Origin of the sequence: Nonomuraea fastidiosa (assembly GCF_042751225.1) — a bacterium.
Taxonomy (GTDB): domain Bacteria; phylum Actinomycetota; class Actinomycetes; order Streptosporangiales; family Streptosporangiaceae; genus Nonomuraea; species Nonomuraea fastidiosa.
In genome coordinates this window covers 3,366,323-3,477,209 of record NZ_CP170570.1, presented here as the reverse complement: position 1 = coordinate 3,477,209, position 110,887 = coordinate 3,366,323, and the positions used below count along the sequence as shown (strand labels likewise).

At 70.0% G+C, this 110,887-nt stretch carries 117 protein-coding genes and 3 pseudogenes (2 of these 120 cut by a window edge); 41 read left to right on the top strand and 79 right to left on the bottom strand.

The window, feature by feature from the left end; genetic code table 11:
• The 10 genes from ACFMQL_RS15940 to ACFMQL_RS15895 all read right to left on the bottom strand — a co-directional run.
• Positions 1 to 912: the 5' portion of a glucose-1-phosphate thymidylyltransferase gene (locus tag ACFMQL_RS15940; protein WP_364062440.1), read on the bottom strand. 156 nt of this gene lie to the left of the window's left edge; 912 of the gene's 1,068 nt are visible here — the first part of the coding sequence; it begins with the start codon at positions 910 to 912; its stop codon lies beyond the left edge, outside the window.
• 1 nt (position 913) lies between these two features.
• Positions 914 to 2,368, bottom strand: a complete 1,455-nt coding sequence (locus ACFMQL_RS15935) for a sugar transferase (protein ID WP_364062437.1) — start codon at positions 2,366 to 2,368, stop codon at positions 914 to 916.
• A gap of 399 nt (positions 2,369 to 2,767) precedes the next feature.
• Positions 2,768 to 2,977, bottom strand: a complete 210-nt coding sequence (locus ACFMQL_RS15930) for a hypothetical protein (RefSeq protein WP_378785983.1) — start codon at positions 2,975 to 2,977, stop codon at positions 2,768 to 2,770.
• Positions 2,978 to 3,164: 187 nt separating this feature from the next.
• Positions 3,165 to 3,812 carry a GntR family transcriptional regulator gene (locus ACFMQL_RS15925; protein WP_364062431.1) on the bottom strand — a complete coding sequence of 216 codons (648 nt, stop codon included), beginning with the start codon at positions 3,810 to 3,812 and terminating at the stop codon, positions 3,165 to 3,167.
• A complete protein-coding gene (locus tag ACFMQL_RS15920) occupies positions 3,809 to 4,687 on the bottom strand; it encodes an EamA family transporter (protein WP_364062428.1) in 879 nt (292 codons plus the stop codon). Before ACFMQL_RS15920 ends, ACFMQL_RS15925 begins: the two co-directional genes overlap by 4 nt.
• Before the next feature lie 24 nt (positions 4,688 to 4,711).
• Positions 4,712 to 5,089: a hypothetical protein gene (locus ACFMQL_RS15915; RefSeq protein WP_378785982.1), complete on the bottom strand. Its 378-nt coding sequence runs from the start codon at positions 5,087 to 5,089 to the stop codon at positions 4,712 to 4,714.
• 532 nt (positions 5,090 to 5,621) lie between these two features.
• Positions 5,622 to 6,344, bottom strand: a complete 723-nt coding sequence (locus ACFMQL_RS15910; protein WP_378785981.1) for a hypothetical protein — start codon at positions 6,342 to 6,344, stop codon at positions 5,622 to 5,624.
• Positions 6,269 to 7,510 (bottom strand): PIG-L family deacetylase, encoded by a 1,242-nt coding sequence (locus tag ACFMQL_RS15905; protein WP_378785980.1) that lies wholly within the window; start codon positions 7,508 to 7,510, stop codon positions 6,269 to 6,271. Before ACFMQL_RS15905 ends, ACFMQL_RS15910 begins: the two co-directional genes overlap by 76 nt.
• A gap of 549 nt (positions 7,511 to 8,059) precedes the next feature.
• Positions 8,060 to 8,584: a GNAT family N-acetyltransferase gene (locus ACFMQL_RS15900; protein ID WP_378785979.1), complete on the bottom strand. Its 525-nt coding sequence runs from the start codon at positions 8,582 to 8,584 to the stop codon at positions 8,060 to 8,062.
• On the bottom strand, positions 8,584 to 8,955 hold the full coding sequence (locus ACFMQL_RS15895; protein WP_364062416.1) for an MmcQ/YjbR family DNA-binding protein: 372 nt from the start codon (positions 8,953 to 8,955) through the stop codon (positions 8,584 to 8,586). The genes ACFMQL_RS15900 and ACFMQL_RS15895 overlap by 1 nt, the downstream gene beginning before the upstream one ends.
• 147 nt (positions 8,956 to 9,102) lie before the next feature.
• On the opposite strand from ACFMQL_RS15895, the gene ACFMQL_RS15890 reads away from it, so the two are divergent.
• Genes ACFMQL_RS15890 through ACFMQL_RS15880 form a run of 3 tightly spaced genes read left to right on the top strand, consistent with a single transcriptional unit; the run spans position 9,103 to position 11,140 of the window.
• Positions 9,103 to 9,909: a hypothetical protein gene (locus ACFMQL_RS15890; protein WP_364062413.1), complete on the top strand. Its 807-nt coding sequence runs from the start codon at positions 9,103 to 9,105 to the stop codon at positions 9,907 to 9,909.
• Positions 9,792 to 10,457: a DUF4166 domain-containing protein gene (locus ACFMQL_RS15885; RefSeq protein ID WP_364062410.1), complete on the top strand. Its 666-nt coding sequence runs from the start codon at positions 9,792 to 9,794 to the stop codon at positions 10,455 to 10,457. The genes ACFMQL_RS15890 and ACFMQL_RS15885 overlap by 118 nt, the downstream gene beginning before the upstream one ends.
• 20 nt (positions 10,458 to 10,477) lie before the next feature.
• Entirely contained in the window at positions 10,478 to 11,140 is a 663-nt protein-coding gene (locus ACFMQL_RS15880) for a TetR family transcriptional regulator (RefSeq protein WP_364062407.1), read from the top strand.
• Here the strand turns inward: ACFMQL_RS15880 and ACFMQL_RS15875 are convergent.
• From ACFMQL_RS15875 to ACFMQL_RS15865, 3 genes are all read right to left on the bottom strand, one after another.
• Entirely contained in the window at positions 11,085 to 11,504 is a 420-nt protein-coding gene (locus tag ACFMQL_RS15875) for a VOC family protein (protein ID WP_364062404.1), read from the bottom strand. The two genes, ACFMQL_RS15880 and ACFMQL_RS15875, sit on opposite strands and share 56 nt — an antisense overlap.
• 151 nt (positions 11,505 to 11,655) lie before the next feature.
• Positions 11,656 to 12,786: a hypothetical protein gene (locus ACFMQL_RS15870; protein WP_378785978.1), complete on the bottom strand. Its 1,131-nt coding sequence runs from the start codon at positions 12,784 to 12,786 to the stop codon at positions 11,656 to 11,658.
• Positions 12,787 to 12,885: 99 nt separating this feature from the next.
• On the bottom strand, positions 12,886 to 13,431 hold the full coding sequence (locus ACFMQL_RS15865; protein ID WP_378790165.1) for a TetR/AcrR family transcriptional regulator: 546 nt from the start codon (positions 13,429 to 13,431) through the stop codon (positions 12,886 to 12,888).
• A 210-nt stretch (positions 13,432 to 13,641) separates the two neighbouring features.
• On the opposite strand from ACFMQL_RS15865, the gene ACFMQL_RS15860 reads away from it, so the two are divergent.
• Positions 13,642 to 14,478 carry an oxidoreductase gene (locus tag ACFMQL_RS15860; protein ID WP_378785977.1) on the top strand — a complete coding sequence of 279 codons (837 nt, stop codon included), beginning with the start codon at positions 13,642 to 13,644 and terminating at the stop codon, positions 14,476 to 14,478.
• A gap of 73 nt (positions 14,479 to 14,551) precedes the next feature.
• Positions 14,552 to 15,391: a helix-turn-helix transcriptional regulator gene (locus tag ACFMQL_RS15855; protein WP_364062395.1), complete on the top strand. Its 840-nt coding sequence runs from the start codon at positions 14,552 to 14,554 to the stop codon at positions 15,389 to 15,391.
• A gap of 219 nt (positions 15,392 to 15,610) precedes the next feature.
• Here ACFMQL_RS15855 and ACFMQL_RS15850 read toward each other — a convergent pair whose 3' ends face one another.
• Positions 15,611 to 16,189, bottom strand: a complete 579-nt coding sequence (locus tag ACFMQL_RS15850) for an XRE family transcriptional regulator (protein ID WP_364062392.1) — start codon at positions 16,187 to 16,189, stop codon at positions 15,611 to 15,613.
• A gap of 91 nt (positions 16,190 to 16,280) precedes the next feature.
• On the opposite strand from ACFMQL_RS15850, the gene ACFMQL_RS15845 reads away from it, so the two are divergent.
• A complete protein-coding gene (locus ACFMQL_RS15845; RefSeq protein ID WP_378785976.1) occupies positions 16,281 to 17,234 on the top strand; it encodes an NAD(P)/FAD-dependent oxidoreductase in 954 nt (317 codons plus the stop codon).
• The gene (locus ACFMQL_RS15840; RefSeq protein ID WP_378785975.1) at positions 17,231 to 18,439 is read left to right on the top strand and encodes an MFS transporter; all 1,209 of its coding nucleotides are present in this window, start codon (positions 17,231 to 17,233) and stop codon (positions 18,437 to 18,439) included. Before ACFMQL_RS15845 ends, ACFMQL_RS15840 begins: the two co-directional genes overlap by 4 nt.
• Before the next feature lie 50 nt (positions 18,440 to 18,489).
• Here ACFMQL_RS15840 and ACFMQL_RS15835 read toward each other — a convergent pair.
• Positions 18,490 to 18,975: pseudogene (locus ACFMQL_RS15835) on the bottom strand (TetR/AcrR family transcriptional regulator); the annotation flags it as partial.
• 148 nt (positions 18,976 to 19,123) lie between these two features.
• On the opposite strand from ACFMQL_RS15835, the gene ACFMQL_RS15830 reads away from it, so the two are divergent.
• Positions 19,124 to 20,077 carry an NADP-dependent oxidoreductase gene (locus tag ACFMQL_RS15830; RefSeq protein WP_364062380.1) on the top strand — a complete coding sequence of 318 codons (954 nt, stop codon included), beginning with the start codon at positions 19,124 to 19,126 and terminating at the stop codon, positions 20,075 to 20,077.
• 112 nt (positions 20,078 to 20,189) lie between these two features.
• Here ACFMQL_RS15830 and ACFMQL_RS15825 read toward each other — a convergent pair whose 3' ends face one another.
• The 6 genes from ACFMQL_RS15825 to msrA all read right to left on the bottom strand — a co-directional run bounded on the left by ACFMQL_RS15825 (position 20,190) and on the right by msrA (position 24,324).
• A complete protein-coding gene (locus tag ACFMQL_RS15825; RefSeq protein ID WP_364062377.1) occupies positions 20,190 to 20,708 on the bottom strand; it encodes a type II toxin-antitoxin system mRNA interferase toxin, RelE/StbE family in 519 nt (172 codons plus the stop codon).
• 3 nt (positions 20,709 to 20,711) lie between these two features.
• Positions 20,712 to 21,020: a type II toxin-antitoxin system prevent-host-death family antitoxin gene (locus ACFMQL_RS15820; RefSeq protein ID WP_364062374.1), complete on the bottom strand. Its 309-nt coding sequence runs from the start codon at positions 21,018 to 21,020 to the stop codon at positions 20,712 to 20,714.
• Between the two features lie 206 nt (positions 21,021 to 21,226).
• A complete protein-coding gene (locus ACFMQL_RS15815) occupies positions 21,227 to 22,369 on the bottom strand; it encodes a hypothetical protein (RefSeq protein WP_378785974.1) in 1,143 nt (380 codons plus the stop codon).
• Between the two features lie 50 nt (positions 22,370 to 22,419).
• Positions 22,420 to 22,896, bottom strand: a complete 477-nt coding sequence (locus tag ACFMQL_RS15810; RefSeq protein WP_364062368.1) for a SigE family RNA polymerase sigma factor — start codon at positions 22,894 to 22,896, stop codon at positions 22,420 to 22,422.
• Between the two features lie 127 nt (positions 22,897 to 23,023).
• On the bottom strand, positions 23,024 to 23,533 hold the full coding sequence (locus ACFMQL_RS15805) for a tetratricopeptide repeat protein (protein WP_364062365.1): 510 nt from the start codon (positions 23,531 to 23,533) through the stop codon (positions 23,024 to 23,026).
• 131 nt (positions 23,534 to 23,664) lie between these two features.
• A complete protein-coding gene (msrA, locus tag ACFMQL_RS15800) occupies positions 23,665 to 24,324 on the bottom strand; it encodes a peptide-methionine (S)-S-oxide reductase MsrA (protein ID WP_364062362.1) in 660 nt (219 codons plus the stop codon).
• Positions 24,325 to 24,445: 121 nt separating this feature from the next.
• On the opposite strand from msrA, the gene rarD reads away from it, so the two are divergent.
• Positions 24,446 to 25,372: an EamA family transporter RarD gene (gene rarD, locus ACFMQL_RS15795; RefSeq protein ID WP_378785973.1), complete on the top strand. Its 927-nt coding sequence runs from the start codon at positions 24,446 to 24,448 to the stop codon at positions 25,370 to 25,372.
• Here the strand turns inward: rarD and ACFMQL_RS15790 are convergent.
• The 17 genes from ACFMQL_RS15790 to ACFMQL_RS15710 all read right to left on the bottom strand — a co-directional run bounded on the left by ACFMQL_RS15790 (position 25,348) and on the right by ACFMQL_RS15710 (position 44,218).
• A complete protein-coding gene (locus ACFMQL_RS15790; RefSeq protein ID WP_364062356.1) occupies positions 25,348 to 26,337 on the bottom strand; it encodes a polyprenyl synthetase family protein in 990 nt (329 codons plus the stop codon). The two genes, rarD and ACFMQL_RS15790, sit on opposite strands and share 25 nt — an antisense overlap.
• Positions 26,338 to 26,348: 11 nt before the next feature.
• Positions 26,349 to 27,941: an NADH-quinone oxidoreductase subunit NuoN gene (nuoN, locus tag ACFMQL_RS15785; protein WP_364062353.1), complete on the bottom strand. Its 1,593-nt coding sequence runs from the start codon at positions 27,939 to 27,941 to the stop codon at positions 26,349 to 26,351.
• Positions 27,938 to 29,497 carry an NADH-quinone oxidoreductase subunit M gene (locus ACFMQL_RS15780; protein WP_364062350.1) on the bottom strand — a complete coding sequence of 520 codons (1,560 nt, stop codon included), beginning with the start codon at positions 29,495 to 29,497 and terminating at the stop codon, positions 27,938 to 27,940. The genes nuoN and ACFMQL_RS15780 overlap by 4 nt, the downstream gene beginning before the upstream one ends.
• A complete protein-coding gene (nuoL, locus tag ACFMQL_RS15775; RefSeq protein ID WP_364063245.1) occupies positions 29,497 to 31,347 on the bottom strand; it encodes an NADH-quinone oxidoreductase subunit L in 1,851 nt (616 codons plus the stop codon). Before nuoL ends, ACFMQL_RS15780 begins: the two co-directional genes overlap by 1 nt.
• 73 nt (positions 31,348 to 31,420) lie before the next feature.
• On the bottom strand, positions 31,421 to 31,717 hold the full coding sequence (gene nuoK, locus ACFMQL_RS15770; protein WP_364062347.1) for an NADH-quinone oxidoreductase subunit NuoK: 297 nt from the start codon (positions 31,715 to 31,717) through the stop codon (positions 31,421 to 31,423).
• Entirely contained in the window at positions 31,714 to 32,517 is an 804-nt protein-coding gene (locus tag ACFMQL_RS15765) for an NADH-quinone oxidoreductase subunit J (RefSeq protein ID WP_364062344.1), read from the bottom strand. The genes nuoK and ACFMQL_RS15765 overlap by 4 nt, the downstream gene beginning before the upstream one ends.
• Complete coding sequence (nuoI, locus tag ACFMQL_RS15760; protein WP_080043639.1) at positions 32,510 to 33,025, bottom strand: NADH-quinone oxidoreductase subunit NuoI; 516 nt, start codon at positions 33,023 to 33,025, stop codon at positions 32,510 to 32,512. The genes ACFMQL_RS15765 and nuoI overlap by 8 nt, the downstream gene beginning before the upstream one ends.
• Positions 33,012 to 34,316 carry an NADH-quinone oxidoreductase subunit NuoH gene (gene nuoH, locus ACFMQL_RS15755; RefSeq protein ID WP_364062341.1) on the bottom strand — a complete coding sequence of 435 codons (1,305 nt, stop codon included), beginning with the start codon at positions 34,314 to 34,316 and terminating at the stop codon, positions 33,012 to 33,014. Before nuoH ends, nuoI begins: the two co-directional genes overlap by 14 nt.
• Positions 34,313 to 36,700, bottom strand: coding sequence for an NADH-quinone oxidoreductase subunit G (locus ACFMQL_RS15750; protein WP_364062338.1), 2,388 nt, complete (start codon positions 36,698 to 36,700; stop codon positions 34,313 to 34,315). The genes nuoH and ACFMQL_RS15750 overlap by 4 nt, the downstream gene beginning before the upstream one ends.
• Positions 36,697 to 37,986 carry an NADH-quinone oxidoreductase subunit NuoF gene (gene nuoF, locus ACFMQL_RS15745; protein ID WP_364062335.1) on the bottom strand — a complete coding sequence of 430 codons (1,290 nt, stop codon included), beginning with the start codon at positions 37,984 to 37,986 and terminating at the stop codon, positions 36,697 to 36,699. Before nuoF ends, ACFMQL_RS15750 begins: the two co-directional genes overlap by 4 nt.
• The gene (nuoE, locus tag ACFMQL_RS15740) at positions 37,983 to 38,639 is read right to left on the bottom strand and encodes an NADH-quinone oxidoreductase subunit NuoE (protein ID WP_364062332.1); all 657 of its coding nucleotides are present in this window, start codon (positions 38,637 to 38,639) and stop codon (positions 37,983 to 37,985) included. The genes nuoF and nuoE overlap by 4 nt, the downstream gene beginning before the upstream one ends.
• The gene (locus ACFMQL_RS15735; RefSeq protein ID WP_364062329.1) at positions 38,636 to 39,961 is read right to left on the bottom strand and encodes an NADH-quinone oxidoreductase subunit D; all 1,326 of its coding nucleotides are present in this window, start codon (positions 39,959 to 39,961) and stop codon (positions 38,636 to 38,638) included. The genes nuoE and ACFMQL_RS15735 overlap by 4 nt, the downstream gene beginning before the upstream one ends.
• A complete protein-coding gene (locus tag ACFMQL_RS15730) occupies positions 39,958 to 40,653 on the bottom strand; it encodes an NADH-quinone oxidoreductase subunit C (RefSeq protein WP_378785972.1) in 696 nt (231 codons plus the stop codon). Before ACFMQL_RS15730 ends, ACFMQL_RS15735 begins: the two co-directional genes overlap by 4 nt.
• Positions 40,650 to 41,201 carry an NADH-quinone oxidoreductase subunit B family protein gene (locus ACFMQL_RS15725; RefSeq protein ID WP_364062326.1) on the bottom strand — a complete coding sequence of 184 codons (552 nt, stop codon included), beginning with the start codon at positions 41,199 to 41,201 and terminating at the stop codon, positions 40,650 to 40,652. The genes ACFMQL_RS15730 and ACFMQL_RS15725 overlap by 4 nt, the downstream gene beginning before the upstream one ends.
• Positions 41,202 to 41,203: 2 nt before the next feature.
• Positions 41,204 to 41,599 (bottom strand): NADH-quinone oxidoreductase subunit A, encoded by a 396-nt coding sequence (locus tag ACFMQL_RS15720; protein ID WP_364062323.1) that lies wholly within the window; start codon positions 41,597 to 41,599, stop codon positions 41,204 to 41,206.
• Positions 41,600 to 41,663: 64 nt separating this feature from the next.
• Positions 41,664 to 42,896: a geranylgeranyl reductase family protein gene (locus ACFMQL_RS15715; protein WP_378785971.1), complete on the bottom strand. Its 1,233-nt coding sequence runs from the start codon at positions 42,894 to 42,896 to the stop codon at positions 41,664 to 41,666.
• A gap of 605 nt (positions 42,897 to 43,501) precedes the next feature.
• Positions 43,502 to 44,218 carry a demethylmenaquinone methyltransferase gene (locus tag ACFMQL_RS15710; protein ID WP_364062317.1) on the bottom strand — a complete coding sequence of 239 codons (717 nt, stop codon included), beginning with the start codon at positions 44,216 to 44,218 and terminating at the stop codon, positions 43,502 to 43,504.
• Positions 44,219 to 44,295: 77 nt separating this feature from the next.
• Between ACFMQL_RS15710 and ACFMQL_RS15705 the strand changes: the two genes are divergently transcribed.
• Positions 44,296 to 45,534, top strand: coding sequence for a hypothetical protein (locus ACFMQL_RS15705; protein ID WP_364062314.1), 1,239 nt, complete (start codon positions 44,296 to 44,298; stop codon positions 45,532 to 45,534).
• Here the strand turns inward: ACFMQL_RS15705 and ACFMQL_RS15700 are convergent.
• Positions 45,531 to 45,749: a DUF4229 domain-containing protein gene (locus tag ACFMQL_RS15700; protein WP_364062311.1), complete on the bottom strand. Its 219-nt coding sequence runs from the start codon at positions 45,747 to 45,749 to the stop codon at positions 45,531 to 45,533. The two genes, ACFMQL_RS15705 and ACFMQL_RS15700, sit on opposite strands and share 4 nt — an antisense overlap.
• 257 nt (positions 45,750 to 46,006) lie before the next feature.
• Here ACFMQL_RS15700 and ACFMQL_RS15695 point away from each other — a divergent pair, with 257 nt between their 5' ends.
• Positions 46,007 to 46,228 (top strand): BldC family transcriptional regulator, encoded by a 222-nt coding sequence (locus ACFMQL_RS15695; protein WP_026214226.1) that lies wholly within the window; start codon positions 46,007 to 46,009, stop codon positions 46,226 to 46,228.
• A gap of 212 nt (positions 46,229 to 46,440) precedes the next feature.
• Here the strand turns inward: ACFMQL_RS15695 and ACFMQL_RS15690 are convergent, their stop codons facing one another.
• On the bottom strand, positions 46,441 to 46,683 hold the full coding sequence (locus tag ACFMQL_RS15690) for a hypothetical protein (RefSeq protein ID WP_364062308.1): 243 nt from the start codon (positions 46,681 to 46,683) through the stop codon (positions 46,441 to 46,443).
• A gap of 10 nt (positions 46,684 to 46,693) precedes the next feature.
• Complete coding sequence (locus tag ACFMQL_RS15685; protein ID WP_364062305.1) at positions 46,694 to 47,647, bottom strand: hypothetical protein; 954 nt, start codon at positions 47,645 to 47,647, stop codon at positions 46,694 to 46,696.
• Positions 47,648 to 47,867: 220 nt separating this feature from the next.
• On the opposite strand from ACFMQL_RS15685, the gene ACFMQL_RS15680 reads away from it, so the two are divergent.
• Positions 47,868 to 48,161 (top strand): PLD nuclease N-terminal domain-containing protein, encoded by a 294-nt coding sequence (locus ACFMQL_RS15680; protein WP_364062302.1) that lies wholly within the window; start codon positions 47,868 to 47,870, stop codon positions 48,159 to 48,161.
• 30 nt (positions 48,162 to 48,191) lie between these two features.
• Here the strand turns inward: ACFMQL_RS15680 and ccsB are convergent, their stop codons facing one another.
• The 6 genes from ccsB to ACFMQL_RS15650 form a co-directional block, all read right to left on the bottom strand.
• A complete protein-coding gene (gene ccsB / locus ACFMQL_RS15675) occupies positions 48,192 to 49,259 on the bottom strand; it encodes a c-type cytochrome biogenesis protein CcsB (RefSeq protein WP_364062299.1) in 1,068 nt (355 codons plus the stop codon).
• Positions 49,249 to 50,808, bottom strand: coding sequence for a cytochrome c biogenesis protein ResB (locus ACFMQL_RS15670; protein ID WP_378785970.1), 1,560 nt, complete (start codon positions 50,806 to 50,808; stop codon positions 49,249 to 49,251). Before ACFMQL_RS15670 ends, ccsB begins: the two co-directional genes overlap by 11 nt.
• Positions 50,808 to 51,530 (bottom strand): cytochrome c biogenesis protein CcdA, encoded by a 723-nt coding sequence (locus ACFMQL_RS15665; protein WP_364062293.1) that lies wholly within the window; start codon positions 51,528 to 51,530, stop codon positions 50,808 to 50,810. Before ACFMQL_RS15665 ends, ACFMQL_RS15670 begins: the two co-directional genes overlap by 1 nt.
• On the bottom strand, positions 51,523 to 52,089 hold the full coding sequence (locus ACFMQL_RS15660) for a TlpA disulfide reductase family protein (RefSeq protein WP_364062290.1): 567 nt from the start codon (positions 52,087 to 52,089) through the stop codon (positions 51,523 to 51,525). The genes ACFMQL_RS15665 and ACFMQL_RS15660 overlap by 8 nt, the downstream gene beginning before the upstream one ends.
• A gap of 71 nt (positions 52,090 to 52,160) precedes the next feature.
• Complete coding sequence (locus ACFMQL_RS15655) at positions 52,161 to 52,799, bottom strand: histidine phosphatase family protein (RefSeq protein ID WP_364062288.1); 639 nt, start codon at positions 52,797 to 52,799, stop codon at positions 52,161 to 52,163.
• Positions 52,800 to 52,964: 165 nt separating this feature from the next.
• Complete coding sequence (locus tag ACFMQL_RS15650; RefSeq protein ID WP_378785969.1) at positions 52,965 to 53,885, bottom strand: LysR family transcriptional regulator; 921 nt, start codon at positions 53,883 to 53,885, stop codon at positions 52,965 to 52,967.
• A 195-nt stretch (positions 53,886 to 54,080) separates the two neighbouring features.
• Between ACFMQL_RS15650 and ACFMQL_RS15645 the strand changes: the two genes are divergently transcribed.
• Entirely contained in the window at positions 54,081 to 54,965 is an 885-nt protein-coding gene (locus ACFMQL_RS15645; protein WP_364062283.1) for an EamA family transporter, read from the top strand.
• A 30-nt stretch (positions 54,966 to 54,995) separates the two neighbouring features.
• Here ACFMQL_RS15645 and hemL read toward each other — a convergent pair whose 3' ends face one another.
• The 7 genes from hemL to ACFMQL_RS15610 form a co-directional block, all read right to left on the bottom strand.
• Positions 54,996 to 56,285: a glutamate-1-semialdehyde 2,1-aminomutase gene (gene hemL / locus ACFMQL_RS15640; protein ID WP_378785968.1), complete on the bottom strand. Its 1,290-nt coding sequence runs from the start codon at positions 56,283 to 56,285 to the stop codon at positions 54,996 to 54,998.
• A gap of 145 nt (positions 56,286 to 56,430) precedes the next feature.
• Entirely contained in the window at positions 56,431 to 57,060 is a 630-nt protein-coding gene (locus ACFMQL_RS15635; RefSeq protein ID WP_378785967.1) for a bifunctional DNA primase/polymerase, read from the bottom strand.
• Positions 57,061 to 57,244: 184 nt separating this feature from the next.
• Positions 57,245 to 58,228, bottom strand: coding sequence for a porphobilinogen synthase (gene hemB, locus ACFMQL_RS15630; protein WP_364062274.1), 984 nt, complete (start codon positions 58,226 to 58,228; stop codon positions 57,245 to 57,247).
• Positions 58,225 to 59,769 (bottom strand): bifunctional uroporphyrinogen-III C-methyltransferase/uroporphyrinogen-III synthase, encoded by a 1,545-nt coding sequence (locus ACFMQL_RS15625; protein ID WP_364062271.1) that lies wholly within the window; start codon positions 59,767 to 59,769, stop codon positions 58,225 to 58,227. Before ACFMQL_RS15625 ends, hemB begins: the two co-directional genes overlap by 4 nt.
• Complete coding sequence (hemC, locus tag ACFMQL_RS15620; RefSeq protein WP_364062268.1) at positions 59,766 to 60,680, bottom strand: hydroxymethylbilane synthase; 915 nt, start codon at positions 60,678 to 60,680, stop codon at positions 59,766 to 59,768. The genes ACFMQL_RS15625 and hemC overlap by 4 nt, the downstream gene beginning before the upstream one ends.
• Positions 60,677 to 61,933 carry a glutamyl-tRNA reductase gene (locus tag ACFMQL_RS15615; protein ID WP_364062265.1) on the bottom strand — a complete coding sequence of 419 codons (1,257 nt, stop codon included), beginning with the start codon at positions 61,931 to 61,933 and terminating at the stop codon, positions 60,677 to 60,679. Before ACFMQL_RS15615 ends, hemC begins: the two co-directional genes overlap by 4 nt.
• Positions 61,930 to 62,610, bottom strand: a complete 681-nt coding sequence (locus tag ACFMQL_RS15610) for a redox-sensing transcriptional repressor Rex (protein WP_364062262.1) — start codon at positions 62,608 to 62,610, stop codon at positions 61,930 to 61,932. Before ACFMQL_RS15610 ends, ACFMQL_RS15615 begins: the two co-directional genes overlap by 4 nt.
• Positions 62,611 to 62,726: 116 nt before the next feature.
• Here ACFMQL_RS15610 and ACFMQL_RS15605 point away from each other — a divergent pair, with 116 nt between their 5' ends.
• On the top strand, positions 62,727 to 62,963 hold the full coding sequence (locus ACFMQL_RS15605; protein ID WP_364062259.1) for a glutaredoxin family protein: 237 nt from the start codon (positions 62,727 to 62,729) through the stop codon (positions 62,961 to 62,963).
• Between the two features lie 26 nt (positions 62,964 to 62,989).
• Here ACFMQL_RS15605 and ACFMQL_RS15600 read toward each other — a convergent pair whose 3' ends face one another.
• Positions 62,990 to 64,426 (bottom strand): antibiotic biosynthesis monooxygenase, encoded by a 1,437-nt coding sequence (locus tag ACFMQL_RS15600; protein ID WP_364062256.1) that lies wholly within the window; start codon positions 64,424 to 64,426, stop codon positions 62,990 to 62,992.
• 179 nt (positions 64,427 to 64,605) lie between these two features.
• Here ACFMQL_RS15600 and ACFMQL_RS15595 point away from each other — a divergent pair, with 179 nt between their 5' ends.
• The 3 genes from ACFMQL_RS15595 to ACFMQL_RS15585 all read left to right on the top strand — a co-directional run bounded on the left by ACFMQL_RS15595 (position 64,606) and on the right by ACFMQL_RS15585 (position 66,896).
• Positions 64,606 to 65,244 carry a sigma-70 family RNA polymerase sigma factor gene (locus ACFMQL_RS15595; RefSeq protein ID WP_364062253.1) on the top strand — a complete coding sequence of 213 codons (639 nt, stop codon included), beginning with the start codon at positions 64,606 to 64,608 and terminating at the stop codon, positions 65,242 to 65,244.
• Positions 65,245 to 65,306: 62 nt separating this feature from the next.
• Complete coding sequence (locus ACFMQL_RS15590; protein WP_364062250.1) at positions 65,307 to 66,002, top strand: DUF5667 domain-containing protein; 696 nt, start codon at positions 65,307 to 65,309, stop codon at positions 66,000 to 66,002.
• A gap of 18 nt (positions 66,003 to 66,020) precedes the next feature.
• Positions 66,021 to 66,896 (top strand): HAD-IB family hydrolase, encoded by an 876-nt coding sequence (locus ACFMQL_RS15585; protein WP_364062247.1) that lies wholly within the window; start codon positions 66,021 to 66,023, stop codon positions 66,894 to 66,896.
• A gap of 14 nt (positions 66,897 to 66,910) precedes the next feature.
• Here ACFMQL_RS15585 and ACFMQL_RS15580 read toward each other — a convergent pair whose 3' ends face one another.
• The 8 genes from ACFMQL_RS15580 to ACFMQL_RS15545 form a co-directional block, all read right to left on the bottom strand.
• Positions 66,911 to 67,900, bottom strand: a complete 990-nt coding sequence (locus ACFMQL_RS15580) for an LCP family protein (protein WP_378785966.1) — start codon at positions 67,898 to 67,900, stop codon at positions 66,911 to 66,913.
• Between the two features lie 2 nt (positions 67,901 to 67,902).
• On the bottom strand, positions 67,903 to 68,481 hold the full coding sequence (locus ACFMQL_RS15575; RefSeq protein WP_364062241.1) for an RNA polymerase sigma factor: 579 nt from the start codon (positions 68,479 to 68,481) through the stop codon (positions 67,903 to 67,905).
• Between the two features lie 82 nt (positions 68,482 to 68,563).
• Complete coding sequence (locus tag ACFMQL_RS15570; RefSeq protein ID WP_378785965.1) at positions 68,564 to 69,451, bottom strand: lysophospholipid acyltransferase family protein; 888 nt, start codon at positions 69,449 to 69,451, stop codon at positions 68,564 to 68,566.
• 35 nt (positions 69,452 to 69,486) lie between these two features.
• Positions 69,487 to 70,482, bottom strand: a complete 996-nt coding sequence (locus ACFMQL_RS15565) for an NAD-dependent epimerase/dehydratase family protein (RefSeq protein ID WP_378785964.1) — start codon at positions 70,480 to 70,482, stop codon at positions 69,487 to 69,489.
• Positions 70,483 to 70,504: 22 nt separating this feature from the next.
• Positions 70,505 to 70,603, bottom strand: a complete 99-nt coding sequence (locus tag ACFMQL_RS15560) for a 30S ribosomal protein bS22 (protein WP_018654693.1) — start codon at positions 70,601 to 70,603, stop codon at positions 70,505 to 70,507.
• Positions 70,604 to 70,777: 174 nt separating this feature from the next.
• On the bottom strand, positions 70,778 to 70,981 hold the full coding sequence (locus ACFMQL_RS15555) for a helix-turn-helix domain-containing protein (RefSeq protein ID WP_026214222.1): 204 nt from the start codon (positions 70,979 to 70,981) through the stop codon (positions 70,778 to 70,780).
• 312 nt (positions 70,982 to 71,293) lie between these two features.
• The gene (locus ACFMQL_RS15550; protein WP_364062232.1) at positions 71,294 to 72,076 is read right to left on the bottom strand and encodes a phosphatase; all 783 of its coding nucleotides are present in this window, start codon (positions 72,074 to 72,076) and stop codon (positions 71,294 to 71,296) included.
• A gap of 14 nt (positions 72,077 to 72,090) precedes the next feature.
• Positions 72,091 to 73,254, bottom strand: coding sequence for an acetoin utilization protein AcuC (locus ACFMQL_RS15545; protein WP_364062229.1), 1,164 nt, complete (start codon positions 73,252 to 73,254; stop codon positions 72,091 to 72,093).
• A 133-nt stretch (positions 73,255 to 73,387) separates the two neighbouring features.
• Here ACFMQL_RS15545 and ACFMQL_RS15540 point away from each other — a divergent pair, with 133 nt between their 5' ends.
• The 4 genes from ACFMQL_RS15540 to ACFMQL_RS15525 all read left to right on the top strand — a co-directional run bounded on the left by ACFMQL_RS15540 (position 73,388) and on the right by ACFMQL_RS15525 (position 76,984).
• Positions 73,388 to 74,518, top strand: a complete 1,131-nt coding sequence (locus tag ACFMQL_RS15540; protein WP_364062226.1) for a histidine kinase — start codon at positions 73,388 to 73,390, stop codon at positions 74,516 to 74,518.
• Entirely contained in the window at positions 74,515 to 75,276 is a 762-nt protein-coding gene (locus ACFMQL_RS15535; protein ID WP_378785963.1) for a response regulator, read from the top strand. The genes ACFMQL_RS15540 and ACFMQL_RS15535 overlap by 4 nt, the downstream gene beginning before the upstream one ends.
• A gap of 80 nt (positions 75,277 to 75,356) precedes the next feature.
• Positions 75,357 to 76,247 carry an ABC transporter ATP-binding protein gene (locus tag ACFMQL_RS15530; protein WP_378785962.1) on the top strand — a complete coding sequence of 297 codons (891 nt, stop codon included), beginning with the start codon at positions 75,357 to 75,359 and terminating at the stop codon, positions 76,245 to 76,247.
• Positions 76,244 to 76,984 (top strand): ABC transporter permease subunit, encoded by a 741-nt coding sequence (locus tag ACFMQL_RS15525; RefSeq protein WP_364062218.1) that lies wholly within the window; start codon positions 76,244 to 76,246, stop codon positions 76,982 to 76,984. Before ACFMQL_RS15530 ends, ACFMQL_RS15525 begins: the two co-directional genes overlap by 4 nt.
• Before the next feature lie 200 nt (positions 76,985 to 77,184).
• Here the strand turns inward: ACFMQL_RS15525 and proC are convergent, their stop codons facing one another.
• Both proC and ACFMQL_RS15515 read right to left on the bottom strand, forming a co-directional pair.
• A complete protein-coding gene (gene proC, locus ACFMQL_RS15520) occupies positions 77,185 to 77,979 on the bottom strand; it encodes a pyrroline-5-carboxylate reductase (RefSeq protein ID WP_364062215.1) in 795 nt (264 codons plus the stop codon).
• Positions 77,980 to 78,027: 48 nt separating this feature from the next.
• A complete protein-coding gene (locus ACFMQL_RS15515; RefSeq protein WP_378785961.1) occupies positions 78,028 to 78,792 on the bottom strand; it encodes a proline dehydrogenase family protein in 765 nt (254 codons plus the stop codon).
• 210 nt (positions 78,793 to 79,002) lie between these two features.
• Here ACFMQL_RS15515 and ACFMQL_RS15510 point away from each other — a divergent pair, with 210 nt between their 5' ends.
• The 7 genes and pseudogenes from ACFMQL_RS15510 to ACFMQL_RS15480 all read left to right on the top strand — a co-directional run bounded on the left by ACFMQL_RS15510 (position 79,003) and on the right by ACFMQL_RS15480 (position 87,579).
• A complete protein-coding gene (locus tag ACFMQL_RS15510; protein WP_364062209.1) occupies positions 79,003 to 79,452 on the top strand; it encodes a hypothetical protein in 450 nt (149 codons plus the stop codon).
• 466 nt (positions 79,453 to 79,918) lie between these two features.
• Positions 79,919 to 81,787 carry a molecular chaperone DnaK gene (dnaK, locus tag ACFMQL_RS15505; protein ID WP_364062206.1) on the top strand — a complete coding sequence of 623 codons (1,869 nt, stop codon included), beginning with the start codon at positions 79,919 to 79,921 and terminating at the stop codon, positions 81,785 to 81,787.
• On the top strand, positions 81,787 to 82,428 hold the full coding sequence (gene grpE / locus ACFMQL_RS15500; RefSeq protein ID WP_378785960.1) for a nucleotide exchange factor GrpE: 642 nt from the start codon (positions 81,787 to 81,789) through the stop codon (positions 82,426 to 82,428). The genes dnaK and grpE overlap by 1 nt, the downstream gene beginning before the upstream one ends.
• Before the next feature lie 22 nt (positions 82,429 to 82,450).
• A complete protein-coding gene (dnaJ, locus tag ACFMQL_RS15495) occupies positions 82,451 to 83,620 on the top strand; it encodes a molecular chaperone DnaJ (RefSeq protein WP_364062200.1) in 1,170 nt (389 codons plus the stop codon).
• Between the two features lie 6 nt (positions 83,621 to 83,626).
• Positions 83,627 to 83,950: pseudogene (locus ACFMQL_RS15490) on the top strand (heat shock protein transcriptional repressor HspR); the annotation flags it as partial.
• Positions 83,951 to 83,981: 31 nt separating this feature from the next.
• A complete protein-coding gene (gene clpB / locus ACFMQL_RS15485; protein ID WP_364062197.1) occupies positions 83,982 to 86,555 on the top strand; it encodes an ATP-dependent chaperone ClpB in 2,574 nt (857 codons plus the stop codon).
• A gap of 313 nt (positions 86,556 to 86,868) precedes the next feature.
• The gene (locus tag ACFMQL_RS15480; protein ID WP_378785959.1) at positions 86,869 to 87,579 is read left to right on the top strand and encodes a hypothetical protein; all 711 of its coding nucleotides are present in this window, start codon (positions 86,869 to 86,871) and stop codon (positions 87,577 to 87,579) included.
• A gap of 845 nt (positions 87,580 to 88,424) precedes the next feature.
• Here ACFMQL_RS15480 and ACFMQL_RS15475 read toward each other — a convergent pair.
• Positions 88,425 to 88,955 carry a tetratricopeptide repeat protein gene (locus ACFMQL_RS15475; protein WP_364062191.1) on the bottom strand — a complete coding sequence of 177 codons (531 nt, stop codon included), beginning with the start codon at positions 88,953 to 88,955 and terminating at the stop codon, positions 88,425 to 88,427.
• A 204-nt stretch (positions 88,956 to 89,159) separates the two neighbouring features.
• Here ACFMQL_RS15475 and ACFMQL_RS15470 point away from each other — a divergent pair, with 204 nt between their 5' ends.
• Complete coding sequence (locus ACFMQL_RS15470) at positions 89,160 to 89,441, top strand: hypothetical protein (RefSeq protein ID WP_378785958.1); 282 nt, start codon at positions 89,160 to 89,162, stop codon at positions 89,439 to 89,441.
• 10 nt (positions 89,442 to 89,451) lie between these two features.
• On the opposite strand, the gene ACFMQL_RS15465 is transcribed toward ACFMQL_RS15470, so the two are convergent.
• From ACFMQL_RS15465 to ACFMQL_RS15445, 5 genes and pseudogenes are all read right to left on the bottom strand, one after another.
• Positions 89,452 to 90,084 carry a TetR/AcrR family transcriptional regulator gene (locus ACFMQL_RS15465; RefSeq protein WP_378785957.1) on the bottom strand — a complete coding sequence of 211 codons (633 nt, stop codon included), beginning with the start codon at positions 90,082 to 90,084 and terminating at the stop codon, positions 89,452 to 89,454.
• Between the two features lie 232 nt (positions 90,085 to 90,316).
• A complete protein-coding gene (locus tag ACFMQL_RS15460) occupies positions 90,317 to 90,619 on the bottom strand; it encodes an SDR family NAD(P)-dependent oxidoreductase (protein WP_378785956.1) in 303 nt (100 codons plus the stop codon).
• Between the two features lie 76 nt (positions 90,620 to 90,695).
• A pseudogene (locus ACFMQL_RS15455) lies at positions 90,696 to 90,941 on the bottom strand (SDR family oxidoreductase); the annotation flags it as partial.
• A 212-nt stretch (positions 90,942 to 91,153) separates the two neighbouring features.
• Entirely contained in the window at positions 91,154 to 92,260 is a 1,107-nt protein-coding gene (locus ACFMQL_RS15450) for a CapA family protein (RefSeq protein ID WP_378785955.1), read from the bottom strand.
• A 60-nt stretch (positions 92,261 to 92,320) separates the two neighbouring features.
• Positions 92,321 to 93,142, bottom strand: a complete 822-nt coding sequence (locus tag ACFMQL_RS15445; protein ID WP_378785954.1) for a helix-turn-helix transcriptional regulator — start codon at positions 93,140 to 93,142, stop codon at positions 92,321 to 92,323.
• A 109-nt stretch (positions 93,143 to 93,251) separates the two neighbouring features.
• Between ACFMQL_RS15445 and ACFMQL_RS15440 the strand changes: the two genes are divergently transcribed.
• Entirely contained in the window at positions 93,252 to 94,667 is a 1,416-nt protein-coding gene (locus tag ACFMQL_RS15440) for an MFS transporter (protein ID WP_378785953.1), read from the top strand.
• A gap of 421 nt (positions 94,668 to 95,088) precedes the next feature.
• On the opposite strand, the gene ACFMQL_RS15435 is transcribed toward ACFMQL_RS15440, so the two are convergent.
• A complete protein-coding gene (locus ACFMQL_RS15435; protein WP_364062170.1) occupies positions 95,089 to 95,313 on the bottom strand; it encodes a DUF397 domain-containing protein in 225 nt (74 codons plus the stop codon).
• A gap of 52 nt (positions 95,314 to 95,365) precedes the next feature.
• On the bottom strand, positions 95,366 to 96,229 hold the full coding sequence (locus ACFMQL_RS15430; RefSeq protein ID WP_364062167.1) for a helix-turn-helix transcriptional regulator: 864 nt from the start codon (positions 96,227 to 96,229) through the stop codon (positions 95,366 to 95,368).
• 652 nt (positions 96,230 to 96,881) lie between these two features.
• Here ACFMQL_RS15430 and ACFMQL_RS15425 point away from each other — a divergent pair.
• The 6 genes from ACFMQL_RS15425 (at position 96,882) to ACFMQL_RS15400 (ending at position 102,515) form a co-directional block, all read left to right on the top strand.
• Complete coding sequence (locus ACFMQL_RS15425; protein ID WP_364062164.1) at positions 96,882 to 97,097, top strand: hypothetical protein; 216 nt, start codon at positions 96,882 to 96,884, stop codon at positions 97,095 to 97,097.
• Positions 97,097 to 97,744, top strand: a complete 648-nt coding sequence (locus ACFMQL_RS15420) for a hypothetical protein (RefSeq protein ID WP_364062161.1) — start codon at positions 97,097 to 97,099, stop codon at positions 97,742 to 97,744. The genes ACFMQL_RS15425 and ACFMQL_RS15420 overlap by 1 nt, the downstream gene beginning before the upstream one ends.
• Positions 97,745 to 97,932: 188 nt before the next feature.
• Positions 97,933 to 100,113, top strand: a complete 2,181-nt coding sequence (locus ACFMQL_RS15415; RefSeq protein ID WP_378785952.1) for a molybdopterin-dependent oxidoreductase — start codon at positions 97,933 to 97,935, stop codon at positions 100,111 to 100,113.
• 1 nt (position 100,114) lies between these two features.
• Positions 100,115 to 100,726, top strand: coding sequence for an HD domain-containing protein (locus ACFMQL_RS15410; protein ID WP_364062155.1), 612 nt, complete (start codon positions 100,115 to 100,117; stop codon positions 100,724 to 100,726).
• 84 nt (positions 100,727 to 100,810) lie between these two features.
• A complete protein-coding gene (locus ACFMQL_RS15405; RefSeq protein ID WP_378785951.1) occupies positions 100,811 to 101,668 on the top strand; it encodes a Rieske 2Fe-2S domain-containing protein in 858 nt (285 codons plus the stop codon).
• A 28-nt stretch (positions 101,669 to 101,696) separates the two neighbouring features.
• Complete coding sequence (locus ACFMQL_RS15400) at positions 101,697 to 102,515, top strand: NAD(P)H-binding protein (RefSeq protein WP_378785950.1); 819 nt, start codon at positions 101,697 to 101,699, stop codon at positions 102,513 to 102,515.
• On the opposite strand, the gene ACFMQL_RS15395 is transcribed toward ACFMQL_RS15400, so the two are convergent.
• From ACFMQL_RS15395 to ACFMQL_RS15380, 4 genes are all read right to left on the bottom strand, one after another.
• Entirely contained in the window at positions 102,512 to 102,733 is a 222-nt protein-coding gene (locus ACFMQL_RS15395) for a hypothetical protein (protein WP_364062146.1), read from the bottom strand. The genes ACFMQL_RS15400 and ACFMQL_RS15395 overlap by 4 nt on opposite strands.
• A 23-nt stretch (positions 102,734 to 102,756) precedes the next feature.
• Complete coding sequence (locus ACFMQL_RS15390; RefSeq protein WP_378785949.1) at positions 102,757 to 103,512, bottom strand: sulfite exporter TauE/SafE family protein; 756 nt, start codon at positions 103,510 to 103,512, stop codon at positions 102,757 to 102,759.
• Between the two features lie 64 nt (positions 103,513 to 103,576).
• Positions 103,577 to 104,500: an SPFH domain-containing protein gene (locus tag ACFMQL_RS15385; protein WP_364062140.1), complete on the bottom strand. Its 924-nt coding sequence runs from the start codon at positions 104,498 to 104,500 to the stop codon at positions 103,577 to 103,579.
• 85 nt (positions 104,501 to 104,585) lie between these two features.
• Positions 104,586 to 105,374 (bottom strand): ABC transporter ATP-binding protein, encoded by a 789-nt coding sequence (locus ACFMQL_RS15380; RefSeq protein WP_364062137.1) that lies wholly within the window; start codon positions 105,372 to 105,374, stop codon positions 104,586 to 104,588.
• Between the two features lie 68 nt (positions 105,375 to 105,442).
• On the opposite strand from ACFMQL_RS15380, the gene ACFMQL_RS15375 reads away from it, so the two are divergent.
• Positions 105,443 to 106,159: a hypothetical protein gene (locus tag ACFMQL_RS15375; RefSeq protein WP_378785948.1), complete on the top strand. Its 717-nt coding sequence runs from the start codon at positions 105,443 to 105,445 to the stop codon at positions 106,157 to 106,159.
• A 1-nt stretch (position 106,160) separates the two neighbouring features.
• Here the strand turns inward: ACFMQL_RS15375 and ACFMQL_RS15370 are convergent, their stop codons facing one another.
• Positions 106,161 to 106,781, bottom strand: coding sequence for a response regulator transcription factor (locus ACFMQL_RS15370; RefSeq protein WP_364062131.1), 621 nt, complete (start codon positions 106,779 to 106,781; stop codon positions 106,161 to 106,163).
• Entirely contained in the window at positions 106,778 to 107,896 is a 1,119-nt protein-coding gene (locus ACFMQL_RS15365) for a GAF domain-containing sensor histidine kinase (protein ID WP_364062128.1), read from the bottom strand. The genes ACFMQL_RS15370 and ACFMQL_RS15365 overlap by 4 nt, the downstream gene beginning before the upstream one ends.
• Before the next feature lie 94 nt (positions 107,897 to 107,990).
• On the opposite strand from ACFMQL_RS15365, the gene ACFMQL_RS15360 reads away from it, so the two are divergent.
• The 4 genes from ACFMQL_RS15360 to serB all read left to right on the top strand — a co-directional run.
• Entirely contained in the window at positions 107,991 to 108,647 is a 657-nt protein-coding gene (locus ACFMQL_RS15360) for an SDR family oxidoreductase (protein WP_364062125.1), read from the top strand.
• Positions 108,644 to 109,654, top strand: coding sequence for an S-adenosylmethionine:tRNA ribosyltransferase-isomerase (locus ACFMQL_RS15355; protein WP_378785947.1), 1,011 nt, complete (start codon positions 108,644 to 108,646; stop codon positions 109,652 to 109,654). The genes ACFMQL_RS15360 and ACFMQL_RS15355 overlap by 4 nt, the downstream gene beginning before the upstream one ends.
• Before the next feature lie 98 nt (positions 109,655 to 109,752).
• Positions 109,753 to 110,310 carry a hypothetical protein gene (locus tag ACFMQL_RS15350; protein ID WP_364062119.1) on the top strand — a complete coding sequence of 186 codons (558 nt, stop codon included), beginning with the start codon at positions 109,753 to 109,755 and terminating at the stop codon, positions 110,308 to 110,310.
• Between the two features lie 79 nt (positions 110,311 to 110,389).
• Positions 110,390 to 110,887, top strand: the 5' end (the start) of a protein-coding gene (serB, locus tag ACFMQL_RS15345) for a phosphoserine phosphatase SerB (protein ID WP_364062116.1). 723 nt of this gene lie beyond the right edge of the window; 498 of the gene's 1,221 nt are visible here — the first part of the coding sequence; its start codon is at positions 110,390 to 110,392; its stop codon lies off the right edge, out of view.

Genomic DNA, 110,887 nt, shown 5'->3' with positions numbered 1-110,887 from the left:
ATCCAGCTCGCTGCCGGTGACCGTGCAGTCCGCGCCGACCGAGGTGAACGGGCCGATGTAGCTGTCGCGGATGCGGGTGCCCGCGCCGATGATCACCGGGCCGACCACGCGGGATCGCTCGACCACCGCGCCCTGCTCCACCACCACCCGGCCGACGATCTCGCTGACCGCGTCCACCGCGCCGTCCACGCGCCGGTCGAGCGACTCCAGCACCAGCCGGTTGACCTCCAGCATGTCGGTGACGTTGCCGGTGTCCTTCCAGTAGCCGGTGATGATCGACGCCTCGACGTCCAGGCCCGCCTCGATCAGCCACTGGATCGCGTCGGTGATCTCCAGCTCGCCCCGCCACGACGGCTTGAGCTCCGCGACCGCCTCGTGCACGGCCGGGCTGAACAGGTAGACGCCGACCAGGGCCAGGTCGCTCTTGGGCACCGCCGGCTTCTCCTCCAGGCCGATCACCTGGCCCCGCGCGTCCAGCTCGGCCACGCCGAACTGCCGGGGATCGCCGACCTTGGTCAGCATGATCTGCGCGGCCGGCCGCCGGGCCGCGAAGCGGGCCACCTGGTCCTTGATGCCGCCGACGATGAAGTTGTCGCCCAGGTACATGACGAAGTCCTCCTCGCCGAGGAAGTCGCGGGCGATCAGCACGCCGTGCGCGAGCCCGAGCGGGGCCTCCTGGCGCAGGTAGGTGACCTCGAGGCCGAACGCCGAGCCGTCGCCCACCGCGGCCTCGATCTCCGCGTGCGTGTCGCCCACCACCAGCCCGACCTCGCGGATGCCGGTCTCCGCAATCGCCTCCAGGCCGTAGAACAGCACCGGCTTGTTGGCGACCGGCACGAGCTGCTTGGCCGAGGTGTGGGTGATGGGCCGCAGGCGCGTGCCCGACCCTCCGGCGAGCACGAGTGCTTTCACGCTAGTACGCCCCTTCTCCACGGGTGACGACACCCCAGGTCTTCCACAGGATCTGCAGATCGAGGATGAGCGACCAGTTCTCCACGTACCGCAGGTCGAGCCGTACGGACTCGTCCCAGGTCAGGTCGGAGCGGCCGCTGACCTGCCACAGGCCGGTCATGCCCGGCTTGACCACCAGGCGGCGGCGCACGTCGGTGCCGTAGGCGGCGACCTCTTCGAGCAGCGGCGGGCGCGGGCCGACCAGCGACATCTCGCCGCGGATGACGTTGAGGAGCTGCGGCAGCTCGTCGATGGAGTAGCGGCGCAGGTAGGCGCCTACCTTGGTGATGCGTGGATCGTTCCTTATCTTGAACAGCACGCCGTCGAACTCGTTGGCGTCGAGGAGTTCGGCCTTGCGCTGCTCGGCGTCGGCCACCATCGTACGGAACTTGTAGACCCTGAACTCCTTGCCGTCCTTGCCCACCCTGGTCTGGCGGAACAACGCGGGACCCGGGCTGGTGAGCCTGATCAGCACACCCACCGCCACCAGCGGCAGCGCCAGCACCACCAGGGCCGTGCCAGCCACCACCCGGTCGAAGACCGACTTCACGAACTGCCTGGCCCCGTTGAACTCCGGATGCTCCACGTGCAGCAGCGGCATGCCGGCCACCGGCGTGATGCTGATGCGCGGGCCCGCCACGTCGAGCAGCGCGGGCGCGACGAACAGGTCCGTCCTGTCGGCCTCCAGGCTCCACGCCAGCCTGCGCAGCGCCGCGCCGTCCAGCTCGGGGCAGGCCAGCACGGCCACCGCGTCGGCCCGCGTACGGGCCACGACGTCCGCCACGTCGGCGAACGAGCCCAGCACCGGGATACCGTCGAGATCGACGTCCCGGTCATCGGACGGCAGGCAGGCGCCCACCACCTGCATGCCGTGATACGGCTGCCTGCGGAACTGCATGACCAGGTCGAGTATCGAGTCGCGGTGCCCGACCGCGATGACCTGGCGCATGTACTCGCCGACTTCCCTGCGCCGGTGCAGGTGCTTGCGCATCTTGTAGCGGTAGAACAGCGTCGCGAGCAGGCCCAGCGGCAGCATCGCCATGACGAAGCTGCGCGCGATGCTGGTCTGCGTCACGTACGCGCCGATGGCGACCGCGGCCATCAGGCCGACGCCGCCGTTGAAGACGGCTTTGAACTCCTCGGTACCCTCGCCGTTGGCCCGCCGGCGATACGCTCCGCCCAGGGCGAGCGCGGCCGGCCATGACAGGACGAGGCCGAGGCCGAAGGCGAACTCCACGACGGGGATGTACGCGCCGTTGAGCCAGCGGATTCCCAGCACGACACCACATGCGCACAGCGCGCATAAGGTGTCGCCGAGTAACAGGGTCCGTAAGTAGGCTCTTGTCCAAATACTGGATTTCCGGCCCGGCACGGCCCCAAGGAGCACGCCGACGGACCCCCTAGTCCCCACCCTCATCAGTACCACCCTGACAACTCCGGCACCGCAGTAACATGACGTCTTGCGACACATGGGTTGAGAAAGGCCCATGCCTTATCAAGGGCGGCGGCCCCCACTAAAGACTAAAGATCAGATACAAGCTGGGAAATACCGGTAAATGTCCACATTAGGACGCGAGTTATCGGTGGGCCGGGGTTGACGGAACGATCCAAAAGATGCAAAGCATGAACGCCACGCCATACACGGCGGATACCTGTCCGGTGACGCGTCGTCGTATGCGGGGGGCGGGGCGGACGGTGGGCCGGGCCGGTGGTGTCGGGGAATTGGCGGGCCGGACGAGCCGTGGTCCGAGACCGGGCAGCGCGTACGGCGGGCCTGGCTGGTCGAGGTCGGGCAGCGCGTTACGGCAGGCTGGGCTCAGTCGTATTCGAGGTCGGGCAGGGCGGACGGGGGGTCGGGGCTGCGCCAGACGACCACGACGCCGTCGTGGGGCGAGTCGGCCGCCACCTGGAGCCGGTCGACGTCGAAGTCCGGCAGATAGCGCAGGCGGGCGAGAAACGTGGCGTCGGTCGCGTCGCGCGGCACCACGCAGCCCTCGCCGTCGCGGTCGAGCAGGACGTAACGCACCTCTTCCCCGGACCTGCGACGACACGGACCTCGACCACGTCCTCCCACGCGAGCGCCTCGACGCTCCCGTCCGCGTAGTGACGGGCGACGCCCTCTTCCGTGACGTACACGTAGGAGTCCGGCATCGAATTGCCGTGCATGGCCGCGATTCTTGCGACTTATGGCCGCTTCCCGCAAGGGTCCGTACTCAATGGTGCTGGTGAGAAACCTGCTCGTCGGCGCCCCAGGAATGGCTGAGGTGTTCGGCGACCACCTTGCGGGCGGCCGCCTCCGGACCCGCCGCGATCGCGTCGAGCAGCGCGCGGTGCTCGCTGACCAGCACGTCCCTGTCCTCGTACACCCGGCGCAGACGCACCAGCCCCAGCCTGGTCTCGGCGGCCAGGGCAGAGTAGAGGCGTACGAGCCGCGGGCTGCCGACGGCCTCGATGAGCGCCTGGTGCAGCGCCATGTGCTCGGCCACGACGGCCGCCCAGGGCGCGTCCGCGGGCAGCTCGGCCATGCGGTCGAGCGCCTCCTGGGCCGCCGTCACCCGGCGCCCCGACAGCGCCTGGGCCATCAGGTCTTCGAGCGGCCTGCGGACGTACATGAGGTCGTTCAGGTCCGAGATCGTCACCTCGGGGACATACGCGCTGCGGTTGCGCTCGCGTTTCAGCAGCCCCTCGTGGACCAGCACCGCCAGCGCCTCGCGCACGGTCGGCCTGGCCACCCCGTACGCCGCGGCGATCTCCTGCTCCGGCAGCGGCGTGCCCGGAGAGATCTCACCGGAGAGCACCCTTGCACGCAGGGCGTCGGCCAGCGCGTCGACGGTCGAGACTGGTCTGAGAGGCTGGTTCACGGCAGCGACTCTAGTGCCCTTTCGCGTTGCCTCTCCGGCAGAGCCACCACCACCAGCGCGATCGCCAGCGCCACGAGCCCGGCGATGGACACCGGACCGAGGCGTTCGTCCAGCACCACGACGCCCAGCAGCGCCGCCACCGCCGGCTCCGACAGTGCGAGCGTGGCGGCCGTGGCCACCGGCGTGGTGCGCAGGCCCCTGCCGTACAGGACGTAAGACAGCGCGGTCGTGCCGAGGCCCAGGTAGGCGACGGCGAGCAGGCCCTTCGGATCGGCCAGCCACGTCACGCCGTTCAGCAGCAGGACCGGAAGCATGATGACCGCGGCGCCGCCGAACAGCACGCCCATCACCGCGTCCGACTCGGCTCCCCTGCCGATGGCGCGGGACGCGCTGACCGCGTAGAACGCGTACAGCAGGCCGCCGAGCAGCGCGAACGCCACCCCCACCGCCGCCTGGCCGCCTTGCGCGCCGCCGTCGTCACCGCCGACGAGCAGGGCCGCGCAGCCACAGATCGCCGCGGTCGTCGCCAGTGCCCAGCGCGCGTTCGGCCGCTGCCGGTGCAGCAGCCACGACAGCAGCCCGGTGAAGACGGGACCGCTGCCGATCGCCACCACCGTACCGATCGCCACCCCGGTGCGGCTGACGGCGGCGAAGAAGCAGAGCTGGTACGCGGCCACGGCCACGGCGGCGAGCAGCAGCGACGGGCTCACCGCCCGCTTGAGCCGCGCCCCGGCCAGCAAGGCAAGGGCCGTGCCGCCGATGACCAGGCGGGCCGCGGCCAATGCGACGGAGTCGGCGGAGACGAGCAGGCCCGCCGTACCGGCCGTGCCCCAGAGCACGGCGGCGGCCACGACCGCGAGGGGTCCGTACTTCATACGGGCCAGTGTACTGTCTAATTGTCAGACAATCGCATCCAATAATCGGTCGATGAGCCGTCCGGCCGCCTGTGCCACCTCGCCCGCGTAGTCGTCGAGCACCGTCAGCGCGTCCTCGATCTCAGCGAAGGTCTCGGGCGGCAGCGTCATGAGGTCGTCCGCCTCGGCCGTCACACCGCCCTCCACCCGGAAGCCGCCGTCCGTGGCGGCGATGGACACGTGGAAGGCGACCTCGCGCCCGTCGGGCAGAAGGAACAGCGTGCCGACACGCGCGCCGGCCGGGGGCATGAGGTAGGAGAACGGGGCGCTGCGTACGAAGGGATGCCGTGATTCCGCGAGAATCCCGGCGGCCCGGCTGAGGGCCACCAGCAGGTTGGCCGCGGCCAGACTCTCGCCGTCCACAGCCAAAGCCTAGATCAGGCCGCACGCCCCGACCACCCGTCCTCCCACCCACCCCCGGTCAGCACACCACACCCCACGGCCTGCTGGGGAACCGACCACGCCCGGTCAGCACACCACACCCCACGGCCTGCGGCGAACCGACCACGCGCCGGCCCTGTTCCGGCCGCGCCCTGCGCCCTGAAACCGGCTCGCCCACACTTCGTGGGGCCGGTCTGCCGCACGCCCCAAGGCCCGGCCCGCAGCCCCGCCCGCCCCGACACCGACCCGCCGTCCCGCAGACCCCCGGCACCAGCCCGCCGCACGCTTCGTGGACCGACCCGCCGCACGCCGGACCCGGGCCGCAGCCCCGCGCGCTCCCAGGCCGGGCATGCGCCCCCCGGCTCACACCGACGGGCGCCGCACAGGCCCTGGGCCTTGGCCGCCACACCTGCGACCAGCGGAGCCGAGCGCCGCAGTGGACCGGGGCGAGCGGCGCGCACAGACCGGCCGGTGCCGTACCGCAGCAGGGCCGGTCGGCGTCGCACGCAGTCGCCTAGCCGAGGGTTTCCCAGTCGGCGAAGGGGCCGTCCGGGTCCAGGGCGGTCTGCTCGCGGACGTGGAGCTTGCCGTCCACCCCGACAGCGAACAGCAGCACCGCACCGTTCTCGTCCAGGGTCGCCGCCGGGTAGTCGGTGATGAAGCCGCCGAGGTCGGTCCAGGTGCCGTAGGCGCCGTTCGGGCTCTGCTGCACCGCGACGCTCACCCCGGCGTCGGCGTTGCGGTGGAACATCAGCACGCGAGCGTCCGGGCCCGGCGGGGTCGTGATCAGTTCAGGCTCGCCTACGCCCGCGTGGCCGCCGATCACGACCGGAGCCGGCTCCCACGGGCCGCCGGGTGCGGACTGCCGGGTGACGACCAGCTCGGCGGTGCCCGCCTTGCGGTACGCCACCGCGATCCGCCCGTCCTGCGAGAGCGCCGCCGTCGGCGGGCTGGCCGGAACCTCGGACGGCAGCGTGTCGTCGAGCACGAACCCGCCGCCCGACTGGTGCCAGCGCAGGATGCGGGTCGCCGTACTGGCGAACAGCTCGATCCCGCCCTGCGGATCGGCGGCGACCGCCAGCCCGTCCTGGACGCCGCTCCCGGGCAGGTCCGTCCAGGAGCCCCACGTGGTCGAGCCGGCCGCCGTCTGGGCACGCGTGCTCACACCGCCCGCGCCGTTCCTGACGAAGATCCGCAGCCGCCCGTCACCGTCACGGGCGACCACGGGGGTGCCCATGTGGATGGGGTCACCGGTGCCCGGGTTGCCGTGGTTCGCCCAGGTCGCGGCCCAGCCGCCGCCCGGCGCGGTCTGGCGCAGGGAGACCACGGTGTCGTCGGACATCCGCCGGGCGAAGATCTGCATCCGGCCGCCGGCGTCGAGCTCCACGCTGATCCCCTGCGCGAGCGGCCCACCGGCGTCGGCGAGCGCGGCCGGCCCGTCCACTGCCCGAGCGCGTCCCGCGCGTACGCGTACGCCCGCCCGCTGCGCACCACGAACACGTGCGGCAGCCCGCTGCCGTCCCGCCCCGCCCAGGCCGTCCCACGGGCCCAGCGGTAGTACAGCCGCGACTCCCGGCCGTCCGGGTCGAACGGGTCGTAGGTGTTGTAGTGCTGGAGGATCGACAGCTTCTGCGCGATGGCGGGCGGCGCCAGGTTCACCGGGGCGTCGGTGATGTTGTAGTCGCGGTAGTGGAGCTGGATGAGCGGCACGCCGTACGCGGCCGCCGACTCCCTGGCGAACATGGTCGCGCCCACGTGGTCGGCGTGGCCGCGATGCTCGGGCATCGGGTCGAGCGCGCGCACCACGGTGGGCCGGTAGTGCCGCATCATCCCGGACAGCACGTTGATCACGTCCTGGGTGTCGTACGTGAACGACCGCGTGATCTGGCTGCCCTGCGGAATGATCGTGTGGTCCACGAAGTCGTCACCCCAGACGAACCAGCCGAGCTGGCCGTCGCGCAGGTTCATGAAGACGAGCTGGACCTGCGGGGCGTCCTTGAGCGTGAACCGCTCGACCTGGCGGCCAGAGAGGGTCCAGACGTCGCCCTCCCACTCCTCCTGGTCCTGCGGGTCGGCGTCCGGTACGCCGGCCATCCTCGCGTACGCGTCCTGAATGCCGCGCTGCCGGTTACGGGCCCGTTCGGCGTCGGTGTCGCCCAGCCCGGTGATCTGGCCGGCGGTGATGAACACGGTCACGCTCGGCATCCCGGCCTGGATGGAGTCGTGGACGTCGGGGTTCATGAACAGCAGGTCGTCGTCCTGGTGTGCCACGACCTGCATGAATCGTGCCTCCGGCGTGGTGGTCGCGGCATGTCCCGTCCCCGCCGCCGGTACGAACACCGCCAGTGCTCCGAGGACGGTCAGCAGCCGCCTGGATAACGCCGTGGCTTCTCGTAGGCGCATCTTTCTCTCCCCCACCGCTGTCGAATCAGGTCTCGGTTACAGACCCGAAGCCGATGCTGATCAGTCCGTAATCGGCTGCCAAGAGAAAAGGGGATAACAACTGCGTAACTCGGCCTCGATGCGCGCCCCCGAAACGCCTTCGGAGACGCCGGGCAACAGGCCGTCACGATGTTTTCGGCTTCCCTTTTTACGCCTCCATCGCATCATTCGGCGGAAACGACAAGGGAAAATGCCCGCACTTAGCTTTTCACAGTAGCCGTACGTGATCAGTGAATCGCTCTGGCGAGAGTGAATACGGTCGCGGCGGCGAGGACGGCGCGTTCCACTGGCGCGGGCGAGCGGTTGACGTTTCCGACCGCACAGAGAAAGCGATTAGCGCCTGATATGCCGGCGCTCGCGAGCGGGCCGCGATCGCGCTCATCGACTTCCGCGCGGCCGACGCCGGCCCGCGCGGCCGACGTGACGCTCACGACGGCCTCGGCCGATCCGCGTCGCCGCTCGATCAGGCGGCCGGGGCGCGCGCCTGCGCCCCGAGGGCCGGCGACGTGATCAGGGATATGCGTCGGTGGCGAGGCGGGCGTGGCGTTCGACGTCGTACCGCACACCCTCGTAACAGAGCCGCCCCCGCTCGATGCCCTCGGCCAGGAACCCGGCCTTGACAGCGACCCGGCACGAGGCCGGATTGTTCGTACGGTGCCCCAGCTCCAGCCGGAACAGCCCGCGTTCCTCGAACGCCCACTTCGCGAGCAGCCTGGTGCCGGCCACCGCGATGCCGCGCCCTCTGGCCTCGGGCACGACCCAGTAGGACACCCAGCCGTTGCGGTGATCGTCGATCCTGGTCACCGCCACGTTGCCGACGACCCGTTCTCCGCCGTCACCCTCCTCGATGATGGCGAAGGCGTGGCCGACACCCTCCCATGAGGCGATCCAGCCGCCGGCGTCCTTGAGCGTGACCACCGGCCACGGAGCCTGCGTCCGCATGTCGGGAGCTTGGAAGGCACGCAGCACGACGGGCGCGTCGTCCTCGCGCCACTCGCGCAGCCGGACGTTCAAGAGGGGCACAATGTCGGACATTACCCGTATTGCACCCGTTGCCCGATCGGGTGGGTCGCCTCGAAGTCCTCCACGAGCTGCTTGGGCGCGGTCAGGCACCATGCCTCGACCACCAGCTCGAACAGCTCGTCGGCGTCGATCTTGTCGAGATGCACCACCACCCAGCCGAACCGCCCGGCGGTGAACTGCACCTCGAAGACCTCGGGCCGCTCGTTGACCAGCGCGATCTGCTCCTCGATGGTGGCCTTGAGCCCGACGGTCTCGGTGGCCTCCCACAAGTAGCCGAAGCCCTTGTCGCGCACCTTGATGCCGACCCACTCGCCCCCATGGCTCAAGCGCACCTCGGGCAGCTCGTCCAGCATCGCCAGGAACTCGTCCACGGTCACTCCCATGTCCGCCTGTGTACCAGACGGGTCCGACAGTTCCAGCCGCCTTGAGCGGTCGCTCAAAACGTGCCGCCCCGAGGTCTTGAGCGGTCGCTCAAATCGTCCTACGCTCATTTGAGCACTCGCTCAACCCTTGCCTTGAGGACGTGCGCCATGCGCATCTACGTCGAGACCCTGATCAGCGCCGACATCGACCAGGTGTGGCGGACCACCCAGGACCTCCCCCTGCACCAGCGCTGGGACCTGCGCTTCGGCCACATCACCGCGCTGCCGTCCGGCCACATGCGCTACTCGACGCTGGGCATCAGCGGCACGGCCGTCGCCACGGGAGACCGCGACGCCCCCGACGGCACCCGTACGTCAGCGCTGCGCTTCGGCTCCACCCACCCGCTGTCCCCGATCCGCTCCGGCTCCGGCTACTGGCGCTACCTGCCCACGCCCGCCGGCATCCGCTTCCTCACCTTGTACGACTACCGCCCCCGCCTGCTGCCCCGCCGCCTGATGTGGTGGGCCACCGCCTGGTCGTTCGACCGGCTGCGCCTGTGGCTGGAGACCGGCCTCACCCCCGAGCGAGCGCTGCGGCGGGCGCTCGCCGAGGTCGCCGTACGCGTGGCCGCCGTCGTCGCGGCCGGCCTGGCCCTGCCCCTGTGGGCGGCGCTGACCGTGGCGGTCCTGGCGCTGCTGTGGCCGCCGCTCCCCGGCACCCCGGCCGCCCGCCGCTGCCTGCGCCACCGCCCCATCACAGAGCATCGCCCGATCACAGAGCACCGCCCCGTCGCAGAGCAACGCCGCACCTCAGCGCACCGCCCCGTCGCACAGCACCGATCCCGTCTGGAGGCACCATGCCCTCGATCTTCCAGCGCGCACTCGGCACTCGCTTCGACCGCCTCCACCCCCAGCTCCAGCGCCGCTTCGGCGTCGGACTCGACTCCGGAGAAGCGTGCATCGGCACCGGCGTGATGAACCGGGTCTGGAACGCGGGCCTCATCGTCCGCCCGTTCCTCGCCCTCGGCAGCCGCCGCAACATCCTCGCCACCGACACCGGCCGCGACGTGCCGTTCCGCATCGAGAACTACCCGTACGCCGACTCCTACGGCCGCGAGACCGTCACCTTCGTCCGCACGTTTCCCCGCAGCCGCTTCGACGCGACCATGATCTACGACGAGGAGCGCGGCGAGATCGTCGACTACCTGGGCACCCACCAGCACCTCGCCGTCCCGCTGGCGCTCTCGGTGGACGACCGCGGGGGCCTGATCATCCGCTCCGGCCCCCAGCGCCTGCTCGGACCGCTCGTGCTGCCCGTCCCCGCCGCCGCCACCGGCACCGCCGTGGTCACCGAGCACTACGACGACCAGGCCGAGCGGTTCAGGGTCGCGGTGACCGTGACGAACCCGCTGCTCGGCCGGATCTTCGGCTACTGGGGCAGCTTCACGGTCTCGTACGTGAACGTCGCGGAGCACGGCGTTCCCGCTACGGTGAGGCCCAGACGGGAGGAGGCCCGTCGCTGACCTGCACTCGGAGTGGAGCGGTGGCCGACACGCGTACGAAGCTGCTCGAAGCGGCGCTCGAGGTCCTGAGCACGTCCGGCATGTCCGGGGCGTCGGCGCGCACCATCGCCGCCGCGGCCGGCGTCAACCAGGCGCTGGTCTTCTACCATTTCGGCAGCGTCGACCAGCTCCTGTCCGCCGCCTGCGCCCACGGCTCGACCCGCCGCGTCGAGCGCTACCGCGAACGCTTCGCCGCCGTCACCACCCTGCGCGAGCTGCTCGACCTCGGCCGCGAGGTGCACGCCGAAGAGGCCGCCGAAGGCAACGTCGCCGCGCTCGCGCAGCTCCTCGCCGGCAGCCAGACCGACGAGAAGCTGGCACCCGCCGTGGTCGCCGGGCTCAACCTGTGGATCGGCGAGGTGGAGCAGACGCTCAGGCGGGTGCTGGCCGGCTCACCGCTCGCCGAGTTCGTGGACGTGGCGGGGCTCGCCAAGGCGACCGCGGCCGCGTTCGTGGGCCTGGAGCTGTACGACGGCGTCGACGGCGACGGCGCGGCGCAGGCGCTCAATGCCCTCGACCAGCTTGCGGGCCTGGTGACGGCCCTGGAGGACATGGGCCCCGTGGCGCGCCGCGCCGTACGCGCGAGGCTCACTCGTAGTATCGGGCCTCGATCACGTTCCCGTCGGGATCAGGGAAATAGATAGTCTCCGGCGCGATGCCGCGCGCGCCGAACGAGTTGGTGCCGGTGCCGGTGATCTCCACCTGGTGTTTCTTGAGACGCAATTTGAGGGCGTCGAAATCCTCTTTCCCGAACGCCAGGCAGAAATGGTTGACCGGGTGCCCGGCGCTGCCGTGGACCCCGGTGCCCTCGTCCACGCCGCGCATCGCCTCGAACGACATCAGGTCGAGGATGCAGTCGGGCGTGATCCGCACGCTCGGGAACGGTGCCTTCCCCTCACGGAACTCCTCGGCTCGCACCCCGGGCAGCCCGATCACCTGCTCGTAGAAATGGAGCGAGGCGAGCTGATCGGAGACCCAGCAGACGAGATGGTCAAGGCGTACGCGCATGAAAACACCTCCGCTTTCTTTCCAATATCCTTTCTTCTTTTCGCCGTGTCCACCTGCCGAGGTGGACGGCCTTCAGATCGAAAGCGGCGGTTCATTCCGCGTTGGGGTCCGATTTCGCATCCCGGGTAGGCGACCCGCGCCCGCGCCCTGCTCAGCCGTACTGCCGCTCCGCCTCCTCATAGGCGGGCAGGCGCGGCTTGTGCCACTTCAGCCAGCCCTCGTCGTTCTCCTTCTCCCACTCCGTGTCCTTGGGCCTGGTCTCCACCCACCGCACCATCCTGCGCATCTCGGCCAGGCTGGCGTCGTTCACCAGCAGTCCCGGCAGGTCCATGGTGATCCGCTTGGGCATGATCTCGTAGACCTGCATGAACCTGTTGTTCGGCTCTTCGAGGAAGTCACGGGTGCGGCTGTCGGGAGTGCCGCCGAAGTCCCAGAACTCGTCCCAGCCGCTGCGGTCCGGGTCCGCCACCCTGACGAAGTTCTCCCTGCACCAGGCGGCGATCTCCTCATACCATCGCGCCGCCGTGCCGAACTTGCCGCACAGGGCGGCCAGCGAGGTGATGTTCCCGTAGATCTGCCGTAGCGCGCCCTGCGCTTTCGCGGCGGCTTCGCCGTACCACGGGGCGTCGTTCAGGTCCTGCGCGCGCAGCCGGAACAGGTTCGCCATCTCGACGAGGGACTCGGCTCTTTCCTCGAACCGGACCGGGTCGATCCAGAGGTCGAGTTCGCCGAGGTCCTTCTTCAGCTTGTCCGCCGTCATGTCGTCGACGCCGTACGAGATCCCCTTCGGCAGTTCCAGAGACACGCTGACGTTGGGATAAAGGTCGCTCGGCTCCGCCAGGATGTCGGCAGGCGGGTCGCCTTTCAACCGGGACACGAGACGATCGTCCAGCCGGCCCAAGGGGATGTCGCCCAGCTTCGGGTTCTCCGCGAGGTCGTACCTGGTGGCGGCGCGCTCGATCAGCATCCCCGCCATGCCGATCTCGGTGTGCAGATCGCTCCAGAACTGGTTGACGTAGTAGTCGGCCATATTGAACAGGGTCGACAGCTCGCGGGGCAGAGCCCAATGCATCTCGGGCCAGCCCGGCTGGTCATGCCAGTAGGGCTGGCCGCGGAGAGCCAGGTCCGTGATGCGGCCGGCGACCGATTTGACGCCCTTGCGGTCGATGTGGAAGCCCTCCGCGTGACGCTCGTCCTCCAGGCCCGGCCAGGTGGGCGGCAGGCGCGGCTCGGTGTCCCAGGAAGACCATTGCTCGGAGGGGGTGGGATCTGGCTCGCGCATCTGAACTCCGATCTTGCTGGGGGTCGCAACACCCTATGGAGATCGTTAACAGACCCGCAACCGTCAATTCCCTCCGATGTGAGGTCACCTCGATGCCGCTCAGTCGCGACCGACGCCTTTGAGCCAGCTCTCCACGACGAGGTCGGCGGCGCGCGGCGGGTCGAGGTCGGGCAAGCGGTGGGCGGCGATGTCGATCAGGCCGTCGAGCATCGCGCGTGCCCACTCCTGCGGCACGTCGTCGCGGATCAGCCCCTCGTCGGCGGCCCGCCGTACGAACCGGTCGAGCCGGGCGCTCTGCTCCTTCATGCGCGCGCTCGCCGCCTCGTTCGCGCGCATCATCCGCCGTACGTCCACCGGCCACTCCCTGCTGACCGGGATGATGCCCTCGACGTAGCGGTGCAGCGCCACCGCCACCGGCGCCTCCACCAGCCTGGCCTCGTCCAGGACCTGCTCGGAGCCGTCGAGCTTGGTCTGAAAGACGGCGGCGAGCAGCGCCTCCCGGGTCGGGAAGCGGCGGTAGACGGTCCTGCGATCGACCCCGGCCGCGGCGGCGATGGCGCTCATGCTCGTCGCGGGGTCCTCGGCCAGCAAGCGGGCGCCCGTACGCAGAACGGCCCGCAGGTTACGCGCGGCGTCGGCTCTCATCACCCGCCCAGTTTAGACGCGATGCGACAGATGCCTCTTTGACAGACACACGTCAGAGGCATATACAGACAAGAGACGCCACAGTTATGTGGCACTTACTGAAACTAGACGCAGACGTAAGACGACAGGACGCACACGCGCCTCGAGATCGGCCGGCGCGCGATCACGCCCTACCGCCTCGCGACTCACGACGACCAAGGAACAACCACCATGACGATTTGGCTCATCACCGGCAGCTCGCGCGGGTTCGGGCGGGCGCTCGCCCAGGCCGCGCTCGACCGCGGCGACCACGTGCTCGCCACCGCCCGCGACCCGCGTCGCCTCGACGACCTCGTCCAGCGGTACGGCGACCGCGTCCGCACGTTCCCCCTCGACGTCACCGACGCCGAGGCCGCCCGCGCCGCCGTCCGTGAGGCCGTGACCGCGTTCGGCCGGCTCGACGTCGTCGCCAACAACGCCGGCTACGCCAACTCCTCGGCCATCGAGGAAACCCCGGACGACGACTTCCGCGCCCAGGTCGAGACCAACTTCTACGGCGTCGTCAACGTCACCAAGGCCGCACTCCCCGTCCTGCGCGCCCAGCGGTCCGGCCACTTCATCCAGTTCTCCTCGATCGGGGGCCGGGTGGGCGGCTCGCCGGGCCTGGCGGCGTACCAGTCGGCCAAGTTCGCGGTCGAAGGCTTCTCCGAGGTGCTGAACAACGAGGTCAAGCCGTTCGGCGTCAAGGTGACCATCGTGGAGCCTGGAGCGTTCCGTACGGACTGGGCCGGCTCCTCCATGCGCACCGTCACCCCCGGCCCCGACTACGAGCAGACCGTCGGCGCCATGGGATACCGCCGCGCCGGCTTCGACCGCTCCGCCCCCGGCGACCCCGCCCGCGCCGCCCGCATCCTCTGCGACATCGTCGACCTCGACGAGCCGCCCCTGCGCCTCCTCCTCGGCAAGGACGCCCTCGAAATCGCCGAGGAGTCCTCCCGCGAACGCGCCGAAGAGGCCACCCGCTGGTCCCACCTCACCCTCGCGGCCGCCTTCCCACCCGGCGAATGACCCGCCTGACCTGCTTGTCATAGGACTATCAGGGCCAGGACCGGTCCATGCCGGTTGATGCACACTGTCTGATATGGCAACGACAGAACTCGGCGCGGCCCTGCGGCACTGGCGCGACCAGGTCTCACCCGAGGCGGCCGGGCTGCGCGCGGGCGGCCGCAGGCGCGCCGCCGGGCTGCGGCGCGAGGAGCTGTCCCAGCTGGCGGGCATCTCCGTCGACTATCTCACCCGCCTCGAGCAGGGCCGCGCCACCAAGCCGTCCGCGCAGGTCGTCGAGGCGCTCGCCCGCGCCCTGCGGCTCGGCAGCGACAGCCGCGCCCACCTCTTCCAGCTCGCCGGCCTCGCCGTCCCCGGGGCGAAGATCGTGCCCGCGTACATCCCGCCGAGCGTCCACCGCATGCTGGACCGGCTCACCGGCACCCCGGTCGCGGTCTTCGACGCCGCCTGGACCCAGCTGCTCGCCAACCCCCTCTACACCGCGCTGATGGGCGACTGGCGGGGCGACGACCTCAACGCCGTGTGGCGCAACTTCGCCGGCGCCGGCACCCGCGTCCGCCACACCCCTGAATCGCTCGGCGCCCTGCGCGCCGCCCAGGTCGCCGACCTGCGCAGAACCGCCGCCCGCTACCCCGACGACCGGCGGCTGCACCAGCTCATCGCCCGCCTGCGCGACAACAGCCCCGAGTTCGAAGCCCTCTGGGAGTCCGGCGCCGTCGGCCGCCACGAGTCCGCCCGCAAGACCATCGACCACCCGCAGGTCGGCGCCATCACGCTGGACTGCGACGTGCTCGTCGTCGCCGGCGAGGACCTGCGCATCATGGTCTACACGGCCGAACCGGGCAGCGAGGACGCCGAACGCCTCGCCCTCCTCGCCGTCATCGGCACCCAGGACCTCACCGCCCAGCGCCCGTAACCGGCCGCTCTACTCGGTGTCCTTCGGGTGCCGAGGAGCCGCGTAGATGCCGGCACCCGTGAATCACCGGATCCCCCACGCTTCGGGCTCACGCGGATACCTGGACGGGAAGACCTCCGGCATGGCGATGTCAGAACACATTCTGATGACGCGAGTTTCGCAACCCGCAGGCGTGCTGACGATCCGGCCTACCGGCCGGACACGCCCTCGAGTGCCGTGTCAGCGCTGTGAGGTGCGCAGGTGGATGCGCTCGCCCTGCTTGCCGAACAGGCTGAGCACCTCGACGCTGCCGTGTCCCGCGGCGCCGAACCAGTGGGGGATCTGGCAGTCGAACTCGGCCGCCTCACCGGGGCCCATGACGAAGTCGTGGTCGCCCAGCCGCACGCGAAGGCGTCCGCGAAGCACGTAGAGCCACTCGTACCCCGTGTGGGTCCGCAGGTGGGGTTCCTCGTCGTGAGCCGGGATGGTCATCTTGTACGCGCGCGGCTCGCCCTGCTGCCGGGACAACGGGATCAGCACCCGGCCGCCCCTCGTGGTGGGCTGCTGCGGCACGCGCGGATCGACGATCCGGGGCGCGGCGACGATCTCGTCGAGGGGGATGCCCAGCGCCGCGGTGATCGGCAGCAGCAGTTCGAGGCTCGGCTTGCGCTGGGCCGACTCCAGCCGCGAGAGCGTGCTGGTCGAGATGCCGGTGGCGCGCGCGAGCTCGGCCAGGCTGACGCCCTTCTTCTCGCGGGCGCGTCGCAGCCGGGGAGCTATCTGCTCGATCACGGCGTTGACGCTCGGCTGCTGCTCCATGGAACGCAGTCAACCAATCCGTCCCGGAAACAGCAAGGATCTTTGCCGGTCCCGGGTACGCGTCCCCATCCTTCAGGCGGAGGTGATCCCAGTGGACACAACGATGTGGGACGCGATCATCGTCGGCGGTGGAGCCGCCGGCCTGTCGGCGGGCGTCGTGCTCGCCAGAGCGCGGTTCGCGACCCTGGTCGTGGACGGCGGCGCGCCGAGGAACGGCCCCGCCGATCACATGCACGGGTACCTGACCAGGGACGGCATGGCGCCGAGCGCGTTCATCGCGACCGGGAGGGACGAGTTCACGAGGTACGGAGGCACGCTCGCCCTTGCGTCGGTCACCGCCGCGCGGCGCGCCGCCGACGGCATGTTCGAGCTGCGGCTCGACGACGGCCGAGCGCTGCGCGCCCGCTCGGTGCTGGTCGCGACCGGGCTGACCGACGAGCTGCCCGACATTCCGGGACTGCCGGAACGCTGGGCGTCCCAGGTGCATCACTGCCCCCACTGCCATGGCTACGAAGTGCGCGGGCGCACCATCGTCGTGATCGGCAGCGCGATGGCGGCGACGTCGGCGCACCTGGCCGCGCTGCTGCGCCGCTACAGCGACTCGGTGACGTTCTGCGTCAACGCCACCGAGATCGGCGAGGTCGAGCGGCGCCGACTCACCGCGTACGGCGTGCGCGTGATCGACGCACGGGTCACGGCGATCACGACGAGCGCCGGTCCGCCCGGAGCCGCGAGCCCGGTCGCGGTCGTGCTCGGGAACGGCGAGACGATCACGTGTGACGCCGTCTTCGTGGCGCCCCGCCCGAGGCCCCATGACGCGGTGCCGGCCATGCTCGGCGCGGCCAGGGACCCGGAGACCGGCCTCATCGCCGTCGATGCCCGTGGCGCCACGAGCGTCCCCGGGCTGTGGGCGGCGGGGAACGTGGTCAACCCCCGGGCCCAGGTCGTCACCGCCGCGGGCGCGGGCTCCACCGCCGCCATCGCCATGACCGCCTGGCTGCTCGATCGGGAGCTGGCCGCCGCCTTCGAAGGCGGGGTCCGATGACCGCCACCGAGACGCCGCCGAGCACTCGCTCCCGCCGGCTGCCCGCCGGCGTCTACCTGCTGGGCTACAGCCTGTTCGCGATGGGGAGCGCGGAGTTCCTCCTGGCCGGCGTGCTGCCGGGAGTCGCCGCCGACCTGAACGTCCCGCTCTCATCGGCCGGCTACCTGATCACCGCTTTCGCGCTGGGCGTCGTGGTCGGCGGGCCGCCGCTGGCCGTGCTCAGCCTCCGCTGGCCGCGCCGCACCGCGCTCGTGGCGGCGCAGGGCCTCTTCGCGGCCTCGGTGGCGATCGGGCTACTGGGCGGCTATGAGGTGTTGCTGCTGTCGCGGGTGGTCACGGGCATCGCGTACGCGGGCTTCTTCGCCGTCGCGTCCGTGACCGCGATAAGCCTGGTGACGCCGGACCGCACCGCGCGCGCCTCCGGGGTCGTGGTCAGCGGGCTGAGCGTGGCGATGGTGGCCGGCGGTCCCGCGGGCACGCTGCTCGGCCATCTCATCGAATGGCGCACCGGTTTCTGGGCGATCGTGGTCCTCACGGCGGCCGGGATCATCGGATGCCTCATCGGGATCCCCGCCGCCGCCCCGGGCGCCGGGCGGGCCGCCGAGCCCAGCGTCGCGCGGGAGCTCGCCACGATGCGCAGGCCGATGCTCTGGGGCGTGTACGCGATCACGATCCTGACCACCGCGGCGTACATGATCACATACAACTATCTGGCCGCCATGCTCGCCGGCATCACCCGCGTCCCCGGGGTCTGGATCCCGGCCGTCCTCGCCCTGTTCGGGGTGGGCGCCTTCGCCGGGTTGTCCATCGGCGGCCGGATCTCCGACCGGCGTCCCCACTTCGCGCTTCTCACCGGGGCGGCGGCGATCGTGATCCTGTCGGTCGTGATGACCGCTGCGATCCGGCACGTCTGGGCGGCGGTGCCCGCGGTCTTCCTGCTCGGCGTCGCCGGGTTCGTGCTGAACCCCGCCGTGTACGGACGCGTCTTCGCCATCGCCGGCGACGCGCCGACGCTCGCCGGGGCGACCACCGTGTCGGCCTTTCAGCTGGGCATCAGCCTCACCCCCGTGCTGGCGGCGGTCCCGCTGGCCGGTGGGGGCGCGCTCACCTCGGTCTGCCTGATCGGCGCCGCACTCGCCGCGATCAGTGTGCCGCTGATCCTCCTGGACCGGGCCACCGCGAGGAACACCGCCCGGCCGTCCTGAGCCCAGGGCCGCACCGGTCGGGGCTCAGGCCGGCCGGTGGGGCGCAGGCCGTCCATCAGCAGGTCGAGCAGGCGAGCGGCCTTGGCCTCGTGTACGCCCCGGGGCGCCACGGTGAAGATGCCGATGAGCGCGGCGGCGATGTCGTCGGCTTCGACGTCGGAACGGAGGTCACCCGCGGCGCGACCGGCCTGGAGGATCTCGGTGATGGCGGCGAGCAGCTCGGCCCTGGTCTGCGCGTGGGCGATCTCCCCCGATTCGACCATCGCGTGCAGCGTGTCGAGCATGCCGTTCTTGGTCGCGATCCAGTCCCCGAACAGGTCCATCCAGCGCCGCATCGCCGCGGCGGGCGGCAGTTCGCCGAGCAGGTCGCGGGCGCCGGTCGTGAGCCGTACGACCTGGTCCCGGTAGACCGCGTCCACCAGCGACTCGCGGGTCGGGAAGTGCCGGTAGAGCGTGGCGATGCCGACTCCGGCCTCGCGGGCGATGGCGCGCATCGACAGCTCGGCCTCGGCCGACATGAACATCCGGGTCGCCACCGCGAGCAACTGGTCCCGGTTGCGGGCAGCGTCGGCTCGCGGTGCGCGTTCCGACAAAACGGATCGCGCTCCGGTTGTGTTAGGGTCACGCACGGAAACGGAGCATAGTCCACTTTCCGGAGCGCTCCCTTGATCCGAGGAGACAGGCGTGGCACAGAGCGTTCGACCGCAGGCGGGCGTGAGCAGGGCGGTACGGCTCGATGCGTGGGGCGGTCCCGAGGTCCTCGACGTCCGTGACGTCCCCGCACCGCAGGCAGGACCGGGGCAGATCCGCGTACGGGTCACCGCCGCCGGCCTCAACCCGATGGACTGGATCATGACCGCCGACGCGGGCACCGCGGCCCGGTTCGGCCTGAGCCTCCCCGCCGGGTTCGGCACCGACTATGCGGGCGTGATCGACCAGGTCGGCAACGGGGTGACCGGCTTCGAGCCCGGTGACCGGGTGTTCGGCGGCGCGCTGTCCCGCGCGGTCGCCGACTTTGTGGTGATCGACCTGTCAGGGGGAACGGCGGCCGAGGAGGCCCACCACACTCCCGACGGCGTGGACGACCGCACCGCCGCCACGCTCACGATCGCCGGACGTACGGCCTCCGCCGCGCTCGCCGTGATCGACCCCGGCCCCGGCGACACCGTGCTGATCGGCGGCGCGGGCGGCGGGGTCGGGGTGTTCGCCGTCCAGCTCGCCAGGATCGCGGGGGCGCGCGTGATCGGCACCGGTTCCGCCGCCTCGGCCGGCTTCCTGCGCGACCTCGGAGCCGAGCCGGTCGCGTACGGCGACGGCCTGGCCGACCGCGTACGAGCCCTCGCCCCCGACGGCATCACCGCCGCCCTCGACCTGCACGGCACGGAGACCGTGGAGGCCGCACGCGAACTCGGCGTCCCGGACGGCCGCATCTGCACCATCGCCGCACAGGTGGACGGCGTACCGGCGGCCAACGGCGCCAACGCCACCCCGGGCGACCTCATCGAGATCGCCCGCCTGGTCGCATCGGGCAGGCTCCGGGTGCCGATCGCGGCGACGTTCCCGATCGCGGAGATCCGCCGCGCCGCCGAACTCCAGGCCGGCCGGCACGTACGCGGCAAGGTCGTCATCGACCTCTGACGCGAACCCGGCGCCCGGGCCCTTCCCGTTACACGCGGGCCCCGGACGGCGGCCGAGGCGCGAGCGCTGAATTCACCGCTCCGAACGAGCGACTCCGCGTGCTGCGAACGACCTATTGAGGCTTGGAGCGGTATTCAGCCCACTTGTCGACCGCCTCTTGGAGATCAAGAGCAGCAACATCCTCACGCGTCATTCCAACGGTGTAGATCAACCGGTCCGCGAGCCAATCAGGGACCGGTTCCCTAGGAGCAGCCTTCTGCACGCGGATGTCCGCTACCAGCGCACCAAGACGTTCAATGACCTGGCCGAGCTGCACGACCTCAGGACGGTCCGTTCCCGCCTGGCGGATCCTTGCCGTCGCTTCCGCGTACACTTCCGCGTCGGCCCGCTCACCGACAGCCCACACTTCGCAAATCTCCACCGACTTGTCCTCGGTGATGCGATAAACGACGCGCCAAGTGTTGCGGCCGACCACCAGCTTCCGAAAACCGGTCAGCTCTCCGCCCAGCGGATAACCGGCTTCAGGGTTGTCCAGCAATAGGAGGATCTTCTTGAGAATCGTGGGCACCGCGTCCGGGCCGATGCGCCGAAGATCGTCGACCGCCTGCGCCGTGAAGACGACGTCGGACACGGCTCACTCATCGTCCGGGAGAGCAGCCAGAGACTCGCGAGTGTGCCCGAAAGCGGCGAGCACATCGTCGAGCGCGATCCGCTCTCCTGTATCCGTGACCGACCGGGCAAGCACCAGCGCCAGATCACGAAGATCAGCAGCGGCCTCCTCCAACTCGTTGAGCCGGCGGATGCTCACCACGGCCGCCACAGGTTGATGCCGGCGAGTGACCACCAGATCGGTCCCATGCTCCGCATCAGCCACCAGACGGGCAACGCCTCGCTTGGCCGCCTCTGTGACGCTCAACTCAGTGGCGTCGTGCAGAACAGTCATACCCCCACTGTACATTCTTCTGTACAGGAAGCATCTGCTGGTTCAACGCCACCTCCGCACGACGACATCACCGTCGCCATCGCCCGGCTCCACCGGCTGGGCCCGAGCATCACCCGCGAGGTGATCCCGCCCGCGAAGCCGGTCGCCGGCTGAGCCGCGCGGCGTCGCGGGCCGGGCCCGCGACGCCGTTTCACGAAGCGGTGGGGTCAGTTGTGGACGACCACCCACGTGTCACCACGCCTGAAGTGGAACATGTCCGTGCCGACGTAGAGCGTGGGATTGGGTTTGCTCCTGCTCTGGACGTACAGCCTGCCGACCCGCGACGTGGCGATGTCGTAGACCGCGTCGGCCTTCCGCCCCTGCTTGTCGACCTGGCTGAGGAGGACGAAGCGATCGCCCACGATCCTCCGGGGGTGCCGGCCCGGCAGGTCCGCGGCCTTGCCACCGTCGCGGCGGACCGCCTGGTCCTCCGTGAAGCACCACGTCACGTCGCACACCGCCCGCGCGGGATCGTCCGGCCGCTCCCCTGTGCTGAGGTTGAGCAGATTCCGTACGCCTCGCAGGCGTTCGTCGGATGGCCCCACCCAGGGCCAGCGGACGAGATGCAGCCCCTCCGTATCCGGAACGAACGACGGCTCGCCACCCGACAACGGAACATGATGCACACCGCCCGACTTGAGCGACGACCAGAAGATCTTGCCGTCTCCGATAGCCAGCCGGACACCGTGGACGGTGTCGCCGTTCACCTTGTCCACGTCACGCTCGGCGGGGAACGAGACCACCCGGCGGGGCGTGCCCCCGGTCACCGGGATGGTGAGGATCTGGACGTTCTCATCCTTGATCTTGAACCAGGCAATCGATTCCTCACCCACCGCCGGTGTCTGCACCGGCGCGACCGCATAGTCGAGTACGGCAAGGCGCTTGAAGGTCCGCGAATCCAGTCTGTAAGACCACCACTCGGGCGCGGGATCGTACCCCTTCTTCGCCACGTATCCGAGCAAGGTGCGCTCGTCGAGGAACGCCTTCGGCGTGAAGTCCTTGCCGTTCGGCACCTTCATCGGCACCACCGCGACCGCCGAGGCCAGCGCCTGCTCCACCGGCGGCGCGATTTTCTCCACGGTCCGCGGCTTCTGCTTCTGCGCACGCGGGGTCTGCGTCACCGTCTCTGCGGGCACGGGCTGCGGCGACACGGCCGGCTGCGGCTCGGGCGCCCGCCACACCAGCACCGACATGACCAAGATCACGAGCCCGGTGGCCGCCGCCACACTCGCCAGCACCAGGATCGGCCGTCTGCGCCGGCCCGGCGACTCGACCGCCTGGCGCAGCAGATCCGGCGGCATCTCCGGCATCCGAGCCTCCGCGCGGGCGAACGTACGGCGCAACAGCTCTTCAACGTCGTTCATCGCAGGCTCCTCAGCTGGCCGACGGCGTCGCGAAGCTTGTCCAGCGCGCGGGACGCCTGGCTCCGCACGGTTCCCGGAGAGATGCCGAGCATCTCGGCGATCTCGGCATCCGAACGGTCCTCGTAGTAACGCAGGACGAGTACGGCACGCTGACGCTTGGGCAGCTTGGTCAGCTCGTCCCACAGGTCCAGCGACTCCGCCTCCGCATGAGCCTGTTCGGGCACCTCCCACACCAGGTGTTCGCGCCTGCGCCGCCGCCAGACGGAGATGTGCAGCCGGGTGATCGTGGTTTTGACGTAGCTCTCGGGGTTGTGCTTGCGCCGCACGCGCGACCACGAGCCGCGCAACCGCACCACCGCCTCCTGCACCAGGTCGGCGGCATCGTGCGGATTGCCGGTGAGCATGTACGCATAGCGGAACAACGCATGCCCACGTTGGGTGACGAAGTCCGCTAACTCCGGTGGGCCGTTCACGCGCGAGGATCCTCTGTTCATCCCGTCTGTGACGCCCCAGACCTCCCGGAATGTTGCATCACCCGACAGGCACCTTGCCGGGGACGGCCGGAACGGCCGAACAGTGCCCAGGCCGGTTCACCGGCGATCAGGAGGTGCCGAGCAGCCGTAAGACCGCTCGGCTACTCGCGATCAGCTCGGGGTCTCCTTCGGCCACGCGCAGGTCCAGAGCCTCCTCCAGCACCTCACGCGCCTCCTCCCGACGCCCCAGATCGATGAGCGCCTTGCCCAGGTGCTGAAGCGCGAACGACAGCATCTCCGGCGCTTCCTCCCTCGCGAGCGCGAGCATCGCCCGGCACACCGTCTCCGCGCCCGCCGCATCACCCGCATACCGGTAGGCGTCGGCGAGATTCAGCGACGCCGCGATCCGCCTGCGACTCGTGTCCGCCAGGTCGAGCGCGCGGCCGAGGTGGCCGATCGCGTCGCCGTACTCGCCGAGAACGAGCAGCCCGACCCCGAGCGCGCGCAGGGTGGCATAGTCAGAGGGGTTTTGAGCGCGTACGGGGTCGATGAGCGCGATGAGCCGCTCACGGTCTCCAGGGACCATCCGTAAGTCCTCGTCGTACGCGATAAGTTCGTTGACCTCTTGAAGCAGCACACCAGAACCCTAGGCCCCGCAAGCCGATGCGCTGCAGGCCCTCTTTCTGCCCGGAAACGGCTCTGGCCCATGAGCGGCCAGGACAAAAGTCCGGGCGATCAAGGGCCAGAGATCAGGCTGCCTTCGCGGGCTCACGCCTCACCGGTGGTCAGGCCGACGGGGCAGGCGACGCCCGTGCCGCCGATGCCGCAGTATCCGTTCGGCACCTTGTACAGGTACTGCTGGTGGTACTCCTCGGCGAAGTAGAACGGGCCGGCGGGGGCGATCTCCGTGGTGATGTCGCCGTAGCCGGCGTCCTTCAGCACCCGCTGGTACGACTCCCGCGACTCCTCCGCCGCCGCCTGCTGCTCAGGCGAGTGGAAGTAGATGGCCGAGCGGTACTGGGTGCCGATGTCGTTGCCCTGGCGCATGCCCTGGGTGGGGTCGTGCGCCTCCCAGAACACCTTCAGCAGCTGCTTGTACGAGATCTTGGCCGGGTCGAAGACGACGCGGACGACCTCGGCGTGGCCGGTGCGCCCGGTGCAGACTTCCTCGTACGTCGGGTTGGGCGTGTAGCCGCCCTGGTAGCCGACCGCGGTGGTGTAGACGCCGGACGTCTGCCAGAAGATGCGCTCCGCGCCCCAGAAGCAGCCGAGGCCGAAGTCGGCGACCTGGAGACCCTCGGGGTACGGCGGGGCCAGCGGCGCGTCGAGGACGACGTGGCGGGCGGGCACGGGCATCTGCTCCGCGCGGCCCGGGAGGGCGTCCTCGGGTCGGACCATCGATGTCTTGTTGCCGAACAGCCAGCCCATAGCGACCTCCGAGAGCTCTCGATCCAGACTACACACCCCCCAACACTTAAGAGTGTCTACACATTTCCACTAAGTGGACAGAATTTGTGTTTAAAGGTAGTAATGCCCGAAACTGGGGTACATGCCTGACTCGCGGCGCGGCATCCTCTACGGGGTCGCCGCCTACACCATGTGGGGCCTGTTCCCCCTCTACTGGCCACTGCTCAACCCGTCCGGCGCCGTCGAGATCCTCGCCCACCGCATGGTGTGGTCCCTCGTCGTGGTCGCCATGGCGCTGGCCGTACGCCGGCACTGGTCCTGGGTGAAACAGCTGGTCAGGCAGCCCGCCAAGCTCGGCCTGCTGACGCTGGCGGCGATCTTCGTGACCGTCAACTGGGGCACCTACATCTACGCGGTCAACAGCGGCCACGTCGTGGAGAGCGCGCTCGGCTACTTCATCAACCCGCTGGTCAACGTGCTGTTCGGGGTGGCGCTGCTGCGCGAGCGGCTGCGGCCGCTGCAGTGGGCGGCGGTCGGGTTCGGCGCGCTGGCGGTGCTGGTGCTGACCGTCGACTACGGACGGCCGCCGTGGGTGGCGCTGACGCTGGCGTTCAGCTTCGGCGTGTACGGCCTGGTCAAGAAGCGCGCGAACGTCGAGGCCACCGAGAGCCTGGCCGTGGAGACCCTGGTGCTGCTGCTGCCCGCGCTCGGCTACCTGACCTGGCTCCAGGTCACGGGGACGGCCACGTTCGGCCACGAGGGCCTGGGCCACGCGCTGCTGCTGGTCACAGCCGGACTCATCACCGCCGTGCCGCTCATCTGCTTCGGGGCGGCGGCCATCAGGGTGCCGCTGAGCACGATCGGCCTGCTGCAGTACATCGCGCCGATCCTGCAGTTCGCCTGCGGCGTGCTCATCGCCAAGGAGGTCATGCCGCCGAGCCGCTGGATCGGCTTCTCGATCGTCTGGCTGGCGCTGGCGATCTTCACGTACGACAGCATCCGGGCGGCCCGTCAGACCGCCCGGAGCCGCATCGCCGTACAGGCTCAGCCGGAGCGCTCGACCACGTAGTCGCAGAGCGCCAGGAACGCGTCCTTGGCCGGGATGCCGGGCAGGCCCGCGATGTCGGCCCGCGCCCGGTCCACCCAGGCCACCAGCTCGGCCCGCGCCTTGTCCATGGCGGGGTGGGCGCGGAGCAGGGTCAGGGCCTCCTCGAGGTGTTCCTCGGGGACCGGGCCCGACAGCAGCTCCGTCAGCCGGGGATTGTCGCCGGCGGCGAGCGCGTACAGGACGGGGAGGGTCTTGATGCCCTCCTTGAGGTCCGTGCCGGGCGTCTTGCCCGACTGCGCACCGGAAGAGGCGACGTCGAGCAGGTCGTCGCCGAGCTGCCAGGCCACGCCGATGGCCTCGCAGGCGCGGCTGAGCCGCTCTTCGACGTCGGCGGGAGCGCCCGACAGCAGCGCGCCGAACCGCCCCGACGCCGCGATCAGCGAGCCGGTCTTGTCGGACAGGACGCTGAGGTAGTGGGCGATCGGGTCCTCGCCGTTGCGCGGGCCGATCGTCTCCCTGATCTGACCCTGGACGAGCCGGGAGAACGTCTGGGCCTGAATGCGGATCAGCTCAGGGCCGAGGTCGGCCAGGATGTCGGACGCCTGGGCGAACAGGTAGTCGCCGGTGAGGATCGCCACGGTGTTGTCCCACCGGGCGTTGGCGGACGGGGAGCCCCGGCGCACCGGGGCCTCGTCCATGACGTCGTCGTGGTAGAGCGAGCCGAGGTGGGTCAGCTCGATGACCACGGCGCCGGGCACCACGCCCGGCGCCGACGGATCGCCGAACTGGGCGGCCAGCAGCACCATCAACGTGCGGAACCGCTTGCCGCCCGCCTCGATGAGGTGCTTGGACGCCTCCGTGACGAAGGCGTCCTCGCTCTCGACGGACGAGCGCAGGAGCTTCTCGACCGCGGCCAGTCCGTTGGCCACGTCCTGCGCCAACCGCTCGTCCTCGATGGGAAGGTCAACCACGGGAGGCGCGGACATACGAGATCCCCTTATCTGATGAACAGGCTGCTAGCAGCGTCGTTGGCAACACCGAGGATGGACTCCGGGTAGAGCCCCACTCCTACCGTAACCAGCAGCGAAACGGCGATGACGGCCACGGTCCCCATACTCGGCACCGCGATCGCCGGGCCGTCGGCGGCCGGCTCGCTGAAGAACATCAGCACGATCACGCGAACGTAGAAGAACGCGGCGATCGCGGAGGCGACCACACCAACGACGACCAGGCCGGCCATCCAGCCGCCCATGGAGTCGCCGGGGCTCGTGCCGCTGTTCAGCGCGGCGGCGAACACGGCGTACTTGCCCATGAAGCCGCTCGTCAGCGGGATGCCGGCGAAGGCCAGCAGGAAGAAGGCGAACACGCCGGCCAGGATCGGCGACCGCTTGCCGAGACCGGCCCAGCGGGACAGGTGCCCCGCCTCGCCGCCCGGGTCGCGGACGAGGGTCAGGATGGCGAACGCGCCGACCGTGGTGATGCCGTAGACCGCGAGGTAGAACAGGATCGCCTTGAGCGAGCCGGCGTTCTGCTGCGCGTCGCTGAACGTCGCCATCACGCCGACCAGCAGGAAGCCCGCGTGCGCGATGGACGAGTACGCCAGCATGCGCTTGAGCTCGGTCTGGGTGATCGCCAGGATCGAGCCGACGATCATCGTCAGCGCCGCGACGGCCCAGATGACCGGCCGCCACTCCCAGTCGAGGTTGCCCAGGCCGACCCAGAAGACCCGCAGCACGGCGCCGACGGCGGCGACCAGCGTGCCGGAGGCCATGAGCGCGGTGACGGGCGTCGGGGCGCCCTGGTAGACGTCCGGCTTCCACGCCTGGAACGGCGCCGCACCGATCTTGAACAGCAGGCCCACGCCGAGCAGCGCGAACCCGATGAGCAGCAGCGGGTCGAGCGCGTTGCCCTCCGCCATGGCCTGGTTGATGCCCGGCAGCGAGACGGTGCCCGCGAAGCCGTAGATCATCGCGGTGCCGTACAGGAAGAACGCCGAGGAGAACGCGCCCAGCAGGAAGTACTTCATGGACGCCTCCTGGGACAGGAGACGCCGCCTGCGGGCCAGGCCGCACAGCAGGTAGAGCGGCAGCGACATGACCTCGAGGGCCACGAACATCATCAGCAGGTCGTGCGCGGCGGGGAACAGCAGCATGCCGCCCACCGCGAACAGGACCAGCGGGTAGACCTCGGTGTGGCCGGTGCCGCTGTCGTGGGACTCGGCCTGCTCCTCCTCCGGGCTGCCCGGCACGGACGCGGCGGAGGCCACGAAGTGACCCTCGTCGTTGATGAGCAGCACGCAGACGAACGACAGGACGAGGATGACGCCCCAGATGAACAGCGACGGGCCGTCCACGGCCAGCGCGCCCATGGCGGCGGCCGTGGTGGGCACTCCGCCGCGCAGCGCCTGCACGAGCACCAGCGCGAACGCGCCGGCGATGCTCAGCAGGGTGAGCGGCACGTGGATGGGCTTGCGCAGGTAGCGCGGCGCGAACGCCTCGACGAGCACGCCGATGCAGGCCGCGCCGAAGACGACCAGCAACGGCGCCAGCAGGCCGTACTCGATCGTCGGCGCTTCGATGGCGGGGTTCACTGGCCTGTCCCCTTCTCAGCGACGGTGGAGGTGGGTACCTTCACGTTGGTCAGCGTGTGTTGCACTGACGGGTTGATCACGTCAAGCAGCGGCTTGGGGAAGAAGCCGAACCCGATGATCAGGGCGACCAGCGGAGCCAGCACCCAGACCTCGCGGGCGTTCAGGTCCTTGAACGCCTTGACCGGCTCGGCCGTGGGCCCGTTCAGAGCCCGCTGGACCATCCACAGGATATAGACGGCCGCCAGGATCACCGCCACAGCGGAGATGATCGCGGCCGCGGTCAGCGCGCCGGACCCGTGAGCCTGGCTGGAGTACGTGCCGATCATGACCATGAACTCGCTGACGAAGGACGACAGGCCCGGCAGCGAGAGACCGGCGAGACCGGCGATGAGGAAGAAGCCCGCGAGCAGCGGGGCGACCTTCTGCACGCCTCCGTAGTCCCCGATGAACGGCGAGCCGCGCCGTGCGATCAGGAACCCTGCGGCCAGGAACAGCGCGCCGGTGGCGAAGCCGTGGTTGACCATGTAGAGCGCCGCGCCGGACTGGGCGACGTCCGACATGGCGAACACCCCGAGCACGATGAACCCGAAGTGCGAGATCGACGTGTACGCGATGAGCCGCTTCATGTCGGTCTGGCCGATGGCGACGATCGCGCCGTAGATGATGCTGATGACCGCCAGCACGACGATCGGCATCGTGAACGCCTTGGCCGCGTCGGGGAACAGCTCCAGGCAGAAGCGGAGCATGCCGAACGTGCCGACCTTGTCCAGCACGCCCACGAGCAGCACCGCGGCGCCGGCCGGAGCCTGCGCGGCCGCGTCGGGCAGCCAGGTGTGCACCGGCCACAGCGGCGCCTTGATGGCGAACGCGATGAAGAAGCCGCCGAACAGCCACTTCTGCATGGCCGGGTCCTGGATGGCCCCGATCAGCTCGGGGAACATGAAGGACTGCTTGCCGCCCACGACGTACAGGCCGATCACCGCGACCAGCATGAGCAGGCCGCCGAAGAGCGAGTACAGCAGGAACTTGACGGCCGCGTAGGACCGCTGGGCGCCGCCGTACGACCCGATCATGAAGTACATCGGGATCAGCATCGCCTCGAAGAAGACGTAGAAGAGGAAGATGTCGGTCGCCGCAAAGACGCCGATCATCATCGTCTCCAGCACCAGCAGCAGGGAGAAGTACGTCTTCACCGAGCGCTTGGGCGCGATCACCGTGCCGTCGGCGGTCTTGACGCCGTCGGCGTCGTGCCAGGAGGCCAGCACCACGATGGGCACCAGCACCACCGACAGCGCGATGAGCACGAGCGCGACGCCGTCCACGCCGACCCCGAACTTCACGCCGAAGCTCGGGATCCAGTTGTAGGCGGCGGTGAACTGGAAGCGGTCGCCGTCGGGGTCGAACCCGGCGGCCATGACGCCGGTCAGGACCAGCGTCACCAGCGAGAACAGCAGGGTGACCTGCTTGGCCAGCTTGTCACTGCCCTTGGGAAGCAGGGCCACCACGATGGCGCCCACCACGGGCACCGCCATGAGTATCGGAAGCCAGGGTGACATCAGATGTTCCCAACGAGGAGCAGGGCGCCGGTCAGCAGGGCGGCACCGATCAGGATGGACAGCGCGTACGTTCTGGCGAAACCGGTCTGGATCCGCCGAAGGCGCCCGGAGCTGCCGCCGATGCCCGCCGCCAGGCCGTTGACGATCCCGTCGATGCCGCGGTTGTCGAAGAACACCGCGACGCGGGTCAGCCACTGGCCGGGACGCATGAAGAGCGACTCGTTGAGCGCGTCACCGTACAGGTCGCGCCGGGCGAACGTGGTGAGGAAGTTGCCGCGCGGCTGCACCGACGGCACCTCGACCCGGCCGTACCGCATCCAGGCGAACACGACGCCGACCGCGACCAGCGCCAGCGTGGCGAGGCCAGGCGTGCTGAACGGGTCGAAGTGCGGCACCGCGTCGACGCTGCCGCCGACCGCCGGGATGAGGAACTTGTAGAGCGTGCCGCCGAGCACCAGGTAGGCACCGAGGCCCAGGGAGCCGAGCGACAGGATCATCAGCGGCACCGTCATCACGAGCGGCGACTCGTGCGGGTGCGCCTCCTTGTCCCAGCGCTTCTCGCCGAAGAAGGTCATGAAGACCATCCGCGACATGTAGAAGCCGGTGACGCCCGCGCCGAGCACGGCCAGCCAGCCGAGGATCGGCTCGTGGTGCACAGCGGCCTCGATGATGCCGTCCTTGGTGAAGTAACCGGACAGCAGCGGGAAGCCGATGATCGCCAGATAGCCGATGAAGAACGTCACGAAGGTGATCGGCATGACCTTGCGCAGGCCGCCGAACTTCCTCATGTCCACCTCGTCGTTCATGCCGTGCATGACCGAGCCGGCGCCGAGGAACATGTCGGCCTTGAAGAAGCCGTGCGTGATCAGGTGGCCGATCGCGAAGGCGTAGCCCGCCGGGCCGAGGCCCGCGCCGAGCATCATGTAGCCGATCTGCGACATCGTCGAACCGGCCAGGCCCTTCTTGATGTCGTCCTTCGCGCAACCGATGATCGCACCCGCGAGCAGCGTGACCGCGCCGACGATGGCGACGGCGAGCGCCGCGCCGGAGCCCTCGGGGAAGAAGAACGCGCCCGAGCGAACGACCAGGTAGACACCGGCGGTGACCATGGTCGCGGCGTGGATGAGGGCCGAGACCGGGGTCGGGCCCTCCATGGCGTCGAGGAGCCAGGACTGCAGCGGAAGCTGCGCCGACTTACCGCAGGCACCGAGGAGCAGCAGCAGGCCGATGGCGAGCATCGTGCCGTCGCTCTGGCCGGGCTGGATCTGCTCGCCCAGGCCCTTGAAGGTCAGGGTGCCGAACGTCGTCCAGATGATGAACATGCCGACCAGCAGGCCGAAGTCACCGACGCGGTTGACGACGAACGCCTTCTTCGCCGCGGTCGCCGCGGACGGCTTGAACTGCCAGAAGCCGATCAGCAGGTACGACGCCAGACCGACGCCCTCCCAGCCGATGAACAGTCCCACGTAGTTGTCGGCCAGCACCAGCAGGAGCATCGCGGCGACGAACAGGTTCAGGTAGGAGAAGAACCTGCGCCGGTGCTCGTCGTGCGCCATGTAGCCGATCGAGTAGATGTGGATCAGCGAGCCCACACCGGTGATCAGCAGCGCGAAGCTGATGGACAGGGGGTCGATGAGAAGCCCCATGTCGACCATGCCGGGGATGAACTCGTACAGGTGCACGGCCCGGCGGCGCTCCTCCTCCCCGAACCCGATCAGCTCGAAGAACGCCAGCACCGCCACGACGAACGAGGCGAGGGACATGGCCACGCCCAGCAGATGGCCCCAGCGGTTGGTGAACCGGTTGAACACCAGCAGGATGAACGCGCCCACGAGCGGAAACGCGATCATCAGCCAGGCGTTGCCGATCACTCCACCGGTGTGCTGGGCGATCTCAGCGATTTGAGATTCCACCAGTCACCTCTTAGTACTTCAGCAGGTTGGCGTCGTCGACGGACGCGGACCTGCGGGTTCGGAAGATCGTCACGATGATGGCCAGGCCGACCACGACCTCGGCCGCGGCCACCACCATCACGAAGAACGCGATGATCTGGCCTTCAAGGTTGCCCACCTGCCGGGCGAACGTCACGAACGCGAGGTTGCAGGCGTTGAGCATGAGCTCGACGCACATGAACACCACGATGGCGTTACGCCGGATCAGCACGCCCAGGGCGCCGATCGCGAACAGCAGGCCGGACAGGACGAGGTAGTGCGTCGTCACTTGGTCACCTCATTGGTCTCGGCGTCCTGCTCGGCCTCGGTCGGCGCCGTGCTCTCCTCGGCCGCGTGCTTGATCGCCTCAGCCAGCTTCGGGTTGTCCGGGAGGCGACCGTGCTCCACGTCGTAGCGAGCGATGTGGCGGTTGACCGAAGCCTCGGCCACCGACCCGTCGGGCAGCAGCGCCGGCATGTCGATGGCGTTGCTCCTGGCGTAGGTGCCGGGGCCGGGCAGCGGCGACGGGTGGTCGCCGCGGAAGCGGGCGCGGGACAGCTCCTTCTGCGTCGCCTTCTGCGTGACCCGCTCGCGGTGCGCCAGCACCATCGCGCCCAGCGCCGCCGTGATCAGCAGCGCCGAGGTGATCTCGAACGGGAACACGTACTTGGTGAAGAGCTGCAGCGCGATCGAGCGGATGTAGCCGCCCTGACCGGTGGCCGCCGCCAGCCCCGCCTCAGGCGCGAAGATCGCGTTGCCCGCGGCCAGGATGATCAGCGTCGCGAAGCCCGCACCGGCGATGATCGCCCAGAAGCGCTGTCCCTTGATCGTCTCGACCAGCGAGTCGGACGAGTCCACGCCCACGAGCATGAGCACGAACAGGAACAGCATCATGATCGCGCCGGTGTAGACGATGATCTGCACCGCGGCCAGGAACGGCGCGTCCTGCACGGCGTACAGGACGGCCAGGCACAGCATGACGGTGCCGAGCATCAGCGCGGAGTACACGGCCTTGCGGTTGAAGACCATGCCGAGCGCGGCGCCGACGGAGACGACGGCCAGCACCCAGAAAGTGATGGTCTCACCCATTGGTCCGCCCCAGCCGGTAGTAGTCCTCTTCGGTCTCACCGAGCCGCATGGGGTGCGGCGGCTGTTCCATGCCCTGCGTGAGGGGCGCGAGCAGCATCTCCTTGGTGTAGATGAGGCTCTCGCGGTTGGTGTCGGCGAGCTCGTACTCGTTGGTCATGGTGAGCGCGCGGGTCGGGCAGGCCTCGATGCACAGGCCGCACAGGATGCACCGCAGATAGTTGATCTGGTACGTGCGTCCGTAGCGCTCGCCCGGCGAGTAGCGCTCTTCCTCGGTGTTGTCCGCGCCTTCGACGTAGATGGCGTCGGCGGGACACGCCCAGGCGCACAGCTCGCACCCGACGCATTTCTCCAGCCCGTCAGGCCAGCGGTTGAGCTGGTGACGCCCGTGGAAGCGAGGAGCCGTCGGCTTCTTCTCCTCCGGGTAGTTCGTCGTGACGGGCTTCTTGAACATCGTGTGGAAGGTGACCCCGAAGCCTTTGACGGGGTTCAGCCAGTCAGTTAGTCCCACTGGGAATCTCCTTGTGCTGCACCCCGTGGTAGTGCGGCAGGTCGAGCGGCGGCACCGGGAAGCCACCGGCCGCCGGTTCCTCGGACAGTTGCTGGAACTCGGCTTCCACCTCCGCCTTCTTCTCCTCCTTGCGCCGCTGGTTGACGGTGTCGAAACGCATCCAGATGGCCAGCGCGCCGATCACGATGACCGCGCCAAGCCCGATGCCGATCGTGCGGCTCTCCTCGTAGACGACGACGTTGCGCACCGCCGCGACCAGCAGGATCCAGGCCAGGTTGACCGGGATCAGCACCTTCCAGCCCAGCGACATCAGCTGGTCGTAACGCACGCGCGGCAGCGAGGCGCGCACCCAGACGATGAAGCAGAACGTCAGCACGAACTTGATGAAGAACCACAGCACCGGCCACCAGCCCTCATTGGCGCCCGCCCAGAAGGTGGTGATCGGCGCCGGGGCCCGCCAGCCGCCGAGGAACAGCGTCACGGCGATGCCGGAGGCGGTGAAGGTGTGCAGGTACTCGCCCATCATGATCAGGGCGAACTTCAGCGAGGAGGAGTACTCGGTCTGGAAACCGCCGACCAGCTCGCCCTCACCCTCGGGAAGGTCGAACGGGATACGCGCGGCCTCGCCGAACATGCAGACCACGTAGACCAGGAACGACGGGATCAGCAGCACCGCGAACCAGGTCTGCTCCTGCGCCCTGACGATCTCGGAGGTGGACAGCGTCCCGGCGAACAGGAAGATCGCCACGAACGACAGGCCCATCGCGATCTCGTAGGAGACCACCTGGGCCGCCGACCGCAGACCGCCGAGCAGCGCGTACGGCGAGCGCGACGACCACCCGGCCAGCACCACGCCGTAGACCGAGACCGCGCCCATGGCCAGCATGAACAGCACCGCAACCGGCAGGTCCACCAGCTGCAGCGGCGTCTGCACGCCGAACAGGTTGACCATCGGCCCGAACGGCACGATCGAGAAGGCCAGGAACGCCGGCACCACCATGATGACCGGCGCCAGCAGGTAGAGCACCTTGTCCACGGTCCGCGGGAAGATGTCCTCCTTCAGGCCCATCTTCAGACCGTCGGCCACGGACTGCAGCAGACCGAACTTGCCGGCCCGGTTAGGGCCGTAGCGGTGCTGCATCCGCGCGATCAGCTTGCGCTCGAACCAGACGCCGAACAGGATGCTCAGCATCAGGAAGACGAACAGCATCACGGCCTTGATGATCGTGATCCACAGCGGGTCCTTGCCGAAGTCGGCAAGGGTGGGATCGGCCGCGAGAACGTGGGTCATGAGGCGCTCCCGATGGTGACGATGTCGCCGGCCACCGCGCGCAGGTCACGCGTGACCGAGCAGCCGCCGGAGTTCGCCGGCACCCAGACCACGCGGTCGGGCAGGTCGGCGATGCGCACCGGCAGGGTCACGGTGCCGCTGTCGGGGTCGCCGACGACGAGCTTGTCGCCGTCCGCGACGCCGAGCTCGGCGGCCGTGGTCCCCGAGATCAGTGCTTCGGCGGGGCGGGCGGTGCCCGCGAGGTACGGCTCGCCGTCCTGCAGCCTGCCCTCGTCGAGCAGCAGGTGCCAGGTGGCCAGCAGGGCCTGGCCCGCCTCCGGCACCTCCGGCGTGCGAGACAGCGCGTTGGGCGGGCTGACCCGGCTGCCGCGCCAGGAGCCGAGCGCGGCGAGCTCGCGCCGGACGGCCTTGGCGTCGGGCAGGCCCAGGTGCACGTCCATCCGGTCGGCCAGGTTGCCGATGACGGCCATGTCGGACTGCAGGCCGGGCACCTTCAGCGGCGCGTCGAACGAGCGGCCCCTGCCCTCCCAGTTGACGAACGTGCCGCCCTTCTCCTGGACGGAGGCGACGGGCAGGACCACGTCCGCGCGGTCGGTGACGGCGCTGGCGCGGATCTCCAGGCTGACGATGAACGGCGTGTGCTCGAGAGCGTCGAGCGCCGCCGCGGGGTCGGGCAGGTCGTAGGGGTCGACGCCGGCGACGACCAGCGCGTCCAGCTCGCCGTCGCGGGCGGCGGCCAGCATGGCGGTGGTGTCGCGGCCCGGGGTGGCGGGCAGCGAGGCGACGTTCCACGCCCTGGCGACCTCGGCCCTGGCGGTCTCGTCGTCCACCGGGCGGCCGATCGGCAGCAGGTTGGGCAGCGCGCCGGCCTCGACCGCGCCGCGCTCACCGGCCCTGCGCGGGATCCAGGCGATCCTGGCGCCGGAGGCGGCGGCGAGGCGGACGAGCGCGGACAGCGCGCCGGGCACGGTGGCAAGGCGCTCGCCGGCCAGCACGATCGTGCCCTCGGCGAGGGTGCCGACCAGGTCGCCGATCGCGTCGGCCTCGGCGCCGGGAGCGGTGCGGATGAGCGTGCCGCCCATCTTCACCAGGCCCGGGGAGGCGAACGGCGCGATCGAGGAGATCTTCAGGCCCTTCTTCCGCCACGCCTTGCGCAGGCGCAGGAAGACGATCGGCGACTCCTCCTCAGGCTCGAACCCGACGAGCAGCACGTGGGGCGCGTTCTCCAGGTCGGCGTAGCTGATCTCGATGCCCTTGCCGGCCACCGCGTGGGCGAGGAACTGCGCCTCCTCCGCCGAGTGCGGCCTGGCGCGGAAGTCGACGTCGTTGGTGCCGAGCGCGATCCTTGCGAACTTCGCGTACGCGTAGGCGTCCTCGACGGTGACGCGGCCGCCGACCAGCACACCGGCCTTGCCGCGGGCCTTGGCCAGGCCCTGAGCGGCGATCTCCAGCGCCTCCGGCCACGAGGTGGGCACCAGCACGCCCTCCTCGTTGCGGACCAGCGGCTGCTTGAGGCGGTCGGGCTGCTGCGCGTAGGTGAACGCCCAGCGGCCCTTGTCGCAGTTCCACTCCTCGTTCACCTGCGGGTCGTTGCCCGCCAGGCGGCGGGTCACCCGGCCGCGCCGGTGGTCGGTGCGCAGGCTGCACCCGGAGGCGCAGTGCTCGCACGCGCTCGGCGTGGAGACCAGGTCGAACGGGCGGGCGCGGAACCGGTAGGCGGCGCCGGTCAGCGCGCCCACCGGGCAGATCTGCACGGTGTTGCCGGAGAAATAGGAGTTGAACGGCTGGCCGTCGGCCACCCGCACCTGCTCCTTGGCCCCGCGCTCGAAGAACTCGATGAGCGGGTCACCGGCGATCTGGTCGGAGAAGCGGATGCAGCGCGCGCACTGCACGCAGCGCTCGCGGTCGAGCAGCACCTGCGTGGACAGCGCCAGTGGCTTGGGGAAGGTGCGCTTCTGCTCCTGGAACCTCGACTCGCCCTGGCCGTTGGACATGGCCTGGTTCTGCAGGGGGCACTCGCCGCCCTTGTCGCAGACCGGGCAGTCGAGCGGGTGGTTCATCAGCAGCAGCTCCATCGCCGCGCGCTGCGCCTTCTCGGCGACCGGCGAGGTGAGCTGGGTCGACACCACCATGCCCTCGGCGACCTCGATCGCGCACGACGGCTGCGGCTTGGGGAAGCCACGGCCGTTGCCCGCGTCGGGGATCTCGACCAGGCACTGCCGGCAGTTGGCGGCCGGGTCGAGCAGCGGGTGGTCACAGAACCTCGGGATCTGGATGCCCAGCAGCTCGGCGGCCCTGATGATCAACGTGCCCTTGGGAACACTGACCTGGAACCCGTCGATGGTCAGGGTCACCAGGTTCGTCTCGGTCTCTACGACTGTCACTGCTCACCCCAGAGAGTGGACTTCTTCGGGTCGAACGGGCAGCCGCCGATCTCGAAGTGCTTGAGGTACTCATCGCGGAAGTACTTCACCGAGGAGTGAATCGGGCTGGTCGCGCCATCGCCGAGCGCGCAGAACGAGCGGCCCAGGATGTTGTCGGCGATGTCGGTGATCGTGGCCAGGTCGTCCTCGGTGCCCTGGCCCTTCTCCAGGCGCGCAAGCACCTGCTTGAGCCAGTACGTGCCCTCGCGGCAGGGCGTGCACTTGCCGCAGGACTCGTGGGCGTAGAACTCGGTCCAGCGCAGCACCGTACGGACCACGCAGGTGGTCTCGTCGAAGATCTGCAGGGCCCGGGTGCCGAGCATGGAGCCCTTGGCGCCGACCCCTTCGAAGTCGAGCGGCACGTCGAGGTGCTCTTCTGTGAAGATCGGCGTGGACGATCCGCCCGGGGTCCAGAACTTGATCTTGTGACCCTTGCGGATGCCGCCCGCCATGTCGAGCAGCTCGCGCAGCGTGATGCCGAGCGGAGCCTCGTACTGGCCGGGCCGGGTGACGTGGCCGCTGAGCGAGAAGATGCCGAAGCCCTTGGACTTCTCGGTGCCCATGCCGGCGAACCAGTCGGCGCCGTTCGCGATGATCGAGGGAACACTCGCGATCGACTCGACGTTGTTCACCACAGTAGGCGAGGCGTACAGGCCCGCCACGGCGGGGAACGGAGGCTTGAGCCGGGGTTGACCTCTGTAGCCCTCGAGCGAGTCGAGCAGCGCCGTCTCCTCGCCGCAGATGTAGGCGCCCGCCCCGCTGTGCACCACCAGCTCCAGGTCGAAGCCGGAGCCGAAGATGTCCTTGCCGAGGTAGCCCTTGGCGTACGCCTCGCGCACGGCCGCGTGCAGCCGGCGGATGACGTGCAGCACCTCGCCGCGCACGTAGATGAAGGCGTGGTTGGCGCGGATGGCGTACGACGTGATGATGATGCCCTCGACCAGCGCGTGCGGGTTGGCCATCATCAGCGGGATGTCCTTGCAGGTGCCCGGCTCCGACTCGTCGGCGTTGACGACGAGGTAGTGCGGCTTGCCGTCGCCCTGCGGGATGAAGCCCCACTTCATGCCGGTGGGGAAGCCCGCGCCGCCGCGGCCGCGCAGGCCCGAGTCCTTGACGGTCTGGATGACGGCGTCGGGGTCCATGCCCAGCGCCTTCTTCGCCGCCTTGTACTCGCCGTAGACGTCGATGGTGAAGGAGTTGGGCTGGTCCCAGTTCGCGGTCAGGACCGGTGTCAAAGTCGTCGTCATGCTTCGGGGGCCTTCCATCCCTTGGCCTTGGCCAGCTTCAGGCCCTCAAGCGAGGGCTCCCCGGCCGACGGGCCCTCGCCCGCCTGGTCGTCGGGCAGCCCGGCGAGCACGCGCGAGGCCTCCTTGAAGGTGCACAGCCGCTTGGGACCGCGGGTGGGCCGCACCTCCTTGCCGGCGCGCAGGTCGTCGACGAGCTGCTTGGCCGACTCGGGAGTCTGGTTGTCGAAGAACTCCCAGTTGACCATCATGACCGGGGCGAAGTCGCAGGCCGCGTTGCACTCAAGGCGCTCCAGCGAGATCTTGCCGTCGGGGGTCGCCTCGTCGTGACCGACGCCGACGTGCTCCGACAGCTCCTCCCAGATCTGGTCGCCGCCCATGACCGCGCACAGCGCGTTGATGCACACGCCGACGTGGTATTCGCCGGCGGGCTTGCGCTTGTACATGGTGTAGAAGGTCGCCACGCCGGTGACCTCGGCCTTGCTGATGCCGAGCATCTCGGCGCAGAACTCCTGCCCGTCGTCGGAGACGTAGCCGTCCTCGGACTGCACGAGGTGGAGCAGCGGCAGCAGGGCGGAGCGGGTCTTGGGGTAGCGCCCGATGATCTCCTTGGCGTCCCGCTCCAGACGCTCACGGACTTCCGGTGAATAAGTCACCGGTCCACACCTCCCATGACGGGGTCGATAGAAGCGACCGCGGCGATCACGTCCGCGACCTGGCCGCCCTCCGCCATGGCGGGGAAGCTCTGCAGGTTGCAGAAGGACGGCTCGCGGAAGTGCACGCGGTAGGGCCGGGTGCCGCCGTCGCTGACCACGTGGGCGCCCAGCTCGCCCTTGGGCGACTCGATGCTGGCGTACGCCTGCCCGGCCGGCACCCTGAAGCCCTCGGTCACCAGCTTGAAGTGGTGGATGAGGGCCTCCATGGAGGTGCCCATGATGTGGGCGATGTGGTCGGGCGAGTTGCCGAACCCGTCGGGGCCGAGCGCGAGCTGCGCGGGCCAGCCGATCTTCTTGTCCTCGATCATCACCGGGTCGCCCTTGAGCGGGCCCGCGATGCGGTCGAGAGCCTGCTCAATGATCTTGAGCGACTCCTCCATCTCCTTCATGCGGACGAGGTAGCGCGAGTAGACGTCGCAACCGCGCTCGGTGGCGACCTCGAACTCGTAGGTCTCGTAACCGCAGTAGGGCTGCGCCTTGCGCAGGTCCCACGGGAGACCGGCGGCGCGCAGGATGGGGCCGGTGACGCCGAGCGCCATGCAGCCGGTCAGGTCGAGGTAGGCGACGTCCTGGGTGCGGCGCAGGTAGACGGGGTTCTCGTCGAGGAGCTTGCGGATGTCCTTGATCCGCTTGGGCATCTCCTTGAGGAACTCGCCGACCTTGTCGACCGCGCCCGCCGGCAGGTCGACGCTGACGCCGCCCGGCCGGATATAGGCGTGGTTCATCCGCAGACCGGTGATGTACTCGAACAGGTCCATCACCATCTCGCGGTCGCGGTAGCCGAAGAGGAACGGCGTGGTCGCGCCCAGCTCCATGCCGAACGTGCCCATCGCGACCAGGTGCGAGGAGATGCGGTTGAGCTCCATCATCATCACGCGGATCGCCTGCGCCCGCTCAGGGATGCGATCCTCGATGCCGAGCAGCTTCTCCACGCCCAGGCAGTAGGCCGTCTCGTTGAAGATCGGCGAGAGATAGTCCATGCGAGTGACGAACGTGGTCCCCTGGGTCCACGTCCTGAACTCCATGTTCTTCTCGATGCCGGTGTGCAGGTAGCCGATGACGCTGCGGGCCTCGGTCACCGTCTCGCCGTCGAGCGTCAGCACCAGCCGGAGCACGCCGTGGGTGGACGGGTGCTGCGGGCCCATGTTGACGACCAGGCGCTCTTCCTCGGACTCGCGCACGCCGGAGACGACCTGGTCCCAGTCGGCGCCGTTGACCGAATAGACCTTGCCCTCGGTCGCCTCGTCATAAGCGGTGCTCATGAGTAGCTCCTCCTGTGGTCGGGCGACGGGATGGTGGCGCCGCGGTATTCGACCGGGATGCCGCCGAGCGGGTAGTCCTTCCGCTGGGGATGGCCGTCCCAGTCGTCCGGCATCATGATCCGGGTGAGCGCGGGGTGACCGTCGAAGATGATCCCGAAGAAGTCGTACGTCTCCCGCTCATGCCAGTCGTGACCAGGGTAAACGCTGACCGTCGATGGAATGTGCGGGTCGTCGTCCGGGCAGCTCACCTCGAGGCGCACACGCCGGTTGTGGGTGATCGAGCACAGGTGGTAGACCGCGTGCAGCTCCTCGCCCTTCAGGTGCGGGTAGTGCACGCCGGACACGCCGAGCGAGAGCTCGAAGCGCAGGGCCGGGTCGTCGCGCAGCTTCTGGCAGACCTCGACCAGCCGCTCCCGCTTGATGTGCAGGGTCAGCTCGCCGCGGTCGACGACCACGCGCTCGATGGCGTCGTCGAGCGCCAGCGCGTCGACGATCTCGTCGAAGTAACCGCCGTACGGGCGGGGCGTGGAGATCTGCGGCGGGCGGCGTACGACGAGGCCGCCGTAGCCGGAGGTGTCACCCGAGTCCTTGGCGCCGAACATGCCCCGGCGGGCGATCGGCGCCTCCTGGGGCGCCGGCGCCTCGGGGACCTGTGCGTCCGGGACCTCGGGGAGGTTGTCGGGCGAGGTCACTTCGAGGCTCCCTGGTCGATCAGCGGCAGCGTGCGCAGCGCCTGCAGTTCGAGCTCGTCGATCTGCTTGGCGCGGTGCGCGCCGAACTTCATGTTCTGGATCTTGTCGTGCAGCTTGACGATCGCGTCGATGAGCATCTCCGGCCGCGGCGGGCAGCCGGGCAGGTAGATGTCGACCGGCACGATGTGGTCGACGCCCTGCACGATGGCGTAGTTGTTGAACATGCCGCCGCTGGAGGCGCACACGCCCATGGAGATGACCCACTTCGGCTCGGCCATCTGGTCGTAGATCTGGCGCAGCACGGGCGCCATCTTCTGCGACACGCGGCCGGCCACGATCATCAGGTCGGCCTGGCGGGGAGATGCCGAAGCGCGCTCCATACCGAAGCGCGCCAGGTCGTAGTGGGGGCCACCGGTGGCCATCAGCTCGATGGCGCAACACGCGAGGCCGAAGGTCGCCGGCCATACGGAGTTCTTACGCGCCCATCCGGCGGCCGCTTCGACCGTGCTGAGGATGAACCCGCTGGGGAGTTTCTCTTCAAGTCCCATTTTCAGTCCCAGTCCAGACCCTTGCGGCGCCACACGTACGCGTAGGCGACGAGCACGGTGACGATGAACAGCAGCATCTCGACGAGCGCGAACAGGCCGAGTCCCGAGGTGGCCACGCGGCCGATGTCGTTCGTCTGCGGCGCGAACGAGACGGCCCACGGGTAAAGGAAGATGATCTCGATGTCGAAGACGATGAAGAGCATCGCCGTGACCATGTACTTGAGCGGGAACCGCCCACCGCCGACCGGCTGGGGCGTCGGCTCGATGCCGCATTCGTAGGCGTCGAGCTTGGCGCGGTTCCAGCGCTTGGGACCGGTGAAGGGAGCGATGGCGACCGAGAAGATCGCGAAGCCCCCCGCGATGACGGCGAGCACCAGGATGGGCACGTAAAGGTCCATCGCTACGCCTCCTCTGGAGTCGCCGCGCGCGCGGGCGCGCAGCGGGATCTGGTGATTCTGAGATTCATGCTGGTGGCGCGACCTTCGAGAGTGCGTTGATGATCATGTCCGACGCATCGCCTCGCCGGTCGGTGAGATTACCAAGGAGTTTGAGCGCGAAGCGCATCAGCCTCGGGTGAGGCAGCCCGTGCCTGGTGCCGAAGCTCATCACGCCGGGCTTGCCGATGGCCTCGACGAACCATCTGCCCAGCGTGAAGTAACCCCCGTAGGCGTCCTTCAGCACCCGAGGATAGGTCCGCAGGGTCCGCTCCCGCTGTGCGGGGGTGGCCTCCCTGAGGGCCTTCGCGATGATCTCCGCGGCGATCTCGCCGGTCTCCATGGCGTAGGCGATGCCCTCGCCGTTGAACGGGTTGATCGACCCGCCCGAGTCTCCCACGAGCACCAGACCGCGCGTGTAGTGGGGCTGGCGGTTGAACGCCATCGGGAGCGCGGCGCCGCGGATCGGGCCCGTCATGTTCTCCTCGGTGAAGCCCCATTCCTCGGGCATCGAGCGGCACCAGCGGCGCAGCAGGTCGCGGTAGTCGATGTGCTTGAACTGGGCGCTGGTGTTGAGCAGGCCCAGGCCGACGTTGGAGGTGCCGTCGCCCACGCCGAACACCCAGCCGTAGCCGGGCAGCAGCGTGTCGCCGTCCCAGAGCTCGAGCCAGGTCTCGAGGTAGTCGTCGTCGTGGCGGGGGCTTTCGAAGTAGGTGCGCACGGCCACGCCCATGGGGCGGTCTTCGCGCTTGTGCAGGCCCATGCCGATGGCCAGGCGGGTGCTGTTGCCGTCGGCGGCGACGACCACAGGGCTGCGGAACTCGCGGCCGTCCTTGGTGGTGACGCCGACGATGTGGCCGCTGCGGTCGTCGAGCACGGGGCCGGTGACGGTGACGCCTTCCATCAGGCGTACGCCGTGCTTGACCGCGTTGGCGGCGACGATCTGGTCGAAGTCCTGCCGGGTGCGCACGAGGCCGAAGTCGGGGAAGCGCTCCAGCTTGGGCCAGTCGAGCTCGAAGCGCAGGCCGCCGCCGACCACGCGCAGGCCCTTGTTCCTGATCCAGCCGGGGGCGTCGATGTCGATGCCCATGTTCTGGAGCTGCTTGACGGCGCGCGGGGTCAGTCCGTCGCCGCAGACCTTCTCGCGGGGGAACCTGGTCTTCTCCAGGAGCAATACGTCGAGGCCGGCCTGCGCGAGATAGAAGGCGGTGGCGGAGCCGGCGGGGCCGGCGCCCACGACGATGACGTCGGCGTCGCTCATGATCGCGCCCGCTTCGCCACTCGTCGGCTGTGCGCACGCGCGACGAGCTCCTGCGCTCGATGGGTGGCTGTTGGCACGGTCACTGGACTGTCCTGTCCCTACACACGCTCGAAGGCCATGGGGTGGCGCGCCTTCGTTCCTTTGTGAACCCCTTCACAAACTTACCGGCCCGCAGTCTACTGCTTTTCGTACACATAGTGGCAGTCGGGGTACTGTTCCGTGATCCAAGGGGACGGCGTGTCGCCTGGGGCAGCACAGTCATGATCGTCACGCTAGCAGTCAAGCTCACGACGGCTCGCGGGCGGTCCCGTGAGCGATGCGCTCCTGAGACTTCCGCGCGCCGCGACCGCGCGATACGCCTCCTGGGCGCGCTCGCGCGGGTCCGAAATCCCGCCGCGCGCATTCCACGCTCCGCCGCGACGGCGGCCATACGCGCGGGGTGAACGATGACCATAATCGGCCCGGAAAATGACCGAGGGTCGCACCCGGTGAACATCCCGTGGCGCGACCCCCGAGCGGCAAATCGGGCCGGGCGGAATTGAGGTTTTCGTCAGACGCGAGCCGATGACGAAAATGAGCGCCGCCGCGGCCCCGGGGCCCAATGCTCAGGCGGGCTTGAATCCGCGGTGCATGGCGACGATGCCCATGGTGAGGTTGCGCCAGGCCACGCGTTCCCAACCGGCCTCCTGGATCGTCCGCGCAAGCGTGCGCTGGTCGGGCCAGTCGCGGATCGACTCGGCCAGGTATTCGTAGGAGTCGTCATTGGAGCCGAACACCTTGGCCACCTTGGGCAGCAGCCGCATCAGGTATTCGCGGTAGATCAGATCGAAGCCCGGCACGGTGACGTGGGAGAACTCGAGGATCACCAGCCGGCCGCCGGGCTTGGCCACCCGCAGCATCTCGCGCAGCGCCTGCCCGGTGTCGTGCACGTTGCGCAGCGCCACGGAGATCGTCACCGCGTCGAAGACGTTGTCGGCGAACGGCAGGCGCAGCGCGTCACCCGCGATGAACGGCACTCCGGGCCCCGACAGCGCGTTGCCGCCGTGCCGCCGCACCCCCGTGCGCAGCATGCCGAGCGAGAAGTCGGAGGCGATCGCCCGCGCGCCGAGCGTGGTGAACGCGTCGGTCGACGTGCCCGTGCCCGCGCCCAGGTCGAGCACCAGCTCACCGGGGCCGGCGTCCACGGCGCGGGCCACCGCCTTGCGCCAAGCCCTGACCTGCCCGAGGGAGATCACGTCATTCACCAGGTCGTAGCGCCGGGCGGTGCGATCGAACATCGCGGCGACCTCGTCCGGCCTCTTGTCCAACTGAGCGCGCGTCATGCCCACACCCTATGGCCATCAGGATATTCGACGGAAAGTAGCAACTTGATTACCGTGCGTCTGCTAAATATTGGCGAATGTTTGCCCGTGTCGCCCTTGCGGCGATCCTCAGCTCGTCCGCCGTCGCGCACGCGGGCGCGGCGGCGGCCTCCCCCGTCGCGCACCCGCGCGTGGTCTCGGCCGACCCGGTCGACACCACACCTCACGTGCTCGACGGCATCGTCAACGCGATCACGGTGGTGGGCCGCACCGTCGTCGTCGGCGGCTCGTTCAGCGAAGTGAGCGACGCAGGCCGGCGTACGACGTACCCGCGGTCCAACCTGTTCGCCTACGACCTGCACACCGGGCGCGTCCTGCCGGACTTCGCGCCCAGCGTGGCGGGCCCGGTGTACGGGCTCGCGGCCGGCGACGGCGGCACCGTCTACGTCGGCGGCGAGTTCCACGGCATCGACCACCAGCGGGCCCGCGGCCTGGCCAGGCTGCGGCTCTCCGACGGCGCGCTCGTGCCCGGCTTCGAGCCGCGCATCGGCGGCGGCATGGTGAGCACGCTCGCCAGGCACGGCTCCCAGCTCTACGTGGGCGGCGACTTCGTCAGCCCGCGCACCGCGCTGGCCAGGCTCGACGCCACGACCGGCGCGGCCGACCCGGGCTTCACGGTCACGCCGGGCGACCCGCTGACGGCGCGGGTGAAGGTGCACGCGCTGGCCGTCAGCCGGGACCGGCTGCTGGTGGACGGCACGTTCACCACGCTCGACGGCCATTCGCGGCCCCAGGTCGGGCTTATCGACATCGGCCGGCGGACGGCGAAGGTCGCCGCGTGGCGCACTTCCACGTACGCGCGCCGCTGCGCCACCGCGTTTCCCTCCTACGTCAGAGGTCTCGACTTCTCCCCCGACGGGCGCTATTTCGTGGTCGTCACCACGGGAGGCCCAAAGGGCGGGATATGTGACACAGCAGCGCGGTTCGAGACCTATGCCAAGGGCTCGAACGTCAAGCCCACCTGGGTCAACAGCACAGGCGGAGATTCTCTGTACTCCGTGGCGGTGACCGGCGCGGCCGTCTATGTGGGCGGGCACCAGCGCTGGCTGGACAATCCGCAGGGCCGCGACTCGGCCGGCCCCGGCGCGGTGTCGCGGCCCGGCATCGGAGCCATTCATCCGCGTACCGGAAAGGCCCTCAGTTGGAATCCGACGCGCGAGCGCGGGATCGGTGTGAAGGCGTTTTACGCCCACAGCACCGGACTACTTGTGGGTAGCGACACAACCAGACTCGGACGGGAGTACCATGCCCGGATTGGCATGTTCCCCCTGCCCTAGTCGTCCTGCGACTTCGGCCGCTCGAGCCTTGCGCTGAGACGTTCGCTCATGGCGTCTCGCTGCTTGGACAGCAACACGTAGCTCGCTATGCCGCTGATCACGAAAGAGGCGACGATCAGCGCCAGCGGGTTTGACAGTCCGAGCAGGAAGAGCACACCCAAGGTCACGAGAAACAGGCCGATCCGCGACGCGGTGTAAACGAGAACGGGACGCACAGGTTCGAGGTTACTCGGACCTGTGCAGCGCTCGCTCTTCGCATGGGACGCGAGCACTGCTACTGTTCCCAGTTAGGGAGTTTCGTAAAGAAACACCCACGAGAGCCCCAAAGAGGCTCTATCATATAACAATCGGGCAGTCAGCTGATAACAACCCGTGATCTTTGTAGAAAACCACGGATAAATCAGGCTTCGCTCGACACACTGGTTACCTGTCCGCCCGCTGGCAGGAAGCGGGATGCGAGGGGGAGAGATTGGTGGAGAGTAGCAGCGAGCGTCTGCTGACCCCAGGAGAGGTTGCCGCCCTCTTCCGGGTAGACCCAAAGACGGTTACACGCTGGGCAGCGGCAGGCCGCATCAGCAGTATCCGCACCCCCGGAGGGCACCGGCGCTTCCGCGAGTCGGAAGTCCACGCCCTTCTCCGAGGCGAGGACGTTCTTACGGCCGACAGGCCAGCAGGTGAGTCCCCGCGCGTCTGACGTTCCGTCAAGTCGGTGATCCTGCACGATGGACCGCTACACAGGTGGTCCGTCCCGCCAGGATCACCGCTGGCGGAACCCACTGTTCGCGTGCACTCCCGCCGACACTTCTCGTGCGGGAAGGCACTGGGGCGGCGCCAACCGCCGACCGTGGCTGGCGCCTGTCCGTACCCCTCGCGGGCGCCTGAAGCCAAGTACGCGATCACGGGTGCTCAGGTGTCCTCCTGCCGTGCCTTGTAGGCGAGGAACTCCCGCTCGAGCTCGTCGTTCTCCTCTGCCCAACGCCGGCGGCGCAGCTCCGCCTCCTCCTCCGTCAGCGACTCGGCCAGCCACTGCTCGTACTCGGGGTCACCGGGCTGGACCTCCACGTACGCGTTACCGATCAAACGCCCGTCCTGGCTGGTCAGGCTCTGCGGTACGCGCAACGTCCCGTCCGCGAGCCGGATGACGTACATGGCCGATCACCTAGATTCCGTAGCGCCGGTTGAAGAACAGCATGATGTCGAGCGCCATCCGCGTGTCACCGCCGAGCATGTCCACGAGGGCCGGACGCTGACGGGAGGCGATGGCGGCGAAGGCGTCGGCGAAGAACTCCTTGCGGCCCAGCCCGCCTCCCTGCCGGTGGAAAGTGGAGGTCAGCAGCGGCAGCGCCGCCTCGTACAGTCTCATGAACTCCGGCGAGTCCGACACCCATTCGCCGTGCGGCGAGTCCACGTCGTCGATCGCGTGGCCCACCTCGTGCATCATCACGTCGGGAGTGGGCGAGGGGCGGTCTCCGACGACGATCTTCTTGTCGCCGTACGCGCCCGCGCAGATGTCCCAGGTCGCGCGCCCCGACGGGAGCGGGGCGCCGCGTAAGTAGCCCATGTCGTCGAGGTCGGGCACTCCGCCGGGGCCGAGGTAGATGCCCTCAAGGCCGTCGGCGAGCAGCTCTTTGAGCCGGTCGGGGAGCCTGGCCAGGCTCTCGACGGCGCGCACCACCTCCACGGGCGGCGGGCCGTACCTGGCGTCCCACTGGCGGTGCAGGATCTTCTCAAGGGCCCCGCAGTGGCGCAGGCCGTCGCCGAGCGACGGCTGGTCGGGGCGGTTGGGCCGGGCTCTCAGCGGCCGGTCGGGCAGTTCGAAGTCGTCCCAGGTGTAGCGGGGCCGCTCGACAACGACGGCGGCGGGCAGCCGCTCCGCGCGCTCGCGTACCGCGAAAGCGTCCCAGGCGGCCCCTGACGGGCTCTGCGCCGCCGGATCGTCCGCGCCCGGCCACAACGGCCGGTCCAGCCTCTGCTCGCCGCCACCGGGCGGATGACCGCGCTCGGCCTTCTTCAGCTCTTTACGCCGTTCGCGCCGGTCCTGGGCCCGCTCGCGGACGTCGCGCCAGAGCGACCTGTCGGCGTCGGGCGGCGCCTCCTTACGCCGGGAGAACAAATACGATCCGCGCCGCCACCATCGCCCGCGCCGATGCCGTCCTCGGTCATTGGAGCTCTTGTCGTGAGAAAACGCCATCGCACCTCTCATCAACGCCCCTCGGAGCCCCGTGGACACCGCCGCATCGGCTTCCACGGTACGACGCAGATCTTCCGCTAGTCACCCGAAATGGGACATCAGGCAGCACGATCACGTCTCAACATGGCTTACAGTTCGGGTCATGGCAGGTGTTGTTATCGGCCTGGCTCTGCTGGCCTTCTGGCTCTTCTCGCTTTTCGACGTCGTCACGACACCGGAAGACGAGGTTAGGAACGTACCAAAACCCCTCTGGATCCTCGTCGTGGTGCTCATCCCGCTGCTGGGCGGGCTGGTGTGGATGGCGCGCGGCCGTCCGCGCGTGCCCCGCGCCGCGCGGCCCGTCACCCCCGGTCCGGGCGCGCCGAAGGGCCCGGACGACGACCCCGAGTTCCTGCGCGAGCTCGAGCGGCGGATGCGCGGCGACGACGTCTCCTGATCGGCGCGCCCGGATCCGGGCCTTCAGCGTCTAGTCGACGTCCGCGTAACTGTGCAGGCCGTCGATGAAGATGTTGACGCCGATCAGGTTGAACAGCAGGCAGCCGAACGCCACGAGCTGCACGATCACCGCAGCCCTGCCCCTCCACCCGGCCGTCGCCTTGGCGTGCAGATAGGCGGCGTAGGCCACCCACGTGATGAAGGACCAGACCTCCTTCGGGTCCCATCCCCAATAGCGGCCCCACGCCCGGTCGGCCCACAGGGCACCGGCGATGACGGCGAACGTCCACAGCGGGAAGGCGAAGATGACCGCCCGGTGGACCGCCTTGTCCAGCACCTCGCGCGACGGCAGCCGCGACAGGCCGTCGCCGCGCACCAGATAGAGCACGCCCGCGACACCGGCCAGGGTGAACAGCCCGCTCGCGATGATCGCGGCGGTCACGTGGATCGCGATCCAGTACGAGTTGAGCGCCGGCACGACCGGCCCCGCCGCGGTGTAGAACACCTTGACCGCAAGGCCCAGGCCGAGCGCCGCGGTCACCATGACGAACGCGCCGAGGAAGCGCACGTTGACGCGGATCTGGGTGACGAGGAACGCGGTCACGGCGGCGAAGCAGATGGCGACCACGAACTCGTACATGTTGCCCCACGGCCACCGGTCGACGGCCAGGCCCCGGGTGATGATGGCGGCGAGGTTGGCCGCCCAGCCGATCCAGGCGAGCACGAGCGCCACGACGCCCGCGCGGGCCGCGAGCGGCGAGCTCGGTGCGGAGGACTCGGGCCCCTCCGACAGCGTCTCCACGGGCGCCTCAGCGCCGGAGACGGCGGTCTCAGCAGCGGTGCCCGCCGATGCCGGAGCGTCGCCGGCCGTCGCGGAGACCTCGGCGGTGCTCACGGCGGTGCTCACGGCGGGGCCCGCGGCCGTCGCCCCGACGGCGACCGGCTGCCTGGACTCGACCCGCCGCTCGCTCGCGGCCCTGCCCGCCCGCGCCCGCCCGAAGGCCAGTTCCATGGCGAATCCGAGCATGGCGACGACGTAGAGCAGGACGGCTGCGACGACGAAAAGGTCGCTCAGCTCGGCGAGTTGTTCAGCGGACATCCTTCTCTCCTGCTGATAGAACCTTCACGATGTCGGCGAACTCCTCGGCGAATCCCGCCGCGGAGTTGTCGGTGCGGGTCAGCCCGCCCACCTCGACCCGGCCCTGGCCGACGCGGACGAACACCCGGCGGCGGCGGATCATGAGCGAGAGCGCGATGGCGACGACCGCCGTGGCGGCGGCCAGCAGCGCGGGCATGCGGCCCGGGTCGTACGCCGTCTGGAGCGTGATCCACTCCTTGACGCCGGTGAACTCCAGCTTGCCCAGCCCGCCCGGCAGATCGACCGACTGGCCCACGGCCAGCGGCTTGGGCGCGTCGGAGCCCATGAGCACCGGCTTGAGCTTGCGCATCACCTCGGGCTCGGCCAGCTCGTAGACCGATTGCGGCTTGCCCGAGCGCATGCCGAGGTCGCCGGAGAACGCGCCGAGTATCTGCACCTCGGGGTTGATCTTGCCGGGGAACGCCGAGGCGTACGTGCCGTCGGTGAGCGGCACGCTCGTCGGCAGGAACCGCAGCAGGAACCCGAGCTGCGACGGCTGCGCGTCGGGCGCCTTGACCACGCAGCCGGAGGTCATGGTGGCCTTGTCCTCGATCAGGCAGGGCACGGGCCCTTCGAAGGCGACCTGTCCCTTGCCGTCGGTGACGCGGAAGACGGGGGCGTAGCCGTTGCCGATGAGGTACGTCTGTGTGCCGTCGATCTCCAGCGGCTCGTTGACCTTGAGGTCGTAGTCGCGGGCCGGGGACGTCGGCGTGTCGTTGACCTTGAGGTGGGCGGTGTAGTCGAGCGCCTGACCGCGCTTGTCACCGGCGACCTGGTAGGCCACCTCGAAGTCGGTGAGCTGGAAGCTGAACGGCTCAAGGGACTCGGCGGAGACCCTGCTGCCCGGGATGAAGCGGTCGTAGGCGGCCACGGTGTTGGCGAACCCGTCGCCCTCGACGACCAGCACGTTGCCCCGGTAGCCGTAGAGCGAGCCCGCGCCGACGGCGAGCAGGATGCCGACCAGCGCGATGTGGAAGAACAGGTTGCCGGTCTCGCGGAGATAGCCCTTCTCCGCCGACACCCAGCCGTCGCCGGTGACCACGCGGAAGCGCCTCTTGCGCAGCCGCGCGGCGGCCTGCTCGACGGTCAGCTCGCCGTCGAAGGCGGCGTGGTGCGGCAGGCGCGAGAGGTGCTTCGGCGCGGCGGGCGGCTTGCGGCGCAGCTCGCGCAGGTAGACCGCGGTGCGCGGGACGATGCAGCCGATCAGCGAGGTGAACAGCAGCAGGTAGATGGCCGCGAACCAGGTGGAGGTGAAGACCTCGAAGAGCTGGAACCTGTCGTACCACTCGGCGAGCGTCGGGCTCTGCTCGTACAGCCTGGCGACCTTGTCGGGCTCGACGCCGCGCTGCGGCACCAGCGAGCCGGGCACCGAGCCGAGCGCGAGCAGGAACAGCAGGATCAGCGCCGTGCGCATCGAGGTGAGCGTGCGCCAGGCCCAGCGCAGCCAGGCCATCAGACCGAACGACGCCTGCCGCTCCGTCTGCTCCTTCTCCAGCTCCTTGACGCTCATCAGATCACCGGCTCGAACGCGCCGATCAGTCCCTGCATGGCGGCGATCATCTCTCCCCAGAGGCCGGTCACGAGCAGCACGCCGACGGCGACCATCATGCCGCCGCCGACCCTGGTGATCAGGCGCGAGTGCTTGCGGATGGCACGGAACGTGCGCAGCGCCCGGCTGTAGGCCAGCGCCGCGCCGACGAAGGGCAGGCCGAGGCCCAGGGCGTAGGCGACGGCCAGGAGCGCGCCGCGCCCCGCGCTGCCCTCGTTGAGCCCGAGCGTCAGCACGACGGCGAGCGTGGGCCCGATGCACGGTGTCCAGCCGAGGCCGAACACCACGCCGAGCAGCGGCGCTCCGGCGAGCCCTGCGGCGGGCAGCCGGTGGATGCGCACGTCGCGCATGAGGCCGGGCAGCACGCCGAGGAAGGCCAGCCCGAGCACGATGGTGAGCACGCCGAGCACCCGCGTGATGATCTCGGCGTGGCCCAGCACGACCGAGCCGATGCCGCCGAACAGCGCGCCGCTGAGCACGAACACCAGGGCGAACCCGGCCACGAACAGCGTCGCGCCGAGCACCAGCCGCCCCCGCTTGGGGTCGGCGGTCATGCCGGTCACGTAGGACAGGTAGCCGGGCACCAGCGGCAGCACGCACGGCGACAGGAAGGACACCACGCCCGCAAGCACCGCGATCGGCACGGCGAGCAGCAGCGAGCCGGAGGCGACGACGTCACTCATCGCGCACCTTGGTCACCGCGTTCATCAGGTCGGTGTACTTGACCGCGCCGAGCGCCCTGGCGGCGATGCGGCCCTGCTTGTCGATGATCAGCGTGGACGGGATCGCGGCGGGCGGGACGGTGCCCTGGAAGGCCAGCGCGACCTTGCCCGGCTGGTCGTAGATGTGCGGGTAGCCGGTCTGCTCGGTGCGCTCGAACGCCTTGGCGTCGGCCTGGCGGTCTTTGAAGTCGACGCCGAGGAACTGCACGCCGGTGTCCTTGGTCTTGGACCAGACCTCCTTGAGCACGGGCGCCTCGGCCCGGCAGGGCCCGCACCACGAGGCCCAGAAGTTGAGCACGACGACCTTGCCCTTGTGCGCGGCGAGTGAGGCCGCGCCGCCGTCGAGCGTCGGGCCCTCGATGGCCGGCGCGGGCTTGCGCTCGCTCGCCTCGAACACCTGCATCTTCCCGTCGCCCGCGACGAAGCGGGTGTCGCCGGCCTGCGGCTGGCCGCCCTGGTTGCCGGCGCAGCCCGCGACCAGCGCAGCCAGGATGAAGAGGGAGATGGACTTGGCGCGCACGGAGGAAGATCTCCTTGTACTACAACCGGTAGAGCTTCCAACCCTACCGGGACGCCCGCACGCTCCGGACATCAGGCCCCGGGGATCGACGGCCCCGTCTGCAGCGATCCCGCGGGCTCGCTGTAGCCGATGCTGATCAGCCGATCGCCGTCGAAGGTGAAGGTGGTGAGGCTGGCCAGCGCGCACTGGCGGCGGCGCGGGTCGTGCCAGAGCCTGCGGCCCTCGGCGGCCGAGCGGATGGCCCAGATCGGCAGCTGGTGGCTGACCAGCACCGTCTCGTGTCCCCTGGCGGCCGCCCTGGCGTCGTCGATCATCGACTTCATGCGCTTGACGATGGCCGGGTACGGCTCGCCCCACGACGGGCGCAGCGGGTTCCAGAAGTAGCGGTAGTTGCGCGGATTGCGCAGCACACCGAGGCCCTGCCCGACGGCGCGGCCCTCCAGCAGGTTGCCCGCCTCGATCAGCCGGTCGTCCTGGACGATCTCCAGGCCCAGCTTCTCCACGAGCGGGGTCGCCGTCTCGATGGCGCGCTCCAGCGGCGAGCTGTAGACGGCGACGATGTCGCGGCCGCCGACGGCCTTGGCGACCGTCTCGGCCATGAGCCGGCCCGTCTCCGACAGGTGGTAGCCGGGCAGCCTGCCGTAGAGGACGCCCTGGGGGTTGTGCACCTCACCGTGGCGCAGCAGGTGGACGACGGTGGTTTCAGCCATGGTGGGCACAGCCTATCCGCTCGTCCGCAGGGCCCGGTCAGGGCCCGCACCGGCGCGGCGCCGACCCTGAAAGCGGGCCCTGAAAGCGGGCCCTGAAAGCGGGCCCTGAAAGCGGGCCCTGAAAGCGGGCCGTGGAAGCGGGCCGTGGAAGAGGTCATCGGGCGGTCACTGGACGGCCCAGGCGTTCTCCTGCTTCCTGCTCGACTCCGACAGCGCGTCCACCATGGCCCTGATCGCGGGACGGCGGGCGGCGTCGGAGCGCCAGATCGCGTAGATGCGCCGCGACTGGCGCGGCAGCAGCGGCACCAGCCGCACGCCGTCGGGCACGCAGTCGCGGCCGAGCCTCGGCACGATCGCGCAGCCCAGGCCGGCGGCCACCAGCGCGAGCTGCGTGGGGTACTCGTCGGCCATGCACGCGATCACCGGCTCCAGCGCGGCGCTGCGCAGCGTGAACACCAGCCAGTCGTGGCAGACCGTGCCCGGTGACGAGCTGATCCACTGCTCGCCGTGCAGCGCGGCCAGCTCGACCTCGCGCTCGCCGGCCAGCGGATGATCGGCGGGCAGGGCGACGTCGGCCACGTCGTCGAGCAGCGTGGCCTTCGACAGGCCGTCGGGCAGCGCCATCGGGCGCGTCAGCCAGTCCTGGACGACGCCGAGGTCGAGCTCGCCCCGCGAGACCTCGCGGACGACGCGTTCCGGCTCGCGCTCGTTGAGCTGCACCCACAGGTCGGGATGGCGCTGCTTGAGCGAGGCGATCGCGCCGGGCATGACGCCGCGCGCGGCGGTGGGGAACGCGCCGACGTTGAGCCGGCCGACGACCTGGCCGCGCAGCGCCTCGAAGTCGGCCTCGGCGGTCTCGACCAGGGCGAGGATGCGCTCGGCGTGCTCGGCGAGCACCCCGGCCGCGTCCGTCAGCCGCACGCCGCGCCCGTAACGCTCCATGAGCCGGGCGCCGGTCTCGCGCTCCAGCTTGGCGATCTGCTGGCTGACCGCCGACGGGGTGACCATGAGGGCCTCGGCCGCCGCTCCGACCGAGCCGTAGACATGGACGGCGTGAAGGGCTTTGAGGCGGTTGAGGTCCAACATGTAAGCCACTCTAAACCGTTTAGCGTAGAAAGTCTCGCTTGTGGTTCATTGTGTAGCAGATGAAAATTGTTGGCATGAGAAACGTGAAGACGAAGAAGCAGCAGACCGGTTCCATCTCGTACCTGAAGGTGCTCGCCGAGCAGGCGCGCGACATGCGCATCCGGTACCAGAAGCCCACCCGGTGACCGCGCCCAGGTGAGCCCCCGCCACCTCGCCCTGGCCGTCGGACTGGCCGCCGTCTGGGGCTACAACTTCGTGGTCATGCAGGTGGGCCTACGCCACTTCCCGCCGCTGGAGTACGCGGGCCTCCGCTTCGCCATGGCGGCCTTCCCCGCCCTGCTGTTCGCGGGGCGGCCCGGCGTCGCCTGGCGCTGGGTCCTGGGCGTGGCCGCCACCCTCGGAGTCGGCCAGTTCGGGCTGCTGCTCGTGGGCATGCGCGCCGGCATGCCGGCCGGCCTGACCTCCCTCGTCCTGCAGGTGCAGGCGCTGTTCACCGTGGTGTTCGCGGTGACCCTGCTCGGTGAGCGGCTCACCGCCCGCCGCGTGCTGGGGCTGGCCGTCGCGTTCGCCGGCCTCGCCATCGTCGCCGTCGACTTCGGCGTCTCCGGCCCGCTCGGGGCCTTCCTTCTGTGCGTCGCAGCCGCAGCGGCCTGGGGGCTCGGCAACGTGATCCAGCGCCACGCCGCCCCGCCCGACTCGCTGCGCTTCATGATCTGGGTGAGCGCGTTCTCCGCGCCCCCGCTCCTGCTGCTCTCCCTGCTCCTTGAGGGCCCGCTCGTGCTCTCCTCGCCCGCCGAGGGCTGGCTGTCCCTCGTGTACGTGGCCTTCATCTCGACCCTGGGCGGCTTCGGCGTCTGGGGCTGGCTGCTGCGCCGCTACGACGCCTCGACGGTGGCGCCGTACACGCTGCTCGTACCGGTGTTCGGCATGTCGTCGGCGGTCCTGATGACCGGCGAGCCGCTGTCGTGGCCGCGCGTGCTGGCCGCCGTGCTCATCGTCTTCGGCGTCCTGTACGCCGGCACCCAGCCGCGCGGCCGCAGCGCCCTGTCGCCCTTCTGGTGGCGGCGGGACGGGCGCTGACACCCGGCCCGGCCGCCACGGGAACCGGGGTCAGAGAACGGCCGCGGCCGCCTTCGCCGCAGCCGGGAGCGCGTCGGCGATGCGGCCGAGCGCCTCGTCGTCGTGCGCGGCCGACAGGAACCACGCCTCGTACGCCGACGGCGGCAGGTAGACCCCCTGGTCGAGCATGCTGTGGAAGAACGCGGTGAACGCCTCGGTGTTCTGCGTCCGCGCCTCGTCGAAGTTCGTCACCTCGGCGTCGGTGAAGAAGATCGAGAACAGGCTGCCCGCCCGCTGCAGCCGGTGCGGCACCCCGGCCGCGCGCAGCGCCTCGGACGCGGCGTCCCCCACCGCGGTGGCCGCGGCCTCGACCTTGCGGTACGCCTCGTCGTCCAGGTTGCGCAGCGTGGCCAGGCCCGCGGCGCAGGCCAGCGGGTTGCCCGACAGCGTGCCCGCCTGGTAGACGGGGCCCTCGGGCGCGAGGTGGGCCATGATGTCGGCCCGGCCGCCGAACGCCGCCGCCGGCAGCCCGCCGCCCATGACCTTGCCGAACGTCATCAGGTCGGCGTCGACCGGGTCGAGGCCGTACCAGCCGGCCTTGGAGACGCGGAAGCCGGTCAGCACCTCGTCGACGATGAGCAGCGCGCCGTGCCGGGTGCACAGCTCGCGCAGGCGGGCGTTGAAGCCGTCGCGCGGCGGCACGACGCCCATGTTGGCCGGGCACGCCTCGGTGATCACGCACGCGATCTCGGCCGCCTCGAACGCCGCCTCCACTGCCGCGATGTCGTTGTACGGCAGCACGATCGTGTCGGCCGCCGACGCCCCCGTCACGCCCGGCGTGTCGGGCAGCCCGAACGTCGCCACCCCCGAGCCCGCCGAGGCCAGCAGCGCGTCCACGTGGCCGTGGTAGCAGCCGGCGAACTTGATCACCTTGGACCGGCCGGTGAAGCCCCTGGCCAGGCGTACCGCGCTCATCGTCGCCTCGGTGCCGGAGCTGACCAGGCGCACCTTCTCGACCGGGGCGACCCTGGCCACGATCTCCTCGGCCAGCTCGACCTCGCCCGGCGTGGCCGTGCCGTAGGAGAAACCGGCCGCCACGGCCTCGGAGACGGCCTCGACGACGGCCGGGTGGCGGTGACCCAGGATCATCGGACCCCAGGAGCAGATCAGGTCGACGTAGCGGTTGCCGTCGGCGTCGGTGATGTAGGGGCCCTGCCCCGAGACCATGAACCGCGGGGTGCCGCCCACCGCTCCGAACGCGCGCACCGGGGAGTTGACGCCTCCCGGGACGGCGTCGCGGGCGCGGGCGAACAGGTCTTCGGAGTTCTTCGTACGACTCACCCACCCAGGGTAGCCGCAGGTACGCCCGCTCCCAGGAGCGGGCACGGGCGGCACCGCAGCCGAACGGCGCTCGCAGAAGCCGGGCGGCGGACCGCAGGCGGGCCGGAGCCGCAGGACGCCGCCGAAGGGCCCGGAGCCGCGGGGCTCAGTCGGCGAGCCACTCCAGGATGCGCAGCGGGTCGGGCAGCGGCCGGCCGTCCGGCGGGCGCAGCCAGCTCACGGACTGCCCGTTGGGCATCGTGGACGGCGGGGCGAGGACGTAGCTGTCGCGGCAGTGCCAGCGCAGCCCAGGCGTGTCGTCGATGGTGGCCGGGTCGCAGTCGAGGTGGCAGGACCACCACTCGTCTTCGTCCTCGGGGTTACCGCGCGTGGCGACATAAAACAAGACCCGGTCGCCTCTGGCGGCGACCGGGCCCGGGTGTGCCCCGGCGGCGTCGATTCGGGTGAGCGCCGACAGGCCGGCGGCGAGCGGTACGTCGAAGACGTCGAACACGCGGCCCGTGGGCAGGATGATGTTGGTCTCGGGCTCGTTCTGCCACCAGCGCGTGAGCACCGCCGCGTCGGTCGTGGCCTGCAGGTGCCAGGCGGGCGACAGCGGATGCGCGCCCGGGTCGGGACAGCCGAGCCGGTCACAGGAACACGCGCGCGGGCCCTGACGCAGCGGGTGGGCGCCGGGCACGACCGGCCAGCCCATGGCGGCGTATTCGAGCACGGTCTCGATGCGCGTCGGCCGGGACCGCTTTTTGGTACGCCGAGCCAGAGGTACCCCCACCATGGTCTCTCCCGTCAGAAAAGTCACAGCGCCTGAGGAGGTCCCGGATCCGGGTGGCCGGCGGGCCGCTGACGGCGGCCGGCCGCAGGGCAGCAACAGCCTGCGCCTGCATCACACGCGGGACACACCAGCACTTGTCATGCAACTCTAACCCACACGCCCCAGGCGTTGACGGGAAACCCCTTGGTTAGAGCGTGCGCGCCACTTCCGTCGCCCAGTAGGTGAGGATCAGGTCGGCCCCCGCCCGCTTGATCGCGACCAGCGACTCGTTGATCGTCCGCTCGCGGTCGATCCAGCCGTTGGCGGCGGCGGCCTCGATCATCGCGTACTCGCCGCTCACCTGGTAGGCGGCCACCGGCACGTCCACCTCGTCGCGGACGCGGGTGATGACGTCGAGGTAGGGCATGGCGGGCTTGACCATGACGGCGTCGGCGCCTTCTGCCAGGTCGAGCCTGACCTCGCGCAGTGCCTCCTCCAGCGGGCCCGCCGGGTCCTGCTGGTGGGTGCTGCGGTCGCCGAACTGCGGCGCGCACTCGGCGGCGTCGCGGAACGGGCCGTAGAAGGCGGAGGCGTACTTGACGGAGTACGCCAGGATCGGCACGTTCGTGTGGCCCGCCTTGTCGAGCGCGGCCCTGATGGCGCCCACCTGGCCGTCCATCATGCCGCTCGGCGCCACCATCTGGGAGCCGGCCTCGGCCTGCGCCACCGCGATGGAGGCGTACCGCTCGAGCGTGGCGTCGTTGTCGACGTCGCCCGATGGGGTCAGGATGCCGCAGTGCCCGTGGTCGGTGAACTCGTCGAGGCACGTGTCGGCCATCACCACGAGCGCGTCGCCGACCTCCGACACCACGTCGCGCAGCGCCACCTGCAGCACGCCGTCGGGGTCGTCGGCGGCCGAGCCGCGCGCGTCCTTCACCGCGGGCACGCCGAACAGGATGACGCCGCCCACCCCGGCCTCGGCGGCCTCATGGGCGGCCTTGCGCAGCGAGTCGCGGGTGTGCTGGTAGACGCCCGGCATCGAGGCCACCGGCTGCGGCTCGGTGATGCCCTCCTTGGCGAACAGCGGCAGGATCAGGTCCGCGGGGTGCAGCCTGGTGCCCGAGACCATGCGGCGCATCGCCGGGCTGCTGCGCAGCCTGCGCGGGCGGGCGATGGGGAACTGCGCGCTCATCTGGCTCTCCTCCTCGCGCCACGGCGGTTCTGCGAGGGACGGCGCGGCGTGTCGCCGGCCGCCAGCGCCGCCTGGCGCTGCTTGGCTCCGAACTCGGCCAGCGCGGCGGCCAAGGCGGTGGCGGATGGCTTGTCGGCCATGACGTCGACCCTGAGCCCGAACTCCTCGGCCGTCTTGGCCGTCTGCGGCCCGATCACGGCGATCACGGTGACGTTGTGGGGCTTGCCGGCGATGCCCACGAGGTTGCGGACCGTGGACGACGAGGTGAAGAGCACGGCGTCGAAACCGCCGCCCTTGATGGCCTCGCGGATCGGCGCTGGCGGCGGCGCGGCGCGGACCGTGCGGTAGGCGGTGACGTCGTCGCACTCCCAGCCCAGCTCGGTGAGCCCCGCCACGAGCGTGTCGGTGGAGATGTCGGCCCTCGGCAGCAGCACGCGGTTGATCGGGTCGAGCATGGAGTCGTACGGCGGCCACTCGGCCACCAGCCCCTCCGACGACTGCTCGCCGGAGGGCAGCAGGTCGGGCTTGACCCCGAACTCGACCAGCGCCTTGGCGGTGGCCTCGCCCACGGCCGCGACCTTCAGCCCGGCGAAGGCGCGCGCGTCGAGCCCGTACTCCTCGAACTTCTCGCGCACCGCCTTGACGGCGTTGGCGCTGGTGAAGGCCACCCACTCGTAGCGCCCGGTGACCAGGCCCTTGATCGCGCGGTCCATCTGCTGCGGGGTGCGCGGCGGCTCGACCGAGATGGTCGGCACCTCCTCGGGCACCGCGCCGTAGGCCACGAGCTGCTCGGACAGGCTGCGGGACTGCTCCTTCGTCCGCGGGACCAGCACCCGCCAGCCGAACAGCGGCTTGGTCTCGAACCACGACAGCTTGTCCCGCTGGGCGACGGCGTCGCCGACCACGATCAGCGCGGGCTCGGTGAACCCGGCGTGCTTGAGGTCGGCCTGCAGCCGGCCGAGCGAGGAGACCACGGTGTACTGCTCGGTGGTGGTGCCGCCGCTGCTGACCGCCACGGGCGTGGTGTCGGGCTTGCCGCCGGCGATCAGCGCCTTGCCGATGGCCACCGCGTCGGAGACGCCGTTGTAGATGACCAGCGTGCCCTTGCAGCCGGCGTGCACGGCCCAGTCCTGCTCCTGGGCGGCGTCGACGATCCTGAACTCGGGCACGTCGCTCGCCGGCGGGATGCCGGCGTAGGCGAGCACGGCGGTCGCGGGCGGCACGCCGGGCACGATCTCGAAGTCCACCTCCGCCGCGGTGCAGGCCGCGGCCTCCTCGGAGATCGAGGAGAACAGCATGGGGTCGCCGGGGCACAGGCGCACCACGAGCTGGCCGCGCGCGGCGCGCTGCACGAAGTCGCCTTCGGCGACCTCGACGCCCTCGCGGCAGTGGCGCAGCAGCGGTCTTTGCGTCTCGGAGTCGAGCACCACCGCGTCGGCCTTGCCGAGCAGCTCGGCGGCGCGGACCGTGAGCAGATTGGGATCGCCGGGACCCGCGCCGACGAACGCGACGAATCCGGAGGTTGGACTATCGGAGCTCAATGGGAATGCTCCCCCATCAATCTGTCGGCCCCTTCGGCGATCATCTCGGCCGCGAGGCGGCGGCCCAGGTTCGCTGCCTCCGAAGGAGAGCCGGCGGCGGACTTGCGGACCGCTTCGCGGCCGTCGATGGAGACGACCACAGCGGTCAGGTTCAGAGTGTGCCCGTCATCGAACGCGAAAGCACCCACCGGAGCCGAGCAGCCGGCTTCGAGTGCGCTCAGCAGGGCGCGTTCGGCGGTGACGGCCGAGCGGGTGGCCGGGTCGTCGAGCACGGACAGCGCCTCGACGAGGCCGGGCCGGTCGGCGCGGCACTCCACGGCCAGCGCGCCCTGGCCGGGAGCGGGCAGCAGCTCCTCGATCTCGAAGATTTGCGCGATGTCGGCGGCCCTGCCGATCCTGGTCAGCCCGGCGGAGGCGAGCACGACCGCGTCGAGCTCGCCCGAGGTGACCTTGCCGATGCGCGTGTCGGCGTTGCCGCGGATCGGGACGTATTCGAGGTCGGGGCGCAGCGCGCGCAGCATGGCGACGCGGCGCGGCGAGCCGGTGCCGACCTTGGCGCCCGGCTGGAGGTCGGCGAACTTGTGCAGGCTGACGAGCGCGTCGCGGTGGTCGTGGCGGGGCGGCAGCGCGGCCAGCGTGAAGCGCGGGTCCTGCGTCGTCGGCAGATCCTTCAGCGAGTGGACGGCGAAGTCGATCTCGCCTTCGAGCAGCTTGTCGCGCAGCGCGCTGACGAACACGCCGGTGCCGCCGAGCTGCGCGAGGTGCGCCTTGGTGACGTCGCCGTACGTGGTGATGCCCACCAGCTCGACAGGGGTCCCGGTGCGCTCGGTGAAGGCGTCGGCCACCATCTGGGACTGCGTGGTCGCGAGGAGGCTGCGCCGGGTGCCGAGTCGCAGAGCGGGCCTCGTCACAGCTCCACCTCCCTCACGGCCTCGGGCATCTTCGGATCCAGGTTGAACAACTCGCGCAGGGCTTCCGCATAATGATCGCCCCCCGGGCAGGTGGCGAGCTGCTTGACACGCACGGTGGGCTCGTGGAGCAGCTTGTCCACCACCCGCTGGACGGTCATGGCGACCTCGTCGCGGGTGCGCTCGTCGAGGTCGGGCACCCGCATGAGCAGGCGGCCCAGCTCCGACTCGACGACGCCCGCCGCCTTGCTGCGCAGCGCCACCACGGTCGGCGTCACTCTGGAGGCCCGCTCGGCGTCGAGGTAGGCGCGCAGCTCCTCGGCCACCAGGGCGCGCACGGCGGGCACCGCGTCGCCCTCGCGCGAGCCGATGCCGGACTCCTGGATGGTCTCCAGGTCGACCAGCGTGACCCCCGGCACCTCGCGCACGGCCGGATCGATGTCGTGCGACAGCGCCAGGTCCAGCAGAAACACCGGCTTGACCAGCATATCCGCCGTGACGATGTGCCTGCCCGCGCCGGTGCAGGCGATCACGATGTCGGCGTGCGCCAGCTCGTCGGCCACGGCGGAGAACTCGACGGCCCGCCCGCCGACGGACGCGGCGAGCCGGGCGCCCCGCTCGTACGTGCGGTTGGCCACGACGATGTCGGTGACCCCGGAGCGCGCGAGCGTCGCGGCGGCCAGCGAGCTCATGGAGCCGGCGCCGATGACCAGCGCCCGCCGCCCGGCCAGCTCGCCCGCCAGCGCGAGCCCGGCGGAGACGAGGGACGCGCCGTGCTTGTCGATGCCGGTCTCGTGGTGTGCGCGCTTGCCCACCCGCAGCGCCTGCTGCACCAGCTCGTTGAGTGTGGCGCCGACGGTGCCCTGGCGCTGGGCGAGCTTGAGCGCCTGGCGCACCTGGCCGAGGATCTGCCCCTCGCCGACGACCATGGAGTCGAGGCCGCACACCACAGAGAACAGGTGCTCGACCGCCCGTTCCTCGTAGTGGACGTACAGGTGCGGGATGAGCTCCTCCACCGGGACGCCGGAGTGCACGCCGAGCAGCCCGCTGATCGACGTGACGGCGGCGTGGAAGCGGTCGACGGCGGCGTAGACCTCGACCCTGTTGCAGGTGGAGACCACCATGGCCTCCGCCACGCAGGGATCGTGCTGCACGTCGTGCAGGAGCTTGACGAGGGCGTCACCGGTGACGGAGACGCGCTCGAGGAGTCCCACCGGTGCGGTCCGGTGGCTGAGCCCGACAGCCAGAACGCTCATTGACCGTCCACCGCCATGAGTGGCCCCCCAGCCTTGCGTTGCTCGTGGAACGCGAGAATCTGCAGTTCGATTGACAGGTCGACTTTCCGTACATCGACGGTCTCCGGCACGGAGAGCACGACGGGGGCGAAATTCAGAATGCTGGTCACGCCCACGGCGACAACGCGATCGCACACTTCCTGCGCCGCTGCCGCCGGTGTCGCCAGAACCACGATCGAAACTCCACGCCGTTTGATCACGGCTTCCAAGTCGTCGATGTGCTCAACATTCAACCCCGCGATGGTCTCGCCCACGACTTCGGGGTCGGCGTCCACGAGCGCCGCGACCCGGAAGCCCCTGGAGACGAAACCTCCGTAGTTGGCCAGCGCGCGGCCGAGGTTACCGACTCCGACGATCGCGACCGCCCAGTCCTGCGTCAGGCCGAGCTCGCGGGAGATCTGGTAAACGAGGTACTCGACCTCATAGCCTACGCCGCGGGTGCCGTACGAGCCGAGGTGCGAAAGGTCCTTGCGGAGCTTGGCGGAGTTGACCCCCGCCGCGTTGGCGAGGTCTTCCGAGCTCACGGTCGCGATGCCCCGCTCGGCCATCCCGTGCAGCGCCCTGAGGTAAAGCGGAAGCCTGGCGACCGTCGCCTCGGGGATGCCGCGGTCACGGGGCTGGGACGGGCGGCTCTTCACGTGCCGGTGCTCCAGGGGACGGGCGGCTTGGGGACCGCGTTAACGGAATCGGACCGTCTTTCAGGTTAATCCCTTTGTGAACCGATGCACAAAGTCAGCAGAGGTACGGTTGCGTCATGCATCGCATCACCCTGCTCGGCAAACCCGGCTGTCACCTGTGTGACGACGCGCGCGAGATCATCGCCAGGGTCGCGGGCGAGCTCGGCGTGCCGTGGGAGGAGATCAGCATCGACTCCTCCGAGGAGCTCAAGGAGAAGTACTGGGAGATGATCCCGGTCACACTGATCGACGGCGTGCAGCACGACTTCTGGCGCGTGGACGAGGCGAGGCTGCGCGCGGCGCTCACGTCCTGAGCATCTCCTGAGCCGCGACTCCCGCGTCAGTACATGACGGTGGGCAGCGGCACCACCTTGGCGGCGTTGACGTCGAGCTCGATCACGTTGGTGGCCAGCACCATCGACTGGCGGTCGTTGACGAAGCGCTCCACGTGGGGCTGGCGCATGTGGTCGCGGTAGGCCACCTCGTCGCGGTAGAGCTCGTAGACGATGCGCTGCAGCGGGGCCGACTTGACGGCGTGGCAGGCGTACACGAGCGTGTCGGGCTCGCCCCTGCGCACGGCCTCGACCGTGGCCTCGGCCAGCCGGTCGAACGCCTCGCCCGCGCCGTCCATGAGCGTGAAGACGGTGAGCATGCCGTAGATGTTGGGCGACAGCCTGCCGGATGCGGCCTGCTGCTGTGCGGGCGAGAACAGGTCGGCTCCGGGGTAGACGGCGCCGGTGGCGGGCGCGGCGGGCGAGAGCTTGTAGTCGGGGCGCTGGGGCGGGGCGCCGTTCATGATGTAGCCGGTGGAGGGGCCGCCGTCGTCGGGCGCGGGCGGCGCCATGCGGGAGGCGTAGTCGACCTCGCGGTCGCCCGCGCGGTATTCGGCCACCAGGTCGCCGAGCCCCGACGACCTGCGCGGCGGCGCGGGCGGCAGGTCGGCGGGCGCGGGCTCGGGCGCGCGGCGGCGTCCCGGCGCCTCGTCGCGGAACATGGGCCGCTCGTCGGGCGCACCCTCGTGGTGCATCGCGCGCTCGCGCGGGACCCGCTCCTCACGCCGCGGCGCGCGCTCAGGGATCTCGTCGTCGAAGTCGTCCTCGTCGTCCTCGTACGGCGCCAGCGGCCGCAGCACGCAGTACCAGACCGCCGCCGCCGCGACGGCGAGCAGCACGGTGGCGAACAGACCGGGCACGGCGAACCTCATCGCGCCGATGAGCGCGAGCCCCGACGGCACGATGACCGCGGTGGCGTGGAGGTTGTCGGTGTCGTACTCGTCGCCGTTGCGCCATCTGACCCCCGCCACGACGAGCATCACCAGCATGACCAGCGCGGCGACGGCGTGGACGCCGGTGAGCAGGTAGCTGGGGACGATGTTCCAGTGGGTCACGGCCCTGGGCAGCGTCTTGCCCATGTCCTCGGTCTTGAGCGGGTCCCAGACCATGATGACGGTGGCCACGAAGGTCAGGGCGGAGCCGAGCAGCCAGGCGAGGAATCTCGGCGGCACCTTCTCGGCGAGCAGCTGCACGAGCCCGATGGCCAGCCAGAGGGGCGCCAGCATCGACCCGGTCACCTGGAAGATCCGGAACGTGACGCCGCCGAAGCCCATGAAGGATCCCAGTGCGATCACCGCGAGTGACAGGCATAGCCCTACGAGCGCGACGATCCAGGCGATCAACCAGCCCTCGGACTCCTCGCGAAGGCGTTGGATCAGGGCGGCCGTGGCGATACCGGCCAGGATCGCACCGGCAAGAGCTATGACAGCAACGAGGATCTCCATGGTGACTCCAATGCTGCCGGACAATGCCTCCCAGCCGGTAGCCGAAGAGGGAACGGGTCGGTCAACCACGGTATCTGCCGATTACGCCTAGTCATGCATGACTTCCGTGGATTGTGGATTTTCCAGTTGATTTCTAGAGTGTTCGAGCACGCCGCACCCCTTACCCCCAGGGATACCGGATGCCTGACTCGTCGCCGTTCGCCGGGCTGCTGGCGCCGGCCGTCGCCGGCCATGCCCGGACGGGCGAGCTCGGCGTGCGCGAGGACGCGACCGACGACCTCCGTACGCTGGTGATGCACGCCAAGAACGGATGCACGCAATCCTTTGGCACGCTCTACGACCGCTACGTGGACCTCGTCTACCGCTACATCTACTTCCGGGTCGGCTCGCACCCGCTGGCAGAGGACCTGACCAGCGAGACCTTCCTCCGCGCGCTGCGCAGGATCGGCGATTTCACCTGGCAGGGCCGCGATTTCGGCGCCTGGCTCGTGACCATCGCGAGAAACCTGGTGACCGACCATTTCAAGTCGGGCCGCTACCGCCTGGAGATCCCCACGGGCGAGATCATCGACGTTCCGCTCGACGGCTCCCACATTCCCGAGAACGCCGTGGTCACGGCCATCATCAACGACCGGGTGCTGCGTGCCGTACGCGAGCTCAATCCCGAACAGCAGGAATGCGTCGTCCTGCGCTTCCTGCACGGCCTCTCGCTCGCGGAAACCGCGCTGATCATGGGAAAGAAGAGTGGAGCGATCAAAGCGCTGCAGTTCCGTGCCGTACGCGCGCTGGCCAGAGCGCTCAAGCACGACCTGGCGTAACCTCCGCAAGCCGCCCCTCGTTAGGACAGGTGTCATGACCGTGAGGCTCGGGAGCCGTGGTGATGAGTAGCGCGCGCGAGCGGCGGGAACGCGTGCTCATGCACCTCGACGAGCTGCGCAGGCTCCCGATCGGCGGCCTGCCCGAGCCCGCGTTCAAGGAACGGCTGCGCGCCGAGCTGCTGTCGGGCGCCCTCGCCACGGCCGAGCCCGACACGCCCGGCCGCTTGGCGGAGGACGCCTTGAGAACCGCCGGGCCGGGACGCGAGACGGCCGTCGAAGCGCGCGGTCGCCGCCGCCGGTCCCGTGGCCGTCCCCTGCTGTCCCAGCTCGCCACCGTCGGCCTGGTGGCCGCGCTGATGGTGTCCTCGTTCGCGACGTACCGCGCCGTGCCGGGCGACTCGCTCTACCCGCTCAAGCGCGCCGCCGAGAGCACGCTCGTCCGCCTCACCTCCGACGACGCCGAGCGCGCCGCTCGCGAGCTGGACTCCGCCAAGACCCGCGCCAAGGAGGTCGCCACCCTGCTCGGCTCGTCCAACAACGGGCCGCTGGTGGGCAAGACGCTCAAGGACATGGAGGAGTCCACCCGTGCGGGCATCAGCCGGCTCAAGCGCGCGGAGCCGCGGTCGCCGAAGATCAAGAAATTCGCGCGGGACCAGAAGAAGGTCGTCGAGCCGATGATCGAGCAGCTCAACGAGGCGGAACAGGTTCAGGCGCAGGGGTACCTCAGCTACATCGAAGGTCTGGTCGCACCCGAGTAGGTAGCTAAGCTGAAGCCCATGTGGCGGCTCTTGCGACGACGACAGGAAGCGCAGCCGGAGGTCGCGGGCGAGGCGGCGGCACAGGCGGCGGTCACCGTCGCGCCCGCCGAGCCCGATCTCGAGTCCGCGGCCTTCTTCGACGTCGACAACACCATGATGCGCGGCGCGTCGATCTACCACTTCGCCCGCGGCCTCGCCACGCGTGGGCTGTTCACCACGAAAGACCTGCTCAAGTTCGCCGTCGGGCAGGCCGTCTTCCGCCTGCGCGGCAACGAGAACCCCGAGCACATCGCGGTGGCCAGGGAGACGGCGCTGGCGTTCGTCGCGGGCGCCAAGGTGGACGACGTCGTACGACTCGGCGAGGAGATCTACGACGAGGTCATGGCCGACCGCATCTGGGGCGGCACGCGCGCGCTCGCGCAGGCGCACCTCGACGCCGGGCAGCGCGTCTGGCTGGTCACCGCCACCCCCATCGAGCTGGCCAGGGTCATCGCGCAGCGGCTCGGCCTGACCGGCGCGCTCGGCACGGTCGCCGAGACCAGCAACGGCGTCTACACCGGCCGGCTGGTCGGCGACCTGCTGCACGGCCCGGCCAAGGCGGAGGCGGTGCGCGCGCTGGCCCGCAGGGAGGGCCTCGACCTCACCCGCTGCACCGCCTACAGCGACTCGGCCAACGACCTGCCGATGCTCTCGCTGGTCGGCCACGCCGTGGCCATCAACCCCGACAGCGAGCTGCGCGAGTACGCGAGGAAGCACGACTGGCCGATCAAGGACTTCCGCACCGGCCGCAAGGCCACGCTCGCCGCGCTGCCGATCGCGGCCGGGGTGGGCGCGGTGGCGGGCGGCGTCGCCGCCGGCATCGCCCTGCGCCGCCACTACCGCGACCGCCCCTGATCACTTCAGCCGGCTCACTTCAGCGTGCCGAACAGCTTGTCCGCCTCCGGCTGCTTCCACCGGAGCCGGTTCGGGTCCTGCGGATAGGGCTCACTGGGCACCGACACCGTGGCCATCGTGGTCCTGGCGAGCTGGGTGGCCAGCTCGTACATCTCCTCGACGCTGAGGTCCGTTCTCACCGCTCCGCGCACCGCCGACACGAAGGCGCTGAGCTTGGCGGGATCGGAGACGAGATGCCGCTGGGCCTTGTCCAGCATCGCCTGCGCGAGCCGCTGCTGCCGCTTGATCCGCGCGGCGTCCGAGCCGTCGCCGTAGTAACGCAGCCGGGCGTAGCCGAGTGCCTTCTCGCCGTCGAGCAGTTGCTCGCCCGCGGGCAGCCTGAGCTTCGAGGCGCGGTCGTCCACGGGCCTCGGCACCTTGATCCGCACGCCCCCGAGCGCGTCCACCATGGTCTTGAATCCGGCGAAGTCCACCTCGACCGTGTGGTCCAGGCGCAGCCCCGTCAGCTTCTCCAGCGTGGACCTGAGGCATGCGGCGCCGCCTTCGTCGTACGTCCAATTGATCATGGCGATCCGGCCCGGCGTCGAACCGCACGGGACCCGCACCATGGAGTCCCGGGGGACACTGATCGCGGTGGCCCGGCCCCTGTCGGCCGGCAGGTGGACGATGATGATGGTGTCGGCCCGCTGGCCCGAGCCCTGCGACTTCGGCCCGTACTTCACGTTGCCAGGACCGTCCCGGGTGTCGGAGCCGATCAGCAGCACGTTCATGGCGCCGCTCATGTCCACCTGGCCACCGACGGACGGCGCGGCCGCGGGGATGCCGGTGATGAACGCCGTCGTCACCGCCACGACGGCAGCCGTGGCCGCGGCCACGAGCGCGGCCAGCGGCCACCTGCGCCGGGGACGGCCGCGCAGGAAGCCCGTGCGATGGCGGACGAGGGTGGCGGGTGGCTGGTGCTCCAGCTCGGCCCCGAAGTCGCGGAGCAGCTTCAAGTCGTCCATCGTCACTCCTCCTCCAAGGGGTTGGTGTCGCCGAGCGCCGCGCGTACCTTCCGCCTGCCTCTGTTGAGGCGGGAGCGCACGGTTCCGACGGGGATGCCGAGCGCTCGCGCGGCCTCCTCGTACGTGAGGTCGCCCCAGGCGATCAGCAGCAGCACGTCGCGGTCCTTGGCGGGCAGCGCGGCCAGGGCGCCGGCCAGCTCCGCGCGGACGGCACGGGCGGACACCCCGACCGCCACCCGGTCGGCGGGCGATTCCACCTCGTGGTCGATGGGGGCGCGCAGGAGTGCGCGGTAGCGGGCCGCCTCCGTGCGGTGGTGCCGGGAGATGAGCTTGGTGAGGATGCCGAAGAGCCACGGCCTGGCGTCCGGGTAGGCCAAGTCGTAGCTCTTCCTGCGGGAGAAGGCGATCAGGAACGTCTCGCCGACGAGGTCCTCGGCGGGTTCAGGGCCGAGGCGCCTGGAGGCGTACCTGAAGAGCATGGCGGAGTAGCGGTCGAAGAGCTCGGCGAACACCTCGGGTTCGGTCAGTGAGGCGTTCACGAGTTCGGCGTCCGCACCCCCGACGGCAGGTTGCGTGATCATCTCCGCCCTTCTGCGGGGAATGTGTCACGGATGTCTTGCCACAACCCGCCGTCAGGGTTCAGAGACCGTCGCGCCGGCGGCGTCAGAGGAGCGGGGGGAAGGCGTGGCCGCGCCGCAGCCGCAGCTCGTTGAGCATCTGCTGGATGACCTCGCGCACGTGGTCGGTGATGTTGAAGACCAGCATGGGGTCGTCGGCCGCCGACGGGTCGTAGTCGTCGGTGCGGATCGGCTCGCCGAACTCGATCATCCACTTCGACGGCAGCGGCACCAGGCCGAGCGGCCCGAGCAGCGGGAAGAACGGGGTGATCGGCAGGTACGGCAGCCCCAGCAGCCGCGCGAGCGACTTCAGGTCGCCGATCTTGGGGTAGATCTCCTCGGCCCCGACGATCGCGGTGGGCACGATCGGCGCGCCCGCCCGGATGGCGGAGGCCACGAAGCCGCCGCGCCCGAAGCGCTGCAGCTTGTAGCGCTCGGAGAACGGCTTGCCGACGCCCTTGAAGCCCTCGGGGAACACGCCCACCAGCTCGCCCTTGCGCAGCAGCCGGTCGGCGTCCTCGCGGCAGGCCAGCGTGTGGCCGGTCTTGCGTGCCAGGTGACTGAGGACGGGAAGCTGGTAGACCAGGTCGGCGCCGAGCAGCCGCAGCGGCCTGCCCACCTCGTCGTGCAGCGCCACCTGCAGCATCAGCGCGTCGACCGGCAGCGTGCCCGAGTGGTTGGCCACGATGAGCGCGCCGCTGTCATCGGGGACGTTCTTGTGCTCCAGCGTCTCGACCCTGAACCAGTGGCGGTAGAGCGGCCGCAGCAGCTCGAGCACGACCTTGTCGGTCAGCTCGGGGTCGTAGCCGAACTCGTCGACCTCGTAGTCGCCGGTGACGCGCCTGCGGATGAAGGCCAGCGCCCTGGCGACGGACTCGGCCAGGGGATCGGTCTCGGGCTCGTCGTACGACGGCGCCGCGGTGATGGGGATCACCCGGCCTTCCTCTTCGTGCGCTGGGCGGGAAACGCTCATGTGCGGACGCCTCCCAGCGGGCGCAGCCCGCGCGAGCGCAGGAAGTCGTCGAAGGCCGCTCCGGTGCTGAACTTGGGTTTCCAGCCCAGCTCGGCCTCCAGGCGCGCGGTGTCGACCGCCCGGCCGTGGCACATCAGCCTGAGCTGCTCCGGCGAGTATTCGACCAGCCCGAGCCTGCGCGCCGCGCCGCCGAGCACCTTGAAGGCAGGCGAGAGCAGCGGCAGCGACGGACGGCCCGCCCTGCGCGCGCACTGCGACAGCAACAACACGCCGGCCCCGGCCACGTTGTACGTGCCGGGGTGGTCCTCGGTCGCCATCCGGCGCAGCACCTCGACCGCGTCGTCCTCGTGGACGAACTGCAGCCGCGGATCGAAGCCGAGCACGGTCGGCAGCACCGGCTGGGTGAAGTAACGCGTCAGCGGCGAGTCGACGCCTGGACCCATGAAGTTGGCGAAGCGCAGCAGCGACACCGTGACGTCGGGACGCCGCCGCGCGAAGCCGCGTACGTAGCCCTCGACCTCGACCGCGTCTTTGGCGTAGCCGTGGACGGGGCCCTCGTGCGGCTCCAGGTCCTCGGTGAAGACCGCGGGATCCCGCGGCGACGAGCCGTAGACGGCGGTGGTGGAGCGCACCACCACGCGCCGCACGGTCGCCGACCGCTGGCACGCGCCGAGCAACTGCATGGTGCCGATGACGTTGTGCTCCTTCATGGCGGCCCTGCCCCCGTTGCGTGAGGGGGCGCTGACCAGGCTCATGTGCACAACGGTGTCGATGTCCGCGGCCGCGATCACCTGCGCGATGTCGGGGCTGCGGAGATCCACCCGGACGAACTCCGTCCGGCCGAGTGAGACGACCCCGTCTCGCGTGAGCGAGGGGGGCGGCACGGTGTCGACTCCGATGACACGGCTGATGTCCGGGTCTGCCGCCAGAACGCTCGCCACCCGGGCGCCGATGTGGCGCGAGACCCCGGTGACGAGCACGGTGTGGGTCATCAGCGCCTCGCAGCTGCGTCGGTTACTTCTTGTTGCGCCGCTGGATGCGCGTCTTCTTCAGCAGCTTACGGTGCTTCTTCTTAGCCATCCGCTTGCGGCGCTTCTTGATCACAGAGCCCACGGGACCCCCAGGTACTGATAGCAAGTCTGAAACGGAGTGCGAGCGCACACCGGCTCACAGACTACCGGCGATCCACGGTAGATCGCCCCTCGGGGGTGAGTGCCCGGCCGTACCAGCGGGCGGCCGGGCCTCTCCCGCGATGGCACTCACGACACGCTCGGGCGTGTCGCTACGTCAACCTGCCTCGATGTAGGCCTCCCGGAGATAATCGTGTACCGCCTGCTCAGGCACCCTGAACGAGCGGCCGACTCGGATGGCCGGCAGCTCGCCGGAGTGGACGAGCCGGTACACCGTCATCTTGGACACCCTCATGACCGTCGCCACTTCTGCGACGGTCAGGAACTTCACCTCGCTGAGAGGTCTTTCGCCTGCACCCATCGGACGCCTCTTCCGCACGTGTTTCCGGGTTATCCCCACTGGTGCCATTGCTCACGCACGTGTACTGCCGTCAGCGTAAGTCGGGACTCCGAGTGCGCAAACCCCCTATTTTTCCAGTCAACGGAGTCACCTGTCAGCCGAACCAGCGAAATCGCTGGCCAACCGCCTGGCCAAGCACCTCACTCGGACTCTGGAACTGTCCAAGCTGCCACATATAAGAGTCGCCGAGGCACTGTCTAAAGTTGGCAAAGGGACAGCGAGCCCCTTGGAATGCAGGCGCGAAAAGACGGTATGGGGAGGACCGTTATCGACTCAAAGGGCTCGTGAGACTTCTGTGACCAACCTCTCCGTCAGCGGAGCGTAATAGCGGGGTAGCACGTTGTCGTCGAGTGGCACGACCACGTCAAGCTTGCCTTCCGCCTCTCCGACGAAGAGCCCGGGGTCGTTGCAGTCGGCGAACGCGACCGTCGGCACGCCGGCCTCGCCCGCCGCGCCGGCCCAGCCGTGGTCGGCGATCACCAGGTCGGGCAGCTCGCCGTCCAGCTCGTCGAGCATGTGGCGCATCGGGGCCGCATCGTGGGTGTGCACGAGGGCGCCGCGGTCGTCGAGCATGGCGACGTCCTGGAGGTAGCGGATCCGCCGCGGCCTGCCGAACCCTGACCCCGAGTACGACCAGCCCTCGGCGGGCGTCAGCAGTGTCGCGCCCTTGGACACGCAGAAGGCCGCGAGCGGCAGGTGGATCGCCAGCAGGCCCGTGGGGTGCCCGGTGGCGAACAGGACGCGCGGCTCCGGCCGCGACAGCACGGCGGCGATGCGCTCGGCCATCGCGTCGAGCGCGTCGATCGTCAGATCGGGATCGATGGTGTCCTGGCCCCAGCGATGGTCGGGATCGGCGACGACGCCCGCGGACTTGGCCATGAGGGCGAGGATGTCGCGGTAGGACCACGGGTGATCGAAGGTCAGGCCGAGCGCGTAGTAGGGATCTCCGTTGGCCAGCGAGCTGTAGTGATCGAGGTTGTTCTCGCGGGAGGTCGCGACATCGCCGGCGATGCGGCTCTGGACAAGGTGCTCTCGGAGTTCGTCGCGGCTCAGCACTGCTTCATTCCTCGTCAGGGCATCGGATCGAGGCCGTGCAGGGGGAACACCGCTTGCCGGGTCGCCATGACCGCACGGTCAATGGGGTCCGCAGGATCATAACCACCGGATAGGTGTCTGAATTCCGGATTGCGGCCGTCTGTCATGGTAAGCGGTGGTGTCTCCCCCGTACGCTCGCGGACGAACCGCCGCCACGCCTCGGGGGTCGGCGTGGCCGGATCGATCGGATGCCCCGCCTGCTCGGCCATCAGGTGCGTCCACGCCCGCGGCACCACCTGCACCAGCTCGTAGCCGCCACCGCCGGTCGCGATCCACCGCCCGCCGGCCGTCTCGTGCGCCAGGCGGTGCAGCGCCTCGTACGCGATCCGCTGGCCGTCGAGGCTCAGCATCAGGTTGGCCAGCGGGTCGAGCGCGTGGCTGTCGCAGCCGTGCTGGGTGACCAGGATCTCCGGCCCGAACTCGTGCAGCAGCGGCGGCACCACCGCGTCGAACGCCCGCAGCCAGCCCGCGTCGCCGGTGCCGGCCGGGAGCGCGACGTTGACCGCCGTGCCGTCGGCGCCCGTCTCGTGCGGGAAGCCGGTGCCGGGGAACAGCGTGCGCGGGCTCTCGTGCAGGCTGATGGTCAGCACCCTGGGGTCGTCGTAGAACATCGTCTGCACGCCGTCGCCGTGGTGCACGTCGACGTCCACGTACGCGATGCGCTCCACGCCCTGGTCGAGCAGCCACGCGATGGCCAGCGCCGGGTCGTTGTAGACGCAGAAGCCGCTCGCCATGGCGGGCATCGCGTGGTGCAGCCCGCCCGCGACGTTGACCGCGTGCTCGGCCGCTCCCTCGTAGACCGCCCGGGCGGCGGCCAGCGAGGCCCCGGCGATGAGCGCGGAAGCCTCGTGCACGCCCGCGAACGCCGGGTTGTCGGTGGTGCCCAGCCCGGCGCTCATGTCGGGCAGGCCGGTGGCGGAGACGCGCTTGACGGCCTCGATGTAGCCGCGGTCGTGGATGCGGGCCAGCTCGTCGTCGGTCGCCGGGAGGCAGCCGGCCATCTCGACCTTGTCGAGCACGCCCATCTCGCGGGCCAGCGCCATCGTCAGCTCGACGCGCACGGGGGCCAGCGGGTGACTGGGGCCGAAGTCGTACGAGGTCAGATCGTCGTCCCAGATCACCCGTGCCGAACGGCTCATGCCAACCCCTCTGCCGCATGCCCTCGCCTTGCGGCCGACGTTACCGCAGCGCAGATCGCTGGTTGTAGACCGGCCTCAAGCGGCCGGTCGCTTGGCCGCCGATATCGACATGTCGTGACTTAGGGTTACCAGCGTGCGGGTGGCAGGGACGTTCCTGAGGATCGTGCGGTTCTTCCGCCGGCCCACGGTGTTCGACCGGACGCTGGTGATCTTGCTGTCCGTCATCCCGGTGATCGGCACCGTGGCCTTGGCCATGCAAGGCGAGACGGCACTCGCGCTCGGCAGCGCTCTGCAAGCAGCGGGCACACCGATCCTGCTCGTGCGCCGAAGCCGGCCGATCTACCCGGTCAGCGTGTTCACGGCCATCGACGCCGTCTTCACGCTGACCACCACCTCCCCCTTGCCCGCTCAACTGCCCACTCTCATCGCCTTCTACAGCCTGGGCCGCTACACCTCGGGCCGCGCGACGGCCATCTCTTTCGCGGCGACCTACGCCCTGGCCGCCGCCGCCACGGAGGTGGCCAAGCCCGGCATGTACTTCTGGGTGCCTTTGCTGTTCGTGTTCGGCCTGCTGGTGGGCTGGGGACAGCTCATCAGGCTCAGGGCCGAGCTGAGGGAGCGCGCCACCCGCGAAGCCGCCGACGCCGCCGTACGCGCCGAGCGGCGGCGCATCGCCAGGGAGCTGCACGACGTCGTGGCGCACCACATCACCGTGATCAACGCGCTGGTCGGCGGCGCCAGGGCCACGCTGCCGCCCGAGCAGGAGGTCACCAGGGAAGCCTTGGAGAGCGCCGAGCAGACCGCCCGCCAGGCCATGACGGAGATGCGACGGCTGCTCGACGTGCTCAGGGCCGACGGCAACGAGGGGCCCGACGCGGCGACCGGGGTGGGCGCCGCCCGGTTACCCGCGCTCATCAAGGAGGCCAGGGCGGCCGGGCTGCCGGCCGGCCTGACCGTGACCGGCGAGCCCGTCGAGCTGCCCGCCGCCGTGGACCACGCCGTGTACCGGATCGTCCAGGAGGCGCTCACCAACACCCGCAAGCACGCCGTGGGGGCCAGGGCGAGCGTGCGGCTGACGTACGAGCCCGACGCCGTGGAGGTCGAGGTGCTCGACGACGGCGTGGCCAAGGACGGCGGCGCGCCCGGCTTCGGGCTCGGCGGCATGGCCGAACGGGTGGCCTTGTGCGGCGGCCGGCTGACGACGGGTCCCAGACCGGAGGGAGGGTTCCGCGTGCACGCCCGCATCCCCTTGGAGAACGCATGACGGCCGGGAAACAGCAGCCGGCCGGGGAGCGCACGCAGATCAGGGTGCTGCTCGCCGACGACCATGCGCTCGTCCGCAGGGGCTTCAAGCTGATGCTGGAGGCCCAGCCCGATTTGGGCGTGGTCGGCGAGGCGGCGGACGGCGAGCAGGCGGTGGAGCTGGCCGGGCGGCTGCGGCCCGACGTGGTGCTGATGGACCTGCACATGCCCGGCATGGACGGCGTGCGCGCCACCGAGCTGATCACCGCCGGGCTGCCGCAGGTGCGGGTGCTCGCGCTGAGCACGTTCGACCTGGACGAGAACGTGGTCGCGGCGCTGCGCGCGGGCGCCGCCGGCTTCCTGCCCAAGGACGTCTCCCCCGAGGAGCTGATCGAGGGCGTGCGCGTGGTGCACCGCGGCGAGTCGGCCGTCGCGCCCCGGCTGCTGACCAGGCTCATCAGCACGTTCGTACGCAATAACCCGCCGCGCACTGACTCGACCGGCACTGTTCCGACCGGCACTGTTCCGGCCGGCACAGTGTCGGCGGGTACTGAGCCCGCCAGGCGGCCGGGACTGCCCGAGCTGACCGCCCGCGAACGCGAGATCCTGGTGCTGATCGCGCGCGGCCGGTCCAACACCGAGATCGCCGCCGAGCTGGCCGTCTCCCCCTCCACCGTCAAGAACCATGTGACGAGCCTGTTCGCCAAGATCGGGGCGAGGGACCGGGCGCAGGCGGTGATCGCCGCGTACGAGGCGGGGCTCGTCCGCCCCGGAGAGTAGGACCACGCTCCCAGACCGCCGCCGTGCGAACGGTTCGCGGGCAGGAGGTAATCGGGCAGGCCCGGCGGCACGCTCAAATCATGACCGCCATCAGGGCAACGAATCTCAGCAAACGTTACGGCGACACCGTGGCGGTGGACGACCTGTCGTTCACCGTCGAACCCGGCCGGGTGACCGGCTTCCTCGGCCCCAACGGAGCGGGCAAGTCCACCACGATGCGGATGATCCTCGGGCTCGACCACCCTTCGGGCGGGTCAGCGCTCGTGGACGGAAAGCCGTACGCGGAGTTACGGCACCCGCTGCGCAAGATCGGCGCGCTGCTCGACGCCAAGGCCGTGCACGGCGGCCGCAGCGCCCGCAACCACCTGCTGGCCATCGCCCAGAGCAACGGCATCCCGGCCCGCCGCGTCCAGGAGGTGCTGGAGATCGTCGGGCTCGGCGGGGTCGCGGGGCGCCGGGTCGGCGGGTTCTCCCTCGGCATGGCGCAGCGGCTCGGCATCGCCGCGGCGCTGCTCGGCGACCCCGAGATCCTCATGTTCGACGAGCCGGTCAACGGCCTCGACCCCGACGGCATCCTGTGGATCCGCACGCTCATGCGCGACCTCGCGGCCGAGGGGCGGACCGTGTTCGTCTCCAGCCACCTCATGAGCGAGATGGCCCAGACCGCCGACCACCTCATCGTGATCGGCAAGGGCCGGCTGATCGCCGACACGAGCGTACAGGAGTTCATCGGGCGCAGCTCCCAGGGCTACGTACGGGTCCGCTCGCCCCGCCTCACCGAGGTCGCCGAGCTGGTCAAGGTGGGCGAGCTGCACCACGACCACCTGCGGGTGACCGCGATGAGCACGTTGGAGATCGGCACGCTCACCGCGCGCGCCGGTCTGCCCCTGGAGGAGCTGACGTACGTGCAGCCCTCGCTCGAAGCCGCGTACATGGAGCTCACCAAGGACAGCCTGGAGTACTCGTCATGATGAACGTCATCAGGTCCGAATGGACCAAGATCCGCTCTGTGCGCTCCACGATGTGGTCGCTCGTCGTCACCGTGCTGCTCATGATCGGCTTCAGCGCGCTGATCAACGGATCGGCCCGCGTCAACGGCGACGGACCGCTCACGCTCGACCAGGCGCTGAACATCTCGGTCGCAGGAGGGCTGGTCGCCACGATCTCCCTGGCCGCGCTGGGCGTGCTGGTGATCTCCAGCGAATACCGTACGGGCGGCATCAGGACGTCCCTGATGGCCGTGCCGAACCGGTACAAGCTGCTGGCCGGCAAGCTGATCGTGTTCACCGCGACGGCACTCGTGGCCGGCGCGGTCTCCACGGCCGCCGCGATCGCCATCGGCCTGTCCATCACCCAGCCCACCGGGTTCGACCTCGCCGAGGTGGTCAGGGCCGGCGTCGGGAACACGCTCTACCTGACCGCGTGCGGGCTGTTCGGCTTCGGGCTCGGCACGCTCATCCGGCACACGCCGGGGGCGATCGTCTCGGCCATCGCCCTGATCATGGTGCTGCCGCAGCTCACGACCATGCTGCCGGGCGAGTGGGGCAGGACCGTCTCCGACTACTTCACCACCAACGCCGGCTCCCTGATCGTCGCGAACCGGTCGAACGACTCGCTGGGGCCGTGGAGCGGGTTCGGGGTGTACCTCGCCTGGATCGCCGTGTCGGTGCTCGCGGGGGCCGTCCTGATGCGACGGCGGGACGCCTGAACGGCTCGCCGGTGACGACGCGACGGCTTTCAGCGGCGGAGACCGGCAGGGCCGGCGGGGGCGCGTCACGCGGCGCGCAGGGCGGCGACCGGGTCCATGCGGCCCGCCCTGCACGCCGGAGCCACGCCGAAGAACATCCGACCACCACCGAAGCCGAGCCGGCGGTGACACGGCCGGGGCCTCAGCGCGAGCCGGGCGGCTCAGCCGGAGGCGAGTTCGCGGCTGCGGTCGCGGGCGGCCTCGATGGCGGCGAGGAAGGCCGCGCGTACTTTGTGGCGCTCCAGCTCGGCGATGGCCGCGATGGTCGTGCCGCCCGGCGAGGTGACGGCCTCCCGAAGGATGACCGGGTGCTCGCCGGAGTCGCGCAGCATCACCGCCGCGCCCACGATCGACTGCGTCACCATGTCGAGCGCCGCGGCGCGCGGCATGCCGAGCAGGATGCCCGCGTCGACCATGGCCTCGACGAGGTAGAAGAAGTACGCGGGCCCGCTGCCGGACAGCGCCGTGGCGGCGTCCTGCTGCGACTCGGGGATGCGCAGCACCTTGCCGACGGGACTCAGCAGCTCCTCGGTGAGCTTGAGGTGCTCCTCGCCGGCGTGCGCACCCGGCGAGATGACGCTCATCGCCTCGTCGAACCTGATCGGCGTGTTGGACATCACCCGCACGACCGGCACCTCGCCGCCGAGCCGCTGCTCCACGAACGATGTGGTGATGCCGGCGGCCGCGCTGATCACCAGGCTCGACGACGGCACGTAGGAGGCGATCTCGGCCAGCAGCGTGCCCATGTCCTGCGGCTTGACGGCCAGGATGAGGGTGTCGGCGGCCTTGGCGGCCTCGGAGTTGGAGACGACGCGCACGCCGTACGTCTCGCGCAGCGCCTGGGCCCGCTCCGCCCGGCGCGTGGTCGCCAGGATGTCGCCCGGCTTGAACCCGGCACGCAACAACCCGGACAGCAGGGCCTCGCCCATCTTGCCCGTGCCCAGAATCGCGATCATATTCGGAGCCCCTCGTACGGAACGAACGCGGATCTCGCAGCCTATCGGCTAGTGCCGCGACAGCAGCGAGCGCAGGAAGAAGGTGAGATTCCGAGGTCGCTCCGCCATGCGGCGCATGAGATAGGGATACCAGTCGGAGCCGTACGGCACGTAAACGCGTACCTGCGACCCCTGCCCGGCCAGGCGGAGCTGCTCGTCGGGGCGGATGCCGTACAGCATCTGGTACTCGAAGCCGGTGGCGTCGCGCCCGGCGAGCTCGGCTAGCGCGGCGGCGATGCGCAGCAGCCTGGGGTCGTGAGTGGCGACCATGGGGTAAGCGGTGCCCGCCATGAGCACTTTCAGGCACCGTACGTACGAGCGGTCGATGTCGGCGGGCTTGGTGTAGGCGCCTGGCGCGGTGTAGGCCCCCTTGCACAGGCGTACGCGGGCGCCGCCGAGCTTCTCGCACCGGTCGATCGAGTCGGGCAGATAGGACTGCACGACCACGCCCACGTCGGGGTGGCGGCGGCGCAGATCGGCGTGCACGGCGTGCAGGCCGGGGATCGTGTCGTGCTCTTCGGCGTCGAGCGTGACCGTGATGCCGCGTTCGCCGGCGGCGGCGCAGATGGTCTCGGCGTTGCCGAGCGCGAGCCGCTGCGACAGCCGCAGCCCGAGCGCGGTGAGCTTGACCGAGACGTCGGCCCCCGCGGGCAGCAGGTCGAGCAGCTCCAGGTAGTGGCCGACGGACTGCCGCGCCGCGGCCTCGTCGGTGATCTCCTCGCCGAGGTGGTCGACGCTGACCAGCAGCCCATGGCGGGTCAGCTCGCCGACCACGCGGGAGACGTCGTCGGCGACGTACCGCCTGACGACGTCCGCGGTGAACGGCGAGGTGGTGATGAACCGCTCGGCTCGCCGCTCTTGGCGAGGGCGAGCATGGCCTGACGGAGCACGTGATCCACACTAATCACTGAACCCGGGCTGAGCACTGGTCCCGGCCCTGTTGAACCGCCGCGTGGCGGATTCCGTCGTAAGGGTATGCGGACTATGACAGCGACTCTCCTGGCCGGATGTCTGGCGCTCGTGGCGGGCTGCGCCTCCGAGCAGCCGGCGCAGCGGGTGGCCGCCACGACCCCGGCCAAGCCGCCGGTGGCGTCGGAGCCGGTCACCACCGCGCCCACGAAGAAGCCCGAGGCGGTCAAGCCGCAGGGCAACGCGATCAACGTGCGCAAGGTCCGCTGGACCAAGGCCAAGCCGGTGGCCAAGGGCCGTCAGGTCCAGCTCACGTGGTGGTCGGGGGTGGAGCCGTGCACGGTGCTCGACCGGGTGAAGGTGACGGAGACGTCCAAGAAGGTCACGATCACCCTGTACGAGGGCACCGCGCCCAAGGCCAGGAACATGGCCTGCATCATGATGGCGATCGAGAAGACGACCACGGTCAAGCTCAAGAAGCCGCTGGGCGAGCGGAAGCTCGTCGACGGCGCCAAGACCAAGTAGGCCATAGGCCCGGGGTTCGGGCAGGGAGCCGCTGCGGCGCTTCACGGGGTCCGGCACTGCGCCGGGCCCCGTTTTCGTACGTCCCCATGCGCAAGCCGCCCCGGCAGCCGTCCCATCAAGCGCGAGAACCACCCCGGCAGCCGTCCGTCCCCATGCGCGAGAACCCCCGGGCAGCCGTCCGTCCCCATGCGCAAGAACCGCCCTGGAAGCCGTCCGCGCGCCTGAACCGTCCCACGTGCCCCTGAGGCGACCCTGAGCCGACCCTGAACCTGCCCACGCCCGGAACCCTGAGGATGACCGCCCTCGTTGCCCCGAATGTGCGTCTTTACAGCTTTTTCTCCCTCTCGGGGGGAATGCATCGAGGCTCAGGGGGGTTGAGTCGAGTAGGCTCAAGTCGTTTGACAAAGGCGACACACATCCATAGGTTGAGTCGCAAGGACTCAACTTTGACTACAAGGACGTACTCATGGCACGTGCGGTAGGTATCGACCTGGGGACGACCAACTCCGTCGTCTCGATCCTCGAGGGCGGTGAGCCCACCGTCATCGCGAACGCGCAGGGCTCGCGGACCACGCCGTCCGTGGTCGCCTTCGCGAAGAACGGCGAGGTCCTCGTCGGTGAGGTCGCCAAGCGGCAGGCCGTCACCAACGTCGACCGGACCATTCGCTCGGTCAAGCGCGAGATGGGCACCAACTGGTCCAAGGAGATCGACGGCAAGAAGTTCTCGCCGCAGCAGATCAGCGCCTTCGTGCTGCAGAAGCTCAAGCAGGACGCTGAGGCGTACCTCGGTGAGAAGATCACCGACGCCGTGATCACCGTCCCCGCCTACTTCAATGACGCCCAGCGGCAGGCCACCAAGGAAGCCGGCCAGATCGCGGGCCTCAACGTGCTCCGCATCATCAACGAGCCGACCGCGGCGGCCCTCGCCTACGGGCTCGACAAGGAGCAGGACCAGACGATCCTGGTCTTCGACCTCGGTGGCGGCACCTTCGACGTGTCGCTGCTCGACGTTGGCCAGGAGGACGGTCACGGCTTCGTCGAGGTCAAGGCCACCTCCGGTGACAACCACCTCGGTGGTGACGACTGGGACCAGCGCATCGTCGACGAGCTGATCAAGCGGTTCCAGAACGCGCACGGCGTCGACCTGTCCAAGGACAAGATGGCGCTCCAGCGTCTGCGTGAGGCCGCCGAGAAGGCGAAGATCGAGCTGTCCGCGCAGTCCGAGACCACGATCAACCTGCCCTACATCACCGCCTCGTCCGAGGGCCCGCTGCACCTCGACGAGAAGCTGACCCGCGCCGAGTTCCAGCGGCTCACGGCCGACCTGCTCGAGCGCTGCAAGGGCCCGTTCCACCAGGTCATCAAGGACGCCGGCATCAAGGTCTCCGACATCGCCCACGTGGTGCTCGTCGGCGGCTCGACCCGTATGCCCGCCGTCACCGACCTGGTGAAGGAGCTGACCGGCGGCAAGGAGCCCAACAAGGGCGTGAACCCCGACGAGGTCGTCGCCATCGGCGCGGCCCTGCAGGCCGGTGTGCTCAAGGGTGAGGTCAAGGACGTCCTGCTGCTCGACGTGACCCCGCTGTCGCTGGGCATCGAGACCAAGGGCGGCATCTTCACCAAGATCATCGAGCGCAACACGACGATCCCGACCAAGCGCTCCGAGGTCTTCACCACGGCCGAGGACAACCAGCCGTCGGTGCAGATCCAGGTCTACCAGGGCGAGCGCGAGATCGCGGCCTACAACAAGAAGCTGGCCACGTTCGAGCTGACCGGCATCGCGCCGGCGCCGCGCGGCATCCCGCAGATCGAGGTCACCTTCGACATCGACGCCAACGGCATCGTCAACGTCTCCGCCAAGGACCTGGGCACGGGCAAGGAGCAGACGATGACGATCACCGGTGGCTCCGCGCTGCCGAAGGAAGACATCGAGCGCATGATGCGCGAGGCCGAGTCGTACGCCGAGGAGGACAGGAAGCGCCGCGAGGAGGCCGAGGTCCGCAACAACGCCGACGGCCTCGCCTACCAGACGGAGAAGTTCCTCCGCGAGAACGACGACAAGGTCCCGGCCGACATCAAGACCGAGGTCAACGACGCCCTGGCCGAGCTGAAGAAGGCTCTGGAGGGCACCGACGTCGACACCATCCGCACCTCGGCGGAGAAGCTCGCCACGGTGAGCCAGAAGATGGGCTCGGCCATCTACGCCGCCAGCCAGGGCCAGCAGGGCGCTGAGGGCGGCGCTCAGGACGCCTCGGCCGGTCAGGGCCAGAAGGCCGACGACGACGTGGTCGAGGCCGAGATCGTGGACGACGACCAGCCGAAGAAGGATCAGTGATGCCGCCTAGTGACCACGGGCACGAGGAGCCGGTGATCCGCGACAAGCGCAAGATCGACCCGGAGACGGGCCAGGTCAGGGAGCAGCCGCCCGCCGACGGCCAGGTGCGGCAGCCTCAGCAGGAGGCCGCCGCTCCGGCCACAGGACCGGCCGGCGAGCAGCCGCAGGAGCCGCAGGAGGGCGAGCTGGCGGCCCAGCTCGCCGAGCGGACCGCCGACCTGCAGCGTCTCCAGGCGGAGTACGTCAACTACCGCCGCAGGGTCGAGCGCGACCGGGTCGCGGTCCGCGAGCAGGCCGTGGCCGCCACGCTGACCGAGCTCCTTCCCGTACTCGACGACATCGGGCGGGCCCGCGAGCACGGCGAGCTGACCGGAGGCTTCGCCAAGGTCGCGGAATCGCTGGAGTCCGTGCTCACCAAGCTGGGCCTCAGCTCCTTCGGGCAGAAGGGCGACCCGTTCGACCCGACCATCCACGAGGCGCTGATGCACAGCTACTCGTCGGAGGTGACCGAGCCGACCGCGGTCGAGGTGCTGCAGCCTGGATACCGGATGGGTGACCGGGTGCTGCGCCCCGCGCGGGTGGCCGTCGCCGAGCCGGGTGAGGACACTCCAGCGGCGTCCGATGACGACCAAGAAAACTGACAACAAGGACGAAGGGCCGTAGATGAGCACCAAGGACTACCTGGAGAAGGACTACTATGCCGTCCTTGGTGTGCCCAAGACCGCCACCGCCGAGGAGATCAAGAGGGCCTACCGGAAGCTGGCCCGCCAATATCACCCCGACACCAACCAGGGCGACGCCGCCAAGGAGAAGAAGTTCAAGGAGATCTCCGAGGCGTACGACGTCCTGTCCGACGCCAAGCGCCGCAAGGAGTACGACGAGGCGCGCACGCTGTTCGGGTCCGGGGTGGGCGGCCAGCGGGCCGGCGGTGGCGGTTTCCCGTTCGACTTCGGTGACCTGTTCGGCGGCACCGGCCCGCAGGGTGCAGGGAGCGCGGGCGAACGGCTCGGCGACCTGTTCGGTGGGCTGTTCAACCGGGGTGGCGCCCGCACCACCGGCGCCACCCGGGCGCGGCGAGGCCAGGACATCGAGTCCGAGGTGACGCTGACGTTCACCGAAGCCGTCGAGGGCACCACCGTGTCGCTGAGGCTGACCAGCTCCGCCGCCTGCACCGCGTGCAGCGGCACCGGCGCCAAGGCGGGCACGACCCCCAGGGTCTGCCCGACCTGTGAGGGCACCGGCGCGGCCAGCCGCAACCTGGGCAGCTTCGCCTTCTCCGAGCCGTGCCGCGACTGCAAGGGCCGCGGGCTGATCGTGGACGACCCCTGCCCCGTGTGCGACGGCAGCGGGCGTGCCAAGAGCACCCGCACCATCCAGGCGCGCATCCCGGCCGGCGTGGCCGACGGCCAGCGGGTCAAGCTCAAGGGCAAGGGAGCGCCGGGCGAGAACGGCGGGCCTGCCGGAGACCTCTACATTCAAACCCACGTCAAGCCGCACGCCGTCTTCGGCAGAACGGGCGACAACCTGACCGTCACCGTTCCCGTGACGTTCACGGAAGCCGCCCTCGGGGCCGAGATCAAGGTGCCGATCCTCAACGGCATGCCGGTCACCCTGCGCATTCCCGCCGGCACCCCCAACGGACGCACGTTCCGCATCCGTGGCAGGGGTGTCAGGAGGAAGGACGGCACTCGGGGCGACCTGCTCGCCACCGTCGAGGTGCTCGTGCCGAAGACGCTCGATGACAAGTCGCGCGAACTCCTCAGCGAGTTCGCCAACGCGACCGCGGGCGAAGACCCGCGCGCCGAGCTGATTCAGCGAGCCAGAAGCGAGTGAGCGGGGATGGACGCCAACTACTTCGATCTGTCAGACGACACCCCTGTCTATGTCATATCGGTGGCCGCGCAGCTGTCGGGGCTGCACCCGCAGACCCTGCGGCAGTACGACCGGCTCGGCCTGGTCAGCCCCGGCCGCACGGCCGGGCGCGGCCGCCTCTACTCCACAAGAGACATCATCCAGCTCCGTGAGGTGCAGCGGCTCTCTCAAGAGGAGGGCATCAACCTCGCGGGGATCAAGCGGATCCTCGAGCTTGAGAACGAGAACCTCCGGCTGCGCGAGGAAGTGCACCGCCTGCGCGCCGAGATGGCGATGATCAAGGCGTTGATCCGCTACCAGTTGCCACCGGGGGCCTGAGAATATGGACTACAAGCTCACCCAGAAGAGCCAGGAAGCGCTCTCGGGTGCCGTTCGGCGCGCCGCCGCCGAGGGCAACCCCGAGGTCGCTCCTGCTCATCTGTTCAGCACGCTGCTCACGCAAACGGGGGGCACGGCCGTTCCGCTGCTGGAGGCCGTGGGCGCCGACTGGCGGGCGCTGAAGGCCCGCAACGAGGAGCAGCTCGCCACGCTGCCGAAGGCGCAGGGCGCGACGGTGGGGGCGCCGTCGACCTCGCGCCAGCTGCTGACCGTGTTGAACACCGCCGCCCAGCACGCCAACCGGCTCGAAGACCTCTACGTCTCGACCGAGCACCTGCTGGTCGGCCTGGCGGCCGACGGGGGTCAGACGGCCGAGCTGCTGAAGTCCCAGGGCGCGACGCCGCAGGCGCTGCTCGACGCGTTCGAGAAGGTACGCGGCCACGCCCGCGTCACCAGCGAGACGCCTGAAGACACCTACCAGGCTTTGGAGAAGTACGGCGTCGATCTGACCGAGCGCGCCCGCGCCGGCAAGCTCGACCCGGTCATCGGCCGCGACACGGAGATCCGCCGCGTCGTCCAGGTGCTCAGCCGCCGCACCAAGAACAACCCGGTGCTCATCGGCGAGCCCGGCGTCGGTAAGACCGCCGTCGTCGAGGGCCTGGCCCAGCGCATCGTGGCCGGCGACGTGCCCGAGTCGCTGCGCGGCAAGCGCCTCATCTCGCTCGACCTGGGCGCGATGGTGGCCGGTGCGAAGTACCGCGGCGAGTTCGAAGAGCGCCTCAAGGCCGTGCTCTCCGAGATCAAGGAGAGCAACGGGCAGATCGTGACGTTCATCGACGAGCTGCACACCGTCGTCGGCGCGGGGGCCGCCGAGGGTTCGATGGACGCCGGCAACATGCTCAAGCCCATGCTCGCCCGCGGTGAGCTGCGCATGATCGGCGCGACCACGCTCGACGAATACCGCGAGCGCATCGAGAAGGACCCGGCGCTCGAGCGCCGCTTCCAGCAGGTCTACGTCGGCGAGCCGTCGGTCGAGGACACCATCGCGATCCTGCGCGGGCTCAAGGGCCGCTACGAGGCACACCACCAGGTGCAGATCGCCGACAGCGCGCTGGTCGCCGCCGCCGCGCTGTCCGACCGCTACATCACCAACCGCTTCCTCCCCGACAAGGCCATCGACCTGGTCGACGAGGCCGCCTCGCGGCTGCGCATGGAGATCGACTCCCGTCCCGTGGAGATCGACCAGCTCCAGCGCAACGTCGACCGCATGAAGATGGAGGAGCTCGCGCTGTCGAAGGAGACCGACGAGGCCTCCGTCCAGCGGCTCGAACGCCTGCGCCGGGAGCTGGCCGACCGCCAGGAAGAGCTCAACGCCCTGGTCGCCCGCTGGGAGCAGGAGAAGGCCGGGCTCAACAAGGTCGGTGAGCTGAAGAAGCAGCTCGACGAGGCGCGCAGCGCCGCCGAGCGGGCCCAGCGCGACGGCGACTTCGAGACCGCCTCCCGGCTGATGTACGCCGAAGTGCCGCGGCTCGAACAGGCGCTCAAGACCGCCTCCGAGGCCGCGCAGCCGGAGAACGCGATGGTCAAGGAGGAGGTCGGCGCCGACGACATCGCCGAGGTGATCTCCTCGTGGACCGGCATCCCCGCCGGGCGGCTGCTGGAGGCCGAGACGGCCAAGCTGCTGCGCATGGAGGAGGAGCTGGGCAAGCGGATCATCGGGCAGCGGCAGGCCGTACAGGCCGTGTCCGACGCCGTACGCCGCAGCCGCGCCGGCGTCGCCGACCCCGACCGGCCCACGGGCTCGTTCCTGTTCCTCGGCCCGACCGGTGTCGGCAAGACCGAGCTGGCCAAGGCGCTCGCGGAGTTCCTGTTCGACGACGAGCGGGCGATGACCCGCATCGACATGAGCGAATACTCCGAAAAGCACAGCGTGGCCAGGCTCGTCGGCGCGCCTCCCGGCTACGTCGGCTACGAGGAGGGCGGCCAGCTCACCGAGGCCGTCAGGCGGCGCCCGTACACCGTGGTGCTGCTCGACGAGGTGGAGAAGGCGCACCCCGAGGTCTTCGACATCCTGCTGCAGGTGCTCGACGACGGGCGGCTGACCGACGGCCAGGGCCGCACGGTCGACTTCCGCAACACCATCCTCATCCTGACCTCCAACATCGGCTCGCAGTACCTCGTCGATCCGAGCCTGGAGAACGGCGCCAAGCGCGAGGCCGTCATGGGGGCGGTGCGCAGCTCGTTCAAGCCGGAGTTCCTCAACCGGCTCGACGACGTCATCCTGTTCGACGCGCTCGGCTCCGAGGAGCTGGCGCAGATCGTCGACCTGCAGGTCGACCGCCTGGCGCGGCGTCTTTCCGACCGCCGGCTGCGGCTGGAGGTCACGCCCGCCGCCCGCGAGTGGCTGGCCCTCACCGGCTACGACCCGCTCTACGGCGCCCGCCCGCTGCGCCGCCTGGTGCAGTCCGCCATCGGCGACAAGCTGGCCAAGGCCGTGCTGTCGGGCGAGATCGTGGACGGCGACACGGTCAAGGTGGAGCTCGGCGACGACGAGCTGCTGATCCAGCGCGCCGCCTGACGCGCGCGGCCGTGCTCTTCGAGCACGGCCGGTCGGCTCGCCACGGGGCCGCTGCGGCGACCGACTGCCATGTCCGGCGCCTGACGTTCGGCGCAGGATGTTCTGCGCATGACGTTCCACGCATGACGTTCGACGCATGAAGAAGCCCGGAGATCTGCGAGATCTCCGGGCTTCGGCGTGTCATGACCGGGTCATCGGGCCCGGCGTTCGGTAAGGTTCGCCCCACTCTTCGGACAAGCCGCCTCCCCCGGTCGAGATCGCTGACTACGTTGTGCGTTCGTCAGTGCACCGACATCGATGAGGGGGACGTGCGGTGTCATTCCAGAAGATCCGGAGCACGATCGCCGTGGTCGCGGTGGCCGCGGGCGTCAGCTGGCTGTGCGCCGGTCCTGCGGCGGCCCGGACCTGCACCCGAGCGGAACCGGCGGCACTGCCCCTGACCCACTGCGGGCACCACACGGACATCGCACTCGACGACCCTGGAATCGGCGCCTCGCGGGTGGTCACCACGGAGACGAACAGGCTGGCCATGGCGGCCGGTGAGACGGCCAGGCGGCTCGGCCTGACCGGCCTCGCGACCGGCAAGCGGGCCCTCGGCATGAGCGACCTCGGCGGCATCGCGGCGACGTGGGGCATGCCGTCCCTGGCGGGCTCGCCCACGCTGCTTCCCCTGGTGCCGGAGCCGCTCACGATGAAGGACCTCGCCACCATGCGCAGCGTCCCCGCGCTGCCCGAGCTCCCCCGGGTGCCGCTGACCGGCAGGCCGCCCGCGGGCAAGCACGGCGCGGGCAAGCATGCACGCAAGGCGCCCCCGCCCGCCACCGTCGCCGGCACCCGGCTCGACTCGCCCGCCAATCTGCACGAGCCGGTACGCCAGGTCGGCTCCCAGGTCATCAGCGAGCTGCTGCCCAAGGCGTTCGAGACCCTGGAAGGCACCCGCTTCGCCCCCAGCGGCGGCTCCATCATCAGCGGCTTCAGCAGCCTAGGCGGCCTCACCCAGGCCCTCCCGCTCCCCCTGGGCTGACCCCGGCGCTGAACGCGCTCAGAGACCGCACGCGGCCCTGAGCGCTCCCCACGGGGCTCAGCCCGGTCTCACCGGCTCGGAGCCGCGCCAGGGGAGGACTGAGCGGCACGCGCGACGCTGGAGCACCCCCACGTTCTCGCCACGCCGCGAGGCCGAGTTGCGCTGGCCCTCGTACGTCCCGTTCCGGCCCCTCACCGGGGCCGAGCGATAAGCGCTCCTCACCGGCACTCACCGGAGCCGGGCGGAGCTCCTCACCCCGGCGTCCGCCGGATCCGAGCGGCGACGCCTCCTCGCCGCTGACGCCGGAGGTGAGCCACTGTCCGGGCGCGGGTCGTGCCTGCCGCGCCCGGCCTCCAGGCCGGAGGGACCAGGGCAACCCGTCCCTCCGGCCACCCCCTCCACATGCCCCACGAAACGGCGCTAGAGGGCCGCGCAACCCGCAACGCTGTGCTCAACCCGCCGGCTCGTGCGCCACCCAGCCACCGCCGCGCCGGCCGCACCCGGCGCCGGCTTCGCCGTCAATGACCCCAACGCGACCGTCATCCCGGCCCACCGGCCGCCCCGGCGCCGGACATCACGCGGCCCACCCCAGGAGCTGCGCGGTTCGCCTGCTCGCCCCGCACAAGCACCACGGGATCACTCACTCACCCACCCCAGGCACCACGTGGTTCGCCCGCTCGCCCCCACGCCGGGCACTCCGGGAAGGTACGCCCCGCGGCCCGGCACGGTGCGGGGCGTCGGAACGTTCCGCCGGAAGCCGCCGCGTACCCGACCCGATCCCCGGCTGCGGGCACGGCTCAGGGAGCCCCGCCACGAGCGGCGGGGCTCGCCAGGGCGCGCGGTCGTCAGGAGACGAGCTCGTCGAGCTCGTCCTCAGGCAACCCGAGATCGACCCGGATGCGGTAGCGGGTGCGGAGCACCGCCACCTGCTCTGGATCGTTCTCATCGCAGGCGAGGGCGGCCTGGGTGGCCCATTCGAGCCCCCCTTGCAGGTCGCCGTACGCCACGAGCGTCTCGGCGATCGTGTGAGCGGTCGCCGTGGAGACGTTGCCTTCCGCGCGTATCGTCTCGATGATCTCTCTAGCCTCGTCCGGCCGATCGAGCTCGAAGAGCGTGTCGGCGATGCCGGCACGCGCGTCGAAACCCGCATCGCCGCCGTCCTCGACCGCGAGCTGGAAGCACTCCATCGCGCGGGCGGGCTGCCCGGCCGCTCGCCACTCCTCAGCGGCGAGGACCAGGATGGAAGCCCTGGAGACGTCGCCGGACGAATAGTCCTGAGCGACGTCGTACAGCCGACGGGCCAGGGAACTGTGGTCGTCGGCCAGCAGGGCCTGCTCGAGCAGACGATCAAGGTGCTCACGGGTCACATGCGCCACACCGCGAGACTACCGAGCCACCCGGCCGTTTGCCCGGTCAATCCGCATCGCCGGTCACGTGCAAATTCGGTAACGTCTCGGCCAATCCAGCGCACGGAATGCGTATTCGCCCAGGTCATCGGGCATATAGGCGTCACTCAGCCGCCACAGCGAGCGGAGGGACTGTGATGGGCATGTCCAAGCAGACGACCTTCACGCTGGCCTGTGCCGTGGTGTTGGCGGCCCTCGGGCCAGGGGTGGCCGGCTGACCTGTCGGCCCGCCTGGAGTCCATCGAGGCGGCCGAACGCAACCTGCGCGCACTGGAGACCCGGCTGCAGATCCGCGAGGCGAGAGAGGCACGCCCGGCCTCGCTCTCGGGCGCATGCCGAAGTACGCCGGCCCCGCCCCAGCTCCAGGACATGCCCGCGACGGCGCTGGCGGAGCAGGAGGAGGCCGAGCGATGGCTGCCCGAACTGCCTGAGCGGCCGGGCATGGTCCGCTACTGACCCGATCCCGCTACTGGCCCGCCACGGGCTCCTTGACGGGCTCTTCCACCTGCTCCCCGACGCGCTCCTTCGCGGGCGCAGCGGCGGGCGACCAGGATCGGAGCTGCCGGGACAGAAACCCTCTGATGAGGTGTTTGGCGGCGTCGATGATCTCGGGCGCGCCCTGCGGGTCGCGGCGGAAGGCCAGTTTCAGCACCGCGTCACCGGCCTCGACCGCGACGAGTACGGCGAGGTCGAGTGAAGGGCTGTCGGCCAAGCCGAACTCCTTGAGGAACAACCCGCGCAGCCGTCCGGCGATCACGGCGTTGTTGTCGGAGTCGGAGTCGAGCAGGTTGAGATCGACGGCGTCGCCGAAGCGCAGGCTCTTGAAGCCGGCGACGGTCCTGTGCATGTCGACGTAGATGTCGATGATCGCGTCGACGGCCTCCCACCAGCCGCGATAGTCCTCTTCGAGGAACCGGCGATCGACCCTGCGGACGAACTCCTCGACGTTGCGCCTGGTGAGCTCTTGGGTGATGGCGCGCTTGTCGGGGAAGAACTGGTAGACCGATCCGATCGCCACTCCGGCGCGTTCGGCGATGCGGGTGGTCGACAGGGCTTCGTAGCCGATCTCGTCGAGGAGCTCGGCACACGCGTCGAGCATCCGCTCGACCCGTCGGGCGCTGCGGCGCTGTGATGGCTGCCGCCTGAGAGCTTTCGGCGGGACGCATGCGTCGTCCATTTGCTGCGGCGAGAACACGAAACCATCTTCTCCCGTAGGGGCGATCTTTACCTGCCGAATTCCGGAATCCTCGTAGGAGAGCTCAAGCGGGCGAACCCGCGGAGGGCTCGAGGCGAAATCCGCGACAGGGCATACCCGATTTTTCCCTCCACGTTCATCGGAACGACCGCCTGATTACGGTGCACCGCGCGCAATATGTACGCCGCCACCCGCTTCGGCGGGTCTCGCGCCGCGCCAGCGCCCGCACGGCCGCCCCGCGCAGCCCTTCGTCCGTGTACGTGGCGTTGCCCGCGATCCCCGTCGAGACGAAACCCGGACAGATGACGCTGACCCCGATGCCGCGCCCGGCCAGCTCGGCGCTGAGGCAGTCGCTGAGCGCCTTCAGGGCGGCTTTGGACACCGTGTAGGCGGGCAGCAGCCGGGTCGGCACGAAAGCGGCCAGGGACGCCGCGTTCACGATGTGCCCGCCCGCGTACACGGTCGGCCGTGGCGGCGCCGAAGAGCCGGCAGCCGTGGATGACGCCCCGCAGATTGACGTCGAGGCCCCTGCGCCAGTCCGCCACGGTGTGATCGAGGAACGCGCCGGCGACCGCGATACCGGCATTGTTCAGGTCAATGTCCGGTACCCCATTTTCGGTGATGATTTTTCGCGCGAAGTCTTCCATCTGATCGCTATTCGCCACGTCCACTCGCATGGCGTAAGCCGTACCGCGAATATTCTTCGCAATAGCGTCGGCCGTCTGCTTCGCCGCGCCGATGTCGATATCCGCGCAGACCACCCGCCCGCCGTACGTCCCCTGACCGCACCCGCCACATCCTGGCCTCCTATTGGACGAACCATCCAATAGACGAGGCCGACAAGACCACCCCGACCACCCCACGCAGGCCACCGCGAACCGGCCGCACCCGCCGGCCGCGCCCGGAGGTGCGCGTCACACGGCCCCGCCGTCCCCGCGTCAGGCGGGCGTGCGGAGAAGAGCCCCGGCCCCCATCACTCCGATTCGGGGCGGGCGGACAGTCCCGTGCAGGAGCGCAGCGCCTTCCAGTCGGCCACCGCGCGGGTCCTGGCGGCGCCCGTCATCGGCACCGGCACTCCCCCTTGGATGGTGGCCGGCGTCCAGACGTCCTTGAGTATCCGCCGCCCGTTGATGGTCAGCGTCAGTACGCCGGTCCTGCCGGTGGTGGCGGGGTTGGAGTTGTAGAAGACGAAGTTGCCCATGCCGTAGTTGATGTAGGCGTCGTCCAGGTAGCCGGAGCCGAGCAGGATGTGCGCGTGCCCGCCGACCACCACGTCGGCGCCCGCCTTGACCAGCTTGGGGGCGAGCGAGCGCTGCGCCTCGTTGGGGCACTTCTGCAGCTCGGTGCCCCAGTGCAGGTGGACGATGACGGTGTCGGAGTTCTTGCGCGCCTGCTTGACCGCCTTCAGCAGCGCGGCCTCGTTCTTGGCCGAGGCGAGCCCGCCCTTGGTCGACGTGGCCGTCCACGCCTGGATGAACTCCGCGTCCATCACCTGGGTGGCCCCGATGATCGCGACCCGGTTGCCGTTCACGGTCTTGCGATAGGGCCGGTACGCCTCGGTCGCGTTCGCCCCGATGCCCACCACGGGGAACTTGGCGCGCTTGATCGCCTTCAGCGAGTCGGCGAGCCCGCTCTCCATGTAGTCCATGCCGTGGTTGTTGGCCATGGACGCGACGTCCACCCCGGCCGCCTTGAGCGCGGTGAGCGCGCTGGCCGGGGCTCTGAACGTGTACTGCTTGCCGGGCGCCGGCGTCCCTCCTGTGGTGATGGCGGTCTCCAGGTTCACCATCGCGAGGTCGGCCTTGCGCAGCACGCTCGCGATCGGCCCGAGCGCGGTGCGCGGGTTGGCGAGCCGGGGACGGAGGATCCCCTCGAAGTGCACGTCGCCGCCGAAGGCGATGGTGTACGGCCGCCGCTTGGGCTTGGGCTTCCTGGTCGGCTCGCTGGTCGGCTCCTCGGCGGCCTGCCGCTGGACCTCCTTGCGCTGCGGCTGCCGTTCCGGCTCAGCTCCCGGGATGGCCGAGCAGGCGGCCACGGAAAAGAGCGCAGCGAAAACCGGGAGGGCACGGGGGAGTCTCATATGCCGCCACTTCCGCTCGAAACCTGACTTTTCGGGATCGAGCATGCCATGCAGGGCGGTTTACCGGGGAGCCTCCATGAGCTTGGACATCGCCGTACGAGTCGGGTCATCCATCGGCGTATAGACGAGCATCCGCGTTTCCGGCACCGTGGTGAAACTCGTCACACTGAAGCGCAGCAGCCCGTGCTCGACGTGCTTGAACGCCTTCTCCCGCGACCCCGCCTCGGCCACGTCCTGCCGGGCCCACAGCCGCGCGAACACCGCGCTTTCGGATTGCAGCCGGCGTACGAAGTCCTGCCAGCACGGGTCGTCGGAGTGCCGGCTGTAGGCGCCGCGGAAGACGGCGACCAGCCTGGCCAGCTCCTGGTCGTGATCGACCAGCATGAGCGTGGTCGAGGGGCGCGTGCACAGCTGCCAGAGCTGGTTGCGCTCGCCCTCGGGAGCGGAGCAGACCTCGGGGAAGAGCGCCGCGTACGCGTCGTTCCAGGCCAGGGCGTCGCACCGGCCGTTGGAGATGACGGCGGGCATGTCACCCATGCGGTCGAGAATGACCTGCATCTCGGGCGTGATCTGCCCGGAGCTCGCCGGCACCGGATCCGCGACGTGGCCGGCCAGGCGGTAGAGGTGCTGCCGCTCGGCGCTGTCCAGGCGCAGCGTACGCGCGATCGCGTCGAGGACCTGCGGGCTGGCGTTGATCGGCCGGCCCTGCTCCAGCCACGTGTACCAGGTGACGCCGACCCCGGCGAGCTGGGCGACCTCCTCGCGGCGCAGCCCGGGGGTGCGCCTGCGCGTGCCCGGCGGCAGATCGACCATCTCCGGCGTGATCCGCGCACGGCGGGAGCGCAGGAACGCCGACAGATCCGTACGTCTTGCCTCAGCCACCTGCATTAATCCACTATGCGTGACATCTGCGGCACTTAGCCAGTTACTCCCAATACCAGTATAAATGGGCTCTCGTTACTGGTACTGGGGTCACGGCAGACTTCACAACATGTCGCAAACCACCGTTGTGTCCTCTGATGGGGTGACCACCCCGCAGGAGGCCCCCAAAGCCGGTGGGCTGCTCCTGACGACCATCCTCCTCGGGCAGTTCCTGGCCATCCTGAACGTCAACATCGTCAACGTGGCCACCCCGACCATCGAGGCCGACCTGCACTCGTCGGGCGCCGGGCTACAGATGATCATCGCTGGTTACACCATTGTCTATGCGGTCCTTTTGATCACCGGAGCCAGGGTCGGCGACCTGTTCGGCTACCGCAGAGCGTTCCTCGGCGGATTGGCGGCCTTCACCGTGACCACGCTCGCCGCCTGCCTCGCCCCCACGACGGGCTGGCTGGTGGCGGCCCGGCTACTGCAAGGCGCCGGGGCGGCGATGATGATGCCGCAGGTGCTGACGTTGATCCAGCGCAACTACCACGGCGCGGCCCGCGGCCGGGCGATCGGCCTCTGGTCTTTGATGATCAGCGGCGGCATCGTGGCGGGGCAGGCGCTCGGCGGCATCCTGCTGGGCGTCGGGCTCGGCTGGCGGATCGTGTTCCTGGTGCTGGTGCCCGTCGCCGCGCTGTTGCTGATCGCGGGGCATCGCCTGCTCCCCCACGACTCGGGCGGCGGCCGGACCGGGCTCGACCCGTGGGGCCTGGTGACGCTGTCGGCGGCCGTGCTGCTGTTCGTGGTGCCGCTCGTGCTCGGCCGCGACCTCGGCTGGCCGCTGTGGGGCTGGATCTCGATGGCGCTGAGCGTGGTGACCTTCGCGGTGTTCGTACGCGTCGAGCGCTGGGTCACCGGCCGGGGCGGCCGGCCGCTCGTGGACGCCCGGGTGCTGCGCGCGCCCGGCATGCGGCCCGGCCTCGCCGTCCTGCTCTTCGGCCCGGCGACCTGGGGCGCTTTCCTGTTCACCTCCGCCCTGCACCTGCAGGGCGACCTGCACATGACCCCGCTCGCCTCCGGCATGATGCTGGTGCCGTGCGCGCTGGCGTTCGGCCTCGTCGGGCTCGCCTGGCCGCGCCTGCCCGTACGCCTGCAGCGGCCGCTGCTGCCGTTCGGCTACGTGGTCGCCGCCCCCGCCTACGTCGGCCTCGGCCTCGCCGCGAGCGGCGGCGTGGTGTACGCCATCATGAGCGCCCTCGTCGGCGCCGGCCTCGGCGTGCAGGTCGCGGTCACGAACCTGGCCACCGAGCAGGTGGACGGCGCGTACGCGGCGGACGCGAGCGGCGCCCTGCTCACCGTCATGCAGATCGGCCAGGTCATCGGCGTCGCTGCCATCGGCACCCTCTTCATCACCCTCGACACCGGCCCCACGTCCTCCGCCCCCATGACCACATCTCTGGCGATGGCCGGTCTCGCCGTACTTGCGGGCCTCAGCTCCCTCTTCCTCACCCGCCGCCCAAAGCCCCTCGCCTCCGCATGACCGACTCCCCCCTTGCCGGGCACCGGGCAACCCCCGGTGGTCCGGCCATTCACCGTCATATCCCGGACCGGAGATGACGTCCGAGACGAATAGCGATTCAGAGCGTCACATCGCGTTCGCGCCGGCGATCCAGAAGGCGGGAGAGTCACTCGCTCGTAGGTGAATCCGAGTTACCCATGGCATCCTCTCACGAGCCCTGAGGCCATCACCGACTCCGCGCAGGAGTTCGGAATGCACGGTCACGCCATGAGGGGGTAGAGCATGCCGCAGCAAACACGCCGGAGTCGCGCTTCCCCGGCCATAGTCGACACGTTTGATGGGATTGAGCGGCCCTTTTCAGGGCCGCATGCAACAAAGGGGTTTCAGCATCACAAAGGAACGGCCCTGGAGAGCCGGTGACGTCACTCTCCAGGGCCGTTCGTCACGCGCTCGCGCCCAGCGTGGCCAGGTCGAACTCGTTGTCGCGGACTCCCGCAACGAAGGCGGCCCACTCCTCAGGAGTGAACACAAGCACAGGCCCGTCGTCCTGCTTGCTGTCGCGGATCGCTACGTTGCCATCCGCCAGGGGCGCCACTTCAACGCACGCGGTCGCACCGTTGCAGTAGCTCGCCTTACGCCAGGCCGCCCTCGAAATATCGTTGTGCATATTCTCCCCAAAGGGTCAGAGGCGTCATTGCCTCTTTGGTGAGGTCATGCCGTCATCGTCGCCACAGCATCGCCTTTCGCTGGATCAGGACTCGCGATTCATCCTCATCCAAGGCCTCCGATTTCATATGATCGAATGCCATTTCATATCCGGCGACCCGTTCAAGATCTTCGACGAAGTCGGCTGTATACAGCTGTTCCAGATACACCACATCGTCAAAACCCGAGAACTTCAGGTGAATGAACGCACCCGTGTTCACCGGATGCAGTGCATCCAGCGGGAGGACGTGGACGCTCACGTGCGGCAGGACGGACATCTCCAGGAGATGCTCCATCTGCTCCCGCATGACCGAGGGCTCGCCGAACTGCCGCAGCAAAGCCGCCTCGTCCAGCACCACGCTCAACTGGCACGGGTTCGGCCTGTGGAGAACTCGTTGCTGCCGGTCCAGACGGGCCTCGACGCGACTACGGACACCACTGTGCGTTATGCGTGCGATACCACGCGTGGCCAGGATGACCTCTCGCGCGTAGTCCTCGGTTTGCAGGAGGCCAGGCACAGCCTGGGGTTCCCAGTTGCGCTGAACGGTGGCCTCCGCTTCCAGCCCCAGGAATGTCGTGTACTCCTCGGGCAGGGCGTCCTCGTAATCTTCCCACCACCCTCGCTGCTCCGCATCACGCAACAAGCCGAAGAGTTCATCAAGTTTGTCACCGTCCAGCCGGTACAGCTTGGCAAGGGCCTTGATGTCCTCAGTGCTGGGCATGGTCTTGGCGGCTTCGATGCGGCTGACCTTGCTGGCGGACCAGCCGAGGTCTCTGGCCGCCTTGGCGCCGGTGAGCTTGCGCCGCTCGCGGAGGAGGCGAAGCTCCTGGCCCAAGCGGAGCCGCCGTACTGTGGGACTGCCCTGCTGCGATGGCACCGTCCACTCTCCTTCTCGGGAATGAAGGTGTAGCCGGAAGGGATCGTTTGCAGTCCGGCTTTTTGGGCCGTTCGCCCAATCTTACACTGCAAGTTGCATGAGTTGTGCCGCACAGCCTTGCCAGAAGGCTTTCACGGAGAGAGCGTAGGGGCAAGGACAACCTTCGCAGGTGCGCCGGAGGCGGGCCAGGTTTTCCTCCTCGTACCGTGGCGATGACAGTTGGCGTGCAAGTTGCAGGGCAATAAGCGAAGAAACTTAAATCTTCCCTTGCTCAAAGTATTGCAGCTTCGCCGACCTCGGGGGACGATCTGAACTAGGAGGGTTCTCGAGTGGTGAGGAGGCCGGACATGACGCATCGGCCGCACGCGTGGGGACTCCCAGCCATGATCACGCGCTCGTTCGGCGGGCGCGCCCCCGGCAACGTCGCCGTCCCGGAAACGAATCACCGCCCCAGGGAGGCCACTTGCCGGAAGGACTTCGTCATCGCCTGAGCGCACAGCGCGAATTCGCTCGATCGAGCATGCAAAAAGCCGATCCGCGGCTGACCACCGATTCTTCGTCGCACCACGGGCTGCCACCCTGCGGCGAGACCGGTCATCAGCCGTCGGACCGGCCAAGAAGCCACCTCTAAATGCCGCGAAAGGGGTCTTCTATGTACTCACAAGGTACCAAGGGACTCAGCCGAATCAAGTCCTGGATCCGGGACCTCATCGCCTCGGCTGACTACGAGATCTGCGTAGAGCCGGACGAGTTCGCCTTCCGCATGGGCTGGACGGTGACCAGGACGGGGTTCGGCTCCCGTCGCTACCGCGACCCGCGCTTCGACCAGCTCCGCCTCCCACGCAAGGTGACAGAGGAGGTGTCCTGATGGCGAGGAACCCGCGCAACCAGATCTACCCCGCCAACGAGGACCTCCCCGCCGTCCGCGGGAGCCGGCCGCTGGTCAAGCTGTGGCGGGCGAGGACCGAGCTGCTGCTGCTCGGCGCCGCGGCGCTGTTCGTGCTGGCGCTCTTCGGCGCCACCCGGAACGGCCAATGGGTGCCGGTCGTCCTGCTGACCAGCGCCGTGTCGGCGCCGGCCGCCACCAAGGCGGGCCGCAGCTGGGTCGCCGCGCACTTCTGGTGCGTGGTCTCCCGCCACCGCCTGCACCGGGTGTGCATGGAGACGACCATGCACACCCGGGCGGGACGGATCCCGCTGGTGCTGTGGATCACGCCGACGGTGACGGGCGAGAAAGCGCTGATCATGGTCAGGGCCGGCATCAGCGCCGAGGAGTTCGAGGCGTACGCCGAGGAGATCGCCGCGGCCTGCTGGGCCCGCAGCGTGAACGTGTACCGGCACCGCACGCGCTCGCAGTTCGTGCTCGTGGAGATCGTCCGCAGGGACGAATCGCCCGGTGCGATCTCCCCGGGGCTCGACCGCCTGTACGGCCGCCGCTCCTGGGTCGCCCTGCGGACCGACTTCGAGGAGCCGCCTGATCTGCGCACCGAGGTGGTGCTGCCGAGGGCGGCGTGAAGACCTAGGGAACCGGGTCCCTAGGAAGCGAAGCCCCGGAGACCGCGGGGGCTCCGGGGCTTCCCCATGCTCCCACCCCGTGCGTCCGGCCCACACGGCCCGGCCCCGGAGATCCGGCGATCTCCGGGGCTTCCCCATGCGCGCGGTCCGCGCGAAGATGAGTTCATCCGGCGAACTCAGGAGTCGTGATGCCGTCCACCGTGCACCGGACCTGCCCCCTCTGCGAAGCCGTCTGCGGCCTGACGCTCACCCTCGACGACGCCGGGCGCGTGACGGGCGTGCGCGGCGACAAGGACGACCCGTTCAGCAAGGGGTTCATCTGCCCGAAGGGCGCGAGCCTGGGCCGGCTCGACGAGGACCCCGATCGCCTGAGCGTCCCGCTCGTCAAACGCGACGGCCGGTTTCGCGAGGCGAGCTGGGAGGAGGCGTTCAGCGCCGTACGAGCGGGCCTCGACCAGGTGAAAGACCGGCGCGAGACCGCCGTCTACCTGGGCAACCCCAACGCGCACACCATGGCGGGCGCCCTGTACGTCGCCCCGCTCGTCAAGGCGCTCGGCACCCGCAACGTCTTCTCCGCCAGCACCGCCGACCAGATGCCGAAGCACGTGGCGGCCGGGCTGATGTTCGGCCACCCGATGGCCATTCCGGTGCCCGACCTGGACAGGACCGGCTACCTGCTGATGCTGGGCGCGAACCCGCTGGAGTCCAACGGCTCGCTGTGCACGGCCCCCGACTTCCCAGGCAGGCTCAAGGCGCTGAGGCGGCGCGGCGGCCGGCTGGTCGTGGTGGACCCGCGCCGTACGCGGACCGCGGCGCTGGCGGACGAGCACGTGTTCATCCGCCCGGGCACGGACGCGTACCTGCTGTTCGGCATCGTGCACACGCTGTTCGCCGAGGACCTGGTCAGGTTGCGGCACGAGGTGAACGGGCTGGCCGAGGTGCGCGAGGCGGCCAAGCACTTCCCGCCGGACGCGGTCGCGGCCCGTACGGGGGTTCCGGCCGAGGTGGTGACGCGGCTGGCCAGGGAGCTGGCGGCGGCGGACCGGGCCGCCGTGTACGCCCGCATCGGCACCTGCACGGCCGAGTTCGGCACGCTGGCCCAGTGGCTGGTGGACGTGCTCAACGTGCTGACCGGCAACCTCGACAGGCCGGGCGGCGTGATGTTCGCCAAGCCCGCGACGGAGCCGCCGGGGCGGCGCCGGCCGTACCAGGTGGGGCGCTGGCGCAGCCGGGTGCGCGGGCTGCCGGAGGCGAACGGCGAGCTGCCGGTGGCCACGCTGGCCGACGAGATCGAGACGCCGGGCGAGGGCCAGGTCAGGTTCCTGCTGACGATCGCCGGGAACCCGGTGCTGTCGGCGCCCAACGGGGCCCGGCTGGACAAGGCGCTGGGTCGGCTCGGCTTCATGGTGAGCGTGGATCCGTACCTGAACGAGACGACCAGGCACGCCGACGTGATCCTGCCGCCGCCGCGCATCCTGCAGTCGGGCCACTACGACTTCTCGCTGCTCGGGCTCGCGGTGCGCAACTACGCCAGGTACTCGCGGCCGGTGCTGCCGCTGGACGGGCGGCCGTCGGAGGCGGAGATCCTGGCCAGGCTGGCGGGCATCGCCTCGGGGCTGGAAGGCGACCTGGACGCGTACGTCATCGACGAGACGCTGCGCAAGGCCACGCAGACGCCCGGGTCCGGCGTGGAGGGCCGGGACGTCGCGGAGCTGCGCGCGCTGCTGGACGGTGAGACGGGCGCGGAGCGGCGGCTGGACATGATGCTGCGGCTCGGCCCGTACGGCGAGTGGTCGGGCAAGGGTGAGCTGTCGCTGCGCAAACTGCTCGACCACCCGCACGGCCTGGACCTCGGCCCGCTGCAGCCGCGGCTCGGCGAGGTGCTGCGGACCGCGTCGGGGCTCATCGAGCTGGCTCCCCCGCACATCATCGAGGACGTCGAGCGGCTGCGCGCCAAGCTCGAGCAGGCCCCGCCCGAGATGGTGCTCATCGGCCGGCGGCACCTGCGCTCCAACAACAGCTGGATGCACAACGTCGCCCCGCTGGTGGGCGGTAGCAACACGTGCACGCTGCAGATCCACCCCGACGACGTGGCCAGGCTCGGGCTGAACGGCGAGGCGGTGGTGCGCTCGGCGAAGGGCGAGGTCACGGTCGTGCTGGAGCCGACCGACACGATCATGCCGGGCGTGGTCAGCCTGCCGCACGGCTGGGGCCACGCGGACAGCGCGCAGCGCGTGGCGGCCGATCACGCGGGCGTCAGCGCCAACGCGCTCACGGACGAAACGGCGATCGACGCCCCAAGTGGTAACGCAGTGTTCAACGGAGTTCCGGTCACGATTTCACCAACCGGGGTGATCACCGCACATTAGGGTGTCGCGCGTGACTATCGTGCCAGAAGAGGACCGCCTGAACGCCCAGATCGCCTTCGCCATCGAGATCGACAAGTTGAAGCGGATCATCCGCCGCAACCACCTCATCGACGGCTCGCGACGGGAGAACACCGCCGAGCACTCCTGGTACGTGGGCACGTTGGCGATGATCCTCGGCGAGCACGCCCCACCCGGAACCGACCTGCAGCGGGTGGTGGCCATGTTGCTGGTGCACGATCTGGTGGAGATCGACGCGGGTGACACGTTCATCTACGACCCGGTGGAGGTGGCCGCGCAGGCGGAGGCCGAGCGGGCCGCCGCCGACCGCATTTTCGGCCTGCTGCCCGCCGAGCAGGGAGCGCGGCTGCGGGAGTTGTGGGAGGAGTTCGAGGAGCGCAAGACGCCGGAGGCGAAGTTCGCCAAGGCGCTCGACAGGTTCGCCCCGATCCTGGCCAACCACCACACCGAAGGGGGCACCTGGCCGCTGTTCAAGGTGACGGCGGCGCAGGTTCGGGAGAAGGTGCGGATCATCGAGGAAGGCTCGCCGTCGCTGGGCAAGTACGCCCTCGAGCTGGTCGAACTCTCCGTGGCCAGGGGACACCTGTCCGAGTGATCCCCTCATGCCCGGGGTAGGGGACTTGTCGTGAAAGAGACAGTACGTGCGAAGCGTCGGCAATTCCGGGGCTTCGCCGGGCCGGTGGCCCTCGCCGATCGGCTCGAGAAGTCGAAGGGCCTGGACCGGCCGATCCGCGCGCTCGCCAAGGTCGTACGCCGGCGGCTGCGCCAGGGCCGCCTGCGCGACATGCTGCACGGCGTGCCGCTCGGCGAGCCCGTGCACCCGTCGCTGGCCACGGTGAGCCTGGGCTGCTGGCTCTCCACCGCCGTGCTGGACCTCGCGAACGCCGACCCCAGGGCCGCGCGCCTGCTGCTGGCGACCGGCATCGTCAACGCGCTGCCCACGACGGCCTCCGGGGTGACCGACTGGTCAATGCTCCACCGCGAGCAGCAGCGGGTGGGCTTTGTCCACATGCTGGCCAACACCGCCGCGCTCGGCCTGTTCACCGCCTCGCTGCTGGCCCGCCTGCGCGGGCAAGAGCGGCCCGGCCGGATGCTGTCGTACGCGGGCCTGGCCGTCGGCGGGCTCGGCGCGTACCTGGGCGGGCACCTGGCGCACCGGCAGGCGGCGGGCGCCAACCACGCGCCGCAGGTGACGCACCTGGTGCCGCTGGGCTGGCACGACCTGTGCCCGATCAAGGACCTGCCCGAGGGGCGGCCCGTGGCGCGGCGGCTCGGCTACATCCAGCTCTTCGTGCTGCGCCAGGGCGACGGCGTGACCGTGCTGGGCGACCGCTGTCCGCACCTCGCGGGCCCGCTGCACCAGGGCAGGCTGGTCATGCAGGACGGCGAGGCGTGCGTGGTGTGCCCGTGGCACAGCAGCACGTTCCGGCTGAAGGACGGCTCGGTGAAGCACGGGCCGGCGACGGCGCCCGCCCCGGTGTTCGAGACCCGGATCAGGCGCGACGGCACGATTCAGGTGCGGCCGGGGTTGACCTGAACTTTGGTTGAGGTCCTACGGTCGCAGCATGGGAAAGATCCTGGTGACCGGTGCGACCGGCAATGTGGGCAGACATGTGGTGTCCCGGCTCGCCAAAGCCGGTCTGGACGTACGGGCGTTCGCGAGGCGGCCGGAGAAGGTGCAGGCGGGCGTGGAGACCGTACAGGGTGACCTGACGGTTCCCGAGAGCCTGGAGCCCGCGCTGAAGGACGTGGAGAGCGTCTTCCTGCTCTGGCCGGAGTTCAACGTGGGCAACGCCGGCGAGGTGGTGGAGGCCATCGCCAGGCACGCGCGGCGGGTGGTCTACCTGTCGGCGCACGTGCCGGGCGGCGAGAACACCCACTACGCGGCGATCGAGCGGCTCATCCGGCGCACGCCGCTCAAGTGGACGTTCCTGCGGCCCGGCGGCTTCGCGGCCAACACGCTGGTGTGGGCGGAGCAGATCAGGCGCGGCGTCGTGCGCTGGCCGTTCGGGCAGGCGTCGCGGGCGCTCATCCACGAGCGGGACATCGCCTCGGTCGCGGTGCACGTGCTCACCTCCGCCGGGCACAGCGGCGCCGCGTACGCGCTGACGGGCCCCGCCGAGCTGACCCAGATCGAGCAGGTACGCGTGATCGGCGAGGTCATCGGGCGCGAGGTGCGCTGGGAGGAGCAGCCGCCAGCGGAGGCCCGCGAGCAGCTCATGGAGGCGTGGGGCGACGCGGCGTTCGTGGAGCAGGCGCTGACCACCTGGGGCTCCTTCGTGGACGCCCCCGAGCGGGCCACCGACACGGTGCAGCGGCTGCTCGGCCGCCCGGCCCTGACGTTCCGCCAGTGGGCCGAGGACCACGCGGCCGACTTCCGCTAGGACTCGTCGGCGGGATGCTCCACGAGGGCGAGAATGCGGCTGGACATGAACCGCGCGGTGCGCACCGGCGTGCCGCTCCTGGTGACCTCGCTCACCTCGACGAGCCCGCGCCGGGTGGCCACCTCGACCCGCCGTCCGGCGCGGGTGGCCGTGATCTCGTATGTGCGGGGTGACGAGCCACCCGCGTCGATGACGATCTCCACCCGGTCACCTTTCATGACAAAGTCATACCCAGGTGGAGTTATCCGTACACCAGTACGATTATCGCCACAATACCCACGCACACGATGATGCCGCGCAGGATCGGCGCCGGGATGCGGCGGCCCAGCCGCGCCCCCAGCCAGCCGCCGACGATCGCGCCCAACGCCACCCCGGCGGCGGCCTGCCAGTCCACGTCCGCCACGATCACGAACAGCAGCGCGGCCACCCCGTTGACGGTCAGCGCCAGCACGTTCTTGGCCGCGTTGATGCGCTGCAGGCCGTCGTCGAGGAAGATGCCGAGCAGCCCGATCAGCAGCACGCCCTGCGCCGCGCCGAAGTAGCCGCCGTAGACGCCCGCGCCCAGCACGCCCAGCCACAGCGCGGGACCGCCGTGCGGGTGCGGCATATCGCGGTGGGCGGCCATCCACGTGTTGAGCCTCGGCTGCACCATGACCAGCACGCAGGCGAGCGCGATCAGGGCCACGACCACGACCTCGAACACGCTCGGATCGAGGAACAGCAGCAGCACGCCGCCGATCAGCGCGCCGATCGTGGAGGCCGCGCCCAGGCGCAGCAGGCGGTCACGCTGCCCGCGCAGCTCGGCGCGGTAGCCGTACGCGGCCGAGAACGAGCCCGGGACCAGGCCGACGGTGTTGGAGACGTTCGCCACGACGGGATCGACGCCGAGCGCCACCAGCGTGGGGAACGTGATCAGCGAGCCCGACCCCACCACCGCGTTGATGGCGCCGGCGATCACACCGACGCCGACGACGACGGCCAGCTCCCACCCCGTCACACGACCCTCCCGATCGGACTGCCGTCACATCATCCCGGTCAGGACCGCGCAGCCCGCCGGACTCTCACTGGGTGTCCGAACCCTTGGGGGGTGTGAAGAGGCCGCCCAGGTTTTCCAGGACCTTTCCCATTTCGGATGGGACGATCCAGATTTTATTGGCGTCGCCTTTGGCGATCTCCGGCAGGGTCTGCAGGTAGTGGTAGGCGAGGAGCTGCTGGGTCGGGTTGCCCTCGTGAATGGCCTTGAACACCATGCCGATCGCGTCGGCCTGCCCCTTGGCCCGCATCGCCTGCGCCTCGGCCTCGGCCTGTGCGCGCAGCACGGCCGCCTCCGCCTCGCCGCGCGCCCGCAGCACCGCCGCCTGCTTCTCGCCCTCGGCGGCCAGGATCGCCGCCTGGCGCTGCCCCTCGGCGCTCAGCACCGCCGCCCGCTTGTCGCGGTCGGCGCGCATCTGCTTCTCCATCGAGTCCTGGATGGAGGCGGGCGGGTCGATGGCCTTCAGCTCGACCCGGTTGACCCTGATGCCCCACTTGCCGGTGGCCTCGTCGAGCACGCCGCGCAGCGCGGTGTTGATCTCCTCGCGCGAGGTCAGCGTGCGCTCCAGGTCCATGCCGCCGACGACGTTGCGCAGCGTGGTGATGGTGAGCTGCTCGACGCCGGTCAGGAAGTTGGCGATCTCGTACGTGGCCGCCTTGGGGTTGGTGACCTGAAAGTAGACGACGGTGTCGATGGACACCACGAGGTTGTCGGAGGTGATCACCGGCTGCGGCGGGAACGAGACCACCTGCTCGCGCAGGTCGATCACGTCCTTGATGCGGTCGATGAACGGCACCACGAGGTTGAGCCCGGGTGAGAGCGTGCGGTGGTAGCGGCCGAGCCGCTCGACGATGGCGGCCGTGGCCTGGGGGATGATGCGGATCGTACGGGCCACCCCGAAGCCCACCGCCGCGACCACGACGAGGGCGACGACGAGCTGCTCGACGGACATGGCGACGCTCCGAAGCCGAGGAAACCGACTCCGTAGATCCTAGGGGGTTTCCTCTTGGGGCGTTCTTTACCGTACGAAACGGCGATCAGTGGGCTCTGGCGTACCAGCGGCCCTGCGCGCTGCGCTCAAGCGACAGCGGCACCCCGAACGTCTGCGACAGGTTGTCGGCCGTCATCACGTGGTCGAGCGGCCCCTGCGCCACCACCGAGCCGTGCCGCAGCAGCAGCCCGTGGGTGAAGCCGGCCGGCACCTCCTCCACGTGGTGCGTCACCAGCACCAGCGTCGGCGAGCGGTAGTCGCCGGCCAGCAGCGACAGCCGGCGCACCAGATCCTCCCTGCCGCCCAGGTCGAGTCCCGCCGCCGGCTCGTCGAGCAGCAGCATCTCGGGGTCGGGCATGAGCGCGCGGGCGATCTGCACGCGCTTGCGCTCGCCCTCCGACAGCGTGCCGAACCTGCGCCTGATCAGGTGGGCGGCGCCCATCATGTCGATCAGCTCGACGGCTCTGGTGACGTCGTTGGAGTCGTACTCCTCGGTCCAGCGGCCCATGATGGCGTACGAGGCCGTCAGCACGAGGTCGATGACCTTCTCCTCCGGCGGGATGCGCTCGGCCAGCGCGGCGCTGGCCAGCCCGATGCGCGGCCGCAGGTCGAACACGTCGGCCTGCCCGAGCCGCTCGCCCAGCACCTCGACCACGCCCTCACTCGGATAGAGCAGCGTGGCCGCGACCTGCAGCAGCGTCGTCTTGCCCGCGCCGTTGGGCCCGATGACGACCCACCGCTCGTCGGCGTTGACCGTCCAGTCGATGCCGCGCAGCAGGGCCGCTCCGTCTCGCCTGACGGCGACGTCCTGGAGCCGCAGCACCTGACCACCCATCCCCGATACCTCCTTAGGAGTGACCCTGGGGACAAACCTATTGCAGGGCGACCGCTTATCGTGGACCGGTGCGCCCTGAATCGAATGTCAGCCCATCACTGGTCGCCTGGGGCAACGCGTGGCTGTCCGGTCACGTGGGCCTCGACGAGGCGGCCGACCAGGTGGAAGCCGCGGCCGGGCCCGCCGTCGTGGGCGAGCTGCGGCTGCGCGAACATCTCGCGAACCTGCGCGCCGACGGCCTGCGCGAGCTGCGGCTCGCCCTGCCGGTGCCCGGAGACCCGCTGGGGCTGTCGGGGCCGCCCGCGTTCAACTCCGCAGCGGTCGACGCCGGGCAGGCCGTCATCGCGGTGCTCGCTGACCGCAACCTCGGCCTGGTGCCCCATCCGGACCTGCGCGGCTCGTCGTACGCCGGCGTGCGCTTCGAGGTGCACGACGCCGGCCCCGTACGCCATGACCTGCCCTCGCTGGCCGAGGCCGAGCGTGAGCTGTCCGACACGATGCGCGCCGCCACCGAGGCCCTGACGTCCGTCGAGGGGCCCGCGGGCGACCGCCCCGGCCGCCTGGGCGGGGGCGGCGAGCTGGCCCCCGGCTATCCCGCACGCGCCCACCGGGTCTCCGCGCTCGCCACGCGACTGGCCGCCGTGCTGCGCCTGGCCGACTCGCGCGGGCTCACCTCCGGGCAGCTCGCCGTACGCGAGCGCGCGCTGCGCGAGCTGGACCGTGCCGTGCGCCGCGCGCTGATCGCCGCGCACCACGCCATCTTCGAGCCCGTCTCCTACCAGTGACTCAGCCGAGCCCGTGGCGTACGGCGTAGAGCGCCGCCTGAGTGCGGTCCTGCACGCCGAGCTTCATCAGCACGTTGGACACGTGCGTCTTGACGGTCTTCTCCGCCACCGCCAGGCTGCGCGCGATCTCCCTGTTGGAGCGGCCCGCCGCGATGAGCGCCAGCACCTCGCGTTCGCGCTCGGTCAGCGGCACGGGGCCCGGGGCGGGGCCGTTGCCCGGTGAGGCCAGCATCGCCTCGGCCGCCTCGGGGGCGAGCAGCACCTGGCCGCCGTGCACCGCGCGTACGGCCTGCACGAGCGCCTCGGGATCGACGTCCTTGTACAGGAAGCCGGCGGCGCCCGCCCGCATCGCGGGGCCGACGTCGGCCGGGTCGCTCACCGAGGTCAGCACGACCACCCTGGTCGGCGTGCCGGTGAGGCGTTCGAGCGCGCCCAGCCCGTCGAGCACCGGCATCTTCAGATCGAGCAGCAGCACGTCGGGCGAGAGCTCGGCGACCAGCTCGACGGCCTGCGCGCCATCGCCGGCCTCGCCGACGACCGCGATGTCGTCCTGAAGGTCGAGGAACGTGCGCAGCCCCTGCCGCACCACCGGATGGTCGTCGGCGATCAGGATCCGGATCACGCGCTCACCTCCATGCGTACGGTCGTCCCCTGGCCGGGGGCGGACTCGACCGTCAGCACGCCCCCGACGGACTCGGCCCTGTCGCACATCGACGCCAGCCCGAGCCCGCGCTGCGGCTGCGACGGGTCGAAGCCACTGCCGTCGTCGCGCACGGTCAGCACCAGCGTGCCGTCCTCGCAGGCCAGCCGCACGCGTACGGTCTCGGCGCCGGAGTGGCGCAGCGCGTTGTGCAGCGCTTCCTGGGCCACCCGCAGCACCGCCACCTCGACCTCGGCGGCCAGCGGCGGCAGCTCGCCGCACTCGAAGACCACCAGGGGCGGGTGCAACCGGTCGAGCAAGCGTACCTGCTTGCGCAGCGTCTCGCTCAGCCCGTGCCGGTCGAGCTCGGCCGGCCGCAGCTCCACGATGACGGCCCGCAGCTCCGAGATCGCCTCGCCGGCCAGCCGCTGGACCCGGTCGAGCTCGGCGGCGGCCTTGCCCGGGTCCTTGTCCAGCAGCGCGCCCGCCGCCTGCGCCGACAGCCGCAGCGAGAACAAGTTCTGGCTGACCGCGTCGTGCAGCTCCCTGGCCACGCGGTTGCGCTCCTCCAGCATCGCCAGCTCGCGGCTGTGCTCGTACAGGCGGGCGTTGGTGAGCGCGATCGCGGCGTGCGCGGCGAACAGCGTGAGCAGCTCCTGGTCGGCCTCCGTGAACCCGCCGCCGCCCCGCTTGTTGGCGAGGAAGATGATGCCGAGCACCTCGTCGCCGTCGCGGATCGGCACGCCGAGGAAGTCCTTGATCACCGGGTGGGCCTTCGGCCACCACTCGAACCGCTCGTCCTTGCGCAGGTCGGGGAGCCTGACCGGGCTGCCGTCGCGGAGCATCGCGCCGAGCATGCCGTGCTGGCGGGGCAGCGGCCCGATCGCCTCCCACTGCTTGTCGGTCAGCCCCTCGGCGACGAACTCGGCGAACGAGCCGTCGTCGTCGGGCACGCCGAGCGCGGCGTAGCGGGCGTCGAGCAGGCGCTGCGCCGAGCGTACGATCACCTGCAGCACCTCGCGCACCGACAGGTGGCGGGTGACCGCGAGCACGGCCGAGCTCACCGCCTGAAGGATCGCGTCTCTGTCGGATGGCACGTGCCTCACTCTATGGTCCTAGGACGAAGTGCCCAGGCGGGGGCGGGCCCGCGGCCCGATGTCCGCAGCGCCGCCCGTTCCTAGCGTCGGTCACATGACGAACACCGCACTCATCACCGGAGCTTCACGCGGACTCGGCCTGGCCCTGGCCAGGGCGCTGGGCGCGGCGGGCTGGAAACTCGTCCTGACCGCCCGCGGGGCCGCCGACCTCGACCGCGCCGCCGCCGAGCTGGGCGCGGCCGCGATCCCCGGCGACGTGACCGACCCCGAGCACGTGGCGCGCCTCGCCGCCGCCGCGCCCGAGCTGGACCTGCTGGTCAACAACGCCAGCGACCTCGGCGCGACGCCACTGCCGCATCTCGCGGACTATCCGCTGGACGCCTTCAGACGAGCGCTGGAGACGAACGTGACCGCGCCGCTCGCGCTCATCCAGGCCACGCTGCCGGCGCTGCGGGCCGCGGGCGGCTCGATCGTGAACGTCACCTCCGACGCCGCGACCGGCGCGTACGAGGGCTGGGGCGGCTACGGCGCCGGCAAGGCCGCGCTGGAGCAGCTCTCCAACGTGCTGGCCGCCGAGGAGCCCGGCGTACGCGTGTGGTGGGTTGATCCCGGCGAGATGAACACCCGCATGCTGGCCGACGCCGTCGGCGCCGGCGAGGCGGCGAACGCCACCGACCCCGCCAAGGTCGCCGCGGCCCTGTACGACCTGATCAGCTCGCGCCCGGCGAGCGGCAAGGTGAGCCTGCAATGACCGCGGCGCTCGACTTCTCGCTGCCGCCCGAGTTGTCGGCCCACGAACCGCCCGAGGCGCGCGGCACGCCCAGGGACGCCGTACGCCTGCTGCTGACGCGCGGCGACCTCGCCCCGAGCCACCACCGCTTCCACGACCTGCCCGACCTGCTCGACCCCGGCGATCTCATCGTGGTCAACAACTCCGCGACGCTGCCCGCCGCCGTCCGGCTCGACCGGCTCGCCGTGCACTTCTCCACCGCCGAGCAGGACGGCACCTGGCTGGTGGAGCTGCGCCGCCGCGCCGGCATCGCCACCGAGCCGTACGCGGGCGGCGAGCCCGGCGAGTGGCTGCCGCTGCCGGGACGCGCCACGCTGCGGCTCATCGAGCGGGCCACGCCCCGGCTGTGGCGGGCCGCGCTCGACCGGGACGTGGAGGCGTACCTGCGGGTGCACGGGGTGCCGATCCGGTACGCGTACGTGGAGCGCGACTGGCCGATCGAGGCGTACCAGACGGTCTTCGCGACCGTGCCGGGCAGCGCGGAGATGCCCAGCGCGGCGCGGCCGTTCAGCGACGCGCTGGTGACCGCGCTGGTCTCGCGCGGGATCGGGATCGCGCCGATCACCCTGCACACGGGGGTGGCCTCGCCGGAGAAGGACGAGCCGCCCTACGCCGAGCGGTACGAGGTGCCCGCCGCCACGGCCCGGCTGGTCAACGTCACCAGGCGCGGCGGGGGCCGCGTGGTGGCGGCGGGCACGACCGTCGTACGGGCTCTTGAGACGGCCGCGGACGCCTCGGGGAAGGTCACCGCCGCCAGGGGGTGGACCAGGCACGTGGTGACGCCTCAGGGCGGCGTACGGGCGGTCACCGGCCTGATCACGGGGCTGCACGAGCCGCGGTCGAGCCACCTGATGATGCTGGCCGCGATCGCGGGCGAGCGGGCGCTGGCGCGGGCGTACGACGAGGCGCTGCGCGCGGGCTACCTGTGGCACGAGTTCGGCGACACGCATCTGATCCTGCAGGAATAGGCTTTACATGTTTTTTGCCTGCGTGATAGGAAAAGCCAACATTTACGGGGGCCTTAGGTGACACGTCCCCGTTTCCCGTCCGCAACGGAGACGTTTGCATGCGAAACACACTGCCGAAGGTCGCCACCGTCGCGTTAACGGCCGGCGCCCTGCTGCTCACCGCCGTCCCCGCGTCGGCCACCACGTCAGCCACCGCGTCGGCCGCCGCCGCGCAGGCCGAGCCCTTCTCCGTCTTCGACGTGTCGGTCAAGGCGCCGAAGAAGGTCAAGGCCGGCGGAAAGATCTCCTACACCGTCATCGCCCAGAACAAGGGCCCCCACTACGCCGACTTTTACTTCCTCGGCGGCCAGTTCCCCAAGGGCATCGACCTGAAGAAGGTCTACTACCGCTCCAGCGTCAAGGGAACCGAGTGCGAGCTCGACGGCCGGGCGCTCTACTGCTTCATCCCCAAGGTCGTGGAGAAGGGCGAGGCCATCGCCATGATCTTCGACGTGCGGCTCACCAAGAAGGCCAGGGGCACCCAGACCGCCAGGCTCGGCATCGTCTCCTACGACGTCCAGACGGGCATGGAGGACATGAGCAAGGAGGAGCTGGACCGGCTCGGCATCCCCGTCCACGGCTACGCCAAGACGGTCAAGACCAAGGTCGTCCGCTAGCTCCGGCCGCACTGCGCCCGACCCCGAATCCGCGCCCTGCTGCGCGAGCATCGGATCGGGCGCAGTACCGTGACTGGATGTGGACCAGCGCACCCTCCTGATCACGCTCACCGGCCCCGACCGCCCCGGGGTCACCTCCCGGCTCTTCTCCGTGCTGTCGCAGTTCCCCGTGACGGTGGCCGACATCGAGCAGGTCGTCATCAGAGGCCGGCTGACGCTCGGCGTGCTCGTCGCGTACGCGGGCGGGCCCTCCACCGGCACCGGCACCACGCTCGGAGCCATGTGGACCGCCGTCGAGCGCGTCGCAGAAGACCTCGGCATGGAGGTGGAGCTGTCCACCGGCTCCCAGGCCAAGGAGCAGCGCCGCCGCGGCCGGCTGTCGGTCAGCGTGCTCGGCACCACGCTCTCCCCCGCCGCCATCGCGGGCATCGCGGGCCGCATCGCCGCCGCCGGCGCCAACATCGACCGCATCGAGCGCCTCGCCCAGTGGCCCGTCACCTGCATCGAGCTGTCGGTCTCCGGCGCCGACCCGGCCGCGCTGCGCGTCGAGCTGGCCGCCGAGGCCGCTCAGCAGGAG

Coding starts and splice junctions, on each gene's coding strand:
- ACFMQL_RS15860 (WP_378785977.1), top strand. CDS start 13,642: ATGACGATTTGGCTCATCACCGGCAGCTCGCGCGGGTTCGGGCGGGCG.
- ACFMQL_RS15870 (WP_378785978.1), bottom strand. CDS start 12,786: ATGCGCGAGCCAGATCCCACCCCCTCCGAGCAATGGTCTTCCTGGGAC.
- ACFMQL_RS15635 (WP_378785967.1), bottom strand. CDS start 57,060: ATGGTGGGGGTACCTCTGGCTCGGCGTACCAAAAAGCGGTCCCGGCCG.
- ACFMQL_RS15885 (WP_364062410.1), top strand. CDS start 9,792: ATGCCCTCGATCTTCCAGCGCGCACTCGGCACTCGCTTCGACCGCCTC.
- ACFMQL_RS15710 (WP_364062317.1), bottom strand. CDS start 44,218: ATGACGCGCGCTCAGTTGGACAAGAGGCCGGACGAGGTCGCCGCGATG.
- ACFMQL_RS15655 (WP_364062288.1), bottom strand. CDS start 52,799: ATGGCTGAAACCACCGTCGTCCACCTGCTGCGCCACGGTGAGGTGCAC.
- ACFMQL_RS15875 (WP_364062404.1), bottom strand. CDS start 11,504: ATGCGCGTACGCCTTGACCATCTCGTCTGCTGGGTCTCCGATCAGCTC.
- ACFMQL_RS15615 (WP_364062265.1), bottom strand. CDS start 61,933: ATGAGCGTTCTGGCTGTCGGGCTCAGCCACCGGACCGCACCGGTGGGA.
- dnaK (WP_364062206.1), top strand. CDS start 79,919: ATGGCACGTGCGGTAGGTATCGACCTGGGGACGACCAACTCCGTCGTC.
- ACFMQL_RS15665 (WP_364062293.1), bottom strand. CDS start 51,530: ATGAGTGACGTCGTCGCCTCCGGCTCGCTGCTGCTCGCCGTGCCGATC.
- hemB (WP_364062274.1), bottom strand. CDS start 58,228: ATGAGCGCGCAGTTCCCCATCGCCCGCCCGCGCAGGCTGCGCAGCAGC.
- ACFMQL_RS15510 (WP_364062209.1), top strand. CDS start 79,003: ATGACAGCGACTCTCCTGGCCGGATGTCTGGCGCTCGTGGCGGGCTGC.
- ACFMQL_RS15395 (WP_364062146.1), bottom strand. CDS start 102,733: ATGAAAGGTGACCGGGTGGAGATCGTCATCGACGCGGGTGGCTCGTCA.
- ACFMQL_RS15380 (WP_364062137.1), bottom strand. CDS start 105,374: ATGGGTGGTCAGGTGCTGCGGCTCCAGGACGTCGCCGTCAGGCGAGAC.
- ACFMQL_RS15790 (WP_364062356.1), bottom strand. CDS start 26,337: ATGTCCGCGCCTCCCGTGGTTGACCTTCCCATCGAGGACGAGCGGTTG.
- ACFMQL_RS15555 (WP_026214222.1), bottom strand. CDS start 70,981: ATGGGTGCAGGCGAAAGACCTCTCAGCGAGGTGAAGTTCCTGACCGTC.
- ACFMQL_RS15435 (WP_364062170.1), bottom strand. CDS start 95,313: ATGCACAACGATATTTCGAGGGCGGCCTGGCGTAAGGCGAGCTACTGC.
- ACFMQL_RS15855 (WP_364062395.1), top strand. CDS start 14,552: ATGGCAACGACAGAACTCGGCGCGGCCCTGCGGCACTGGCGCGACCAG.
- ACFMQL_RS15815 (WP_378785974.1), bottom strand. CDS start 22,369: ATGCCGGAGATGCCGCCGGATCTGCTGCGCCAGGCGGTCGAGTCGCCG.
- ACFMQL_RS15650 (WP_378785969.1), bottom strand. CDS start 53,885: ATGTTGGACCTCAACCGCCTCAAAGCCCTTCACGCCGTCCATGTCTAC.
- ACFMQL_RS15910 (WP_378785981.1), bottom strand. CDS start 6,344: ATGGGCACCCCCGTGGTCGCCCGTGACGGTGACGGGCGGCTGCGGATC.
- ACFMQL_RS15565 (WP_378785964.1), bottom strand. CDS start 70,482: ATGACCCACACCGTGCTCGTCACCGGGGTCTCGCGCCACATCGGCGCC.
- ACFMQL_RS15420 (WP_364062161.1), top strand. CDS start 97,097: ATGGCGAGGAACCCGCGCAACCAGATCTACCCCGCCAACGAGGACCTC.
- ACFMQL_RS15890 (WP_364062413.1), top strand. CDS start 9,103: ATGCGCATCTACGTCGAGACCCTGATCAGCGCCGACATCGACCAGGTG.
- ACFMQL_RS15850 (WP_364062392.1), bottom strand. CDS start 16,189: ATGGAGCAGCAGCCGAGCGTCAACGCCGTGATCGAGCAGATAGCTCCC.
- ACFMQL_RS15585 (WP_364062247.1), top strand. CDS start 66,021: ATGTGGCGGCTCTTGCGACGACGACAGGAAGCGCAGCCGGAGGTCGCG.
- proC (WP_364062215.1), bottom strand. CDS start 77,979: ATGATCGCGATTCTGGGCACGGGCAAGATGGGCGAGGCCCTGCTGTCC.
- ACFMQL_RS15465 (WP_378785957.1), bottom strand. CDS start 90,084: ATGCTCGACGCGTGTGCCGAGCTCCTCGACGAGATCGGCTACGAAGCC.
- ACFMQL_RS15450 (WP_378785955.1), bottom strand. CDS start 92,260: ATGAGACTCCCCCGTGCCCTCCCGGTTTTCGCTGCGCTCTTTTCCGTG.
- ACFMQL_RS15590 (WP_364062250.1), top strand. CDS start 65,307: ATGAGTAGCGCGCGCGAGCGGCGGGAACGCGTGCTCATGCACCTCGAC.
- ACFMQL_RS15545 (WP_364062229.1), bottom strand. CDS start 73,254: ATGAGCCGTTCGGCACGGGTGATCTGGGACGACGATCTGACCTCGTAC.
- ACFMQL_RS15355 (WP_378785947.1), top strand. CDS start 108,644: ATGACCGCGGCGCTCGACTTCTCGCTGCCGCCCGAGTTGTCGGCCCAC.
- ACFMQL_RS15895 (WP_364062416.1), bottom strand. CDS start 8,955: ATGGGAGTGACCGTGGACGAGTTCCTGGCGATGCTGGACGAGCTGCCC.
- ACFMQL_RS15415 (WP_378785952.1), top strand. CDS start 97,933: ATGCCGTCCACCGTGCACCGGACCTGCCCCCTCTGCGAAGCCGTCTGC.
- ACFMQL_RS15865 (WP_378790165.1), bottom strand. CDS start 13,431: ATGAGAGCCGACGCCGCGCGTAACCTGCGGGCCGTTCTGCGTACGGGC.
- ACFMQL_RS15525 (WP_364062218.1), top strand. CDS start 76,244: ATGATGAACGTCATCAGGTCCGAATGGACCAAGATCCGCTCTGTGCGC.
- ACFMQL_RS15900 (WP_378785979.1), bottom strand. CDS start 8,584: ATGTCCGACATTGTGCCCCTCTTGAACGTCCGGCTGCGCGAGTGGCGC.
- ACFMQL_RS15690 (WP_364062308.1), bottom strand. CDS start 46,683: ATGTACGTCATCCGGCTCGCGGACGGGACGTTGCGCGTACCGCAGAGC.
- nuoF (WP_364062335.1), bottom strand. CDS start 37,986: ATGACGACGACTTTGACACCGGTCCTGACCGCGAACTGGGACCAGCCC.
- ACFMQL_RS15705 (WP_364062314.1), top strand. CDS start 44,296: ATGTTTGCCCGTGTCGCCCTTGCGGCGATCCTCAGCTCGTCCGCCGTC.
- ACFMQL_RS15735 (WP_364062329.1), bottom strand. CDS start 39,961: ATGAGCACCGCTTATGACGAGGCGACCGAGGGCAAGGTCTATTCGGTC.
- ACFMQL_RS15725 (WP_364062326.1), bottom strand. CDS start 41,201: ATGGGACTTGAAGAGAAACTCCCCAGCGGGTTCATCCTCAGCACGGTC.
- ACFMQL_RS15670 (WP_378785970.1), bottom strand. CDS start 50,808: ATGAGCGTCAAGGAGCTGGAGAAGGAGCAGACGGAGCGGCAGGCGTCG.
- ACFMQL_RS15920 (WP_364062428.1), bottom strand. CDS start 4,687: ATGAAGTACGGACCCCTCGCGGTCGTGGCCGCCGCCGTGCTCTGGGGC.
- ACFMQL_RS15680 (WP_364062302.1), top strand. CDS start 47,868: ATGGCAGGTGTTGTTATCGGCCTGGCTCTGCTGGCCTTCTGGCTCTTC.
- ACFMQL_RS15780 (WP_364062350.1), bottom strand. CDS start 29,497: ATGTCACCCTGGCTTCCGATACTCATGGCGGTGCCCGTGGTGGGCGCC.
- ACFMQL_RS15440 (WP_378785953.1), top strand. CDS start 93,252: ATGTCGCAAACCACCGTTGTGTCCTCTGATGGGGTGACCACCCCGCAG.
- ACFMQL_RS15600 (WP_364062256.1), bottom strand. CDS start 64,426: ATGGAGATCCTCGTTGCTGTCATAGCTCTTGCCGGTGCGATCCTGGCC.
- ACFMQL_RS15905 (WP_378785980.1), bottom strand. CDS start 7,510: ATGCGCCTACGAGAAGCCACGGCGTTATCCAGGCGGCTGCTGACCGTC.
- ccsB (WP_364062299.1), bottom strand. CDS start 49,259: ATGTCCGCTGAACAACTCGCCGAGCTGAGCGACCTTTTCGTCGTCGCA.
- ACFMQL_RS15605 (WP_364062259.1), top strand. CDS start 62,727: ATGCATCGCATCACCCTGCTCGGCAAACCCGGCTGTCACCTGTGTGAC.
- ACFMQL_RS15400 (WP_378785950.1), top strand. CDS start 101,697: ATGGGAAAGATCCTGGTGACCGGTGCGACCGGCAATGTGGGCAGACAT.
- ACFMQL_RS15350 (WP_364062119.1), top strand. CDS start 109,753: ATGCGAAACACACTGCCGAAGGTCGCCACCGTCGCGTTAACGGCCGGC.
- grpE (WP_378785960.1), top strand. CDS start 81,787: ATGCCGCCTAGTGACCACGGGCACGAGGAGCCGGTGATCCGCGACAAG.
- ACFMQL_RS15595 (WP_364062253.1), top strand. CDS start 64,606: ATGCCTGACTCGTCGCCGTTCGCCGGGCTGCTGGCGCCGGCCGTCGCC.
- ACFMQL_RS15820 (WP_364062374.1), bottom strand. CDS start 21,020: ATGACTGTTCTGCACGACGCCACTGAGTTGAGCGTCACAGAGGCGGCC.
- ACFMQL_RS15765 (WP_364062344.1), bottom strand. CDS start 32,517: ATGGGTGAGACCATCACTTTCTGGGTGCTGGCCGTCGTCTCCGTCGGC.
- ACFMQL_RS15530 (WP_378785962.1), top strand. CDS start 75,357: ATGACCGCCATCAGGGCAACGAATCTCAGCAAACGTTACGGCGACACC.
- ACFMQL_RS15840 (WP_378785975.1), top strand. CDS start 17,231: ATGACCGCCACCGAGACGCCGCCGAGCACTCGCTCCCGCCGGCTGCCC.
- clpB (WP_364062197.1), top strand. CDS start 83,982: ATGGACTACAAGCTCACCCAGAAGAGCCAGGAAGCGCTCTCGGGTGCC.
- ACFMQL_RS15715 (WP_378785971.1), bottom strand. CDS start 42,896: ATGAGCGACGCCGACGTCATCGTCGTGGGCGCCGGCCCCGCCGGCTCC.
- ACFMQL_RS15935 (WP_364062437.1), bottom strand. CDS start 2,368: ATGAGGGTGGGGACTAGGGGGTCCGTCGGCGTGCTCCTTGGGGCCGTG.
- msrA (WP_364062362.1), bottom strand. CDS start 24,324: ATGGGCTGGCTGTTCGGCAACAAGACATCGATGGTCCGACCCGAGGAC.
- ACFMQL_RS15360 (WP_364062125.1), top strand. CDS start 107,991: ATGACGAACACCGCACTCATCACCGGAGCTTCACGCGGACTCGGCCTG.
- dnaJ (WP_364062200.1), top strand. CDS start 82,451: ATGAGCACCAAGGACTACCTGGAGAAGGACTACTATGCCGTCCTTGGT.
- ACFMQL_RS15575 (WP_364062241.1), bottom strand. CDS start 68,481: ATGATCACGCAACCTGCCGTCGGGGGTGCGGACGCCGAACTCGTGAAC.
- ACFMQL_RS15580 (WP_378785966.1), bottom strand. CDS start 67,900: ATGGACGACTTGAAGCTGCTCCGCGACTTCGGGGCCGAGCTGGAGCAC.
- ACFMQL_RS15425 (WP_364062164.1), top strand. CDS start 96,882: ATGTACTCACAAGGTACCAAGGGACTCAGCCGAATCAAGTCCTGGATC.
- ACFMQL_RS15720 (WP_364062323.1), bottom strand. CDS start 41,599: ATGGACCTTTACGTGCCCATCCTGGTGCTCGCCGTCATCGCGGGGGGC.
- nuoL (WP_364063245.1), bottom strand. CDS start 31,347: ATGATCGCGTTTCCGCTCGTGGGCGCGTTCATCCTGCTGGTGTTCAAC.
- rarD (WP_378785973.1), top strand. CDS start 24,446: ATGCCTGACTCGCGGCGCGGCATCCTCTACGGGGTCGCCGCCTACACC.
- ACFMQL_RS15535 (WP_378785963.1), top strand. CDS start 74,515: ATGACGGCCGGGAAACAGCAGCCGGCCGGGGAGCGCACGCAGATCAGG.
- nuoH (WP_364062341.1), bottom strand. CDS start 34,316: ATGACCCACGTTCTCGCGGCCGATCCCACCCTTGCCGACTTCGGCAAG.
- ACFMQL_RS15385 (WP_364062140.1), bottom strand. CDS start 104,500: ATGTCCGTCGAGCAGCTCGTCGTCGCCCTCGTCGTGGTCGCGGCGGTG.